Source organism: Paenibacillus sp. FJAT-27812 (genome assembly GCF_001273905.1).
Classification (GTDB): domain Bacteria; phylum Bacillota; class Bacilli; order Paenibacillales; family Paenibacillaceae; genus Pristimantibacillus.
In genome coordinates this window covers 1216482-1331824 of sequence record NZ_LIGH01000001.1, presented here as the reverse complement: position 1 = coordinate 1331824, position 115343 = coordinate 1216482, and the positions used below count along the sequence as shown (strand labels likewise).

At 48.4% G+C, this 115343-nt stretch carries 89 protein-coding genes, 1 pseudogene and 1 other annotated feature (2 of these 91 cut by a window edge); of the genes and pseudogenes, 65 read left to right on the top strand and 25 right to left on the bottom strand.

The window, feature by feature from the left end:
* Positions 1-37: the 5' end (the start) of a carboxylate--amine ligase gene (locus tag ADU23_RS05605; RefSeq protein ID WP_053372844.1), read on the bottom strand. Its footprint begins 1148 nt before the window's first position; 37 of the gene's 1185 nt are visible here — the first part of the coding sequence; its start codon is at positions 35-37; the stop codon falls past the left edge of the window.
* A 247-nt stretch (positions 38-284) separates the two neighbouring features.
* Here ADU23_RS05605 and ADU23_RS05600 point away from each other — a divergent pair, with 247 nt between their 5' ends.
* The 8 genes from ADU23_RS05600 (at position 285) to ADU23_RS05565 (ending at position 11291) form a co-directional block, all read left to right on the top strand.
* A complete protein-coding gene (locus tag ADU23_RS05600; RefSeq protein ID WP_053372843.1) occupies positions 285-1910 on the top strand; it encodes a cellulase family glycosylhydrolase in 1626 nt (541 codons plus the stop codon).
* Between the two features lie 244 nt (positions 1911-2154).
* Positions 2155-3090: an ABC transporter permease gene (locus ADU23_RS05595; RefSeq protein ID WP_231637579.1), complete on the top strand. Its 936-nt coding sequence runs from the start codon at positions 2155-2157 to the stop codon at positions 3088-3090.
* 81 nt (positions 3091-3171) lie between these two features.
* Positions 3172-3996 carry a carbohydrate ABC transporter permease gene (locus tag ADU23_RS05590; protein ID WP_082198432.1) on the top strand — a complete coding sequence of 275 codons (825 nt, stop codon included), beginning with the start codon at positions 3172-3174 and terminating at the stop codon, positions 3994-3996.
* Between the two features lie 81 nt (positions 3997-4077).
* Positions 4078-5745, top strand: coding sequence for an extracellular solute-binding protein (locus ADU23_RS05585; protein WP_053372840.1), 1668 nt, complete (start codon positions 4078-4080; stop codon positions 5743-5745).
* Between the two features lie 122 nt (positions 5746-5867).
* Positions 5868-7763 (top strand): sensor histidine kinase, encoded by a 1896-nt coding sequence (locus tag ADU23_RS05580; RefSeq protein WP_231637321.1) that lies wholly within the window; start codon positions 5868-5870, stop codon positions 7761-7763.
* Positions 7738-9330 (top strand): response regulator, encoded by a 1593-nt coding sequence (locus ADU23_RS05575; RefSeq protein ID WP_053372838.1) that lies wholly within the window; start codon positions 7738-7740, stop codon positions 9328-9330. The genes ADU23_RS05580 and ADU23_RS05575 overlap by 26 nt, the downstream gene beginning before the upstream one ends.
* 183 nt (positions 9331-9513) lie before the next feature.
* Positions 9514-10836 carry an IS4 family transposase gene (locus tag ADU23_RS05570; RefSeq protein ID WP_053372664.1) on the top strand — a complete coding sequence of 441 codons (1323 nt, stop codon included), beginning with the start codon at positions 9514-9516 and terminating at the stop codon, positions 10834-10836.
* Between the two features lie 251 nt (positions 10837-11087).
* Positions 11088-11291 carry a hypothetical protein gene (locus tag ADU23_RS05565; protein WP_053372837.1) on the top strand — a complete coding sequence of 68 codons (204 nt, stop codon included), beginning with the start codon at positions 11088-11090 and terminating at the stop codon, positions 11289-11291.
* A 67-nt stretch (positions 11292-11358) separates the two neighbouring features.
* Here the strand turns inward: ADU23_RS05565 and ADU23_RS05560 are convergent, their stop codons facing one another.
* Complete coding sequence (locus ADU23_RS05560) at positions 11359-11583, bottom strand: hypothetical protein (RefSeq protein ID WP_053377483.1); 225 nt, start codon at positions 11581-11583, stop codon at positions 11359-11361.
* Between the two features lie 196 nt (positions 11584-11779).
* Between ADU23_RS05560 and ADU23_RS05555 the strand changes: the two genes are divergently transcribed.
* Positions 11780-12256 (top strand): heme-degrading domain-containing protein, encoded by a 477-nt coding sequence (locus ADU23_RS05555; RefSeq protein WP_053372836.1) that lies wholly within the window; start codon positions 11780-11782, stop codon positions 12254-12256.
* Positions 12257-12360: 104 nt separating this feature from the next.
* Here the strand turns inward: ADU23_RS05555 and mgrA are convergent, their stop codons facing one another.
* Together mgrA and ADU23_RS05545 are read right to left on the bottom strand one after the other, a co-directional pair.
* Positions 12361-13356, bottom strand: a complete 996-nt coding sequence (gene mgrA / locus ADU23_RS05550) for an L-glyceraldehyde 3-phosphate reductase (protein ID WP_082311011.1) — start codon at positions 13354-13356, stop codon at positions 12361-12363.
* Between the two features lie 28 nt (positions 13357-13384).
* On the bottom strand, positions 13385-14893 hold the full coding sequence (locus ADU23_RS05545) for a glycoside hydrolase family 18 protein (RefSeq protein ID WP_053372835.1): 1509 nt from the start codon (positions 14891-14893) through the stop codon (positions 13385-13387).
* Positions 14894-15143: 250 nt separating this feature from the next.
* On the opposite strand from ADU23_RS05545, the gene ADU23_RS05540 reads away from it, so the two are divergent.
* From ADU23_RS05540 to ADU23_RS05450, 18 genes are all read left to right on the top strand, one after another.
* Positions 15144-16325: an ROK family transcriptional regulator gene (locus ADU23_RS05540; protein WP_053372834.1), complete on the top strand. Its 1182-nt coding sequence runs from the start codon at positions 15144-15146 to the stop codon at positions 16323-16325.
* 151 nt (positions 16326-16476) lie between these two features.
* The gene (gene nagZ, locus ADU23_RS05535; RefSeq protein WP_053372833.1) at positions 16477-18018 is read left to right on the top strand and encodes a beta-N-acetylhexosaminidase; all 1542 of its coding nucleotides are present in this window, start codon (positions 16477-16479) and stop codon (positions 18016-18018) included.
* A gap of 203 nt (positions 18019-18221) precedes the next feature.
* Entirely contained in the window at positions 18222-19088 is an 867-nt protein-coding gene (locus tag ADU23_RS05530) for an ABC transporter permease (protein WP_082198431.1), read from the top strand.
* Positions 19089-19110: 22 nt separating this feature from the next.
* On the top strand, positions 19111-20004 hold the full coding sequence (locus ADU23_RS05525; RefSeq protein ID WP_053372831.1) for a carbohydrate ABC transporter permease: 894 nt from the start codon (positions 19111-19113) through the stop codon (positions 20002-20004).
* Positions 20005-20090: 86 nt separating this feature from the next.
* A complete protein-coding gene (locus ADU23_RS05520) occupies positions 20091-21749 on the top strand; it encodes an extracellular solute-binding protein (RefSeq protein WP_053372830.1) in 1659 nt (552 codons plus the stop codon).
* A gap of 149 nt (positions 21750-21898) precedes the next feature.
* Entirely contained in the window at positions 21899-25321 is a 3423-nt protein-coding gene (locus ADU23_RS05515; RefSeq protein ID WP_053372829.1) for an S-layer homology domain-containing protein, read from the top strand.
* Positions 25322-25964: 643 nt separating this feature from the next.
* Positions 25965-26981 (top strand): ABC transporter ATP-binding protein, encoded by a 1017-nt coding sequence (locus ADU23_RS05505; RefSeq protein ID WP_053372827.1) that lies wholly within the window; start codon positions 25965-25967, stop codon positions 26979-26981.
* Positions 26968-27903, top strand: a complete 936-nt coding sequence (locus ADU23_RS05500; RefSeq protein ID WP_053372826.1) for an ABC transporter ATP-binding protein — start codon at positions 26968-26970, stop codon at positions 27901-27903. Before ADU23_RS05505 ends, ADU23_RS05500 begins: the two co-directional genes overlap by 14 nt.
* 5 nt (positions 27904-27908) lie before the next feature.
* The gene (opp4B, locus tag ADU23_RS05495; protein ID WP_053372825.1) at positions 27909-28871 is read left to right on the top strand and encodes an oligopeptide ABC transporter permease; all 963 of its coding nucleotides are present in this window, start codon (positions 27909-27911) and stop codon (positions 28869-28871) included.
* A 26-nt stretch (positions 28872-28897) separates the two neighbouring features.
* A complete protein-coding gene (locus tag ADU23_RS05490; protein WP_053372824.1) occupies positions 28898-29803 on the top strand; it encodes an ABC transporter permease in 906 nt (301 codons plus the stop codon).
* Positions 29804-29818: 15 nt separating this feature from the next.
* Positions 29819-31672, top strand: a complete 1854-nt coding sequence (locus ADU23_RS05485; RefSeq protein ID WP_053372823.1) for an oligopeptide ABC transporter substrate-binding protein — start codon at positions 29819-29821, stop codon at positions 31670-31672.
* A 161-nt stretch (positions 31673-31833) separates the two neighbouring features.
* Complete coding sequence (locus tag ADU23_RS05480; protein ID WP_053372822.1) at positions 31834-32760, top strand: methyl-accepting chemotaxis protein; 927 nt, start codon at positions 31834-31836, stop codon at positions 32758-32760.
* A 425-nt stretch (positions 32761-33185) separates the two neighbouring features.
* Entirely contained in the window at positions 33186-34814 is a 1629-nt protein-coding gene (locus tag ADU23_RS05475; RefSeq protein ID WP_053372821.1) for a family 10 glycosylhydrolase, read from the top strand.
* A gap of 138 nt (positions 34815-34952) precedes the next feature.
* Positions 34953-35510 carry a DUF5412 family protein gene (locus ADU23_RS05470; RefSeq protein ID WP_197286041.1) on the top strand — a complete coding sequence of 186 codons (558 nt, stop codon included), beginning with the start codon at positions 34953-34955 and terminating at the stop codon, positions 35508-35510.
* 111 nt (positions 35511-35621) lie between these two features.
* A complete protein-coding gene (locus tag ADU23_RS05465; RefSeq protein WP_053372820.1) occupies positions 35622-36149 on the top strand; it encodes a TetR/AcrR family transcriptional regulator in 528 nt (175 codons plus the stop codon).
* A 130-nt stretch (positions 36150-36279) separates the two neighbouring features.
* Positions 36280-36846, top strand: coding sequence for an NAD(P)H-dependent oxidoreductase (locus ADU23_RS05460; protein WP_053372819.1), 567 nt, complete (start codon positions 36280-36282; stop codon positions 36844-36846).
* Between the two features lie 140 nt (positions 36847-36986).
* Positions 36987-37628, top strand: a complete 642-nt coding sequence (locus ADU23_RS05455; RefSeq protein WP_231637319.1) for a TetR family transcriptional regulator — start codon at positions 36987-36989, stop codon at positions 37626-37628.
* Positions 37629-37803: 175 nt separating this feature from the next.
* A complete protein-coding gene (locus ADU23_RS05450; protein WP_053372818.1) occupies positions 37804-38547 on the top strand; it encodes an SDR family oxidoreductase in 744 nt (247 codons plus the stop codon).
* Positions 38548-38609: 62 nt separating this feature from the next.
* Here ADU23_RS05450 and ADU23_RS05445 read toward each other — a convergent pair whose 3' ends face one another.
* Positions 38610-39005, bottom strand: coding sequence for an SET domain-containing protein (locus ADU23_RS05445; protein ID WP_053372817.1), 396 nt, complete (start codon positions 39003-39005; stop codon positions 38610-38612).
* 173 nt (positions 39006-39178) lie between these two features.
* On the opposite strand from ADU23_RS05445, the gene ADU23_RS05440 reads away from it, so the two are divergent.
* The 9 genes from ADU23_RS05440 to ADU23_RS05400 all read left to right on the top strand — a co-directional run bounded on the left by ADU23_RS05440 (position 39179) and on the right by ADU23_RS05400 (position 52311).
* Positions 39179-39796 carry a hypothetical protein gene (locus ADU23_RS05440; RefSeq protein WP_053372816.1) on the top strand — a complete coding sequence of 206 codons (618 nt, stop codon included), beginning with the start codon at positions 39179-39181 and terminating at the stop codon, positions 39794-39796.
* Positions 39797-40012: 216 nt separating this feature from the next.
* Positions 40013-41665, top strand: a complete 1653-nt coding sequence (locus tag ADU23_RS05435; RefSeq protein ID WP_053372815.1) for a response regulator — start codon at positions 40013-40015, stop codon at positions 41663-41665.
* On the top strand, positions 41665-43413 hold the full coding sequence (locus ADU23_RS05430; RefSeq protein WP_053372814.1) for a cache domain-containing sensor histidine kinase: 1749 nt from the start codon (positions 41665-41667) through the stop codon (positions 43411-43413). The genes ADU23_RS05435 and ADU23_RS05430 overlap by 1 nt, the downstream gene beginning before the upstream one ends.
* Positions 43413-44396 (top strand): substrate-binding domain-containing protein, encoded by a 984-nt coding sequence (locus tag ADU23_RS05425; RefSeq protein ID WP_053372813.1) that lies wholly within the window; start codon positions 43413-43415, stop codon positions 44394-44396. The genes ADU23_RS05430 and ADU23_RS05425 overlap by 1 nt, the downstream gene beginning before the upstream one ends.
* A 112-nt stretch (positions 44397-44508) precedes the next feature.
* Positions 44509-45519 carry a galactose ABC transporter substrate-binding protein gene (locus ADU23_RS05420; RefSeq protein ID WP_053372812.1) on the top strand — a complete coding sequence of 337 codons (1011 nt, stop codon included), beginning with the start codon at positions 44509-44511 and terminating at the stop codon, positions 45517-45519.
* A 109-nt stretch (positions 45520-45628) separates the two neighbouring features.
* Complete coding sequence (locus ADU23_RS05415; protein ID WP_053372811.1) at positions 45629-47146, top strand: sugar ABC transporter ATP-binding protein; 1518 nt, start codon at positions 45629-45631, stop codon at positions 47144-47146.
* A gap of 30 nt (positions 47147-47176) precedes the next feature.
* Positions 47177-48193, top strand: coding sequence for a galactose/methyl galactoside ABC transporter permease MglC (gene mglC / locus ADU23_RS05410; protein ID WP_053372810.1), 1017 nt, complete (start codon positions 47177-47179; stop codon positions 48191-48193).
* A 634-nt stretch (positions 48194-48827) separates the two neighbouring features.
* On the top strand, positions 48828-49820 hold the full coding sequence (locus ADU23_RS05405) for an O-antigen ligase family protein (RefSeq protein WP_197286040.1): 993 nt from the start codon (positions 48828-48830) through the stop codon (positions 49818-49820).
* Positions 49821-50193: 373 nt separating this feature from the next.
* A complete protein-coding gene (locus ADU23_RS05400; protein WP_053372808.1) occupies positions 50194-52311 on the top strand; it encodes an S-layer homology domain-containing protein in 2118 nt (705 codons plus the stop codon).
* A gap of 92 nt (positions 52312-52403) precedes the next feature.
* On the opposite strand, the gene ADU23_RS05395 is transcribed toward ADU23_RS05400, so the two are convergent.
* The 3 genes from ADU23_RS05395 to ADU23_RS05385 are packed head-to-tail and all read right to left on the bottom strand — an operon-like array spanning position 52404 to position 54744.
* A complete protein-coding gene (locus ADU23_RS05395; protein WP_053372807.1) occupies positions 52404-53249 on the bottom strand; it encodes a Cof-type HAD-IIB family hydrolase in 846 nt (281 codons plus the stop codon).
* A gap of 56 nt (positions 53250-53305) precedes the next feature.
* Positions 53306-53755, bottom strand: coding sequence for a hypothetical protein (locus ADU23_RS31980; protein ID WP_157265630.1), 450 nt, complete (start codon positions 53753-53755; stop codon positions 53306-53308).
* Positions 53756-53778: 23 nt separating this feature from the next.
* The gene (locus ADU23_RS05385) at positions 53779-54744 is read right to left on the bottom strand and encodes an aminotransferase-like domain-containing protein (RefSeq protein WP_053372805.1); all 966 of its coding nucleotides are present in this window, start codon (positions 54742-54744) and stop codon (positions 53779-53781) included.
* Between the two features lie 127 nt (positions 54745-54871).
* On the opposite strand from ADU23_RS05385, the gene ADU23_RS05380 reads away from it, so the two are divergent.
* The 3 genes from ADU23_RS05380 to murI all read left to right on the top strand — a co-directional run bounded on the left by ADU23_RS05380 (position 54872) and on the right by murI (position 58371).
* The gene (locus ADU23_RS05380) at positions 54872-55339 is read left to right on the top strand and encodes a RidA family protein (protein ID WP_053372804.1); all 468 of its coding nucleotides are present in this window, start codon (positions 54872-54874) and stop codon (positions 55337-55339) included.
* Between the two features lie 177 nt (positions 55340-55516).
* Complete coding sequence (locus ADU23_RS05375) at positions 55517-57409, top strand: LTA synthase family protein (RefSeq protein ID WP_331459223.1); 1893 nt, start codon at positions 55517-55519, stop codon at positions 57407-57409.
* Positions 57410-57573: 164 nt separating this feature from the next.
* Positions 57574-58371, top strand: coding sequence for a glutamate racemase (gene murI, locus ADU23_RS05370; protein WP_053372803.1), 798 nt, complete (start codon positions 57574-57576; stop codon positions 58369-58371).
* Positions 58372-58511: 140 nt separating this feature from the next.
* Here murI and ADU23_RS05365 read toward each other — a convergent pair whose 3' ends face one another.
* Complete coding sequence (locus ADU23_RS05365; protein WP_053377478.1) at positions 58512-59288, bottom strand: exodeoxyribonuclease III; 777 nt, start codon at positions 59286-59288, stop codon at positions 58512-58514.
* A 298-nt stretch (positions 59289-59586) separates the two neighbouring features.
* Between ADU23_RS05365 and ADU23_RS05355 the strand changes: the two genes are divergently transcribed.
* The 8 genes from ADU23_RS05355 to ADU23_RS05325 all read left to right on the top strand — a co-directional run bounded on the left by ADU23_RS05355 (position 59587) and on the right by ADU23_RS05325 (position 71081).
* Positions 59587-61344, top strand: coding sequence for an ABC transporter ATP-binding protein (locus ADU23_RS05355; RefSeq protein WP_053372801.1), 1758 nt, complete (start codon positions 59587-59589; stop codon positions 61342-61344).
* A complete protein-coding gene (locus ADU23_RS05350; protein ID WP_053372800.1) occupies positions 61341-63101 on the top strand; it encodes an ABC transporter ATP-binding protein in 1761 nt (586 codons plus the stop codon). The genes ADU23_RS05355 and ADU23_RS05350 overlap by 4 nt, the downstream gene beginning before the upstream one ends.
* A 670-nt stretch (positions 63102-63771) precedes the next feature.
* Positions 63772-64230, top strand: a complete 459-nt coding sequence (locus ADU23_RS05345; protein WP_053372799.1) for a hypothetical protein — start codon at positions 63772-63774, stop codon at positions 64228-64230.
* Positions 64231-64370: 140 nt separating this feature from the next.
* A complete protein-coding gene (locus ADU23_RS05340; protein WP_053372798.1) occupies positions 64371-68264 on the top strand; it encodes an NEAT domain-containing protein in 3894 nt (1297 codons plus the stop codon).
* Between the two features lie 164 nt (positions 68265-68428).
* Positions 68429-69193, top strand: coding sequence for a pirin family protein (locus ADU23_RS05335; RefSeq protein ID WP_053372797.1), 765 nt, complete (start codon positions 68429-68431; stop codon positions 69191-69193).
* 39 nt (positions 69194-69232) lie between these two features.
* Positions 69233-69847 carry an NAD(P)H:quinone oxidoreductase gene (gene wrbA / locus ADU23_RS05330; protein ID WP_053372796.1) on the top strand — a complete coding sequence of 205 codons (615 nt, stop codon included), beginning with the start codon at positions 69233-69235 and terminating at the stop codon, positions 69845-69847.
* Between the two features lie 188 nt (positions 69848-70035).
* A complete protein-coding gene (locus ADU23_RS33930; RefSeq protein WP_269433061.1) occupies positions 70036-70167 on the top strand; it encodes a hypothetical protein in 132 nt (43 codons plus the stop codon).
* An 83-nt stretch (positions 70168-70250) separates the two neighbouring features.
* Complete coding sequence (locus ADU23_RS05325; protein WP_053372795.1) at positions 70251-71081, top strand: AraC family transcriptional regulator; 831 nt, start codon at positions 70251-70253, stop codon at positions 71079-71081.
* An 81-nt stretch (positions 71082-71162) separates the two neighbouring features.
* Here the strand turns inward: ADU23_RS05325 and ADU23_RS05320 are convergent, their stop codons facing one another.
* A complete protein-coding gene (locus ADU23_RS05320) occupies positions 71163-72566 on the bottom strand; it encodes a HEAT repeat domain-containing protein (protein WP_053372794.1) in 1404 nt (467 codons plus the stop codon).
* A gap of 568 nt (positions 72567-73134) precedes the next feature.
* Here ADU23_RS05320 and ADU23_RS05315 point away from each other — a divergent pair.
* The 9 genes from ADU23_RS05315 to ADU23_RS05275 all read left to right on the top strand — a co-directional run bounded on the left by ADU23_RS05315 (position 73135) and on the right by ADU23_RS05275 (position 90897).
* On the top strand, positions 73135-73560 hold the full coding sequence (locus tag ADU23_RS05315; protein WP_053372793.1) for a DUF6157 family protein: 426 nt from the start codon (positions 73135-73137) through the stop codon (positions 73558-73560).
* Positions 73561-73598: 38 nt separating this feature from the next.
* The gene (locus ADU23_RS05310; RefSeq protein WP_157265624.1) at positions 73599-73778 is read left to right on the top strand and encodes a hypothetical protein; all 180 of its coding nucleotides are present in this window, start codon (positions 73599-73601) and stop codon (positions 73776-73778) included.
* A gap of 113 nt (positions 73779-73891) precedes the next feature.
* Complete coding sequence (locus ADU23_RS05305) at positions 73892-76000, top strand: methyl-accepting chemotaxis protein (RefSeq protein WP_053372791.1); 2109 nt, start codon at positions 73892-73894, stop codon at positions 75998-76000.
* A gap of 322 nt (positions 76001-76322) precedes the next feature.
* Entirely contained in the window at positions 76323-78761 is a 2439-nt protein-coding gene (locus ADU23_RS31975; RefSeq protein ID WP_053372790.1) for a phosphodiester glycosidase family protein, read from the top strand.
* A gap of 692 nt (positions 78762-79453) precedes the next feature.
* Entirely contained in the window at positions 79454-87178 is a 7725-nt protein-coding gene (locus tag ADU23_RS05295; RefSeq protein ID WP_053372789.1) for a pullulanase, read from the top strand.
* A gap of 359 nt (positions 87179-87537) precedes the next feature.
* The gene (locus tag ADU23_RS05290) at positions 87538-88152 is read left to right on the top strand and encodes a DUF1349 domain-containing protein (protein WP_063845948.1); all 615 of its coding nucleotides are present in this window, start codon (positions 87538-87540) and stop codon (positions 88150-88152) included.
* Positions 88153-88548: 396 nt separating this feature from the next.
* Positions 88549-89409, top strand: coding sequence for an amino acid ABC transporter substrate-binding protein (locus tag ADU23_RS05285; protein ID WP_053372788.1), 861 nt, complete (start codon positions 88549-88551; stop codon positions 89407-89409).
* 52 nt (positions 89410-89461) lie between these two features.
* Positions 89462-90130, top strand: a complete 669-nt coding sequence (locus ADU23_RS05280; RefSeq protein WP_053372787.1) for an amino acid ABC transporter permease — start codon at positions 89462-89464, stop codon at positions 90128-90130.
* Positions 90131-90144: 14 nt separating this feature from the next.
* Positions 90145-90897, top strand: a complete 753-nt coding sequence (locus tag ADU23_RS05275) for an amino acid ABC transporter ATP-binding protein (protein WP_053372786.1) — start codon at positions 90145-90147, stop codon at positions 90895-90897.
* Positions 90898-90960: 63 nt separating this feature from the next.
* On the opposite strand, the gene ADU23_RS05270 is transcribed toward ADU23_RS05275, so the two are convergent.
* Positions 90961-93003, bottom strand: coding sequence for a methyl-accepting chemotaxis protein (locus tag ADU23_RS05270; RefSeq protein WP_053372785.1), 2043 nt, complete (start codon positions 93001-93003; stop codon positions 90961-90963).
* 211 nt (positions 93004-93214) lie between these two features.
* Here ADU23_RS05270 and ADU23_RS05265 point away from each other — a divergent pair, with 211 nt between their 5' ends.
* Positions 93215-93730 (top strand): RNA polymerase sigma factor, encoded by a 516-nt coding sequence (locus tag ADU23_RS05265; protein WP_053372784.1) that lies wholly within the window; start codon positions 93215-93217, stop codon positions 93728-93730.
* Complete coding sequence (locus tag ADU23_RS05260; protein ID WP_157265621.1) at positions 93714-94130, top strand: hypothetical protein; 417 nt, start codon at positions 93714-93716, stop codon at positions 94128-94130. Before ADU23_RS05265 ends, ADU23_RS05260 begins: the two co-directional genes overlap by 17 nt.
* Before the next feature lie 196 nt (positions 94131-94326).
* Here the strand turns inward: ADU23_RS05260 and ADU23_RS05255 are convergent, their stop codons facing one another.
* From ADU23_RS05255 to ADU23_RS05225, 7 genes are all read right to left on the bottom strand, one after another.
* On the bottom strand, positions 94327-95208 hold the full coding sequence (locus ADU23_RS05255; protein ID WP_053372782.1) for a DMT family transporter: 882 nt from the start codon (positions 95206-95208) through the stop codon (positions 94327-94329).
* A gap of 116 nt (positions 95209-95324) precedes the next feature.
* On the bottom strand, positions 95325-96101 hold the full coding sequence (locus tag ADU23_RS05250) for a 3'-5' exonuclease (RefSeq protein WP_053372781.1): 777 nt from the start codon (positions 96099-96101) through the stop codon (positions 95325-95327).
* A 94-nt stretch (positions 96102-96195) separates the two neighbouring features.
* On the bottom strand, positions 96196-96687 hold the full coding sequence (locus ADU23_RS05245; RefSeq protein ID WP_053372780.1) for a DUF1648 domain-containing protein: 492 nt from the start codon (positions 96685-96687) through the stop codon (positions 96196-96198).
* Positions 96688-96837: 150 nt separating this feature from the next.
* Positions 96838-97728 carry a phosphate ABC transporter permease PstA gene (gene pstA, locus ADU23_RS05240; protein ID WP_053377476.1) on the bottom strand — a complete coding sequence of 297 codons (891 nt, stop codon included), beginning with the start codon at positions 97726-97728 and terminating at the stop codon, positions 96838-96840.
* A gap of 14 nt (positions 97729-97742) precedes the next feature.
* Positions 97743-98705, bottom strand: coding sequence for a phosphate ABC transporter permease subunit PstC (gene pstC / locus ADU23_RS05235; protein WP_053372779.1), 963 nt, complete (start codon positions 98703-98705; stop codon positions 97743-97745).
* Positions 98706-98875: 170 nt separating this feature from the next.
* A complete protein-coding gene (locus tag ADU23_RS05230; RefSeq protein ID WP_053372778.1) occupies positions 98876-99739 on the bottom strand; it encodes a phosphate ABC transporter substrate-binding protein in 864 nt (287 codons plus the stop codon).
* 19 nt (positions 99740-99758) lie between these two features.
* Positions 99759-101159 (bottom strand): stalk domain-containing protein, encoded by a 1401-nt coding sequence (locus ADU23_RS05225; RefSeq protein ID WP_053372777.1) that lies wholly within the window; start codon positions 101157-101159, stop codon positions 99759-99761.
* 349 nt (positions 101160-101508) lie between these two features.
* Between ADU23_RS05225 and ADU23_RS05220 the strand changes: the two genes are divergently transcribed.
* From ADU23_RS05220 to ADU23_RS05200, 5 genes are all read left to right on the top strand, one after another.
* A complete protein-coding gene (locus ADU23_RS05220) occupies positions 101509-102342 on the top strand; it encodes a sugar phosphate isomerase/epimerase family protein (RefSeq protein WP_053372776.1) in 834 nt (277 codons plus the stop codon).
* The gene (locus ADU23_RS05215) at positions 102335-103462 is read left to right on the top strand and encodes a Gfo/Idh/MocA family protein (protein ID WP_053372775.1); all 1128 of its coding nucleotides are present in this window, start codon (positions 102335-102337) and stop codon (positions 103460-103462) included. The genes ADU23_RS05220 and ADU23_RS05215 overlap by 8 nt, the downstream gene beginning before the upstream one ends.
* A gap of 51 nt (positions 103463-103513) precedes the next feature.
* Complete coding sequence (locus tag ADU23_RS05210; protein ID WP_063845944.1) at positions 103514-104704, top strand: MFS transporter; 1191 nt, start codon at positions 103514-103516, stop codon at positions 104702-104704.
* A 79-nt stretch (positions 104705-104783) separates the two neighbouring features.
* Complete coding sequence (locus tag ADU23_RS05205; protein WP_053372773.1) at positions 104784-105464, top strand: S-layer homology domain-containing protein; 681 nt, start codon at positions 104784-104786, stop codon at positions 105462-105464.
* A gap of 259 nt (positions 105465-105723) precedes the next feature.
* A complete protein-coding gene (locus tag ADU23_RS05200; RefSeq protein ID WP_053372772.1) occupies positions 105724-105939 on the top strand; it encodes a hypothetical protein in 216 nt (71 codons plus the stop codon).
* A 178-nt stretch (positions 105940-106117) separates the two neighbouring features.
* Here ADU23_RS05200 and ADU23_RS05195 read toward each other — a convergent pair whose 3' ends face one another.
* Together ADU23_RS05195 and ADU23_RS05190 are read right to left on the bottom strand one after the other, a co-directional pair.
* Complete coding sequence (locus ADU23_RS05195) at positions 106118-106459, bottom strand: hypothetical protein (RefSeq protein WP_053372771.1); 342 nt, start codon at positions 106457-106459, stop codon at positions 106118-106120.
* Positions 106460-106683: 224 nt separating this feature from the next.
* Entirely contained in the window at positions 106684-107373 is a 690-nt protein-coding gene (locus tag ADU23_RS05190; RefSeq protein ID WP_053372770.1) for a class I SAM-dependent methyltransferase, read from the bottom strand.
* 247 nt (positions 107374-107620) lie between these two features.
* Positions 107621-107858: a binding site (T-box leader), on the top strand.
* A 53-nt stretch (positions 107859-107911) separates the two neighbouring features.
* On the opposite strand from ADU23_RS05190, the gene ADU23_RS05185 reads away from it, so the two are divergent.
* The gene (locus tag ADU23_RS05185) at positions 107912-109099 is read left to right on the top strand and encodes an aminotransferase class I/II-fold pyridoxal phosphate-dependent enzyme (RefSeq protein WP_053372769.1); all 1188 of its coding nucleotides are present in this window, start codon (positions 107912-107914) and stop codon (positions 109097-109099) included.
* A gap of 45 nt (positions 109100-109144) precedes the next feature.
* Here the strand turns inward: ADU23_RS05185 and ADU23_RS05180 are convergent, their stop codons facing one another.
* Positions 109145-110881 carry a HAMP domain-containing sensor histidine kinase gene (locus ADU23_RS05180; protein WP_053372768.1) on the bottom strand — a complete coding sequence of 579 codons (1737 nt, stop codon included), beginning with the start codon at positions 110879-110881 and terminating at the stop codon, positions 109145-109147.
* Positions 110878-111618, bottom strand: a complete 741-nt coding sequence (locus tag ADU23_RS05175; RefSeq protein WP_053372767.1) for a response regulator transcription factor — start codon at positions 111616-111618, stop codon at positions 110878-110880. Before ADU23_RS05175 ends, ADU23_RS05180 begins: the two co-directional genes overlap by 4 nt.
* A gap of 107 nt (positions 111619-111725) precedes the next feature.
* On the opposite strand from ADU23_RS05175, the gene ADU23_RS05170 reads away from it, so the two are divergent.
* Positions 111726-112964, top strand: a complete 1239-nt coding sequence (locus tag ADU23_RS05170; RefSeq protein WP_231637317.1) for a DUF418 domain-containing protein — start codon at positions 111726-111728, stop codon at positions 112962-112964.
* 155 nt (positions 112965-113119) lie between these two features.
* Here the strand turns inward: ADU23_RS05170 and ADU23_RS05165 are convergent, their stop codons facing one another.
* From ADU23_RS05165 to ADU23_RS05155, 3 genes and pseudogenes are all read right to left on the bottom strand, one after another.
* Positions 113120-114259 (bottom strand): winged helix DNA-binding domain-containing protein, encoded by a 1140-nt coding sequence (locus tag ADU23_RS05165; protein WP_053372766.1) that lies wholly within the window; start codon positions 114257-114259, stop codon positions 113120-113122.
* A 259-nt stretch (positions 114260-114518) separates the two neighbouring features.
* Positions 114519-114740, bottom strand: a pseudogene (locus ADU23_RS33470) (hypothetical protein); the annotation flags it as partial.
* Positions 114741-114821: 81 nt separating this feature from the next.
* Positions 114822-115343: the 3' portion of a manganese catalase family protein gene (locus ADU23_RS05155; protein WP_053372764.1), read on the bottom strand. Its footprint extends 381 nt past the window's final position; 522 of the gene's 903 nt are visible here — the last part of the coding sequence; its start codon lies beyond the right edge, outside the window; the stop codon is at positions 114822-114824.

Here is a 115343-nt window from a genome sequence, read left to right as displayed (position 1 = left end):
AGAAGTTTGAGCCTAGTATGACGGCTTTATTTTTCAAGAAGGAACACTCGCTTCCATGAATAGATTGGATACTGCAATAAGATTAGCTGCCAGCCTCTAAATATTAGAAAATATATCATGAATTTCCCTTATTATCAAAGAAGGATTCGGATGATCAAAGCTTCTGCTTTCGGTTTTATTCGCCGTATTTCGGATTGCGCACCGCAAGCTATTGTCTTGTGCTATATTTTGATGGAATGCTGGAAGTAGTAAAACAAACCAACATATAAGGAGGCAATCCGATTATGAGCGTGCATAGTGACAATAATGACGTAAGCGGTTTCATTCGAACGGACGGTAAAAAGGTGATTAATGGTGACGGCAAGGAAATTGTGCTGAGAGGCGTAGGCTACGGAAGCTGGCTGCTGCCGGAGGGTTATATGTGGAAGTTCCCGGAAGGCGGCGACCGTCCGCGCAAGATCGAGGCCATGGTAACGGCGTTAATCGGAGAAGAGAAGGCATCGCAGTTCTGGGATACGTACGTGGAGCGTTATGTTGAGGAGATAGATGTCCGTGAAGTCGCACGGCAGGGCTATAACTCGGTGCGGCTTCCGATCAATGCGCGCGGTATTCTGGAGGTCGGAGAAGGCGTGGTCTTTAATGAGAAAAGGCTGGCGCGGATTCACCAAGTGATCGAATGGTGCAGAACCTACAAGCTGTACGTCATATTGGATTTGCACGGAGCGCCGGGCGGGCAGACGGGTGCCAACATCGATGATTCCGAAAATGACCAGCCTGAGCTATTTATCTACCGCAGAAATCAAGAGCTGACGATCGCGATTTGGCGAATGTTCGCGGAGCGCTACAAGGATGATTGGATCATCGCCGGCTACGACCTCTTTAATGAGCCGCTCCCCGATTGGTTCAGCAAATACAATGATCAGGTAGAGCCGCTGTACAAGGAAATTACGGCAGCGATCCGTGAAGTGGACAAGCGCCATATGATTATTATTGAAGGCGTGCACTGGTCAACGGACTGGAGCATATTTACGGATAAGTTTGATGATAATTTGATGCTGCAATTCCATAAGTACTGGAACAATCCCGATACGGAGAGCATCCAGAAGTATTTGGACAAGCGGGAAGAGTGGAATGTGCCGATCTTTATGGGCGAAGGCGGAGAAAATAACGCGCAGTGGTACAGCGGCGCTTTCCAAATGTTCGAGGACCACGATATATCGTGGAATTTCTGGACATGGAAGAAGATGAGCACGTCGAATTCGCCGTACTCGATTCGTATGCCGGAAGGCTGGCATTTGCTGACGGCTTATTTGGAAGGCGGCGCTAAGCCGGACGCGGAGACTGCGGAGCGGATTTTGAATCAATATCTCGACAATCTCAAGCTGGAAAACTGCGACGCATATCCTGAAATATCCCGTTCGCTGCTGCGCCATCTTCCGCTCCAAATTCCTGCCGAGTATTACGGACAGGGCGAAGGAAAGGGCTTCGGCATCGTGCAAAAGAGAGAGAATAAGCTGGAACTGCGGGCGAGCGACGGCGTTCCTATGCGAATGATTACGGGCAAGGCGGAGAAGCCAAGCTATCATTCCGAAGGCGGCAAGCCATGGGCCGAGGATAACACCGTATGCGTAGAGCTGTATGCAGGTGATTGGCTCGCTTACGACGCTTTATGCGTCGAAGCGCGTAAGTACGATCTTCGTGCCAGGCTGCATGCCGCTGAGGGAGAAGCGCTCCTATCCATTGAATGGGAAGGGCATGAGCCGGTAACCCGCGAGGTGAGCGGGGCAGAATGGCAGGAGAGCTTGCTAATGGAGAACGTCGAAGCGGCTAAGGGTGCGGTTCGCGTTATCATTCGCGTTCTGCACGGACAAGTGGATTTGGACTGGATTACATTTTCCTTCGCGGAATAAAGGATGGAACCGATCATGTGATGTTTGGCAGCTTCTGCCGGCATCACATTTTTTTTGTGCCCGAAAAACGGCGTCATCAGCCCAAAACCGAAAAATGGTCACCCGAATACGAAATCTAAAGCCTTACGGGATAAGGGACAACAATCTACAATTAACGTATAGGGTTTGCAAAGGCTTACATCAGATTTTCATCAGCATGGGGGTTATTATTTTGAAGACACAGCTAAGTTCGGCACCAGCTTCCCTGCCTGCTGCGGACGCAAAAGCAGCGAGAAGCAAATGGTTCAAGAAATTGTACAGCCAAAGGCATGTCCAAATTATGGCGCTGCTCGGCGTCATATGGATGATTATATTCAACTATGTCCCAATGTACGGCGTTATCATCGCTTTCAAAGAATTTAATATTGTGAAATCGATCGGTGAAGCGCCTTGGGTGGGCCTCACGCATTTCAAGGAGTTTTTCCAAGACGAGAGCTTCATCGACGTAATGCGAAATACACTCGGCATCAGCTTGATTAAGCTGGCGATCGGCTTTCCATTGCCTATTATTTTTGCTTTGTTTCTTAACGAAATCCGTTCTGTCGGGTTCAAAAAGGCGATTCAGACGATATCCTATTTGCCGCACTTCCTGTCATGGGTTATCCTCGGCGGCATTCTGACAACTTGGCTTGCGGATGTAGGCGTTATCAACAATGTGCTGCTTGCGCTTAATCTCATTAAAGAGCCGATCTCGTATTTGGCAGAGCCAAGCTACTTCTGGAGCATCATCATTACTTCGGATATTTGGAAAGAGCTCGGCTGGTCCGCGATTATCTATCTAGCGGCTATCGCCAGCGTATCGCCGGAATTGTACGAAGCGGCAACCATAGATGGAGCGGGACGTTTTCAGAAAATGTGGTATGTCACTTTGCCAAGCATCAAATCGACGATTTCCATCCTCTTCATTCTTGCTGTAAGCGGAGTGCTTAACTCAAACTTCGACCAGATTCTCGTACTGAGAAACTCCCTGAATGAGAGCGCGAGCAACGTAATCGATATTTATGTTTACCAGACCGGTATGCAGCAAGGACGTTATTCCTATTCGACTGCTGTCGGATTGTTCAAGGCTGTTATCGCACTCATTCTGCTTCTGATTGCTAACCGCGTAACGAAAAAAATGAACGATACATCGCTTTTCTAGAAAAGGAGGAGTCAAGCCGTGTTTAGTATTAAACGTAAAACAAAGGGAGAAGCTTTCTTCGACCTCTTCAATAACTTTGGCATGCTGCTCATTTGCTTCGCAACGTTATATCCGATTTGGTATGTGCTGGTCAACGCCTTCAACGAGGGACAAGACGGCATGCGCGGAGGGATCTACTGGTGGCCGCGGGTTTTCAGCTTCGAGAGCTTTGACGCGGTTTTCCAAAGCACAGGCATTATGACGGCTATGGGCATTACGGTTGCAAAAACCGTGCTTGGAACGTTGATTCACGTGTTTTTTACAGCTATGGTTGCCTTTGCTTTCTCTCGTAAAGGACTTATTGGCGGCAAAATCTATATTCTCTTCGGTACCGTAACGTTGTTTTTTGGCGGCGGCCTGATCCCAACTTACCTGCTTATGAGAGATCTGCATTTGCTCGATAACTTCATGGTCTATATTATCCCGGCGATGTTCAGCTTCTTCGATCTCATCATCTTCATGACCTTCTTCCGGGATATTCCGGATGGCCTTGAGGAAGCAGCCAAAATTGACGGGGCGAATGACTGGTCGATTTTTGTAAGGATTATTCTTCCAGTGTCCATGCCGGTTATCGCGACGATCGCGCTGTTCCACGGCGTATATCAATGGAATGATTATTTCGCCGGCGTTATCTACATGAACAACATGGACCTGCAGCCGGTTCAAACGTACCTGTACCGCGTTGTGGCTCAGTCCAGCTCCAGCCAGATGCTGGCTGCTATTCCTGGGGGCATTGGCAAGTCGGTTACGACACAATCGATCAAGCTGGCTACGATGGTCGTTACAACGCTACCGATCGTCATCGCTTATCCGTTCCTGCAAAAGTATTTTGTCAAAGGGATGATGATCGGTTCGATCAAAGGTTAACCTGCGGCAGTACATTCCGCCCTTTATCGGGCAGAGGATTGCATATATAATAATCATTCATACAGAGAAGGGGAAGACAAAATGAACAAGAAGCCTAAGCTCAAAAATCTATTGATGCTGATGATTGCAACGGTTCTGGTCTTTACAACGGCTTGCTCATCAGGCGGCAACAAAAATGCGAACAAAGAAGAGGGCAACGAAGCGCCAGCTGAGCAAGTGAAGCTTACGCAGGATGATAAAGGCTGGGAAGTCGATAAAACCCCTATTACATTTGACTGGTATATCAACTTTTCCTGGTTCCCTAACAAATGGGGCGTAGATGCTACATCCAAATATATTACGGAAAAAACAGGCGTTAACGTAAACTTTATCGTTCCTGCCGGCAACGAAGCAGAGAAGATGAATACGATGATCGCATCGGGCAGCCTGCCTGACTTTATTACGCTAGGCTGGTACGAAGAAGCGGTTAAGAAAATGATCGAAGGCGATCTTGTGCTTCCGTTGAACGAGCTTGCTGACCAATATGATCCTTACTTCTACAAAGTAACAGATCCGGCTAAGCTTTCGTGGTACAAGCAGGAAGACGGCAATGTATACGGCTATCCTAACTCTTCTTCATCCCCTAAGGATTACGAGAAATTCGGAGACAACATTACGTCAACACAAACGTTCCTAGTGCGCAAGGATATGTACGAAGCGCTTGGAAGCCCGGATATGCGTACGCCGGAAGGTTTCTTGAAGACGCTAGAGGCTGCCAAAAAAATGTACCCTGACGTTAACGGACAACCGCTTATTCCGCTAGGCATGTACGATTTTAACGATACAGGCAATGCGTCGCTGCAGCACTACATTCAAAACTTCCTTGCCATTCCGTACGATAAAGACGGACAGCTTTATGATCGCAACACAGATCCTGAATATGTGAAATGGCTTAAAACGATGCGCCAAGCGAACGAGAACGGCTTGTTGGCAAAAGATATCTTCATCGACAAACGTCCGCAAATGGAAGAGAAAATCGCGCAAGGCCGTTACTTTGCAATGCTGTATTCCAGATCAGACCTTGCCAACCAACAAAATGCGCTATTTGCAAACGACCCGAACTCGATTTACATCGCGGTAGACGGTCCTGCTAATGCGAACTTGGATCAGCCGACACTGGCTGGACCATCGATTTCCGGTTGGACGGTTACATTGATCTCCAAAAACGTAAAAGACAAAGCACGCGCGATTCGTTTCCTAGACTATTTGATCTCTGAAGAAGGCCAGCATGATACGTTCTTCGGCAAACAAGGCGTAACTTGGGATAACATCGATGGCAAGGATCAGTTCCTGCCGGAGGCGCTTAATCTATTGAACACAGACCGTGGCGCTTTCGACAAGCAGCTAGGGGCATCCCATACGTTCTGGATGATGATGGACACGAACCTGACGCCAATTTGGTCGCCTCCTGCTGTTGAGCCATTCAAGCAATTGGAAGACTGGACACGCGGCAAAGCGAAGAGCTTGTCGGAGTTTGACCAGCTGAATCCGACAGGCACATCGGAAGAAGGCATTATGAATACGAAAATCGATCAAGAGTTCGGCAAAGTGCTTCCGAAGCTAGTGCTTGCCAAATCCGATGCGGAATTCGATAAGATTTGGAACGAGTTTCTGAAAAAACGCGAATCTCTTGGTTTCAGTAAAGTACAAGCTTATAAACAAAAGCAATACGAAATTAACGTAGCGAAATTGGCTGAAGCGACGAAGTAACGCGTAACGAAAGGTACTCCAGAACCGGAAACGGACTGGAGTGCTTTTTGTTGCATAGAGGAATGTTAACACAGAATGATATACGGAGCGGAAGTGAGTAAATAATGGGCAGGAAGTTTCGGTTGTACCTTCAATCTTTTTCGAATTGGCTGGGCCGCAGATCCATGCAGAGCCGTTTGGTAGCCGCATATATCGTTATTCTGTTAATTCCAAGCATCGTGGTATCCAATTATCTCTTCAGCCAAATTAGGGATAGTTATACCAATGACACCTTGAAACAGGGTCAGTACTTGCTTGAGATGGAAAAAATAAATATTTTGAATCAGATTGAAGCCATGGAGCTTGCCGCCCAGCTCACGATATCGGATTCTGATGTTTTAGAATATATCTCCACGAAGGAAGAGCTGCCTATTCAGGAGCTGCTTGATTTGTACCGGGGGCCTCTTACCGATATGATCAATATTCAAATCAATAATCCGAATATCGCCCATCTGCGGCTTTATGCGAACAATGAGCATATTTCGGAAATTTGGCCGATTATTTTTCATGAGCGCCGTATCCAAAACGAGCCTTGGTTCTCTAAGCTGAATCAATTGGATGGCAAGGAGCTTTGGACGTTCAAGGATAAGGACTTTGATATTTTGCGCCGTTATGTGACCGATGTGAATGACCAAATGCCGAAGGTCTCGCTGGTGCGCGTCGTACATGCCGGGAGCAAGCGTATTGGCATCATCCAAGTGGAAATGCTGCTGAAGCAGTTTTCGCCCAAAGCTTTTGCCAATATTAAGGACGAGGGCTCGCAGATGATGCTTGCTGACAGCAGCGGGGCTATCTATCTGGACGACAACCAGCCGTTTGCCGGCCACAATCCGGAGCTTCGCGAAGCGATTGAGCAGCAATTCGCCGATATGAACGTGCGCGGATTACACGAGAAACGTTTCATCGTGAATAAGCATCCTTATCTGCTCGTCTCGACGCCAATTGAGCAGGCAGATGCCCATATTCTGAATGTCGTGTCCTTGCAGACCGCGCATGAGCGCATATCTACAGCGGAGAAGCAGATCATTGCGGCAAACCTTATATTGATCGGCCTTCTTTCGATTATTACGTATATGATGAATTCCTTTATTCTCAAAAACCTAAGCCGCCTGACGGAGGCGATGAAGAAGGTGAGAAGAGGGGAAATGCCTACCGGGCTGCCGCTCGGCGGAGGCGGGGAGATCGGGGAGCTTGCCCATCATTTCAACAAATTAATTCATACCATTAACGAATTGATTGCACAGGGCGTGAAGAAGCAAGCGCTGACGAAAGAGGCTGAGCTGCGCACGCTGCATAGCCAGATCGATTCTCACTTTTTGTACAATACGCTTGAGAATATTAAGATGCTGGCAGAGATGGAGAATCAGCGGACGATATCCGATTCGCTCACATCGCTCGGCGGAATGATGCGCTATAATTTCAAATGGTCAGGCGAGTATGTCAGCTTGCGGGATGAGATTCGGCATATTCAAAATTATATTGCGGTTATGAATATCCGCTTCGACGAGCCAATCCAGCTTGAGCTGCGCATTCCCCCGAAGCTGCTGGAGATCGAGGTGCTTAAGATGTCTCTGCAGCCGATCATTGAAAATGCGGTTAAGCATGCTTGGCTTGGGGTGGAAGAGGGCAAGAGTACCATCATTATTGATGTCTCGGAGAATGAGGATGCAGGCGTGATCATTACGTTGAGAGATAACGGCATGGGGATTGAGGCGGGACGCCTAGAGCGATTAAATGAAATGATTCATGCCGAAAATTGGAACAACGCTCTTACGGACGAGCAGGTTAAAAACGGGAAGCAGGCGTTCGGAATCGGCCTGCGCAACGTTCATCAGCGCATTCGGCTTTATTATGGAAAGCAATATGGATTACAGGTGCACAGCAGAGAAGGGCAATTCACAGAGGTGGTTATTACTCTTCCAAAGGTGCTGTTAATGGGGAGGGGGTCTGGCAATGAGGAAAATGCTAATCGTCGATGACGAGAAAAATATCCGCTTAGGGCTCAAAACCATGATTGAAAGAGAGTTTCCGGAATTATACGATATTCGGACAGCCATACATGGCGAAGATGCTCTAACACAATATCATCATGAACGGGCGGATATCGTCATTACAGACATTCGCATGCCAATAATGGACGGCATTGAGCTGATTAAACGGATCACCAAGGAGGCCGAGCCAGAGCAGAAGCCGATATTTATCATACTAAGCGGGTATGATGATTTTGCTTATGCAAAGGCCGCTATCGAATATCAGGTTAAAGATTACTTATTAAAGCCTATACGGCGGGACGAGCTGTTTGAGTCGCTGCGCAAAAGCGAGAATACGCTGCAAGCGCAGGCTGAATTAGCCGAGAGAGTGGCTGTGAGCGATACGTACCGAGAACAGCTGCGCATCAATCTGCTGAAGGAATGGTTTAGGCAAGACGAGCCCTCTTTTGACGGCATGGCCGAGCTTGAGTCCAAAATCAGGTTCGATCAGATGACGCTGCCGTTTACCGTTGCCGTCTTGAACTATAAATCAGAGAGCGGCGACTCCATGAACAAAGAAGAGTTTAAGCTGCTCGTAGAGAAGATGCTTGAGCCGATGAACGGGGCTTTGGATGTCTCTTTCCTAGATAGCGAGAGCAAGCTTGTTCTAATTGGAAGTCCCGCGCTGCAGTTCGAAGAATTGTTCAAGCAGGCAGGCGTCAGGGAGCTTGATGGGCTTCGCATGGGGGTCAGTGCGGAGGGCAATGAAATCGAGGAACTGTTTCATTGCTACAAGCAGGCATCGGAAGCGCTGCAATACTCGTTCCTGTACTCGAATTGCCGGATGCTGCGGCATGAGGACATCCGGGCGAAACGGCGGGACTACAAGGTGCCGGATGAGGAGATTCGCAAGCTTGGAAATATGCTGGGAACCGACCGGGAGCGGGAGGTGCAGGAGCTGTTGAAGCTGATCTTCCATACAGAGGACTTGCCTAACGTTGATATCCATTACTTGCGGCTTGTCGGGAAACGGATTAACGAGCAGGTGCTGGATGAGGTATTTCGTATTTACGGCGAGGAGTCGATCGAAGTGCTGAAGCTGTACCGCAAAGTAGGCAATATGGATAACTTCCGCAGCTTCCATGACTATTACAGAAGCTTGGAGCTGCTGCTGCTGAGCGTGAATGATTATATTAGAGGCATCCGTTCCGCATACAGCGAGCATTCGGAGATTAAGGCGGCTGTTGCCTATATCGAACAAAATTATTACAGGCCGCTCAATATGGCAGTCGTAAGCAATTATGTCGGCTTGAACTACTCCTACTTCAGCGAAGCGTTCAAAGCCCATTCAGGCGAGAGCTTTGTGCTGTTCCTGAAAAAAGTGCGTATTCGCAAGGGCAAGGAGCTGCTGCTCGAAGGGAATCAGAAGATGCAGGAGATAGGAAGCGCGATCGGCTTTGAGAACAGCAAGCAGTTTTCCCGCGTGTTCAAGGAGCTGGAAGGAATCTCGCCGCAGGAATATCGGATTAAGGTTAGATCGGACGCGAGTCAAGGGCAAGCGAGCATAAAGGAATGAGGAGAAGAGGAGCCCCCAGGCTCCCAATGTCATTAAGATAAGGCGCAGGGCCAAAAATCAAAAAAAGAGCAAGGCTATCGAAAAGATAACCTGCTCTTTTTTTGTACAAAAATGTGAATAGGACTTGACAGATAGAAGGAATTGTGTGGCGAAGCCCCTTGAAAAAACGAGGAGGTTACGCCAATGGATACTTACGCAAATTCATTAAAAAAAACGCTGACATCCCTCATACAAGAAATGTCAGCCGCACCAGCACCTTATGTCAAAAACCCTGAAAAGGATTTTACCCGAAAGAAAAAGCTTCCCTTTGAAACAGTTATGCAACTCCTGATCTCCATGGGGGGCAACAGCCTATATAAGGAACTCTTGGAATCACAAGGCTATGATGTAAACACCGCAACCGCTTCAGCTTTTGTCCAACAGAGGAATAAAATTCTGCCATCTGCTGTGGAATTCTTGTTTCATGAATTTACAGAGTCGCATACGGATATCAAGGACTATCGCGGGTATCGATTACTTGCCGTTGACGGTTCGGATTTGCATATCGCAACGGACCCTGCGGACAAGGATACCTATTTTCAAAGTCAACCGAACACGAAAGGTTATAATCTTCTGCATTTGAATACAGCCTATGACCTCTGCAACAGACTCTACGTGGATGCGATTGTTCAGCCACGAAGGTTGTGCAACGAGGGAAGGGCGCTGGCTGCGATGGTTGACCGTTCTCCCATCAAGGGCAAAACGATTGTGGTTGCTGATCGAGGTTATGAAAGTTACAACAATTTCGCGCATATTGAACGCAAAGGGTGGAACTACGTCATACGAGTAAAGGATTTGGATTCCAATGGTATTCTTTCGGGCTTGCGTTTGCCCGCTAGCGGAGCGTTTGATATTGACGTTCATCTAACACTCACTAAAAAACAAACCAAAGAGATCAAGGCTCATCCCGAAATGTACAAATTCGTCCCTTCCACGTCTACCTTTGATTTTTTGGATGTGCAAGATAATTTGTATTACCCAATTTCCTTTCGGGTTGTTCGTTTCATCCTGCCCAGTGGCGGTTATGAAACCGTCATTACGAATCTTTTTGCCGCTGATTTCCCACCGAATGAAATCAAGTCCATTTATAACATGCGATGGGGCATTGAGACCTCTTTCCGGGCATTAAAATACACTGTCGGTCTGACTAGTTTTCACGCAAAAAAGCAAGAGTTCATCGTCCAAGAGATTTTCGCAAGAATGATCATGTACAATTTCGCTGAAATGATGACCTCGCACGTCGTCATTTCGCAAATGGATAAACGGCACGCCTACCAAGTCAACTTCACGGTTGCCGTTCATGTTTGTAGACATTTCTTGTGGTTACGCGACGATGAACTCCTGCCCGATGTTGAAGCACTGATTCGAAAAAACATTTTGCCGATTCGACCCATTCGCCCAGGTCAGAAGAATACACGCAAAATCCGTTATAAATCAGCGGTTAGCTTCGTTTACAGAGTAGCATAATTCGGTTCACTTGAACATTTTTTAAGCGGATATTGTATCCGCTTTGTTTGCTGTACGCTTTTTTACTTGGTTGAACTAAAAAACAAACGGCATAGGGCTTCTCCCCATGCCGTTTCGAATTCCGCTTTATTTCCGGTTTTGTCTTTTAGCTTAACTTAATGACATTGCCCAGGCTCCTCTTTTTTTCTTTATTGTTATGTTCGGGCCTGATTAGGGTACTAATACTTATAAGCGAAGGGAGCTGTTGAACCATGTTAATTGATGATTATATGCCGGAAGACATTCTAGAGGTTAATCCGAATAATGAACCGGAGATCATACCGCCAGCATCGCCGGAGGTTAAGCCTGTGCAGCCCGTCCCGGAAATTGTTCCGCAGAGGACACCCGAGATCAAACCGGACGTGATCCCTGAGATCAAGCCGGACATTCCGCCAGAGGTTCCGCCGAAGGAATGAAACAAAAAAACGAGCCGCCAACGCTTTTCTCTTGGGCGGTTCGTTTTTCTTTGCGCATAGGAGGAGTTTAGAAGAATGGTCCCGGCATAGCGCACCCAGGGAAAGCATTAATATCTTGAACCATATTGAAAGGGTATTGCTTTGTGGCGAATTGGCTTTGATACAAATATTCCTGCAATACCACATTGCCCCCGCTGACGCTGCATAATACCCCCGTTACACCTTGCCCGTTCGTAAGCGATACACCCACTGGCTGGCCGACGAGTCCTACAGCCTTCGAATACCATGGCATTTGAAGCATAATCTATTCACCTCCGTTGCCACCATTGTATGTGGGGCAATCGCGTAACGTACTTTTAAACTAGCAGAGCTGTGTACTGCTTAAACAAATGAGCTGGAAAATAATGCTTGACGCGAGCAGCTCTGATTCGATATATTTTGTACAGTGTACGAATTAATTATTTTGAAGAGAAAAGAGTGATTGAAGGATGACAGAGACAGAAGCGTTATTGGCACAATTGAAAAAAGAGGAAGCGGTTTTAACTTTTGAAAGCTTTACGAATGAAACGGCTTTGCAATTGGGGGCGAAGCTCGTCGAGACGGCGCTAGAGAGCAAGCTGCCGGTCACAATCGATATATCCAGAGGCGAGCTGCAGCTATTTCGCGCGGCATTGCCGCAGGCTACAAAAGACGCCGATAGCTGGATCATTAGAAAAAATCGGGTAGTGAATCAATTTTTCCAAAGCTCTTATTTGATCGGTACAAGAATGAAATTGCTGAACATGACGATGCAAGAGTTCGCGCTGCTGGACCCGATGCATTACGCGGCGAACGGCGGGGCTTTTCCGATCGTGGTAGATAACGCAGGATTTATTGGAACCATAACGGTAGCGGGCCTCTCGGAACAAGAAGATCATGAGCTGGTCATTTCGGTGCTAAAGACGTTTTTGAACAAGGAAGTGTAAGGAACTCGTAAAAAAGGGGCTGTCTCTTAAGGTCTATGACCCTTTGAGACAGCCCTTCTTATTGCTGCGCTAGCGAATAATAGCGGTAAGCGATTTTACATAAATTATTCCGCTTTTAAAATGCGATCAATGGCATCCAATTCGCTCTGCGTGAACGCCAGATTGTTAAGTGCCGCCACGTTTTCTTCGATTTGGCTTACTCTGCTTGCGCCTACCAGCGCGGAGGTGACCCGGTTGCCGCGCAGCACCCATGCGATCGCCATTTGCGCCAACGATTGCTCTCTTGAGGCAGCAATATCATTCAATTGGCGAGTCTTATTGAGGACATCCTCCGTAATATGCTCCGGCTTCAGGAAACGGATGCCGCTGCCTGCTCTGGAGTCGGCCGGAATGCCTGTCAGGTACTTATTCGTGAGAATGCCTTGCGCAAGAGGGAAAAACGCAATGCTGCCTACGCCTTTATCCTCAAGCAAGTCGAGCAGCCCGTCTTCAATGGTGCGATCAAGCATGGAGTACGAAGGCTGATGGATTAAACAAGGCGTGCCGAGCTTATTCAGCGCTTCAATCGCAGCTTTGGACTCTGCTTCATCATAGGAGGAGATGCCTACGTACAACGCTTTTCCTTGTCGAACAAGCAAATCCAGCGCACCCATCGTTTCCTCGATCGGCGTGTTAGGGTCCGGTCTGTGATGATAGTAGATGTCCACATAATCTAGCCCTAAACGCTTCAAGCTTTGGTCAAGACTTGCGACTAAATATTTTTTGGAGCCCTCATCCCCGTAAGGACCTGGCCACATGTCCCAGCCGGCTTTCGTGGAGATAATCGTCTCATCACGATGGGAAGCAAAGTCCAGCTTTAATATTTTGCCGAGTGTTTCCTCCGAAGAACCGCCCGGCCAGCCGTAGTTGTTGGCAACGTCAAAGTGGGTGATTCCTAAATCAAACGCACGGCGGACCATTTCACGGCTGTTGTTGAAAACATAGCCGTCGCCGAAATTATGCCATAGGCCGAGTGAAATAGCTGGAAGCTTCAGGCCGCTTTTGCCGCATCTGTTGTATTTCATGTTCTCGTATCTTTGCTCGCTAGGTTGATAATTCAATGGTAGTGCCTCCTAGAATCAATTATATTTAAGGTGTTCCATTAATCCAGTAGTCGGTAAATTGCTGCGTTTCGGTAGCATTATTCATGGATTCATTAAACCACCAAACGCCGGAGCCTGCGACGCGTGCGCCTGCCAAGATCGCATCATTGACGGCAACGGAATGATTTTGCGCGTTTTCGTAGCTTTTGTGGTAGTCCGTCAGCGTGTAAATGCCGGGTCCGAGCGGTATAAAGGCACAAGTAGCAGGAAGCGCGTTGCTGATTCTAATCGTGTTCTCTTTGATAGCCAGCTTATAGTTGGTAGCGTTCGTAGTGGAAGGATTCGCAGGATAAGCGGGAGCGCTCAGATCCGCCGTATCGTAATCCATCATGACGATCATATCCAGCAATGCGCCGAATTGGGCAATTTCATTGTCCGGCATATAATCCGAGAAAGGATTGCCATCAATAGAAAGATGCTTGTTAGCGCCAATTGCTGTTCTTACTTTTGTAATCAGCTGCCGATAATCGGTGCTTGCTGTACCTGGGCTAACAGGCTCGAAGTCCAAATTGATGCCGTCAAGGCCATAATAATTGACAAGAAATGCGCAATGCGCGGCAATATTGTCATGCATCGTTGCTTTGGACACAGCAGGCGTATGCAGAACATTGTTTTTATCCGTGTAGGGTACAGCTTGAACATGAAGCGACTTGTTGCCGTTAACGACGCCGATCAATTTCATGTCGGGGGCGTACTGCCTCGATTTGTTCACCCAGTTCTCAAGCTCGTCATACGAATACCAGCTCATAGATCCGTCGATAGGCTGACCGTTTACATCATCGTATTGTCCGGTCGTGTTGTCCCTGTCGAAGAAGCCAGCGTCGATCATTTGATAGTTGATTTTAAAGGTGTTCATTTTGGTGATCACATCTTGGATGAACGTATTCGTTTGGGGCGACATCACCCATTCCGGATTCGTAAAGGTAACGTTGTTCTCGCGATAGGAATTGTCTACGGTCCAAGCCTGTGCCTCTACATAGTGGTTGTAGGCGTTGGTGTAGCTGCCGTTGGAGTAGATTCTTAGGTATCTTGCTTTAACCGGATTAAAGGTGATGGTCTTGCCGGCAGCGGACTCCGCGTATTCGGCATCGGTGCCTGCGCCTTGGCTTGAGCTGTTGTCGGCATCATTGTTGAATACGGTAGTGGAGCTGCTGAAAGCGGCGTTTTCTGACAGCTTAACGACAACATCCTTGTAGGTCCGGCCATCCGCGTAGTAATGCCAGAGCAAAACCTTGTTTAGGTAGTAGCTCGCGCCAAAATCGATCTGGATGTATTTCTTTCCTGTACCAGCCTCGGTGAACGAATTGCTGTTGTTGCTGACCCCATCGGTAAGTAGCGATGCATTCACCAGCGTGGCGTTGGAAGTTGCCGTTTTTCCTGCTGCAACATTTTGGGCTGCTGCGGCGCTTGCTCTTTGATCCCCGATTAGACCGGTAGCGAAGAGCGCTACGGCTATCGTCGTAATGAGAATGGAGCGGAACGAACCTTTTTTCATAAATGTCCTCCTTTAATTTGTAATCAGCGTACCCCCATTAATTAATAAGCACACTGTACTAATTAATAAAGTAATCGATTTTTCTTTTAATTGTCAACCCTAAAATAACGCTTACTTGCTGCCCATATGATTGGGATAGGTTGAAATTTTGAGAGTTTGTGGATATTATTAAAGAGTCCTTATTAATTATGAACACTTAGAATGCAATTTAAAAAGCGAATAATCTTTATCTTGAAAGGAAAATGAACGTATGATGGCTCAAAAAGGCAATTTGCAATTGATGAAAAAAATTAACTGTTCACTCATCCTTCATATGCTGCTTAGGGAAGGAAGCCTTTCCCGAGCTGAAATAGCTCAGAGATCAAAACTGAGTGCAACTACCGTATCCTCTCTGGTCGATGAATTGATTAAGCAGGACTTAATCGACGAGGTTGGCGAGAAGTCATCTCCAGGCGCAGGCCGAAGAGCGATCGCCTTAGAAATCAGCCGTGATAAAGGTTACATCATAGGGATCGCCCTAGGCAACAATTACTTCCGGTGCGCGCTCTTGAACTTCAGGAACGAAATCGTTTATGAGTTTACCGAGCCGGTTGTTAAAGGAAACGGAGAGGTTTTGGACTTCATGGTTGCCGCGATAAACCGGCTGCTGGAGTCCGGCATCATCAAAGATCCTTTGCAGGTAAAAGGGGTAGCCGTTTCAACGCCCGGCGTCATTGACGATCAGGGGGAAGTTATCGTCCGGTCGACGTTCCTGCGAATCGATAATCTGGAGATCAAGAGAATGCTCCGCAGAGAATTCGATTATCCGGTCGTTGTAGTGAATGACTTGAAGGCTGCCGCTTTCGCTGAGTATTTTGTAGGCAACATTAGAACGGATAATTTGTTATTCCTCTCCATAGATTCAGGTATCGGCATGGGCATGGTCATTGACGGCAAGGTCTATTCCGGCTACAAAGGGCTGGCTGGCGAGATTGGGCATATGCTTATTGATCCCGACGGTCAGCGCTGCGAGGATTGTGGCCAAAACGGCTGCATCGCAATGGTGTTGACGGAGCCTGCCGTTCTGGCAAGGGCAGAGGAAGTCGCGCGGCTGAAGAAGGTAGACAACGTTCCGAAGACGTTCGATGAATTGCTTGAGAGGTATGAAGCCGGAGAAGAGCTTGGCGAAGAGGTTCTAACTAAAGTGAGCTCCTTGCTCGTAAATACATTGTCGGTATTCATTAACTTTTTCAGTCCGGAGCTTATCGTGCTGCATGGCTGGATGTGCCATTCGAATAAGTTCATGAACCAATTAAAAAAGGGACTCTCGACATTCCCTTTCCCGCTGCCGTTCGAGGAGAAACGGGTGGTGCCAGCAACTTTTGAAGAGCGAAACTTCATCATCGGGGCGTCTACGCTTATGCTTCACAAGGTATTCGAGGATTATTTTTGACTAAAATGGAGCTGTTTTCAAGGGGGGAAATGACCCTGAAGACAGCTCCGTTTTTTTTGTTTGACAACGATTTAAGTTGGTTGTATATTTAATTTGTAAAGTGTACGAATTAAATATTTAGGTGTGCCGCATCTATTGATTTGGAAGGGGAATGCAAGTGAAGGCACTGTCCTTGGAAGAAAAAGTGGGGCTAATGTGCGTGGTAGGAATGCCGTCAAATCAAGTGGACGAGGAAGTCATGGAGACATTGTCCCGCAACCATTTTGGTGGACTTGGACTCTTCCCGCATAACTTCGAAAATGAAAAGCAGCTTAAGAAAATCATTTCCGATCTGAATCAGAGGGCTGGAACCGATCACGAGACACCAGAACCATTCATGATTGCAATTGACGAAGAGGGTGGCTCTCTGGCGAATTTTACGGAATTTTATACGGATGTGCCCGGCAATCGAGCCATTGGTCTGGCGAACGATCCATTGCTCGCTTATGCGAGCGGAAGGTTAATCGGGAGCCAGCTATACGAGCTAGGCTTCATGATGGATTGGGCACCGGTGCTCGATGTTAATTCCAATCCGCTTAACCCGGTTATTGGCGTACGCTCATTTGGCGAAGATGCCAGTCAAGTAGCAGCATACGGCGCGGCTTTCGTAAAGGGGATGAGAGAGTCTGGGATGGTATGTACAGCCAAGCATTTTCCGGGTCACGGTGATGTAGATGCTGATTCGCATGTTGAGCTGCCTACCTGCCATTTGACGCTGGAGCAGTTATATGCAGAGACGCTGGAGCCCTTCAAGGCGGCGATAGAAGCAGGAATCGGCGCGATCATGACTGCGCACATCGTATTTCCGAATATCCCGCAATCGCATCATATGCCGGCTTCACTTTCACCGTTTTTTGTTACTCATCTATTAAGGGAAAAGCTGGCTTTTGAAGGCGTGATCTGTACGGACGATATTGAAATGCATGCGATCAAGAACAACTTTGATCCTTCAGAAATCGGCGTGCTTGCCGTATTGGCGGGAAATGACCAGATCATTATGTGCCATACGCGGGATTTTCAAGAGAAAGTATACTTAGGCATTTTGAATGCGGTTCTGGCGGGCGTGATTTCGGAAGAGAGAATCGACCAATCCGTTGAACGCATTCGGGTTTTGCAAAATAAGATGAAGCAGTATCGCAAGCAAGCGAATGTCATTCCAAGGTCCCTGTGGGAGATCCATGCTGCCCGGATCGCTGAAGCATCAATCGTCGTCGATCGTGATCCGGCGAGCCTGCTTCCGCTTAAACAGCTCAAATACGTGATGTTCGTGCCGGAGATGGAGCGGCTTACACAAGCGGACACGACCTTCAATAAGCCATTTAAGCTGGACAGCTATTTGAAGGAAAAGGGCATCCAGGTGGAGACGGTATACACCTCTATGAATCCGACGGAGTCGGAGCAAGAGGAGGCAGAGAGGAAGATCCGGTCAGCCGATGCGGTTCTCCAAGTGACAAGGAATGCCCATATCTTCAAAAACCAGCTGTCGCTGGCTCGCCTATGCGCCGCTTCTAAGCCTCATGTGTGCCTTGTTTTACGAAATCCTTATGATGCCGCTGAGCTGCCGGATGCGAGCTCGGTCGTTCTGATTTGTTCCTCAGGAGACGAGAGCATGAAGGCATTTGCCCGGAAATTTACCGGCATAGCGGTTAGTTGAACAAACAGGGAGCAGATATCGGATTGCTAAAATGACATTTTTGCTCTAATAAACGTTTTAATTAATAAGGACACAGTACGAAATAAACTATTCCGACTCGACTAAAGCTAGAGACAAAATACTCGGCTAGTTGGAAAACGTTTATTTTCGGTGAAGGGGGAGCGCATTTGATCAGGCGATTGATCAAGCAGTGGGATATTCAAATGATGGTGGTTCCGGCAATTTTGTTTATCATTGTTTTCAACTATATCCCGATGTACGGAACGTTGATGGCTTTTCAGGATTACAACATTTTTAAAGGTTTTTGGAATAGCCCTTGGGTAGGGTTTAAGCATTTTCAAATGTTTTTTCATTCTCCGGATTACTGGACCGTTATGCGCAATACGATCGTGATCAGCGTGCTAAAGCTTGTTGCCGGCTTTCCGGCCCCGATTCTGCTCGCGCTTATGCTGAACGAGGTTCGCAAGGCAGCCTTTAAGCGGATCGTGCAAACGATCAGCTACTTGCCTCATTTTATGTCATGGGTCATTGTCGCCGGGTTCACGATGTCCATGCTCTCAACGGATAACGGAAGCCTCAACATACTGCTGCAATCGCTTCATCTGATTGATGAACCGATCAATTGGCTTTCGACATCGGACTATTTCTGGGGAATATTGATCAGCACGAACATCTGGAAAGAGATCGGATTTGCTTCCATCATTTATTTGGCGGCAATCGCAGGGGTAAACCCCGATATGTACGAAGCCGCCTCAATCGACGGGGCCAGCAGGATTAAGCAAATCTTTCTTATTACGATTCCTTCGATTATGCCGGTTATTATCATCTTCATGATACTGGCGGTCGGCAATCTCCTTACAGCCGGCTTCGAGGATATATTGCTGCTGGCATCCAATCCGGCGCTAAGAGATGTTTCGGACGTTCTGGATACTTACGTGTACCGTGTCGGGATCAAAAGCTCAAGATTTTCATACGCCACGGCGGTCGGATTGTTTAAAGCGATTATCAGCATCGGCTTGCTGACCATGGCTAATCTAATTGCCCGCAGGTCAGGGAACAGCCTGTGGTAGAACTCAAAAGCGGGGGTTGTCGATGAACTATAGTGTGGGTGATCGGATTTTGTCGGTGACGATATATATGATTCTCGTATTGCTTGCGTTCGTTACCTTTTATCCATTTTGGAATTCAATCGTCATTTCCTTTAACAGCGGATTTGACACCTCTTTGGGCGGAGTCACTTTTTGGCCGCGCGCCTTCACCTTGGAAAACTACGATATCGTATTCCAAGATGATCGGATTACGCATGCATTTCTTATCTCTATCGTGAGAACGGTTACAGGCACCTTTACCTCTATTTTCTGTACGGCGGTTTTTGCTTACGGGATGACAAGGCGTGAGCTTGCCGGTCGTAAGCTTTACATGATTCTAGGACTAATTACGATGTATTTTAGCGGCGGGTTGATTCCTTCTTACATGCTGATGAGAGCGATCGGATTGACGAATTCGTTTTGGGTCATGATCATCCCGGGACTCATTAGTGTATGGAACATGATCATATTCCGAACCTTCTTCATGGGCTTGCCTGCCGGGCTTGATGAATCGGCTAAGATCGACGGCTGCAGCAATTGGGGCACGTTCCTGCGAATTGTGCTGCCGCTGTCCGGTCCCGTTCTTGCTACCTTGTCGCTATTTACCGCCATTTACCATTGGAATGATTGGTTCACGCCCAGCATTTACATTACGAACGAAAAATGGCTCCCCATTCAAACGATGCTCAAACAAATTCTTAATGCCAATATTATGTCGGAACAGATGGCGCAGCTCGATTCCGCTGCCCAAAGCGCCGCAGAACGGATGAAAAGCGTAACGTCCAAATCGCTCTCGATGGCGACGATGATGGTCGCAACCTTGCCTATTGTAAGCGTATATCCATTCGTGCAGAAGTATTTTGTCAAAGGCGTCTTGATCGGTTCCATGAAGGAATAAGGCTTGGCTGGCAATGCGGTGTTTACAGCCCTCTGGGCTTCTAAACATAGAATTGAATTTTGAAGATGAGAGAGGGGTTTTAGTGCATGAAGAGGCTGTTATTGAATTCGGTTGTTGTAATGCTTGCGGCTGCGACAGCGCTGAGCGGCTGTTCGACGGGGAATGATTCGAACAAGAAAGAGAATTATGCTGCAAACGCGAAAACAGAAGAGTCTGCTGCGCCAAGTGAAGGTCCGTTCGTGCTTGGCTCTAAGCCAGTGGAGTTCTCGTTCTATGGCAACTATGACTGGTACACGATGCCGCCATGGGGAAATGACTTGGCAACCGGTTGGATCAAAGACCATTTGAAGGTTAACGTTACGCCGGTGCAATCTGGCGGCGATGCCGCAACCAAATACAATATGATGATTGCGTCCAATGAGCTGCCTGACGTGATGTGGATGGAGCGCGGTCCCGATGTCGAGAAGCTTCGTGAAGCCGATATGCTCGTTCCGCTCGATGGTTATTTAGAGAAGTATCCCAATTTGAAAAAATGGCTGGGAGAAGCCGGCATCAACATGCTTCGTTCCGAGGACGGCAAGCTATACCAATTCCCGAACTGGTATACGAGCCAGCCAAACGGGAATGCCGGATATGTGATCAATAAAAAAATCTACACCGAGCTTGGTTCGCCAGCGCTTGAAACGACCGACGATCTTTACAGCTATTTGAAGCAGGTGAAAGAGAAATATGAGAACGTCGTTCCGATTGAGGTTGGCTTAGGCGCTCAAGGAGACGGTCTTGACGTTCTGTACTCCGCCTTTGGCGAAGACTATCAAGTCAAATACCTTGGCATTCGCGGCGTGCCAAAGGACAATGTGCTGACATCGATATTCACAGACCCGGTTTTCCGCGAATCCATGCAATATTCCAATAAGTTGTTCCGCGAGAAACTAATGACGCAGGACGTAATGAGCCAAACGGCCGATCAAGTGAAGGAGAAGGTGCTGAACGGACGCGTTGCCGTATTTGCCGCAGCTAGCCCGACGAAGTACGGTGATCCGGGAAATGCGGTCTTGAAAAAGGAAGATCCTGAAGCGGGATATTTCATGATTTGGCCGATCCATAAGGCCGGCTTAGACAAAAATAAAATATGGCCGGGCACCTTTAATCAGCTAGGCTGGAATGTCAGTGTCATTACGAAAGCAGCCAAAGATCCGGAAGCGATCTTCGCCTTCCTCGATTGGTTTACGGGGCCTGAAGGGCAAAGCGTTGGAATGTGGGGACCTCCAGGCTTGTATTGGGATGGATTTGATGCCGATGGCGCCCCTAAGTTTACGGAGAAATATACGTCCGACAGCGAAGGCCGAGATAAATTGATGGCTACCATTACCGACTTCCAATGGGCAGGCAATACGGTATTTGTTGATAAGTCTAAAGCGAAGTTCGAAATGTCTCTGCCGGAGGATAAGCGCAGCTGGGCAACGGAGCAGCAGACTAAGATTACTTGGAAAACGCAGTCGGATGCTACGGCGTTCATCAATTTAGATCCGCAGCCGGATTCGGAGGAAGGCATCGTTTGGAAGCAGCTCGACGATCTCTTCAAAGAAGTGCGTGCGAAGGCGCTTATGGCGAAGAGCGAAGCTGACGTGCTGTCCATTCTCGACAAAGCCGAAGCAGATGCGCAGGCTATGGGTTACAGCAAGCTGCAAGCGTTCATGACCGAGAAGTGGCAGGAAAACGTTAAGAAGATGAAAGGCAAATAGTTTAGAAGCTTGAAGCAGAGGGGCTGTTCAATAGGTCTGGCGGGCCATTGGGCAGCCTTTTCATCAAAATGATTGCTGGCGTCAAAATTTAATCCAATTAACCTGCAAGCAATCTCGCTTCAAACGTTAACAAAACGGAGGTTATGGTTATGTTACTGAGAAAAACAGCTTCTTTATCGCTTTCTTTCCTTATTTTACTATCAACGGTTTTCTCTTACGGAACGGTATTCGGTGCTAAATCATCGGATATTAGCGGCCATTGGGCGGAGCAGCAATTAACGGAGTGGATAGCGAATGGCTATATTAAAGCTTACTCCGATGGCAGCTATAAGCCGGACAAGGCGGTGACCCGCGCTGAATTTTTGACGATGATCAACCGCTCTTTCGGATTTGTGGAAGAGGCAACATTCAGCTTTAAGGATGTAGCCAGCTCCAGCTCGGAATACGCGGAGATCGGCAAAGCCTTGAAAGCGGGATATATAAGCGGGTATACGGATAACACGATCCGTCCAAGCCAAAAAATCAGCCGTCAGGAAGCGGCGAAGATGATATTTAATCTGCTAAAGCTTAAAGCGGACAATGCGCAGCTTGCGCTCCTGAATGATTTTAAGGATTCGAATAAAATCGCAGCTTGGAGCAAACCGGCAGTTGCCGCAGTCGCTGCAAAAGGCTTGATGAAGGGATATGAGGACGGCACCTACCGTCCAGAAGGATTGATAACGAGAGCGGAAGCCGTTGTATCCTTAAGCCGGGCTTACGGGGCAAAGGGGACAGCAGGCCCGACAGCCTATGACAAGGCAGGTACATACGGTCCTGCGTCTGGCATACAAACGATCGACGGGGATGTCATCATCAGCGACGCAGGCGTTACGCTGCAGAATGTGACGGTGACAGGGAATCTTATCTTTACGGAGGGAATTGGCGCCGGGGATGCAACCCTTGATCATGTCACGGTAAACGGAACCACTACCGTTAAAGGCGGCGGCGAGAACTCGATTCATTTCAAGGACTCGGTGCTTCTTACGATCATTGTAAATAAGAAGGACGGCACGGTCCGCATCGTTGCGGAAGGAACAACGACAGTTAAGCAAGTTACGCTGCTCTCTTCGGCAATTGTAGAGGAAGCGAATGTTTCTGGAAATGGTTTTGCAAATGTTGAAATTCCGAAAGAGCTGCCTTCCCGCTCAAAGGTAACTTTGCTTGGAGCGTTTGAGGATTTGGACGTATATGCCAAATCGTTTGCTATCGAAGTGCCTAAAGGGACTATCCGCAGCCTTCATCTTCAAAAGGATGCGAAGGATACTTCGATCAACCTGGGCAAAGAGTCCAAGATAACAGCATTAGTGCTGGATGAGATCGTGAAAGTGCTTGGACTTGGCAATGTGGATAAAGCCACTATTAATGAAGGCGCTAAAGGCTCGACATTCGAGACCAGCCCTAAAACGATATCGACCGGCTCCCCAACGGTCTCGACAGCCCCTTCCACGTCGATACCATCGACCGCAACACCTGCACCAACGCCAGCACCAACGGCAACAGCATCACCAGCACCGACGGCGACTGCTTCGCCAACACCAGCACCGTCAACGTCGCCAACACCTGCTCCCACACCGCAAGTTCCATTTAACGCAGCTGCCGGAAAAAGTCTAACCTCCGACGCGGTTCTAATGGACGCAACGCTTGCGACTGACGGCAAAGCAGACAATACGGATCTGTTTACCGAAGCAGAGTCCGGCCTTAAATATATTCAAATCGACTTCGGAGCTAGCCAGACGATTAATTCCGTTTACCTGTGGCATTATTTTGGCGACGGCAGAACGTATCACGATGTAATCGTTCAGCTCTCTGATGATGAAGCCTTTGCGGAATCCACAACTGTGTTTAACAATGACACGGACGGTTCAGCCGGCTTAGGCACAGGTACGGACGCTGAATATGCGGAGACTGAGGAAGGAAAAGCGATTTCCGTATCTGCAGTTCATGCGAGATATTTAAGAGTCTACTCGAACGGCGCTACAAAACAAAACGGAGGTTTAAGCGTGTTTAACCATTATGTGGAGGTTGAAGCATGGACGAGTGCAACAAGACCTGCAAAGCCGCCGGAACCGATTTTGTCGCCGGTTATTCTCAAAAACGCGGCAGCCGGAGTGGAGCTAACTACAAACGGGACTGTCGTTGATTCTGTCTATGCGACGGACGGAGTGACGGACAACCTTGATTTGTTAACGGACGCTGGCTCCGGGTTAACTTATATCCAGCTGGACTTTGGCGCAAGCAAACCAATTAATGCGGTTAATCTTTGGCATTATTACGGGGACGGCAGAACCTATCATGACGTTATCGTTCAGCTGTCGGATGACCCTGCATTCGCGGAATCGACAACCGTATTTAACAATGATGCTGACGGCTCAGCTGGGCTAGGAATCGGCACGGACTTGGAATACGCGGAAACGAGCGAAGGCAAAGCCATTTCATTTGAAGCGGTTAGCGGAAGATATTTAAGAGTCTATTCCAATGGAAGCACGAAGCAAAACGGAGACGTTAATCCGTACAATCATTATATTGAAGTTCAAGCATGGGCAGAGCCGCCCGCTTACCGGACTAATAATGTTACGTTCTTAAACCCTGAATGGGTGATGTTCCCTCGAACAGACAACTTCATTCAGCAGACGGTTAATAAAATGACTTCCTATCAAATTAAATATCAAATGATTGACGTCGGATTTTTTGACCGTATCGCCAATACGGCGAGCTTCGAGGACACAGTAGAAGGCGGCGCAATAGACGGAACGCTTGATCCTGCCGCTTATGCCGAGCTACAGCACTGGGTGACCGTATCAAGAGCGACCAACCCGGATATTGAATTGATTGGCGCATTGAGCGGGAACAGCTTTATGCACATACAGAACCTGCCTTGGACCGACAGAAATGGCAAAGTGCATACCCCTGCGGTAGATAAAGCAACCATGCAAGATAATATTGCGGCCAAGGCAAAATATTTTGTTGAGACATTTGGCCTGGACGGTATCAATATCGATTTTGAACCGCTGAGATCGGGCGCGTCGGCTAACGATTACCGGGCATTGATCGTCAAGGTGCGGGAAGCTATCGGCCCTGGCAAGCATCTCTCCATCTGCGGAAATCCGTTCCCGCAGTACATGCCGGATAATGAGATCGCGCAATACGGAGCCCTGCTGGATATGATCATTATGATGGATTATGACACAGGCGACGATACAGAAGGGGATGTGCCAGGCATACCTTGGCCGGCAAATCCATTCACGACGGATGCCGAATCCTATCAGCTCGCTATTAAAGATAATACGATTCGCATCAGCAATGCTTTGAAAAATACGAATTGCGCCTTCATCCCTCTCGGAGTTGGCGTAGATACCATTGATATTTACCACCCGGCATACGAGAATTCAATGAACCACTCTATTGCGGTCAATGATGCGATTGCAGCCGGGGCGAAGGTTGCCGGATCGGGCGTTTGGTGGTGGGAGAAAGCGAAGGATGACGCAGTGGAAAGGCAGCAATTTATCGACTATTGGATTAATGGAAATCCATGATTAGTGCTGGATAAACAGGTGAATCCGGGGTTCCTCCAACTGAGGAATCCCGGATTTTATTGTGGATATGGGGAGGCGGGCGCTAGTGAATTGAAGATCGAGTTAGGAGCATATACCTATAAGGATATGGAAATCAAAAAAACGAGAAAAGGAATGGAGGCAGATAGATGTAACCTACATGTAACATATATGTTCGATATAGCCTGCTCAAGCGAGCAAGTACCTTCCTGGCGAGAAATAAAGTTCGCAAATGAATAATCGGAATCAAACACGTTATGAAATTATTTTATGAACAATCTTTTAAAATCTATTAAAAAGATTAAAAACGAACATTTTTCGAAGGAAAACAAGTAAAAAAGTTTGAATAAAATGTATATTAATAAAATAATAAATATTAAATAAATAATTACATAATTATTTATTTTCCCACATTAATACTTGACATAATGTAAATTTCACATTAACATATGTAGAAAATAAGGATTCATAACCATAATTAAGTAAATTTAAAATTAAAGCGGTCATACTTTAGGTGTATTAATTACTGCTTTTCGTTCAAAAGTATTAGTTTTACTTTGTCTAAAATTGTCTGAATATTAAAACAATTGCGACTATAGTCCCGATCGCTGTCAGGAGGATTCTATTGAATGAAGAGCTGCTGAAAATCGAGCATTTAACGACTTCTTTTCGAATTGCGGATCATTATTATGCAGCGGTGGATGATGTGACGCTAACGGTGAGGGAAAATGAGGTTCTTGCCATTGTTGGGGAATCCGGCTCAGGAAAAAGCGCGTTAGCCTATTCCATTATGGGACTGCATACGAGAGCAAGAATTGAGGGCAATATTTTTTACAATGGCCAGAATATCGCCAATATATCTCCCTCGAAGCTCAACAAGCTAAGGGGGAATGAGCTCGGCATGATCTTCCAAGACCCCTTGTCGGCATTAAATCCGCTTATGATTATCGGCTCGCAGATTGAGGAAGCCATTCTCCTACATAAGCCGAAGCTTTCGAAGAAGGAAAGGGCTGATCGGGCAATCGAGCTGCTGACAAAAGTAGGGATTCCGCGTCCAGAGCATACATACGGGCGATACCCCCATGAATTATCCGGCGGGATGAGGCAGCGGGTCGTCATCGCGATCGCGATCGCAAATGATCCGAAGCTGTTGATTGCCGACGAACCGACCACCGCGCTTGATGTGACGATACAGCTGCAAATTCTTGAATTGCTTAGGAAGCTGAAGCAGGACAGCAAAGCCGGAATCGTCTTAATTACGCATGACTTAGGCGTCGTTGCCGAAATGGCCGACCGCGTAGCGGTTATGTACGCGGGGCAAATCGTCGAGATCGCCGATATTTATACGCTTATCTCGAATGCGAAGCATCCCTATACAAGATCGCTGCTGCAATCCATACCAACCGCGAACGAAGTAAAGTCTAAGCTCCATGTTATTCAAGGAATCGTGCCTTCTTTGCAAAATCTACCTCGTCAGGGCTGCCGCTTTCAATCCAGAATTCCATGGATCAGCGAATCAGCCCATGAAGCGGACCCGATCATGCATGAGATTTCGCCGGGCCATTTGGTCAGATGCAGCTGCTACAAGCACTTTCACTTCCCTGATCCAAAGGAGGAGGATCGCCATCATGTCATTTCTTGAGGTAAAAGATTTAAAGGTTCATTTTCAAAACCGCGGCGGCCTTTTCAGCAGAAAGAGTGAGCCTATCAAGGCGGTTGATGGCATACATTTCTCGATGGAACAGGGACAGACCTATGGCCTTGTAGGTGAATCGGGCTCCGGCAAGACAACGACAGGCAGGGCTATTATAGGCTTAAACACAATGACTTCGGGCAGCATCCTCTTTGAAGGGCGACAGCTTGATGTTCATGGATTGCAGAGACAATCAGCGTACCGCAAAGACATTCAAATGATCTTTCAAGATCCCTATTCCTCATTAAATCCAAAAAAACGCGTACTCGACATTATTGCAGAGCCGCTGCGAAATTTCGAGAAGCTGTCCGCAAGCGAAGAGAAACGCAGGGTGCAGCAGCTATTAGAGCAGGTAGGCTTAAGCCCGGAATCGATTTTCAAATATCCGCATGAATTCTCGGGAGGCCAGCGGCAGCGGATCGGCATTGCAAGAGCGATTGCGCTCAAGCCTAAGCTGATTATCGCTGATGAGCCGGTGTCCGCGCTTGACGTGTCCGTTCAAGCTCAAGTGCTGAACTTTATGCAGGACATTCAAAAGGAATTGAATCTTACCTATTTATTGATCAGCCATGATCTCGGCATTATCCGGCATATGTGTGATCACATTGGCATTATGTATAAGGGCCGTTACGTGGAGCAAGGCACAACAGCAGATATTTTTGATGATCCGCAGCATATTTATACGAAGCGTCTTCTATCAGCCATACCTGATATTGATCCGGCTAAGCGTGAGGAAAAGTATAAATTCCGAGAAGCGGTGAAGGCGGAATATGAACAAGCCTATGGGAAGTATTTTGACGGGAATGGCTTGGCTTATCCATTAAAACCAATATCAGAGACACATTTCGTGGCTTTGCCTGAGAGAGGTTGAGGACGATGTGGAGAACAATTTTACGAAGAATGATCATTATGGTTCCACAAATTCTGTTATTGAGCATTCTAGTATTTCTGATGGCTAAGGCAATGCCGGGAGATGCGCTGACCGGCTTGCTCGACCCGAGCATCGACCCGGCCGCACTGGATGCGCAGCGGGAGAGGCTCGGTCTTAACAATCCGTGGTATGTGCAATATTGGGACTGGATTACGAGTGCTTTCCAAGGCGATTTCGGTCAATCATTCCGCTTTAAAATGCCGGTATCAGACCTAATCGGCCAGCGGATGATGAATACGGTTTGGTTATCATTAGCGACATTAATTCTAACTTACCTTATTGCGATTCCACTTGGCATTACTAGCGGGCGCTATCACGACACCTGGGCGGATCGGATGATAACGGGCTATACGTACCTAGGCTTCGCGGCTCCGTTGTTTATTTTCGCCTTATTGATGTTATGGGTGTTCGGCTTTCATTTTGGCTGGTTTCCGACAGGGGGAAGCATCACGCCAGGGACGGAACCCGGCACACTGGAATACTTCGTGAGCAAATTTTATCATTTGCTGCTGCCGGCGTTATCTATGGCTTTAATTACAACGGTAACAACCGTTCAACTGCTGCGCAGCGAAATTATCGATACGAAGCAGAAGGATTTCATTATAACGGCAAGAGCGAAGGGCGCCTCAGAATCCCGCGTGTATAATCGTCATATTTTACGGAATTCGTTATTGCCGATCGCAGCGTTTTTTGGCTATGAAATTACGGGGCTTATCGGAGGCACGGTATTTATTGAAAGCATCTTCAGTTATCCGGGCATGGGCGAGCTGTTCTTAAGCTCCATTTCACTGCGGGATTTCAGTGTCGTAACGTCTTTGGTTCTGCTGTACGGCGTGGCATCCATTCTCGGCGCATTAATTTCTGACATGATCTTAAGCTTAGTTGATCCTCGTATTCGCATTAAATAAGAACCCGAGACGTTGAGGTGAATGAAATGAGGAAAACAGCCGCCCCAATAAGCGCGCAGAAGCAAATGGACAAAAGTCCTTCGGGCTGGAGCATCGTTTGGCGGGAAATCGTTCGAGACAAGGTGGCGCTTATATCTTTAATATTTTTAAGCCTGGTCATCTTATCCGTCTATGGGATATCCCTTGTTCTGGATCAGGCGCAGATCGTCACGATAGATTTGTTCGAGCTGAAGCAGCCGCCTTCGGCAAAATTTTGGCTGGGCACCGACTATGGCGGACGCGATGTTTTTGGACAGCTCATTATCGGAACGCGCAATTCATTATCGATCGGCATTATCGTAACGGTGCTTACAGGCATTATCGGCGTTTCAATAGGACTTATCTCCGGTTATTTCGGGGGAACGGTAGATAACATTTTTATGCGATTCGTCGATTTCTTCATGATTTTGCCGACGTTGATGATCGTTATCGCATTTGTTACAGCCGTGCCTAAATATAGCATCATTTCCTTTGCGCTTATTATGACCGCTTTTTTATGGATGGGGATCGCAAGGCTGATTCGCTCCAAAGCGCTGCAGGAGAAGGAGCTTGATTATGTCCAAGCCTCGAAGACGCTGGGCTCCTCCAACCTGAAAATTATGCTGTCGCAGGTGCTGCCGAATTTAAGCTCTATCATTATCGTTACGATGACGTTGAATTTGGCGGCCAATATCGGCTTGGAGTCGGGCCTCTCCTTCTTGGGCTTTGGTTTTCCGGAGAGCACGCCTAGCTTAGGCACTTTAGTCAGCTATGCCAAGGACCCGCAAACGCTAGAGTCCAGATGGTGGATATGGTTACCTGCATCGGTACTGATCCTAGTATTGATGTTGAGTATAAACAATGTCGGTCAAGCGTTAAAGCGTGCGACGGATGCAAGACAAAGAAAAGGATAATAGAGGAGGAAATTTATGATTAAGAAAAAGTCTTTTTTCGCAAGATCCCTATTCCTGCCGTTAATGCTGGCACTGCTCGTCTTTCTTGCAGCCTGCTCATCCGGCAATGGCAATGGGAATGGCGCGGGCAATCCTTCTCCGACTGACGGAGGGGACAAACCGGCTCCTACTGAGAGTGAAAAGCCTGCTGCAGATGACGGTCTTTATTCGATTGATGATTTCAGCAACGTGAAGAAAAATGAAGGCGAAGCGATTAAAGGCGGGTCTATTACGTTTGGCCTCGTATCGGACACACCGTTTGAAGGGACGCTGAACTATAACTTTTATTCCGGCGACCCGGATTCGCAAGTACTGGGCTGGTTTGATGAAGGGCTGCTCACATGGGATAAAAACTATGTGTATACGAATGACGGAGCGGCGACGTATGAAGTGGCGGAAGACGGCAAGACATTTACGTTTACGATCCGTGACAATGTGAACTGGCAGGATGGCAAGCCCGTAACCGCGGAGGATTGGTTATTTGCCCATGAAGTCATCGGCAATCCCAAGTACGATGGTCCGCGCTATGACTCTAATTTCACTAATATTGTGGGTATGAATGAATATCATGAAGGCAAAGCAAAAACGATCTCAGGTATCGAAGTGCTTAGCGATAAAAAGCTTAAAATCACGTATATCCAATCATCGCCATCTTTGTTGACAGGCGGCGTGTGGTCTTATCCGTTAGCGAAGCATATTTTCGGGAATATGGATGTAGCCAAAATTTCTTCTTCCCCAGAAGTGCGCGAGAAGCCGATCGGCTTCGGAGCTTTTAAAGTAAAGAGCATCGTGCCCGGGGAATCGGTAGTATTTGAGAAAAACCCGGATTACTGGCGGGGAGAGCCTGCCTTGGATCAAGTCATTCTAAAAGTGATTAACCCAACGACTATCGTTCAACAGCTGGAGAGCGGCGGGGTTGATTTAGTTGATTCATTCCCGGTTGATCAATACCCAGATAACGCGACGATGTCGAACGTGGAATACTTAGGCGCAATTGACCGTGCATATACGTATATCGGATTTAAATTAGGCAAGTGGGATGCAGCGGCCGGCAAGGTTGCTCCTGATCCAAAAGCCAAAATGAGCGACTTGAACCTGCGCAAAGCGATGGCGCATGCCGTTGACAACGATCAGGTCGGCAAAAAGTTCTACCATGGCTTGCGCTGGAATGCGACGACGCTCATTCCGCCATCCCATCCTGAATACCATGATGCAACGAATAAGGGCCTTGCCTTTGACCCGGAATTAGCCAAAAAGATTTTGGATGACGCGGGCTATAAGTTAAATGGCAAGTACCGTACGAAACCGGATGGAAGCGAGCTGGTCATTAACTTTATTTCGATGACCGGCGGCGATATCGCTCAGCCGCTTGCCCAGTATTACGTGCAGTCTTGGCAAGCTATCGGCTTAAACGTTCAGCTTGAAATGCTGGAATTCAATACGTTCTATGACCGCGTTGGCTCCAATGGCGAGGACGATCCGAAAGTAGACGTTTATCAAGGAGCATGGAGCGTAGGCATTGACGTTGACCCTGCAGGCTTGTATGGCCGCGATGCGATCTATAACTTCCCGCGGTACGCGAGCGATGAGCAGGATCGATTGCTAAAAGCGGGCATTTCAGCAGAAGCGTTTGATGTAAAGGTTCGCCAAGGCATTTATAAGGAATGGCAGCAGCTTATGGTAGACGAGGTTCCGGTCTTCCCGACCTTGTACCGCGCCGTTATCGTTCCGGTCAACAAACGGATTCTCAACTATGCAATTGGCGATGGAACAAATCTATATCCGTATCAGATTGCCGTATCGCAGGATAAACCGGCTGTAGCGAAGTAAGAAGCAGAAGGACCCGGCCATTTATGGTCGGGTCCTTTCGCATGGTACGCAAATCGCCGGTTGTTAATATTTGCTTGCACATCTTGTATAATGTTTGTAGAATGTTGTGTGGGCTATTAGGCTTGCTTTATACATTCGAACTGATGAAGGAGAACCTTTACATGACAGAATGGAACACCGTCCTGCAAATGACTACTCAGGTATTGGACAAGCGGGCTGTTCTTACAGCTATTGAGCAGTCACTTGCCATGATCGAATTCGACGTTAAAGGACAGGTATTATGGGCAAACGAAAATTTTGCGCAGGCAATGGGATACCGCTCCGCAGAGATGCCAGGCATGATGCATAAGCAATTTTGTTCGCCGGATTTTGTGAATAGCACCGCGTACGCCAAGCTCTGGGACGATTTGCGCAATGGACGGCCATTTCAGAATAAAATATTGCGATTAACCAAAAACGGCACTGCGATCTGGCTGGAGGCTACTTACATGCCGATCAGGGATGAAGAGGGCAAAGTCATTGCGATTTTAAAAATGGCAACGGATATTAATGCCCGTGAGCAAGCGACTGCTCAAATGACAGAAAACTTGCTGCAAATGTCCGAGGAGCTGCTGGACCGGGCCCAAGAGGGCATATCACACAGTCAAGAAGTGGAAGCGGCAATAGAACGAGTGGCAGACGGAGCAAGCGAGAATATGGCCGTTCTCGGGCTGCTGGAACAACAAACAAGCTTAATCCGCAAAATCGTCCGTACGATCCGCGACGTAGCTTCGCAAACGAATATATTGTCTTTGAACGCGGCGATAGAAGCTGCGCATGCGGGTGAGCATGGCCGCGGCTTCAATGTGGTAGCGACTGAGGTGCGCAAGCTGGCAGGGCAGGTTCAGGAAGCGACCAAAGAAGTGAATGGGTATGTGGAAGGTATCGTAACCCATGTGCAAGAGGTCGTAAAAGGGACGAAGCTCTCACAGGAGGTCGTTGCGGAAAGCCAGCAGCGCATTCAACGGGCCGTCGACGAATTTATGAGCATTGGCGCGGCAGCGCGGCAGCTGGATACGAAGGCTAAAGAGCTCAAATTAACGATATAGCAAGCTTATCCCGCGTATCCACCTTCATGACATGCCATAGATGGCATTAACGGATGCCAAACAGCTTCGTAATAACGGCTTGCGGCAACTCTGCCAGCAGCACAGAACCATCTGCAAATTCTAATGCAGAGAATTCAACTAATGCCACAACCGGTTTAAGGCGATCATTTTTTCTAACCCCTAACTATGAAAAAATTATCATTCTCTCTCCGCAGGATAGAGGGGATATGTCCGTTTGTGAATAACCGATAATGCTCACTTTTTCAAATCAGAGCATAATGACACGAATCGAGGCTGGATTAGTCTCGCATATATTATTAAATTTTGTTAATTGTCCTTGTCCTCATGCAACCAAAGAATAGGAACAAGCGTCTAACGTTTGGGATGCATAATTACATTGTTTGGAGACAGGGGAACTGGAACGCATGAAATGGGGAAAATGGACCATAGGGCTGCTGCTTGTCGTTATTTGCATGACAGCAGCCGCACCAATCAGCCAAGCGGCGCAAAAAGCTGGCATTCGTATTATTTTGAATGGAAAGGCCATTGAGAGCGATGTATCGCCTTATATCATTCCAAAGGTTAACGTAACGATGGTACCGCTTCGCATTATTAGTGAAGAGCTGGGAGCCACTGTGAATTGGAACGCCAAGGAGCAGTCGGTTACGATTCAAGGCAGCGACAATAAAGCGATTTCGATGACGAGCGGCAGCACGGTTGCCACCGTTAACGGGGAGAGCATTAAGCTGGATGCATCCGTTCAGGTGAAAGCAGGACGAGCTATGGTGCCGCTAAGGTTCGTCAGCGAGCAGCTTGGGCTAACCGTCAATTGGAATCAAGTGGAGCAGATGATCACGCTGCTGACAGCAGTAGTTGAAGATCCGACGGGTGAAACACCGCTGCCAGATCCAGATCCAAATCCGCTTCCGAATCCAGATCCGAATCCAGGAACAGGCACGAAGGAGCTGCGCGGAGCATGGGTTTCCACTGTCTATAATTTGGACTGGCCCTCGCAATCCTCTTATCAAAATGCAGTGAAGCAGATGGGCGAGTTCGTCAGCTTATTGGATGATTTGCAGGGAATGGGATTAAATGCTGTTTTTGTGCAGGTACGTCCTACGGGCGATGCCTTGTATCCTTCGAAGCTGGTTCCGTGGTCAAAATATTTGTCAGGCGTACAAGGCCTTGCACCTACATACGATCCACTGGCTTTTATGATCGAGGAGACGCATAAACGGAATATGGAGTTCCATGCTTGGTTCAATCCGTTTCGGGCGAATGTTGACGCAAAAACCGAGCTGCTGGCTGAAAATCATGTAGTGAAGCAGCAGCCGGCATGGATCGTGAATGCGGCAGGCAAGCTGTATATTAATCCCGGCATTCCGGCGGCGCGCCAGCATATTATCGATACGATCATGGAGGTCGTGAACGGTTATCCGATTGACGGCATCCATTTGGACGATTATTTCTACCCGTCGAACGTGGAATTTGCCGACGATGCTGCCTTTAAGAGCTACAACGCCGGTAAACTAACATCAAAAGCGGACTGGCGCCGAAGCAACATCAACGATTTTGTCCGCCAGCTCGGAGAGTCCATTCACGCGGTGAAGCCGCAGTTGAAATTCGGGATCAGCCCGTTTGGGGTTTGGCGGAATAAGTCGGTGGACAAAACCGGCTCAGACACGAATGCAGGCGTAACGGCGTACGACAATATGTATGCGGATGTGAGGACGTGGATACAAAAAGGGTGGATCGATTATATCAATCCGCAAATTTATTGGAGCCTCTCCTTTAACGTTGCGCGCTATGACAAGCTTGTGGATTGGTGGGTACAAGAGGTGAAAGGGACAGGGGTTGACCTGTATATCGGCCATTCACCGTATAAGCTGGGCACAAAGGAAGCGGGCTGGCAAAGCGCTCAGGAAATCATTAATCAGCTGGAATACAATAAAAAATATCCGGAAGTGAAGGGTGATGTTTTCTTCAGCGCAAAGGATCTCCGGAAAAACCCGCTCGGCATTATGGATGCATTGCGCACTTATTATTTCAAATAAGCATAGGATCACAACGTTCATGCTTTGCCGCTGCGGCGAAGCATGAACGTTTTTAAATTTAAGGTTATGGTAATGGCGTTGCAACCAAGGATTTGCAACATGATTTAGCATGGTTCCTTTACTTAGATAGTAAGGAATATGAAAACCATATCGACGGGAGGAATTATTATTAATTATTTATACTTATTAGGCTTCTTCATCCTTTCTCTCATTACTGTTCTGATAGGTTTTATCTTTTGTTTCAAACTATTTGTTTTCTTTATCAAAAAGAAGCCATTTCCCAAAAAACTGTTAATTGCAACTCTGATAGGAATGGGTATGATTTCTACACAAGTGATATACAATACATACTTTTTTACATTCGATAACCTTGAAGGTGAATTTTATAAAGGACCCGTGAACTCCCCAACAGACAAATATACTGCTAATGCTTACTATAAGAATTACGGAGGTGCCGCTGGTGGAGTTAATTTATGGGTAGAAATAACTTATCATGATGATAACAAAATAAAGACTGTGTATCATAGTGATGCGAATAGCAACTTTTCTATGGAATGGAAAAATGAGAATACGCTATACATTGTAAATGATGAACCAGGGTTCCCAAGTTCAAACAGAAGTGTTGAATTGAACGTTGAAAAAGAGATTCATTACGAGGGTGGATTAGTTTGGAGGATAATCAACAATCAACACTAACAGAGCCGAATTTAAAACAAAAGGTTGCAAATGAACAAAAGTTGAAGTACTATGAGTTTAGTGATTGATCAATCACTAAATATGAATCGCAACTTAAAGGCGGGAAACACAGTGACAAAAAGCCCAGCAACCTCAGTCAATCGTCGCAATGATATCGTATCTGCTGCCATTGAGGTGTTTGCGGAAATTGGCTATTACCGAGCTACGACAGCGAAGGTAGCCGAACGCGCCCAAATTTCGCAGCCGTACGTATTCCGTTTCTTTTCCACGAAGGAAGCGCTTCTGCTAGCGGCTTTGGAAGTGTCGTGGACGCGTATCCTTGATGCGTTCCGTCAAGTTATTTCGACAACGGGTCCTGAACAGCTTGAGCAAGAGCTGACTGCTGTGTATGCGAATATAATGAAGAGCTACCAGAACGAGACTCTGCTCCAAATGCAAGCTCAAACGATAAAAGAAGATTCCATCGTTGAGGTTATGCAGAAAGGATTCCGAGAGGTCCAGCAGATCGTTTATGATGCGTTCAAGCAAGCGGGTTTGGAGAGGCCGCAGGAGAAGACACTCCTTTTCCTAGCTAGAGGCATGCTGTGCAACATCTCGATGGCGCTGTCCTTGCCGGAATTAATGGAGATGAATGATTAGCCGAGTTATTCTTGGCTTTTAACGGATTGTTATTGATCAATCAATCACATTTTTCACCATTTGTAATTGATTGATCACTAATTATATAGATTTCAAAAATACGCTTGTCCATTCGAGAGGAGAAATGAATATGAAACATCTTATCGTTTACGCACACCCGAGAAAAGAAAGCTTTAACCATGCTATTTTGGAGACAGCGGTTGCAGGGCTTAAGGAGAATGGCCATGAGGTCGTTGTTCGTGACTTATATGGAATTGGGTTTAACGCGGTGGTCAGCAGCAGTGAGATCCTTGGAGGCATCTCTGAGGATATTGAACTCGAGCAGCAATATTTGAAATGGGCAGACGTCGTAACGTTTATTTATCCGATTTGGTGGACGGGATTGCCTGCTATTTTGAAAGGGTACATTGAGCGGGTTTTTACCTATGGTTTTGCTTACAAGTATGTGAATGGCGAGCAGATGGGACTATTAAAAGGGAAAAAAGCGGTTATTATTCACACGCAAGGCAAATCGAATGCCGAGTATGCAGCCAGCGGGTTGGATAAAGCGCTTCGCCTAACTTCGGACAAAGGGATATTTGAATACTGCGGCTTTGAAGTTTTGTATCATGTGGTCTTTGACGCTGTCATGAGCTCGGACGAAGCTACGCGCCGCGCTTGGCTTGATCAAATCGCTTTTATGGCAAGTAAGGCATAATGCTTATACACATCTATAACGCAGCATTTACTAATCCCGATGTTGCTCTTGCAAGCTTTCATTATACGGGTGACAAAATAGCATTATTGTCATTAGTATTACGCCGTGCTATGATGGGGTGAAAGAGCTGAGAGGGGGGAATGGTGCGCGTTCAGAATCCTTTGATTTTGGATGAACGGCTGCTACCCATTATGACGAATGATCAACCATTAAATAAGGAACAAATATTAGATGCGGCAGAACAGGTGCTTAGACGTTTTGGGCCTGAGAAAACGTCGGTTGTCGACGTAGCGAAGGTGCTTAAAGTGAGCCACGGCACGCTGTATCGCCATTTTGCGAGCAAAGCGTCCTTGCGGGAAGCGGTAACCGAGCGCTGGCTGCATCGTTGCATCGCCTTGCCACTAGAGGAAATCGCGAGCCAAGCAGGCGGCAGCTCGTCAGAGCGCTTGCGCCTGTGGCTGGAGACGCTTATCCGCAGCAAGCGGAACTACGCTTCCAATGATGCTGAGATGTTTGCGATGTACGCCGCAGTAACGTTAGATGCGGTTGAGATGATTGCTGTTCATGTAGACCGCTTGATTGCGCAGATCGCGCAGATCATCGAGGAAGGGATAAAAACGAAGGAATTTAAGCCAGGGCAATCAGAGCAGACTGCCAAAGCTTTGTTCATCGCGACCTCGCGTTTTCATCATCCGGGCCATTCGTACGAGTGGACAGCTGAGAAAAGCGATGCGGAGTTCGATATGGTATGGAAGCTGCTGCTGACAGGAATCGCTGCATAGGTAATACAAGGAAAGCTCCTCTGATGCTGGGCATCAGGAGGGCTTTTTTCTTTTTAACAAGGCAAAAAAGATGCCTGAAAAATAAATGACAAAAATACAATAATGTCACTTGATATTTGTTTGTGGTGCGGATATAATCAAACCATAAGAGAAACATTCTGAGGAGGAATAAAGCATGGAACATAAATTGGCGGGCAAAGTAGCTTTGGTAACAGGTGCATCTAGAGGAATAGGGCGTGAGATTGCTGAAGAGCTAGCCCGTAACGGTGCTAAGGTTGTAGTGAATTTTGCGAGCAATCCAGCCAAAGCAGAAGAAGTGGTTAACGGCATTAAGCAGCAAGGCGGCGAGGCTGTGGCCGTACAAGCGGATATTAGCAAAGTAGCGGAAGTAGAGATGATGTTCCAGAAAACGTTGGATGCTTTCGGGCAAATAGATATTCTCGTCAATAATGCCGGTATCATGATTAATAAACCGATAGCGAACATGACAGAGGAAGACTTCGACAAGCAATTCGCGATCAATGTGAAGGGTACGTATTTTGCTTGCCAGCAAGCGGCTTTGCATATGAATGCGAACGGTCGTATTGTTAACTTTTCGACTTCGGTTAACGGTTCAATGTTCCCGACTTACAGCGTGTATGCAGCAACCAAAGGCGCGGTTGAACAGATTACCCGCCAGCTTGCCAAGGAGCTTGGGCATAAAGGCATTACGATCAATGCGGTTGCGCCGGGCCCGATTAACACGGAGCTCTTTAAGGTAGGGAAGTCAGAAGAACAGATTGCTGGCATCGTAAACCTGAACGCTTTTGGAAGACTTGGCGAGCCGGAAGATATTTCGAGCGTCGTGCTGTTCTTGGCGGGTAAAGAGTCACAGTGGATGACAGGCCAAACGATTCGCGTAAATGGCGGATTTGTATAAAATAAAAAACGAGGCCGTTCGGATTATTTTCTCCGGAACGGCCTCGTTGCATGCTGCAAGCCTTACTTATTTTCTTTTTCTTTATCTTCATTAAACCATAGCGGCTCTTCGTTATCGACTTCGCCATTATAGTTAATGAGGATCTCTTCCCCGGCAGCGATGTCCGTATAAGCGAAGAAATCGACGGTATGATTGTCAAAATTAAGATCATAGTACGCATTTGGCGTATAGGAATGGTTGAACAGCATGCCATAACCCAGCAGGATTGCCGTATGGTTAGCGCCATACTCAAACACGTAATCGGCAAGCAGCGTTTTCTCTATATGTTCATGCTCTTCATTTGGGAAGGGAATGACCGGTGCTTCGTGTATAAGATCACCTTTTGCTATATCTTGCGTCGCAAATACCCCTCTATTGAACTCTCCGTCGCTAAGCTTGGAAGTCTTTACCTCAATCATGTTGCTCACCTACGTTTTCTTTAGTCTAAGGAGTCCCGTATTGCATAAGCTATCTAACTCATCTAACGTAATATAGCAATATAATGAGGAAATAGCCAGCATCTTGTGATGAATATACATAAAATTGGAAACAAATATCATCGCTTCGACGTCTATCCTAAGAGGTGATTCCTATGTATCGAAAATCGTTTTTTTTCGTCCTTTGCTGCGCAATCCTATGGAGTGCAGGGATTATTGCTAAGCCAACCGCCGTCTATGCATGCTCCTGTGCGATGTCGCCATCTCCTGAGAATCAAGTGAAGGAGGCGCTTCGGCGCGACACATCCATCTTCGCAGGCAAAGTAACGGAGGTCATCCAGCCGCCTGAGAAAAAAGTGATGTCGAGCGCTGATCTCGTCCAAGTAAACTTCGAGGTGTCTACGGTATGGAAAGGCGAGCTGGGAAAGCAAACAACTGTATATACAGCCATGAGCTCAGCGAGCTGCGGCTATGAAGGCTTCGAAGTGGGTCAGGCTTATATCGTTACTGCAATCGGGAAGCCTGTGAAGCTTGAAACCAATATATGCGATTTAACGAAGCCGCTTGCTTCGGCGAAGGAAGAGATCAAGCTGCTAGGTGACGGTTACGGGCCGCAGCCTCTTAGCTCAAAGAAAACTATGCCAACTGAACAGGTACAGGCGACAGGGGCGCAAGGTGCAGGGGGAATGCCGCTCGGCATCATCGCGATCGTTTTCTTCATTATGACCGTGATCGTTACAGCGATACAGCTGCGGCGCCGGCGTTTGAAATAAGAAGAAGAGACAAGGCTGGCAGCTCCCTTTAGGGACGCCAGCCTTGCTTTATTTTAGCCGAGTTTTAATAGGTATAATTGACAAGGCGAATGACGAACCATAATGGGATCAAACGAACTTATATTTACAAAGACAAAATTTATGGCAAAATGGTATTGGCGGCACGCAGTCCGCAAGGAGGCGTCGCGCTCAAAGCAATGTTTTAGGGGGAGCCTTATGTATAAGCTGCTGCTTGTCGACGACGAGCCGGAAGTTACGGAAGGATTAATGGTCGAAATAGATTGGGCCAGCTGCGGCTTTACGGAAGTAAGGACGGCAAGCAACGGCAAGGAAGCGATGGAGATATTTGAGAAAATGGAGCCCGACGTGCTCATTACCGATATTAGTATGCCCTATATGAATGGGCTTGAGCTCTCGGAATGGGCAAGAAAGATGTACCCGATTACGCGAATCGTTATCTTATCCGGACATGATGAATTTGAATATGCGAAGCAAGCCATCCATTTGCAGGTAGAGGCTTATGTTTTGAAACCGTTCTCAGGCGAGCAGCTGACCGAAACCATTGCAGAGGTTGCAAGGCGGATGGATGAGGAACGGGAGATGCGGAGCAATATCGAGCTGCTTGAGGAGCATTACCGTACCAGCTTGCCCATCGTTCGCGAGAAGTTTCTATCGTCCTTGATCACTCGCAAGCAGCAGCATAAGGACATCTCGGCGAAAGCGGCCAAATACGGCATGCAGCTTGAGGGCGAAGGTTATGTTGTATCGATTATATCTGTAAACCACTCCGATGACGGGAGTGAGAAGGGGGCACAGTCCTCCTCCACCTCTCTGGCCTCGTCAACTGATCTCGATCTGAAGTTATTTTCCGTTTGCAACATTGCAAGTGAGATATGGGCGAGGCATGAGCTAGGCAAAGTATTTATCCATCAGGATCAAGTCGTATTGTTCTCTGTGAGCCCGCGCCCGGAATCCGAGCTTATTATGGAGCAAACGCAGGATGCGCTGAAAGAAATTTTGCAAAGCATCGAGCGGTTTTTGCGGTTCCCGGTCATGATTGGCGTCGGAACGTTTACGCGGGATATCGGCAATTTGAAATATGCTTACGAGTCCGCTACGGTTGCGCTCGATTACCGGCGAATTCTCGGCAACAATTTGATTATTTGCATTGACGATATGGAAAGCAGGGATCATGAGAAGCTTTTGTTCGACGAGTGGAAGGAGCAAAATCTAGTCAGCGCAGTCAAGCTCGGCACGGAGAAGGAGCTGGAGGAGGTCGTTGATGGGCTGTTCGACGAAATCGCCCGCGTTCAAGCGCCCGTGCATGAATATCAGCATTATTTGCTCGAAATGGTTACAGCCATTATCAAGTTGACCAAAATTCATGAAAGCGACTCCGATGATATTTTTGGGGGCGGATGGGGCATTTTGAATCAATACCAGAAGCTCAACAGCGTGCAGGAGACCAAGGCATGGTTCGGTGAGCTGTGCGCGAAGGTGCGCAGCCGTATCGCGAGCCGCAGGCAGCATACGTATAAGCAAATTGTAGAGGATGCGATCAGCTATACGAAAAGCCATTTTCACGAAAGTGATTTGTCTATAGCGAAGCTCTGCGCACAGCTGCATATTAGCACGGGATATTTCAGCGGTTTGTTTAAGAAGGAGCTGAAAATGACGTACGGCGCCTATTTGCTGCAGATGCGGATGGAGTCGGCCAAGGAGCTGCTTCGGACGACGGAGCTTAAAGCGTTCGAAATTGCCGATCAGGTAGGCTTTGCCGACCCGAACTATTTTAGCCTCACGTTTAAGAAATATGCGGGCTTGTCCGCCAAAGAATATCGCAGCGGATTGTTGGGGCAGGGCAAGTGATGCAGCGCAGAAGCATTCAATATATTTTGACGGTGGCGTTCACGCTGTTCTCCGTATTTATCATCTTAATCGTTAGCGTCGTATTGTATGGCCGCTTCTCGGCTACCGCTAAGGAAAACGCTTTTCGCAACTCGCAGCAAATTGTAGATCAGGTCAGCTACAATCTTGAAAATTATGTGGAGGTTACCTCCGATCTGTTCAATATGATGCACCATGCCATTGGCCAAAGCGATAATGTGAAGTCGGATACGATGCGCCGGCAGCTGGAATCGATGATGTCCACGCGTACGGATACGGTATCGCTTGTGCTCTTTGACGATAAGGGGCAGCTGCTCTTCGACCTGCCGAATGTTGAATTGAAGGACACGCTGAAGGTGACCGAGGAAAGCTGGTTTCGCAGTGCGCTAGATACGACGGGCCATTTATCCATTTCGCTTCCCCATGTGCAAAACTTGTACAAGCAGCAATTTCGCTGGGTCGTATCGATCAGCAAGAGCATTACCGTTCAGCATAATGGCAAGCAGGTGAACGGCGTATTGCTGCTCGATGTGAACTTCAATACGATAGATGAGCTGTCCGAACGAGTTAGCTTGGGGCAAAAAGGGTACGTATACATGCTCGACGAGTCGGCGGGCAATATCGTCTATCACCCTCAGCTCGAGCTTATTTACGCGAGTCTAAAAGAAGAGAACGTCGAGCTTGCGCTCAAGCATACTTACGGCAGCTTTATCGATGAATCCACGGAGGATGCGAAAATGATCAGCGTCCAAACGATCGGCAACGTCGGCTGGAAGGTTGTAGGCGTATCGTATATGGATGAGGTCATGACGACAAGCTCGGTATTGAACCGTTCGATGTTGAAGCTGCTTATTGCGCTGGCACTCATCGTTTTCCTGCTGTCCAGCTTAGTATCACGCCGCATATCAAGGCCGATCAAGCGGCTGGAGCTGTCGATGAAAAGCGTGGAGCGGGGCGATTTCGACCTGACGGTCAGCGGCGAGGGACCGCTTGAGATTAAGCATCTTGCGGATCGGTTCAACATTATGATCGGTACGATCAAGCAGTTGATGAACCGAATCGTAACGGAGCAGGAGAGCAAACGAAAATATGAGCTTGAGGCGCTGCAAGCGCAAATCAATCCGCATTTTTTGTACAACACCTTAAATACGGTCGTCCGTATGGTCGGCATGAACAAAAACGAAGAGGTCATCAAGACGATTACGGCATTGTCGAAGCTGTTCCGCATTAGTATCGGCAAAGGAAAAAGCTTGATACCGATCGCAGATGAGATGGAGCATGCGCGAAATTATTTGATCATCCAGCAGATGCGCTTCAAAAATAAATTCGACTATACCTTTGATATGCAGGAAGAGGCGCTGTCTTATGTTACCTTGAAGCTTATTATTCAGCCGTTAATCGAGAATGCGCTGATGCATGGCATCGAGCCTTCCGTCGATAAAGGGCATATCGTAATATCCGCTAAGCTTGACGGAAGCGATGTGGTCATTCAGGTGATCGATAACGGGCTAGGCATGTCGGAGGAGCAGCTCGGCAAAATCCTTTCGGGAGAAGTCGTAAGCTCGAAGGGCTCAGGCGTGGGCATCATGAATGTGCAGGAGAGAATACGGCTTTATTTTGGCGAAAAGTATGGGCTTCATTTTGAAAGCGAGCTGGAAGTCGGAACGACTGTCACCATTCGTTTCCCTGCCCGAAAGCCTGAGCAAATCGAAGGGGGGGATCCGTCCTAATGGCTATGAAAAAAGGAAGCATCATTAGCTGGCTCCTCTTCTTCGTTGCTGCCTATCTGCTGTATTCTGCGCTTTATCCGGATGAGCAGCAGCCGAAGCAGGAGCAAGCAGGGAAGACCATCCAGCTTATTCTACGCACAAGCAAAGGCGACTACTGGCAAAACGTAACGATGGGCGCGCAGGCAGCGGTCAAGGAATTTGGCATCAATTTGCATGTCTCCGCTCCAACGGACGAAGGAGATGTAGAGGGTCAGCTGCAAACGGCGATGCAATCGCTTGAGACGAAGCCTGATGCCATCGTGCTTGGCGCGAATGACGATGCGGCATTTGAGCCTTTTTTGAAGGAGGCAGCCAAGCGGCATATTCCTGTTATTGCAATCGACAGCTTGATTACGTCCGGCGCGACGGCTTCTTATATCGGAATGGACAATTACCTTGCCGGCAAAGAAGCGATGCGCGAAATGGCAGCTCAACTTGGCGGCAAAGGAGCCGTAGCGATCGTTGCGTATACCAAAGGGGGCATTAACGGCAAGCTGCGAGAGCAGGGAATTCGCGATGCCGTAGCTGAATATAAGGGCATCCGCCTTGTAGACAGCCAGCCTTGTTCGGATGAATATAGCATATGCCAGCAAACGGTTAGCGGTATTTTGGATAGGCAAAAGGTAGACGGCATTTTGTCGCTAAATACGGAGACATCGATTGGCGCGGCGCTTGAGCTGAGGCGAAGGCTGGCTGGGGAGAAGATTAAGCTGGTCGGCTTCGACAGCTCGCCGGAGCTGCTGGAATTGCTTCAGGAGAACCAGCTCCAAATGTTGATCGTGCAAAATCCGTTCAGCATGGGGTATCTCGGCGTTAAGCATGCGATTGACGCGGCGCAAGGACAACAGATTCCTAACCGCGTGGAAATGAGCATGGAGTTTATTACGGAGGAAAATATGTTTTGGCTAAAAAATCAAAAGCTGCTGTTCCCCGTCGTTCAATAAACGAAAGATATGAGGATATTAATAAAAGTGATGAGGATATTAAATGTGAATCCATCGCCTTTTGCGACATAATGAAGCTGTAGTTAATTAATCCACCAGGGGGTCAATAAGAATGAAAAAGTGGACGGCAGCGATTATGATCGGAGCACTTGCAGTTACGGCAGCGGCATGCGGAAACTCAGACGGAGAGGGAAGCACAAGCGGGTTGCCAAAGGCAGGCGTTGCGATTTATAAATTTGACGATACATTCATGAGCGGCGTGCGCAACGCAATCGAATCAGCGGCAGAAGGTAAATTGGCAGTAGATATCGTAGATAGCCAAAACTCGCAGCCAACGCAAAATGATAAAGTCGATTTGTTTATTACGAAAAAAGTAAAAGCGATGTCGGTCAACCCGGTTGACCGTACGGCAGCAGGCATTATTATCGACAAAGCACAAAAAGCAAACATTCCAGTCGTGTTCATCAACCGCGAACCGCTTGCCGATGATTTGGCTAAATGGGATAAAGCGTACTTTGTAGGCGCTAAAGCGGAGGAGTCCGGTACGATGGAAGGCGAAATCGTTGCCGAGTATTGGAAAGCACATCCGGAAGCGGATAAAAACGGTGACGGCGTATTGCAATACGTTATGTTAAAAGGCGAGCCAGGCCATCAGGATGCCGAGCTTCGCACAAAATTCTCTATCCAAGCGATCCAAGATGCTGGAATCAAAGTAGAGAAGCTGGCAGAAGACACAGCGATGTGGGACCGCGTTAAAGGCCAAGAAAAAATGGCAGCGTTCCTTTCTTCCAAAGGCGACAGCATTGAAGCCGTTCTAGCAAATAACGATGATATGGCGCTTGGCGCAATCGAAGCTTTGAAAACTGCAGGCTACTTCAAAGGCGACAAATTTATGCCGGTTGTAGGCGTAGATGCTACAGACCCTGCAAACCAAGCGTTGAAAGAAGGAACATTGCTTGGAACGGTTCTAAACGATGCGACAAACCAAGGTAAAGCAACGGTTGAGCTTATGCGCGTGCTTGCTGCGGGCGAAACGCCATCGAAGGAAAATACGGGTTTTGAAATTACAGATGGCAAATATGTATGGATTCCGTACCAAAAAGTAACGCAAGAAAGCAAATAATAAGAGTACAGAAATGGATGAACAAGAAGCAGGGGAATAACGTCACTTGCGTTGCCCCTGTTTTTTTTCGCCCACTTTCCAGGTGGGCTGGATAAAAGGAGGCTATACAATGGCAAAGCAGCATCCTTATTTGCTTGAAATGAACGGGATAACAAAGACGTTTCCAGGTGTCAAAGCGCTAGATGATGTAACGCTAAAGGTACGTCCCGGCACAGTTCATGCTCTTATGGGAGAGAATGGTGCAGGCAAATCTACATTGATGAAATGTTTGTTTGGCATATATAAGCCGGATGCCGGCGAGATTTTTCTGGATGAACAAAAGGTTGAAATTAAAAACTCAAAAGACGCATTGAACCATGGCGTTTCCATGATCCATCAGGAGCTGCACCCGGTGCCGCAGCGCAGCGTGATGGAAAACATTTGGCTTGGCAGATTTCCGGTAAGAGGTTTTCCTCCATTCCGGTTCATAGACCATAAAAAGATGCACCGAGACACGGTGGCGTTGTTCGAGGATTTGAATATGACGATTGACCCGAAGCAGCTTGTCGGCGAATTGTCGGTATCCAAAATCCAATCGCTCGAAATTGCCAAAGCGGTATCGTTTAATTCGAAAATTATCGTAATGGATGAGCCAACTTCATCGCTTACCGGCAACGAGGTCGAGCAGCTATTCGCTATCATTAACAAGCTGCGGGCGCGGGGCGTCTCCATTATTTATATTTCGCACAAAATGGAAGAAATATTGCGCATTTCCGATGATGTAACGATTATGCGCGACGGTAAATATATCGGCACTTGGCCGGCTCCCGAGCTGACCATTGATACGATTATTACGCGTATGGTGGGCCGTGATCTATCGGATCGGTTCCCAGAGCGGACGAACAAGCCAGGCGAGGTCATGCTGAAGGTGGAAGGATTAACTTCGCCGCACGCGCATTCCTTTAAAGACGTTTCGTTCGAGCTTCGCAAGGGAGAAATCCTTGGTGTTGGCGGGCTTGTAGGCGCGCAGCGTACGGAGCTGGTTGAGGCTTTGTTCGGGCTTCGTTCCGTTAAGTCGGGTGCGATTTATAAAAATGGCAAACCGATCACGGTGAAATCGCCTATTGATGCGAAGAAGCACAAAATCGCCCTGCTAACAGAAGAGCGGCGGGTCACCGGTATTTTCCCCGTATTGTCGGTTATGGAAAATACCGCAATCGCCAATCTGGACATGTACCAGAACCGCTTAGGCTTCCTAAACGAATCGAAGATGAGGAACGAAGCGGCGAAGGGCGTCGAGAAGTTCAAGACCAAAACGCCGTCAGTCGATCAGCTTATTCGCAACTTATCGGGCGGCAACCAGCAGAAGGTGCTGCTGGCACGCTGGCTGCTGACAGATCCGGATATTTTGCTGCTGGATGAACCGACGCGGGGCATCGACATTGGCGCGAAATACGAGATTTACAGCATTATTATCGAGCTGGCGAAGCAAGGCAAAAGCATCATCATGATTTCATCGGAAATGCCCGAGCTTATTGGCATGTCGGATCGCATAATGGTGATGTCGGAGGGACGCTCAACCGGCATACTGGACGGAGAATCAGCAACCGAGCAAAGCATTATGCGGCTAGCGGCACAGACGGGTTAATGATGAAGGATTTAAGGAGGCTTACGACAAATGGACACAGCTAAAGGCTTAAAGATAAAACACGTTTTTTCGCAAAACGCAATTTGGATCGTTCTTATCGCATTAATTTTGGGAATCGCAATTATTGATGCCAACTTTTTGTCTATAACGACGCTCAGAGATATGCTGGTGCAGTCTTCTACGAGGACCATTATCGCACTAGGCGCCGCTTTTGTACTCATTACCGCGGGCACTGACTTATCGGCAGGGCGTGTAGTCGGCCTCACTGCGGTCGTATCCGCATCGATGCTGCAAATGCCTGATTACGCCAGCAAGTTTTTCCCTAACCTGCCGCAGCTGTCGATCATTATCCCGATCGCAATTGCGATTATAGTGGGGTTGTTGGTCGGGCTTCTAAACGGCTTGATCGTAGCAAAGTTTAACGTACCGCCGTTCATAGCGACACTCGGCACGATGGTCGCGGTGTATGGGATGAACTCGCTTTACTTCGATTTGCCGCCCAACAACTCGCAGCCGATCGGCGGCTTGCGCAAGGATTTCACCGAGCTTGGAACAGGCGCCATTGGCGGCGGTCAATTCTCGATCCCGTATATCGTTCTAATTGCTATATTCGTAGCGTTCATTGTATGGGTCGTATTCAACAAAACGCGTCTTGGCAAAAACATGTACGCGATTGGAGGCAACATTCAAGCCGCTCACGTATCCGGCATTAACGTTGCTCGCAACCTGATGTGGATCTATGCCATTGCCGGCGCTTTGTATGGCCTGGCTGGCGTGCTTGAAGCAGCGCGCACAGGCGGAGCATCGAACAACTACGGCAATATGTACGAGCTTGATGCCATCGCAGCATGTGTAGTCGGCGGCGTGTCGACGACAGGCGGCGTAGGCAGAGTAAAGGGAATCATTGCGGGTGTGCTCATTTTCACCGTTATCAACTACGGTTTGACCTTCATCGGCATCAACCCGAACTGGCAGCTGATCATCAAAGGTTTGATCATCGTCGTTGCCGTAGCGTTTGATATTCGCAAATACGTTGCGAAGAAGTAACGCAAGCAGGAATAAGGAAGTAGGAGCTGTCCTCAAGGTCGATGACCTGGGGCGGCTCCTTTTTTTGTGGCGTAGAGGGGATATTAAATATTTGTCGAACTAAGTATAGCCAATAATTTACTATAGATTTGGAGCGAGCAGGATGGCCGGTTCGATTGTTTATATCATATTGACGTTGTTTTTTCTCGGTGGTGCTATTTACACGGGGTATATCGTAGAGCAAGCCTTTCTAGTGGTAAATGCGTTCATTTACATAGGTTTTTTTATTGTTTTAATCTATAAAAGATCCGTGACCGTTACTTGGCTGCACTTGCCGATCGGACTGTATGTAGCTTGCTATTGGGTTGCTTGTATAAACGCTGTTGATGTTGAGACCGCCGTATTAGAGGCATCAAGGGTATCGAGTTTGATTCCGTTGTCTTTAATGGTAACGATGCTATCGCGCGAGAAGTTGGCTAAGCTCCTATTCTTATGGCCGTGGATAGGCTCCTTTTTGGTATTTATCGGTATTTCTTTTCAATTGGAACGAGAGGGTAGACTGGAGTCTACTTTGCAATATGCCAATGTCCTCGCGCTTATTCTTTTGGTAGGCATTCTTATGAGTATGCTTTCTTTCGCGAAGGCGCCATCCAAGGTGCAGCTCATCTTATTAACGATTAACGCAGTTGGCTTGCTTTTAACCTTCTCTCGTTCAGTATGGATATTGTGGCTTATTTCCGCAGTAGCGGTCCTTCTTCTTATCCCGCAATTACGAACAAAGAAATCAATCGTTTATATGGCGGGTTGTCATCTAGCGAGCCTAATTATCGCCATGGCTATCAAGCAGGATGTATTGTTTTTCCTAAACCGTGTGGCGAGTATTCAAACCAAAACATTAGAATTTCAAATCCGCTTGGTGTATTGGAAAGATAGCTTCCAGATGTTCATGGATTATCTGTGGGGAGGAACAGGCGGAGGCGGTTGGGCGGTGCTTCAACATGCGTATCAATCTCAGGAGTATTTTGTCAAATTTATTCACAATCACTATGTTCAAGTATTTTTAGATATCGGGCTCATAGGCGGATTATGCTGGTTAGCTCTTATCGCTGTTTTTGTGAAAAATGGACTCCCTCTTTTAAAGTCAGCTAGCAGCACACAAGATGTTGAAAACAAAGGATTATTTATTTTCATAACAGTGATGCTCTTGCATGCGGGCTTTGATTTTGATCTAACATTTCCTCTAATGCTCACTTTGCTGGTTAGTCTCATGCTCCTCATGCCTCAGAAAGTAATGGCGTTAGAAGTAAAGAGGGTTAAGCTTATTGCCGCTGGTACGGTTGTCATTCTCGTTGCTTTCTTCTTTGGCAGGATGGCTGCCGGCTACCATTGGAAGGAGCAAGCAGTGAGAGCGGTGCGGGCAAATGACTTGGTTTATGCACAAGAACAGCTCAAGCGTGCAGAGAGAGCCGTTCCATGGTCGAGTTCGGTCTTATATGAATCTGCCAAAATATATGTTCGGATGGGCAATGGCTCAGGGGACTCTAGCCATTATGAGAAGGCTGAAGGAGAACTGTTGAAGGCTAAGGGGATGGTACCCGAGCAAAAGCTGTATAATGACTTGTTGGAATCTATCAATAAAAACGAGTAAATGAATATTTTGCTAATTACCTAGATTTATACAGATAATCTGTATAATAGAGCAGGTTTTGGACGCAGCGGCAATGCATTCGCACCAAATGCCCAGCTAACACACGATGAAAGCGCGAAAGCGATTTACACCTTGCTAGTCAAATAAATGGTAAAGAAACGGGAACCTGCGAGGGTTCCTATTTCTTTTTCCTGCTGTGAATAAATGCAGAAGGCATTGAATCCTGATTGAGTTCAATTTTGTATGAATCTGTTAGAATAAATAGATTAATGAAAATAATAAGTGTATAAAGTCATATAAACCTAGATACAGATAATCATTTTTGATAGAATAGAATAGTTATGTTAAAAATTTCAAAAAAAGGAGTTTATCTATGAACAAGCTATTCCGTAAGAAGTTTAGTGCTTCTGTAGTGACATTGCTGCTGATGTCTATGCTGATGCCAGTGCTTTCCCATGCAGCTGCCTACATTGGATTTGATTACAATGAAAAAAACGGCGTTTTATCAGGGGGAATTTATACAGCCGATCCTGATAACGTGACGGTGGAGAGAATAGACGAATCGGGTAAGGCGACTCCCATATCCGGAAAAGTGTCTGTAAATGCTAGTACGCAATACGATGATAACAATACACCATATAAATGGGTGGGATATAGCGCGTTTGTTGGATCAGATACAACGAAGGAGCTTAAGATAACGGAAGGCAAGGATAAGAAGGAGCTTGTAGTTTCTAAAGGCGCTGCCGGATCCTTTTATTATGAAGACGAAACGGTTGCTTTGGATCTGTATCGGATGAGAGCTGCAGAATATCTTTCCGGGAAAAAAGAGAATTCTTACTTAAAGAGCGGTGATAAGCTCTTTACGTTCACACCAGAAAAGTCGGGCTATCAATTCATTCAAGTAGAGCTGCCCCAAAATAACGAGCTAGGAGCCAAAATTGATCGCTTGGCAGTTGTTCCAACAGATTTTGTATTATCGAATAATAATATTAATCTAATTGCATATGCATCTGAAGTGCAAGTAGATTCCTGGTACGATAGCGAACTACAGAAAGTGGTATATAGCGATCATATATTTACTTTGAGATTTCCGGTTGCATTGACTAAAGGCGAGACCTATGAATTGCAGCTGTCCAGCTCCAGCAGCGGAAATGAAATTATGCTGCCATCGTCTAACCAAAAATATAAAGCGGTTTTGCGATATGGAAACCAATCGAAATTAAATAGCTTGGAAACAGGAGCAGAGAGCTATTATTTCACAAGCGAAAATCTGACAAGATTCAATAACATTTCCTTTACTGCTGAATCAACTGGTCCAACTGGCCCAACCGGCCCTCCTCCAACTGGTGGACCTGGCGGTGGACTTGTCATCGAAGATCCTAATAAAGACAAACAAGTAATCAGCGCAGATAGTCTCAAAAATGGAAAAGATGGCGTCGTGACAGTAGCGATTTCCAAAGACAAGCCTCAGGTTCTGTTGCCTATTAAAGCGGCAGAAGCGGTTGGCAATAACAAGCTGCAACTGGACAGTGAGGATCTAAGCGTAGAAATTCCAACAATGGTACTGGCGAAGCTTCAAGCCCTATTGCCTGCTAGCCAGCTCGAAGGTGCTCAAATCTCATTTGATTATAAAAAGGTTTTGGACGCAGCAGCAGCTGATCTGTTAAGCAAAGCCAAAACGCAAAGCGGTGCGGATGTGAAGGCGGCAGGCGATATTTATGACTTCTCCTTGTCCGTTGTAACAAAAGACGGCAAAACAACCGTGTTAAGCCAATTTGACGAGCCTATTACCATTAGCTTGAAAGCAGCTGCAAATCATAATCCAGCATGGGTTGGCGTGTATTATATCGCCGATGATGGAAAGCTGGAGTATGTAGGAGGCAAGCGGGTTGGCAATGAGCTCAAAGTAGCTATTCATCACTTCAGTAAATATGCGGTTTTGGAATATAACAAAACCTTTACGGATGTGGCAGCTGATTATTGGGCAGCCGCTATCATTAAAGAGATGGCAGCCAAGCATATTGTGCAAGGCGTAAGCGCGAATCAGTTTGCTCCGCAAGCCGATGTAACACGTGCCGAGTTTGCCGCACTGCTCGTTAGAGCGCTAGGTTTGAAAGCGACTGGACCAGCAAGCTTTGCGGACGTGAGGGGAAGCGCATGGTACGCGGAAGCAGTAGCTGCTGCAAGCGAGGCCGGTATTGTGCAAGGTAAAGATGCTGCAACGTTCGCTCCAAACGCGAAGATTACACGAGAAGAAATGTCCGCTCTATTAGTACGGGCATACGAGCATAAAGCGGGCAGCAAGCTAGCGGCAGGCGCGGAAGCGAAGTTTGCGGATCGCAGCAAAGCTGCGGAGTGGGCGCTCGCTTATATCGACACTGCTTATGCAGCAGGCTTCATTGAAGGCCGCAGCGGCAATGCATTCGCTCCAAAAGCCCAGCTGACACGCGCAGAAAGCGCGAAAGCGATTTATACCCTGCTAATCAAATAAAAGATAAAAGAACGGGAACCTGCAAGGGCTCCCGTTCTTTTATTTATATGGGTGGTCTTTTGATTGAGGGCACTCTGCTTGCAGCAATCGATTTAAGCTCTGCCGCCAGTCGCCTTATAAATATATGCAGCAACGCCATCCTCATCGTTGCTGTCTCCTACTAGCGTTGATCGTTCGATGAGCGCGGGATGCGCGTTAGCCATAGCGACCTTGGTTCCAGCAGCTTCAAACATCCCCAAATCGTTCAGGTTATCTCCGAAGACGGTTATTTCCTCTGGCTCGCATTTCATAAGCTTGGCCCACTCCAGCAGCCCTTCCTTCTTATTTGCCTGGCTATGGCTAATTTCCAAAAAGTAGTGGTTCTCTATGTATTGATCCTTCATGAGGTGGATGTGGACCTGATCACCGAACGTTTCCTGTACCTTTTCCTTTAAGGGTTCCAATTCTTCAAGCAAACCAATATAGGTGACGATAAGCGTACGATAAGCAGCGGGGCACTCAAGCAACGGGATTTCTGCAAAGCGGGGATCATTAGGGCGGCTTTCGAAAAACTTCAAGTCCCCGGTCCGAAGCAATTTTTCGTGCAGTACGCGTTCTTCGTCTTCTTCATCCAGCGCAAATAAAAAAGGGAGCAGTCCGTGCGCTCTTCCAAGTCCAATAATTTCATTCGTCGTTTTGATATCGAGCCAATGCCCGCCTAGCACCTTCAAAGAAATCGGATCAAATATAACGGCTCCATTATACAAAACAATGGGGTATTTCCACGGAATGACGGAAACGATTTTGTTCGAGCTCATATAGCTTCTTGCCGTCGCATAACTGATGATGACCCCTTCGTTCAATGCGCTGCATAAGACGTTAATCGTATAGTCGGACAAGGTTGCATCCGATTGCAGCAGCGTGCCGTCGAGATCGGTAAGGAAATGTTTATTCGCCAAAAGAAAACGCCTCCCAGGTTCAGCCGATTTAATCACATCGTTCTAACTTTATTCTTTTATTCTATCCGAACTTGAGCAGGAGAGGGTGTAGCTTCGGACCATGCTTTCGCAAGTATGCGAATGCCTCGTTCGATGTCTCCTTCCGTCATACCTCCAAAGCCCAAATAAAGCTTCGGATCGTCGCCAGCCTTAACAGTGGAATCCTGTGATGCATAGACTCGAACGTCTTCGGCGGCAGCCAGCTCAATTAGCTCATTGGCGCTGCGGGCCGTTTTGACGGTTATTTCAAGATGAAGTCCGGCAGAATCGCCGTTGATTTGTACATTTTCAGACAAGTGGGCTTCAATGCTGGCTTTAAGCCTTGCATGCTTCTTCCGATAGAGATGGCGAATTTTCCGGATATGCCGGTACCAATGCCCTCGTTCCATAAACAATTGCATAGCCCACTGATCGATGCGTGACGGACTGGTAAGCGCGTATTCTATGGTTGGCAGCTTGTCTATCAATCTTATGGGGAGAACCATATAGTTCATTCGCAGGGAAGGGTGAACGCTTTGGAAAAGGTCCCGATATAGATGACATTGCCTTGCTCATCCAGCCCTTGCAGGGAAGGAATGGTTTTGCCGGAGTAGCGGAACTCCCCATCATAGTCATCCTCAATCAGATATGCGCCGCTGGAGGCAGCCCAGTTAAGCAGCTGCTGCCTTAGGGAATAAGACAAAGGACTTCCCGTGGGACGATGTGATGGCGTGAGATAGAGCGCGGGTATGCGCTTCTCCTTCAATGCAGCAATCAAATGCTCATGGCTGTTAAGCGGAACCGGGACAACGTTGAAATGATGCTGCTGAAAAATAGCCCTAACCTGAGCGATGCCGGCTTCCTCTACCGCTATCGTAGTGAAACCTTCTAACAGCTTGGAGAGAACTTGAACGCTGTAGGAGATGCCTGAGCCGATGATGATCTGTTCGGGCAAGCAGTTGACGCCTCTAGAATGCTTCAAATACTGGGCTAGCTGAAAGCGCAAGCCGTGCTCGCCTTGCGGGTCGCCATACTGATGAACGGAGCTAATATGAAGGGAGAGGGCATCATGAAGGACGGATTTCCAAGGGCGAACCGGGAAGGATTCCCCGTCTACCGCGAGCAGGCTGAAATCTAGGACCTGTCCATTATACCGCGGCTGTGGCGTTGAATGCCGATGCGAGCGATCCTGAGCCGCAGCTTTCTGCTTAAGCTTCCCCGCAGCAGCAGGCATCACTTGTGGATTAATGACAAATAGGCCGGCACGCGGCTTACTATATACGTAGCCTTCTTCCAGCAGCATATGATATGCGGTCTCGATTGTCGTTTTGCTAAGCTTCGTTTGCTCTTGGAGAGAGCGGATAGAAGGCAATTTTGCTCCATTTTGCAAAAAGCCATCCTGTATAAGTCCACGAATATGCCGATATAGCGACATGTACAGGGGTCCTTTTTCATCTCCAGAAAGTACAATATCCATTGTTTGCCCTCACAATCTGACCTTTAAATTTAATGAAGATCTGATCCTTTTGCAGAGGTCAAACCTAGTATAAACTTTGGCATAAGCTTACATCAACAACAGAATATAAATCGAAAGAAGGGGTAATATGTCTCAAGTAGAAGGAATCACTGAAAGAAGGCTAACGGAACTCGGAATTGTGCTTCCCAAGGCAAGCCATCCAGCAGCCCAATACACGAATTGCGTATATTCAAACGGACTGCTGTTTGTTTCCGGCAAAGGACCAACCGACTCGGTTAAGGGAAAGCTGGGGCAGCAATTTTCTACGGAGGAGGGGTATCAATTCGCTCGGCAGGCGGGGATTGAGGTGCTTGCAGTACTCAAAAGCGCTTTGATGCACTTGGATAACGTGACGCGGGTGGTGAAGGTTCAAGGTTTCGTAAATGCCGACCCGAGCTTTGAAGAGCCTCATAAGGTGCTTAACGGCTTCTCGGATTTAATGATAGAAGTATTTGGCGACAAGGGCATCCACGCCCGGTCCGTACTGGGAGCGAGCTCCTTAAGAGATCAATTGCCCGTCATCGTCGATTGTATATTTGAAGTTAAGCCTGTGTAATCCTTGTTAAAAAAATGCAAGAGTTTCGTTTCCTAATTCGATTCCTTTTTGTTTCCTATATTAGCCGTTGCATTTGCCTTCATATTGCCTTAACATTAATGCTTAAGTAAGCCGTCATGTCTTGACGGTTTATTTCTATTTTCTGAGCAAGCGTTGATCTCTAAGGAGTGAAGGATCTTGAAGCTTATATCTACACGTTACGAGTACGACAGGTCGCCGTTTATTTTATTATTCGTTATGCTGATGCTGAAAATGCTTCTGTTCCGCCAATTCGTCTTTAACGGCATTCAGGCGGATCGCCTGCTGGCAGATGCGGCGGCTGTGCTAACCTTATTGCTGGTAGTTGACCTCATAACTTCGGCGAGATGGAGAGGGACGGTATTGGGAATTTTGAATGCGGTGCTGTCGCTTCTCCTTTTCGCTTCAACCATATATTTTAGCTATTATGGAACGGTTCCGACCTATACGGCGCTGCATGGACTGGACCAGGTGCTGCAAATTCGGACGAGCGTAGGTTCGATTGTCCAAGTGAAATATTATTTATTTTTTGCTGACGTGGTCGTATTTGCTTTGCTTTATATCGTTAAGCTTGTCCGGGGGACGCGCAGCGATGGGCGAAAGCGCGTAGCGAGGCCAATGGTTGCAGGTGTTGCTGCACTGCTCTGCGTTGCCGTTTCGGGCGGCTACATCTGGTCGGGGAGCTCGATCCCAAATGAGATTGTACAAGCCGAAAACCTAGGTTTTTTAGATTATCAGGTAGCGGCTGCGATAAAAGCGAATCAGGTGCAAAACGCGATTAAAAACGGAAGTATGGAAGAAACGGCTGCGAGCGCCGAGGCGCTTCAAGGCTCTTATTTTGACCAAGCCGGGGCTGCTGTGACGGCGGGCACGCCAAGCTATTATGGCTTCGCCAAAGGGAAAAACGTCATTGTCGTGCAGATGGAGGCGTTCCAAAACTTTGCGATTAACCTATCGGTCGGCGGCCAAGTGGTCACCCCGACACTGAATCAGCTTGCGAAGGAGGGCTTTTATTTCCCTCATTTCTTCCAACAGATCGGGCAGGGCAACACGTCGGATGCCGAGTTTATGTCCAACACCTCGATCTATCCGACCGGCGATATGGCGATGTCCACCGGTTACGGCGACAGAGTCGTGCCCAGCTTGCCGAGATTGCTTGGAGACGAAAGTTATGCCACGAACACGTTTCATATTAACGATGTAACGTTTTGGGATCGCAACCGGATGTATCCTGCATTGGGCTTTGCGGCATACTATGATAAGCCTTCTTTTAAAAATGACCATTTTAATTCCTTTGGCGCCTCAGACGAGGAGCTGTACCGGGTCGGATTAGAGAAGCTTCAAGCGCTCGATCAGCAAAATAAGCCTTTTTATGCGCAGTTTGTAACGGCATCCAGCCATCATCCGTTCAAGGTGCCGAGCGAGCTCCAGCGGATTAAGATGCCGGAATCGCTGCAGGATACGCAGCTGGGCGATTATTTAACAGCGATCAATTATACCGATTACGCGCTCGGGAAATTTATAGATGGACTCAAAGCAAGCGGCATGTGGGAAAATACGGTGCTGGTCGCATACGGCGATCACTCCGGGCTGCAGGCGAAGGATAATGATCCCGCATGGGTCAGCGAGCAGCTGGGCATTAAATATGACGGACAAGTCAGCCGCTTCAACATTCCGTTATTTATCCATGTGCCAGGCGCAGAGGGCAAGGTCGTTGATCAGGTAGGCGGTCAAGTGGATATCATGCCTACACTTTCAAATCTGCTAGGCATATCGCTCAAGGATAAAGGCTATACGGCTTTTGGCCATGATTTGCTTAATACCAGCCAAAATGTAGTCGGTATGCGTTACTATTTGCCGACGGGATCATTTTTCAATAACGATATTTTGTTCGTGCCCGGCAAGGGATTCGAGGACGGCACGGCCATCGATATTAGAACGAAGGAGCCCGTAGCGGATTTCAGCAAATATCGCGGGGACTACGATTATATATTGGAACTCATGAAGTTTTCGGATGAATATGTCCGTCTGCTGCCGAAGCGAGCGCCTTAAAAACAGCCATGCGCCTCTTGTCCTTTAGGACGAGGGGCGCTTTTTTCTTAAAGAAACAATTATAAGCTTTAATGGAAGGTGGGAATGAGTTAAGATGGAATTAGCTCTATCCGAATATTCTATTTCATTATTCTATTTCACTAAACGTAAGGAATCGATGAGACATGCGAATTGGTTTTTTTGATTCAGGGATTGGCGGACTTACCGTGCTGGCGGAAGGGCTTAGAAGGCTCCCTGACAAGGATTTTCTTTATATGGCGGACACGCTTCATGTTCCCTACGGCACGAAGCCGAAGGAAGACGTGAAGGCGTATATTTTCGATACGGTTGGAACGATGATGAAAGAGGGAGTGGACGCGTTAGTTGTAGCTTGCAATACGGCAACCAGCATTGCGATTACAGAGCTCAGAGAACGTTATTCGCTTCCGATCGTAGGCATGGAGCCGGCTGTTAAGCCTGCGGTGGAGATGAACCGTGCAACGGGCAAAAGAGTGCTCGTCTTCGCAACGCCATTAACGCTGCAGATGCCTAAGTACTATGCGCTCGTCTCTCGCGTGGATGATATGGGGATCGTGGACTCACTGCCGCTTCCGGAGCTTGTGCATTATTGTGAAGCTTTGCAATTCGATAAACAAATTATGAATGAATATTTTAGGTCAAAGCTCTCTAATTATGATTTGAATGATTACGGCATCATTGTGCTAGGCTGCACGCATTATCCGTTCTATAAGGATATTTTGCGAGAGCTGCTTCCGGCCCACATCGAAATTGTGGACGGGAATGCCGGAACGGTGAAGCGCCTGCAAGCCTTGCTTAGCCGCTACGGCATCGCCGGGGGCGGCGGAAGCGGGAACGTTCAATTTATGTGTTCGGGCAACGAGCCTGCGTATATCGATAAAATGCAGACGGCGCTAGCGTACTTGCGCGAGAAGGAAGCCTTGACTGAGACGCTCCCCACTTAACCATTCAAATAGGCGGACAACGCTCAAGCTTGAGTGTTGTCCGCCTATTTTGGTGCAGCCACTTCGAATAAATAAAATGATTCAAGCAAAGGAGCCCGCATGAAAAGAAATCTGTATTCGTTTTTTGCAGGGTAGGCTGCCTATTTCGAAACCTCAGCTTGAATATCTTCCATCAGAAGCAGAACTGGGCAATGGTCGCTTCCCAAAATATGAGTATCGATCTGCGCATCGATAAGCAGCGGGCTAAGCCTTGATGATGCTAGAAAATAATCAATTCGCCACCCAACGTTCCGCTCGCGCACCTTCGGCATGTAAGACCACCAGCTGTACACATCTGCACGATCCGGGTACAAATGTCTGAACGTATCGAGGAAACCAGCCTCCAGCAGCTCCGTCATCTTGCCTCGTTCTTCTAACGTAAAGCCAGAGTTGCCTAGATTCGGTTTCGGATGCTTCAGGTCGATCTCCTGATGCGCGACGTTCAAATCGCCGCAGACGAGTACGGGCTTCAAGGAATCCAGCTCCTGCAAATAGCTGCGGAAACGGTTCTCCCACTCGATTCTATAATCCAGCCTCGTAAGGTCGCGCTTGGCATTAGGCGTATATACCGTGACGAGGTAGAAGCTGTCGAACTCAAGCGTTATGACACGCCCTTCGGGCTCCGAATTTTCTTCAATGCCGTAGTGCACCGAAATGGGCTTGATTCTTGTGAACACCGCAGTGCCGGAATAACCTTTCTTAATCGCATAGTTCCAATACTGGAAATACTCCTCGCCCAGCTCCATGCTGATTTGGCCGTCTTGCAGCTTCGTCTCTTGCAGGCAAAAAATATCTGCGTCTGTTTCTTTGAAGTAGTCGTAAAAGCCTTTGGTGACGCATGCTCTAAGTCCGTTTACGTTCCAGGATACCAGCTTGATCATCATTTATCTCCTTGCGTTTTCTATCGTTTATTTACTAGTTTAGCATAAAGGAGTTACTATGTTCGAACTAAAAACATATCTAGCCAAGTCTCGGAAGGGCATTCGATTAGAATTCGGAACAGATATAAAGGTATATGGGAGAGTGTATAAATACGAGCGGGAAAAGCTACATATGGATATGGATGATGACACATCTTCAATCGCATTGAACAGTGTAAGCTTCATATCGTTAAGCGCTAACATGATTAAATAGAATCACCTGTTAACTCTAGTTTTAGGCAGGAAGGGGAAGGACATGAGCAAGAACAAGAAGACGAATTCGTTAAGCCACTATAAACTAATGCTGAGCCGTTATCTTCTTCCTCGGAAGAAGTCATTGTTTGCGCTGGCGCTGCTGCTTTTTTCCTCGATTGGACTGCAGCTGATCAATCCGCAAATCATCCGGTATTTTATTGATACCGCCCAATCGGATAAAGCGCTGCAGCCGCTCTATTACGCAGCCGCGCTGTTTATAGGATTCTCGTTAATCCAGCAGCTTATTTCTGTTGTTGCAACCTACGTGAGCGAAAATCTCGCTTGGAGAGCGACGAACCAGCTGCGCGGCGATCTTGCCGAGCATTGTCTAAAGCTGGATATGTCATTTCATAAATCGAACACATCGGGATCCATTATTGAGCGTGTCGACGGGGATGTTAACGCCCTCGCCAACTTTTTTTCCAGCTTCATTATTCATTTGGCAGGCAATCTGCTGCTTATGCTGGGCATCATCATTTTATTATTCCGTGAAAATGCGCTTATCGGCGCAGGGATGCTCGTATTTGTTGTGTTCGCTATGCTTGTCATTCAATGGATTCGCAAATTCGCAGTGCCGGTATGGGCAAAATGGCGCCAAATCAATGCTGAGTTTTATGGCTTTATCGGCGAGCATCTGGAAGGAACGGAGGACACGAGGGCGAACGGTGCGACCGGCTTTGTCATGAACCGTTTCTATTCGCTGCTGCGCCGGATGCTTCCGCTGCGGAGAAAGGCGTTCCTCGGTTTTTCCTCGATGTGGATCACGACGATTATCGTGTTTGCGCTGGGCAACGCGATGGCATTCGCCATTAGCGCGTATCTTTGGAAGGCGGGCAGCCTCTCCATCGGAACGGTCTATCTAATCTTCTATTATACGGAGCTGTTAGCGAAGCCAATTGAAAAAATCCGGACGCAATTCGAGGATTTGCAAAAGGCTGACGCCAGCCTGCTGCGCATTCGGGAGCTGCTTGCTACGAAGCCGAGAATTGAGGATGGGCCAGGCGCTAAGCTACCATCAGGACCGCTGGCGGTAGAGCTGGACGGTGTCACCTTCGGATATGACGACTATCCGACACTCGAGGAGCTGCAGCTTCATTTGAAGCCGGGAGAGGTGCTGGGGCTGCTGGGGCGGACAGGGAGCGGGAAGACGACGCTTGCTCGTCTGCTGCTTCGTTTCTATGATCCGCAGCAGGGCAGCATTAAGCTGAGCGGAACGGATATTAAGGAGTGCAAGCTTATGGAGCTTCGCTCGAGAGTTGCACTCGTCACGCAAAATATCGAGATTTTGCAAGGAAGCGTAAGGGATAACCTGACCTTCTATGACGAGAGCATAGCTGATCAGGACATCATCCTCGTACTGCGAGAGCTTGGACTTCGCAGCTGGTATGAATCGCTGCCTGAAGGATTGGATACGCCGCTCGCCTCGGGCGGAGGCAGCCTGTCGGCGGGAGAAGCGCAGCTGCTTGCTTTTGCGAGGGTATTCCTTACGAACCCGGGTCTCGTCATACTCGACGAAGCCTCATCTAGGCTTGATCCGCTTACCGAGTATCGGATGGAGCAGGCAATTAGCAAGCTGCTCAGCGATCGCTCCTGCATCATTATTGCACATCGTCTCACTACGGTGCAGCGTGCTGACCAGATCGTTATTTTGGAGCAAGGACGCATCGTGGAGAGCGGGCAGAGGCTCAAGCTGGCTTCCGACCCGGGATCGAGGTTTAGCCAAATGCTTGCGGCTGGACTAGAGGAGGTGCTGGCATGAGCACGTTTTCGTATATGTGGCGTTTAATATGCTACCGCCCCGCGTGGTACATCACCAATGCGCTCGTCTGGACGGTTATTTATTTAATGCCGATTTTTCCGGGACTTATTACAAAAGCTTTTTTTGATTCTTTAACAATCGAATCGGCTGCCGGCTATGGCACATGGGGACTGATTGCCCTGCTGATAGGAGCTGCTCTTGCCCGCAGCGCTACGGTGCTGATCGGATTTATAACGGATGTGAACTTCCGGTTCCGGATGGGCATGCTGCTGCGCCGGAACCTGCTAGAGCATATTTTGAAGGAGCCGGGAGCAAGAGCAATCCCTTGCTCGCCGGGCGAGGCGATCAGCCATTTCCGAGACGATGTTGACCAGTCCGAGGAAGCGGTTAGCTGGTCCGTCGATGTATTCGGCATGACCTGCTTCGCGCTCGTATCCTGTTTTATATTGATACGAATTGATGCGCAAATGACGCTGCTTGTCTTTTTGCCGCTAGTAATCGTCGTGATCGCGGCGCAGCTGGCGACGACCAGGCTGCAGAAGTATCGTTCGGAGAGCCGTGAATCTACGGCAAAGGTGACCGGGGCGATTAGCGAGATGTTCGGCAGCGTCCAGGCTATTCAAGTAGCTGGCGCAGAGAAACGCGTAATGGCACGCTTTAGAGAGCTGAACGACAATCGCCGCAAAACGATGCTGAAGGATAAATTGATGACCGAGGTGCTGGATTCCATCTTCTCCAATTCGGTGAATCTTGGCACGGGACTCATTCTGCTTCTTGCCGGCCAGAAAATGCGCGGCGGAGAATTTACGGTAGGCGACTTCTCTTTATTTGTCTACTACCTGACCTTTGTGACGCAGTTTATTTCGAACTTCGGCAAGTTTCTGACCTATTTCAAACAAATGACCGTTGCCCTGCTTCGTCTGACGGGCATTTTGCAAGGAGCTCCGGCCCAGGTGCTAACGGTTGCAAATGACTTGCATCTGCGTGAGGATGCCTCTGATGCAGCGTCTTCTGTTCCGCCTGCCAGCGAGCGGCTTGAAAAGCTGGAGGTCAACGGACTGTCGTATACGTACCCTGAGACCGGCAGAGGGATTGCTTCTGTAGATTTGATGCTGAAGCGCGGCTCATTCACTGTAATTACAGGTCCGATCGGCTCCGGCAAAACGACGCTGGTGCGGGCGTTGCTTGGGCTGCTTCCGCAAGATAGCGGGACAGTCCGCTGGAACGGAGCTGAGGTGAAGGATGCCGGATCGTTTTTTGTGCCGCCGCGGAGCGCTTATACGGCACAAGTGCCTAGGCTTTACAGCGACACGCTGCGCGAAAACATATTGCTAGGCCATCCGGATAAGGAGGGTCAGCTGGCTAGAGCGCTCCATACGGCGGTGCTGGAGGACGATCTCGTGCATTTCCAAGAGGGACTTGATACGGTTATCGGTCCACGCGGCGTGAAGCTGTCCGGCGGTCAGGCACAGCGAACGGCTGCGGCGCGCATGCTGGTCCGTGACAGCGAGCTTTACGTATTTGATGACCTCTCTAGTGCGCTGGATGTAGAGACGGAGCAGAAGCTATGGGCTCGCCTATTCCGTGAACGCGGCGATGCGACATGCCTTGTTGTCTCACACCGCAAGACAGCCCTCGCGCAGGCTGATCATATTATCGTGATGAAGGATGGACGCGTCGAGGCGGAGGGAACGGCTGAAAGTTTGCTTGCTTCGAGCGAATCGTTTCATAAGCTTTGGCATGGTGATGAGAGCTAGCATATTGCTTTTTGATAAATAGCTTAGTATGACAGGAGCAGCCGAATCGAGTATTTCGGGGCTCCTGTTTTTGCTTTTTGAACGTTCAATAACGAACAATTGGATACAAATATCGAAGAAACTCAAGCGGATGCAAAAGGGATTTATTTTAAGAAAACAATAATAAGAAACCTTTTAATAATAATGATAATCGTTATCAATAATTGATAAAGCATTTAAGAAGAAACTGTAATTAATGTTTATTTGTAAATAAAAAATAAATTATCGAGAATATAATTTAAAATAACAATTGTGATTGTATTTAATTATAAAAATAAAAGAATCAAAAAACGATAGAACAACTATTTAAAAAATAAATAATGCCGTTTATACGATTGACATAATTTAGAGTATAACTATAAAATCAAGCTGTCGATGGGCGATGTACACGTTATCGATTTTCTGAAGAGAAGAGGCGTGCTGCTTGCAAAGGCTGGCATAGGCTTCTGCCACAGAAATTTTTTTGCAACTTAGATGATAATGATAATCATTGTCTTCATGCATACTTTTTTCTGTGGACGATATCCGCAAAGTAGAAGGGAGGAATAGCGTCACTCTTATCGGACGGAGCAATCATCGTATTTATTTGCAAGAACATATTCTAAAACCATTATAGGGAGTGTTGATCACTATGTTGCGTTCGCAAAAATCTTTCAAGAAAACGATGTTTCTTATGCTGCTCACTTTCGTATTTGCTCTAGCGATGGCGGTACCGGCTTCGGCTGCTGCTCAAAACCTGCAATTCCTTGATGAGAATGGAGCTTATTCTACCCATGCAAGCGCGTTTATCGACAGCGCTGATGTGACAGGCTCTGCTGGCAATTATACCGTTACGATTAAGCTGAAAAACACATACCCTCCGTTCCCAACGATTCCAGTAAGCTACGGCTTCCTGAACGTGGATGTTAACGGTGCGCCTGCTGGCGATGGCACATACGAAGTATCGGCAACCAAATCGGTTTCCGGCGGCTTCACTTACTTTGTATTCAGCGGCGTAAACAACCTCACGGATAACCTGCCGGTTGAGCTGCAAGTTAATGCTGGAGGATTCCACAACACAACGTACAGCCTGTTCATCGATTGGCTTTAATTAGATAGGAGCTGCTGAGTAAGCAGTTGGCAGACAGGCGAAGAGCGGTCGGTAATTTACCGACACGCTCTTCGTTTGCGCGATTATCGGCGGCTAAGCCCGTACGATTGTCGCCATTATTTTTTAAGGAGCGTAATAAATTGAGTAGATGGCTAAAAAAAGCAGCTATCCTTTGGATAGCTATAGGTCTAATCGTATCCTCCCTGCAAACAGGTGCCAGCGCGGTCGCCGCGGCTGCCGCTAACGTCCCCGACGGCGTGTATGCCGTCGATTACACGATTCTCCATGATGAGCATGCTTCCACATCCGTGGCAAATGACTATATGAAAACAAACGGCGAAAAAGGGTCGTTGATTATTGAAAATGGTACCGTGAAATTCGAACATAAGCTTACGGCAGTTAATTATACGCGTTTTCCTTATTTAGGCTATCGCCTCGCAGGCAAAGCCAAAGCAGGAATCAACAATGAAGTCGTTTCAGGTATAGAGGGTTACCAAGCAGTTTCCACAAGACCTGTCCCTGGGGAGAACGGCAGTTATATCGTGCAATACGTCATTGCCGATCTTACCCAGAAGCAGGATGTCCTCATGCATATTTTCATTCCCGAATATTCCTATGACCATTGGTATAATGTGCGCTTAAGCATCGATACCAGCACCCTTCCAGGCATTCCGGGCGGCGGGAATGGGGGAGTAGAGCCGGAGGAGCCAACAGTCACGAAGGTTACATACAGCCAGTTGGATGAGTTTATTACGGTATCCCGTTCTGTCTATTATTCAAGCTCGGAAGGCACGGCGTACGGCGACTATCCGATCGGCAGTAAAGCCGCTCTTTGGTCAGTGATCGACTATGCCGATACGGTGCTCGGCCTAACGCCGACTGGCGATCTGGAAGCCTACGGCAATATTTACAACACGTTGAAAGGAGCTTTGAAGCTTTTTGAATCGCGCAGAAAGCAGGCGGATCGAACCGAGCTTGAGAGCTTCATTAAAATTATTACCGAGTTTACGAACAATATTGCTGTAAACGGAGCGGCGGAAGGCTCTCCAGGCTCGGCATCTGCCGCGATTGCGTCAGGGGAATATTATCATTCCGATATCAACACCTTAGTCAAAAACCTTGGCAAAGCAAAGACTGCGGTAAACACGCCTTCATCTACGCCGCAGCAATTATCGAATTCATTGGCAACGCTCGCCAATAATTATAAAAGAGCCAAAGATAGCCAATATCTAGCCGCCAAGCCGGTGAAGATTTATGCGCTTGATACGCTGGAGCCTACTAATACGCAATCGGTATATGCAAATGAGATCAGCAATACGGTTACGACGATCGTCAGCAGCATAAATGCACAAAGCTTATCTGGCTTTCTAGCGAATGTAGCGCTAAAAGGTCCTCCTGCAAATGCGAAGGTAGCTCAATCTTGGCCGAATGCGGATGGAACCTTCCAAATTATTAAGTCCGAAGCGTATACCCATTACGCAAATCGTTCTTCTGCGCTTTCCAATGCCGATGGCCAGGTTTATCAACTAAGCCCGCGGGGTACGGATTCGAGTGACGAGGATTGGCAGGGATTAAGCTATATCAGCTATGACATCAACGGCGTAACACGCGATGTGTATCTTAGCTTTAATGTTGAAAAGCTGGAGCGATTGCAGTCTTCTCTTGCCCAGTACAAGCGACTTCATGATACGGCTACCAAAGCTGATAGCGCTGATCAAGCTGCATTAGCAGCTGCAAAAGGAGCATTGCTTGCAGCCATCAAAAAAGCCAAGCTGACAGCAGACAATCTGTCCGCTACCCGACCAGCAATTACATCTGCACAGGCAGAGCTGGATCTGGCAGCAGATGCTTTTAAAGCGCTCATCGTGTATGAACGCTACTTCTCAACCTTGCATGGCACAAACGCGGCATTCTCGTCGGCAGACAGCTATTTCCTTAAGCCTGCCACCATCGGGACGGAAGCAAATGGCGACGTTTCGGTCACGTTTACGGTGAAGGACAACGCTGCGATAAAAGAAATAAAAGTAGAGCGTGACGGAAGCTATAAGGATGTTGAGATCGCCAGCGTAAACGAAGCGGCAAATACCCGCGTCGTTACCTTTAAAACGGCCGACCTATCTGTACTTCATAAGGCAAAGGTTCGTGTTGTAGTATCGCAGGGAGGCCAAATTTATGACCAAACCCATGATATTCGTCTTAACTTTAACGATGTAAATAATACCGCTTTAGCGCAGGCTATTTCAGCAGCGTCGGTTGTTCAAAGAGCGGCAGTAGTCGGCACGGCGATTGGACAGTACCCGGCTGAGGCGAAAAACGCTCTACAAGCGGCAATCACCGCCGCGGGTGCCGCTGCTGCTGGGGCGGAAAATACGCAAGCTCAGACAGACGAAGCGCTGCTGGCGCTGAATCAGGCAATTGCAGCGTTCAAGGATAAAGCGATTAAAGGCATTGCCGACGGTGATTACAAAGTGAACTTCAGGATATTGAAGTTCGGGACGAATGAAGATTCCGTTATGCAGACCTACGTAAATCCAGTTGCAAGCTTGAAGGTACGCGGAGCGGACAAAACGATGTTCATTACGCTCAAGCAGCATAAGGAAATTACAGCTTTAAAATTTAAAGGACAGGATGTAAAAGTAGAGAGCATCGATGAAGCAACGAATACGCGAGTCGTATCGCTGCCTCTAACAGATCTGACTACGGTTACGGATGGCTGGGTGAAAGTAGATTGGCCTGCCATCAATTATCATCATGAGTACGATATTCAATTGAAGCTGGATGCAAGCTCCCTTACAGGAATTTTTGATGCTTCTGCGCTGAATGCTCTGATTAAGACAGCGCAGGAAACGCATGACGCAGCGGTTGAGGGGACGAAAGCGGGCAATTTTAAAGCCGGCTCCAAAGCCTTACTTGCAGCTGCGATTACGGACGCGCAAGCGGCGGGGCAAGCGCCTCAGTCACAAGCGATAATTGACGCAGCCGCGGCAAAGTTGAAGCAGGCTTTGGATACCTTCCAAGCAGCGAAGATTGGCGTGGACCCGATTCCGAATCCGAATCCAGGCTCGTCGGATGGACAATACAGCATAGCCGTTCGGATTTTGAAATTTGGCACGGATCAGGATTCAGTCATGCAGGATTACATTATTCCTGCGGCTAGGCTGAAGGTAGCCGGCAGCAGCAAGCTGGTCTACCTGACGATTAAGCAGGACAAAGAAATTACTGGGTTAAAATTTAATGGGGCTAACGTTTCGACGGAAAGCAGCAACAAAGAGAAAAATACACGGGTCGTTTACTTCCCGGTATCGGATCTCTCCAAAGTGACAGATGGCTGGGTGAAGATCGACTGGCCGGAAATGAGCTATCACCATGAATACAACATTCAAATTAAATTTGATGAGTCCAGCATGAAGCCGATCAGCGGGCAAGGCGACATAGAGCTCGAGGAAGAGAAGGATAAGGACGAAGGCAAAGGCAAGGAAGAGCTGGTTGAGCCTGTAGTTACTGGCTTTAAAGATATTGAGGGGCACTGGGCGCAAGCTTCCGTTGAGAAGGCCATTGCGCTAGGCATTGCCAAAGGATACGAAGACGGCAAGTTCCGTCCTAACGGAGTCATTACGCGGGGTGAATTCGCCGTAATGATCAGCCGTGCCTTGAAGCTGAAGAGCAGCGCAGCTGATGCTAAGTTTAATGACAATTCGCAAATACCGAACTGGGCGCAGGAGCATATATTCAGAGCGGTTGGAGCGGGATTAATCGGCGGATATGAGGATCAAACCTTCCGCGCAAGCAATGAAATAACTCGCTCTGAGCTTGCCGTTATCATAGCGCGCGCAGCCAAGCTGAAAATTAGCGAGGATGCGGTGTTATCGTTCGACGATGCCGACCAGTTCCCGGCATGGGCGAAGAAGGAAGCAGCTGCAGCCATCCAGGCTGGCCTGATCCAAGGCAAAGGAAATAATAAATTTGACCCAAATGCGAGCGCTACGAGAGCTGAAGCTTTGACGCTTATTTTGCGGGTGCTTGAAAATTTGTAACAACGCATAGCTACGTTAAACCGGCGTCTTCCGATTTGGAAAACGCCGGTTTTTATTGCTTTAAAAAAGTTAGTTGACATCTATATACCCTGATGATAGGATGAATATACACTAACATTAGGATTCACGATATTAAGATAAATAAATCAAAGGGAGGTTATACCATGAGGATGAATATATATACGCCGCTACAGCAAGCAACGGGCTCGTTTGAAGGGGGCAAAATCATCGAGCAAAAGCCGATTGGGTTCCCTCAGGATCTGGGTGCGGTTAAGCGGGTTGGTCCTTTATTTTACTGGGCTTGGGCACATGCCAAGGAGGGCGGCAGCATCGGGCTGCATCCGCACAAAGGATTTGAAATTATGACATATGTCGTAAACGGGCAGGTCTCGCATGGCGACACGCTTGGGACGGAGAGCACTGTTGGACCCGGCGGCGCACAGGTTATGCAGACGGGCTCCGGCGTATCGCATCGCGAGAAAATAGACGGTCCTGATGCCGAGATTTTTCAAATTTGGTTTGAACCGGATCTAAATGAAGCGATTAAAAGGAAGCCTACCTATCACGAATACGTTGCTGAAGATTTTCCAGAGACCGTCAGCGGACAGGTTCATAAGAAAACGATTATTGGCGAAGGATCTCCCATTCATTTGGTGACGGATGCGCAAATGTGGGATATTTCCTTGGAAGCTGGCAGCGAATATGAGCATGCCGTTCCAGCAGGATATTCGATCGCCGCGTTAGCCATTCGAGGAAATGGCAATTGGAGCACAAGGGAAGCCACGACTCCATTCCAGCATAAAGATTTTACCGTTGTGCAGGCAGATTCAGAGCCCGAGGCGGTTCGCTTGGCAATCGGGCAAGACAAGGTGCGCATGATCGTCATTCAGCTGCCTAATCAAGTAGCATACCCGCTATATGAGCGTTAATCGTTAGATCATAACTTTATTATTGAGGAGATGGATCAGATGTCAGCCATTAAACTTGCCATTATTTATTACAGCGTAACGGGTACCAATTATCAAATGGCGCAATGGGCCGCGGAAGGCGCAAAGGAAGCGGGCGCCGAAGTGAGAATTTTGAAAACGCCGGAGCTGGCAGATGAAGAAGCGATTCAAGCGAATCCGATTTGGCGAGCTCATGTTGCGGCTACGCAGGAAATACCGGAGGTTTCCTATAAGGACTTGGAATGGGCTGACGCGATTATTTTCAGCGTCCCGTCTCGTTTTGGCGGCATGCCTGGTCCTGTTAAGCAATTTCTCGATTCGACGGGCTCGCTTTGGTTTAACGGCAAGCTCGTTAATAAAGTGGTCAGCGCGATGACATCAGCTCAAAATGCCCACGGCGGTCAAGAGCAGACCATTCTCAGCTTATACACCTCGATGTATCATTGGGGAGCGATCGTTGCGGCGCCAGGCTATTCAAGTCCCGTTACCTTTGAGGCGGGCGGCAATCCATATGGAACGAGCGTGACGGTTCAAGGCGGCAAAATGGTCGAGGACGTCAAAGCGGCGGTTGAATACCAAGCGAAACGGACAGTAAATGTCGCACAGTGGGTACAGCTCGGACAAGTGCAGGCGTAAGCTTGAAGAGGCTGAGAATGAGGAAGGGGGCAGCGTAATGCTGCTTCCTTTTTTTGCGTGCATGGCTAAAAACAAGCGGCTTCAAGTGTTCTGTTGGCAAGGAAAAGGATAAGAGATAAGATAGGGTTGGAAGGATGCAGCGGGTATCATTTAGTATAGATTTATAAAAGAGAATCTAGGCAATTATTATGCTGAATATAAATCAACGTTTGTTGCAGATGGAGCTGGAAGAGCGGATCAGCACGATTAGCATGTCCGTCTTGCCGGATCAGGAGGATCATGCTTTGCTTATTTCCGCGTTGCACCGTTATTTATCCTAATAAACCAATACGCCTCAGCGAGAGCCGAGAATGGATTTTAACAATTAGAAGTGACATCACGGGCTTGGAGGGCGGGAGTGGCAATGAACGAAAATAGCATGAAATCATTTTGGAAATCGTATTTGACCGGCTTGCAATTGCATGTGGCTGTAGTTGAGTATACGAAGGTGCCGAGCTCATGGAATGACGACAATTACACGCCTGACGTGAACAAGCTTTATTACATTCAAGAGGGCGAAGGGTATATTAAGATTGGCAATCGCACCTTTTATCCGAAGGCTGGCGACCTATGCTTGATGCCGGCGGATGTGACCCAGTCCTACGGAACGATTAATGAAAATACTTTCGGCAAATATTGGTGCCACTTTACGGCGAAGCTGGGCAATTTCAACCTGTTTCAAGTGCTTGAGATGCCTGTGATCCTAACGGTAACGGACCATCCTTTATTAAAGGATAAATTCGACCGCCTTATGTATCATTATAAGAGCGAGGAGTGGACGGCCGACCTGCATGTGCAGGCGACCTTCCTCGAGATCATGGCCATGTTTTTGGAGCAGACTGACCGGGTAACGATCAATGCGCCAACAACAAGCTCATTCGAGAAAATGAACGTCGTGCTTTCTTATATCGAGGAGCATCTTTCTGAAAATATTTCAGTAGATACGCTGGCGCAGCTGGTTCATTTTCACCCCAATTATTTCATTCGCATGTTTAAAAATACGACCGGGCTCTCGCCGATTCAATATGTGAACCGCAAGCGGATGGACAAAGCTAGAGAGATGCTTACTTTCACCGCTTTAAGCATTTCCGCTGTTGCTGAAGCGCTGGGGATGGATGCGACGTACTTCTCGCGTCTTTTTAAGGAGTATACGGCGCTGTCGCCGAGCGAATACAGAGAGCTTTTGCTGAAATAAAGGTGTCTCTTAATGAAGAAGAAACGAAGAACCGCCGGTTGCTTAACCGGCGGTTCTTCGTTATTTTTATGAGGATCAAGCCTAGAAGGTGTCGGCTGGTGTAGTTGTCGTGCACCAGCGCGCATTAAAGAGCGACTTGATTAGAAGATCCTTTGCTTCCTCGGTGCCGATATAACGGAGCGCTTCCAGCGCATGTGCCCGCACGTAGCGGTCCTCGTCATCCAGCGCAGCTTCCAGCGCAGGAATCGCTGCAGCAGCCGTGGAGCCAAGCTTCGATAACGAAAGGCCAGCCGTAAAACGGACCTGCGCATCCTTATCTGCCAGGCATGTAATTAAGCCGTCTACCCCAGCTGCGGAGGTAGATTCGATCATGCCCAGCGCATCGGCTACCGCCGTGCGAATGGTAGCGGAAGGGTGGGACAACAAGCTTGTAAGCGCTGGAAGAGCTGCTTCTGCAAATTGGCCCAGCTCCCCGAGCGCAAATATGGCATGATAGACGGTTTCCTCGCGGTCATGTTCCAGCGCGGCAATTAGTCCGTTTACGGCTTCTTCTCCTGCCGCCGATAGTCCATAGGCAGACACGCGCGATACGTCGGCGCTTTGATGGTGCAGTCCAGCAAGCAAGGCTGCTACGCCTTTTCTGCCATACCTTGCGAGCTCATAAGCTGCGTTCAGCGCGGTTGGCTCGAATTCATCCTCTAATTCGCGTGCTAGCTCATTAAGCTTATTAGCATCTTCTTTCCGGGAATTCGCTATGCTGCCAACGCTGCCGGACAGCCAGTTCCAGGTTTCCTCCCACAAGGTTTCATGGTTTGCAATGGGAAGCGCAAGATCGGAAGGCTCTGACCATGCTGTTGCCTGATTGTCCCAAGTCGGTGCGGCAGGCGCAGCCGTACGCATAAATTCGAACTTCAGCATGAAGCGGGCATTGCCTAGTACATTCGGCGTCGAACGGTGCCAGATATCGTAATGGATGAGCGCAAAAGTGCCAGCTTCACCGTTAGCGAAGGCTTCCCCTGCGACTTCATCGGATACGAAAGTGCGTGACTCGTAGTTTTGCGTGCCGGGAAGCACGCTTGTTGGTCCAAGCTCAAGCGGCGTGTTTTGCGGGAAATACATAATCATCGCCCACCATGGATGGTGGTTGCGCATCCGCGAGTAGCCCCAGTAGCTGTCCTTATGCCAGCCGCCGGCAACGGGCTGCGCATTGTAATGACCATGTCTATGTGCATGTAGCATGTAGTTTGGTCCCAGCACACTCGTTAATGCGCCGGTGATGACGGGGCTATCGAATACTTGCTGAATCTCGCGAATTCGCGGCAGCAGGTTATTGCCGGGATTTCCTTCCGCGTCATACACTTTATTAAGCTCTGCGGTCAACGCATGGTGGAATGATTCGGGAAAGTCGGTTTTTAAAATAAGAAAGCCTTCCGTAATAAATTTTCTCATTTGCTCATCATTCAGTAACAGTGGTGATTGGTTCATGAGATCGATATCCTCCTAAGAAATGAATTTATAAACCGATTATAGGAGATGTCACCCGAATGCTACATACACGAAACTAAGTGAAGCTTGCATAAAACTAACTTCCTCCAAATAACGGGAGATGAAGTTAAATTATTTTTTTCGCTTTTATCCGGTGCTCATTTTACGAAATCCAATGCCGATGATGCGAGCATAGATTTCCTTGGCGCCGTGAATGCTGCTGCATACGATAAAAATTCGGTCAGCGGCATAGAGGGGGAAAAACATCGGCGGGGATGAACAGCCTTGCTGAGTTCATCGTCATGAGCATTTTCAACGAATCCGGAATATCGAAGCCAAGCACCTCATAGATGATGGGCGCTTCTTTGGGGCGGGGCAAATACATCTCACCGTCTACCATTCTTTGCTATCTGAAATGATACGTAGCAACCTCCATTAATGATAATTGTTCTCATCACAATATAAACGATATTAATCACTAGAGGAAGTGGACATAAATGAGATTGTATAGTCACAAAAGTGTGATATCGCTATAATAGCCTTATCCAAGATTAGGAGGAAACTAGTCATGAATTGGAACTATTATAATACATTCATCACGGTGTCGGCAGACTGTCCAGCGGAGATCGGCACGGTGCCGCCGGACAAGAAGGGCGGTCGGACGAAGCCGAGCCTTGAGTATGAGCTGGCAGCCAATGAACCCTATAGGTATACGCAGGAAGAGCTGATGTATGAGGTGCACATTCGGCATAAGGAGTTGTCGGCCGAAGAGCTCGAAGCAAGAGGGAAGGAGGTTTGGGACGAGTTTTTTTCAAAGCCGAAGGCTTGTCTAAGGGCGTCGATGCTTCCGAAGAAATACGGCTGGGGCATCCACTTTAATGAAGAGGGCAAGCTGGCGCTCGTGCCAAAGGAATCGGAGGAATACGGCCAATTCACAGAGGGCGGGCGCGATCAGGTGACGGTGCTTCGAGGCATGCGGAGCAGCAAAAAATAAATGGTGAGTGTGTGCTTGCCCTGGCGGGGCTTGATTCGTTGATTAGGCATGCTGCTCATGATAGCAGCTCGCAGTTGAATGGCGAGTACGAGAGCGCGGTGAAAATGGGCGCTCATATAGCACTAAGCCTGCCTGCGGTTGAATGGAGATTGAGCGAGCAAGGTAATATCCAGCTCTTTAGTCAAACTGGAGCGGCGGCTGACGAAAGCACGCTCTAACAAAAGCGAGGAACTGGCGCGATATTCATTTTCAGACTAGTCCATTATACCTATTCATTTTTAGTCGTATTTTGTCGATTAATGTCTTATCTTGGATGGGTGGAGTGGATGCAATGGCCGCATATCGGAAGCTTTCCTTATCATTCAAATTTATTGCAGTAGTTGGAGTCGTTATTGCTTTAGTGTTAGGCTCTATTCTCTTCGTAAATTTGCAGCAATTAAAGAAAGTAAGCCTTACGAATGGCGAGCTTGCAGCGGAGAACGCTGGAAATGATTACGCGAATACGTTTTTGAAAAAAGTGACTAGTCTGGAATCAACCTTGAAATCATTGTCAGAGGTGCTTGAGGAATCACGGGCGAGCCAAAGCCTATCACGGGAAGAGGTTATCTCCCTGCTGAAGGGAATGCTCCAGAAGCGCCCGGAAGTATTCGGTATCTACACGCTTTGGGAGCCTAATGCATTTGATCGTAACGATGAGGCAAACCGGAGCAAAGCGAAATATGACGATGCCACGGGAAGATTCATTCCTTATTTGATTCAACAGAATAAAGAAATTGTTGCCGAGCCTTTAAAAGGCTATGAGGAGCAGGGCGTTGGCGATTTCTATCTTATACCAAAGGCGAGCAAGCAGCTCTCTTATTTGGAACCATACACGTATGAGGCGGCGGGCGAGCAAACGCAGATGATGTCTATCGTCCAGCCGATTCTTGACGAATCGGGCGTTTTTTTAGGCATTGTTGGCGTAGATCTTTCGCTTTCCGACCTTCAGGAGGAGGCAACGCATTACAGACCGCTTGATGGATATGTCTCGCTTATTAGCGAAGCGGGAGTTTATGCTGCCAATCCGAATGATCCGGCATCGATATTGCAGCCATACGGCGATTCGCCGGAGAAGGAGCAGTTATGGAAGCAGGTCCAGAGCGGCCAGACGCTAAAAGCATATACGGCTAATTCCAAAGGCGATGATGTGCTGCGTGTATTCGAGCCTATCAAGCTGCCGGGCAGCGAGCAGATTTGGTATACGCAAACCGCTGTCTTAGAGGATGTTGTTTTGGCAACATATAATGAGGCTAGAACAAACGCGGGCATTACGGTGCTTGCGGCGCTGGTCATTTTGGCAGCGGTGATAGGACTTCTTGTATGGGGCATGGTCATTAAGCCGCTTCGTGCCCTTTCGGCTAAGCTGCAGCTAATGGCGCAGGGAGATTTAACGCAGAAGCTGGATTTTCGATCTGGCGATGAGTTTGGGGTGATGGGCGGTCACTTTAATGAAATGACCGGCAAGCTGCGCGGGATGTTCCAGCTGGTCTCGGATTTGTCGATGGCTGTGGGCGCAACATCGGAGCAGCTTACAGCAAGCGCTGAGCAGACAGGCAAAGCGGCTGAGACGATTGCTCACTCCATTGGCCGTGTTGCAGAGGGCGCGCAAAATCAGCATGAGTATGCGTCGGAGTCATCCCAGGCGATGGGCGAAATGGCAATAGGCGTTCAGCGAATTGCGGATTCGTCTTCGGCAGTATCGTCATCTGCCGAGGAAGTGGCTAACCAAACGCAGCAGGGCAGCGTGCAGCTCCAAACGGCAGTCACGCAGATGGGCGAGCTTCAAAGGTCGTTTGAGGAAACGGGAAGCGCCATTCGGCGCTTAGGCGAGAGATCCGGTCAGATCGGCGGAATGATTGATCTAATCGCGAACATTAGCAAGCAAACGAATTTGCTGGCGCTCAATGCGGCGATCGAGGCATCCAGAGTGGGTGAGCATGGACGGGGCTTTGCTGTTGTCGCAACTGAAATTCGCAAGCTTGCAGAGCAGACGAAGCAAGCAGCGGATCAGGTGACGAGCTTGGTTGAAGATGTGCGCATGGACACGAATAAAGCATCACTCACGATGGTTACCGGCAACGAGAAGGTTCAACAGGGCGTACAAAGCGTAACGGAGAGCGGTCTGTTATTCACATCTATCCTCACGGAAATGACGCAGGTAAATGAGCAAATCCAAGAGGTATCGGCTGCTGCCCAGCAAATGACGGCAAGCACCGAGCAAATTTCAGCCAGCGTGTCGCAGCTTGCCGATCTTGCATCAGAGGCATCCGCCGATTCTCAAAGCGTTGCCGCAGCTTCAGAGGAGCAGCTTGCGTCTATGGAGGAAATCTCAGCCTCGGCAGAAGCGCTTAGCACCATGGTACAGGAGCTTTTGGAGAAGCTGTCTCATTTTAAAATATAGCAATCAAGGCTGGCATAGCTTTCAGTGAACGTCATTGCTGAGGCGAATGCCAGTCTTTTTTTAAAATATAGGAAAATATATAATGAAACGCGCTGCGCCGCCAAAGGACGGCGACAGCCGTTTCACCTTGAGTGGAAAGGTGACTGTGACGATATAAGAAACATGAAATCTATGAAAAAACGGAATAGGATTGTTATAGGGTTATCGAATGGTAAGGCTTTTCTCGTGATGCTATGAGCTGTTCTTCATTTTTAATAGGTCTTTGTCGATATAGTTCGTTGGGACTATTTGGAATACGCATAGATAAGGGAGTGCAGCTTTGATGCAGCAAGATTGGATGATATGGGGAAAAAAAGGAATAGCCGCGCTATTGATAGCGTCTATGGGTTTAAGTTATGCCGGAAGCGGGGCAGCTGCCGCCGCAGCAGCAGGTGAAACTGTCACGGTTAAGGCCGCGGAAGGCAAAGCGGTTAGCACGACAGCCGCAACGGTCAATAAAGCAGAAATCGAATATTGGCGTTACGCAGCCGAAGGAACGCTGCATCCGGCGCTAGTTTTGTCGAATGGAAATCTGTTCACCGCAGCCGCTAATGGTTGGGTGACCATTGTCACCAGCACGGGCAAAGAAGTGAAGCGGGTCAATGCCTATACGAATTTGTCCGCGCCGGCGCTGAACGGGAAACGCCAAATATTTGCTGCTGGCAAAAGCGCGCGGCTCTATCAATACGATGAAGCGGGAAATGGCGGTCAGGCCGGTATTTTTTATTTTAAAGGAAAGACCGAGAATCTTCAGCCGTCTGCACTAGTCACGGACGCGCAGGGACTCCCTTATTTCGCATATCAGCATGCGATTTTATCGCTGGATGAAGCGGGTGAGAAGCAGGCGGCGCTGCTGCCGGAGGGCGTCAGCGTGAAGGAGCTTGCCGCGGGCAAGAGCGGCGTCTATGCGCTTGGCAGCAACGGCGCGCTGTATGCGGTGCGCGGCGGAGCTGTAGTCTGGGAAGCGGCTCTGGAACAGCCGCTGCATGGGGGTAAGCTGGCTGCCGACCGGGTTAACGGCGGCGTTCTGCTGCTCGCGGGCAAAGCGGTCGCTGCTTATGATGAGGACGGCAAAGTCCGATTCACGCGCGAGCTTGCGGCGGCGCCCGCAGGCGGCTGGACATCCCCGGTGCTTCTGCCCGGGGATGCGGGAGCTGTCGTTGCCGCTGAGCTTGGCGGCAACGGCATTGCTGCGTTCCGCCTCGCAGACGGGGCGGAACTATGGCGCATCAGCGCCGCCGGGGCCGGAGGCTTCGGCCCCGCGGCGCTGGCGCCGGATGCGGCCGCCGGCATCGTGCTGGCCGGCGGCCGATCCGGCGCGGTGTACGCGATCGACGGCTCTGCCAAGTCGATCTTGTACACCTACGGCGGGCACGCCGCGGTTCCCGCGAGCGGCGTGACGCCGATGGGCGGCGGACGCTTCGCGTATACGTCCGCCAGCCAGTTGATCGCAGCGGGGCCGGTTCGCCCCGTCGCGATTACCTACGCAGCGGCGACGCTTAAGCTGCCGCTGGATACAAGGCTCCTGCTCACGGACAAGCTGAAGCTGTCCGATCCCGTCGCCCTCAGCTTCCGCTCCGATAATACGGCGATCGTTCGCATCACGGAGAAGAGCATCGTGACCCCGGTTGCAGTGGGCTCAGCAAATCTTTACGTGAATGTCATCGCAAGCGGCTATAAAGGCCAGCTCAAGCTGCCTGTCCAGGTGACGGCCTCGGACTCCAAGCTGAAGGTGAAGCATGAGGCGAAAAAGGTCAGCATTTCAGGCAAGTCCTATACGGTTCAAACGGTGGTCATTCCTAAGGGAGTTCCAATGACCGCAGGTCTTGCAAGCCGCAAGGTTGGCGTTGTCCAGCCGCTTGCGCTGATTGCGAAAGCCTACAATGCTGATGCAGCTATCAACGGGACATTCTTCGAGGCTTACGGCGGCATTCCCGAACCGTATGGCACCCTCATCGCAGACGGAAATGTGGAGCATATCGGCAATACGGGAACGGCGATCGGTTTTACATGGGATGGGACGGTTATCATGGATACGCTCCGGGTGAAGCTGCTGGGCGGGACGGATGGTTCTTTCAAATCGCCGAATAACTGGTATGTGTATTTCATAAACCGTACGCCGGTAGCGGGCGGCTCATCCGCCATTATGTTTACTCCGAAGCGGGGCGCTAAGCTAGGCTTTGCGCTTGGGACGGCTGTTACCGTCAGCAAAGGCGTCGTGACCAAAATAAGCAAAAAAGAAAATGTGAGCATTCCGGCAGATGGGTATGTTCTCGTTTTTACAGGCTCGGAAGAAAAGCTTGCCGCACGTTTTAAGGTCGGCACTTTGGTGGACTATAAGACGGAAATGACGAACTTGTCCAATACGCCGATTGCCTGGTCACGCGTCCATACGGCAGTTGGTGCTGGTCCAAGACTGGTAAAGGACGGGAAGCTGGCGATTAACCCCGTGGGCGAAGGCTTCAGCAGCTCCAAAATTTTAGCAGACTCCGCAGCCAGAAGCGGCATTCTTGTTAAAAAGGACGGAACCGTCATCATGGCGACCGTACCTCAGGCAACGATGAAGCAGTGGGGACAAATCATGCTGCAGCTAGGTGCGGAGCAGGCGATGAATTTGGATGGCGGAGCTTCTTCGGGTATGTATGCGCAAGGCAAGCTGATTACGGCGCCAGGCAGGCTTATCAGTAATGGACTCGTATTTGGTACAAAGTTGAAATGGTAACGAAAGCAGCGTTTAGGCCGCCCTCATGCAGGGCGGATGCGTTTCAGAATGTTCGGCGCCGCAGGTCGTGGCATCCTTCGCACACCAGCCAATGGACGGTGGAGATCCTGCTGTCCCGCCCCAATTCGAATGTGAGGAATGCCGCGGAGTGATGACTGAGTATTACAAAGGCGTTCACGGACATGAATACCGAATAGAAAATGAGAGAAGCAACAGAACGTAAGGGATCTCCTTGCGTGCCGTTGCTTCGCATGCTCGAAAGTAGATATGCACTTCAAGGACGCCGTCAGGCGTTTTTCTTATGCAAAAGATGAGTGGTATCAGACACGCATGCATACCGCATAGCTGTGCAACTTTCTGCGCAAACGTTGTCATTTGCAGTAAAAAGGACGCATACACATGTGGAAACAAGAAAAAAGCGAGAAAATAATTGACAGCGCTTTATTTTTGGTATTAATATGGGTCTAAGTAAACGCTTTCACAGTTCTGTTAGCGCAATTAAGGCTGTTGCAAGAGGATGGAAGGAAGGACTCACATTTTTTGTGCTATTTGTGCAAACGATTGCACACGTTCAGGGTTTTTATTTTCAACCAATCAGGAGGTGGCGTAGCAGAGCGAATGAGCAGGCTAAAGGCTTCAAAACAGTAAGGATTCAAAAGCGCTTTTACGATAAATTGGGGAGGTTCATCCGAATGGGCTTTGCTTTTAGGCGAAAGAAAATGATTTCTCTTATGCTGATAGCAGCTATGCTTTGGTCGATTGTTGGGGCTATTCCGAACGATGCGAGCGCTGCTGCGCCAACGAAGGTTGTGCTTGTCGGCGATCTGCAGTCAGAGCTTGGTCATGACAAAGATTGGGACCCGGCGGCAGCGGCAACCGAAATGGTCGACAAGGGCAACGGGATTTACAGCTTTACCGCGACTTTGCCAGCGGGCGATTATCAATATAAGATCGCTTTGAATGGCGGTTGGGACGAAAGCTATGGCTTTGACCACTACACGAACCCAAGCGGTGCCGGCAACGAGGGAAATATTAAGCTGACCCTCGCCGAAGCGGCAGAAGTAACCATTTATTATAATCATGTCTCGCACAAAATCGCAGATTCTACTTATTATGTTCCGCTAGCCAGCGACAAGCTCCCGCGTATCGTAGGCGATCTGCAGAGTGAAATAGGTGATCCATCCGACTGGTCGCCGGAAACGGCGCTTTCAGTACTGGAGGATTCTGATTTTGACAGCGTGTACACCCTTACGAAGGAAGTGCCTAAAGGGGACTACGCGTTCAAAATATTGCTGGGATCAACTTGGGAGGATGCAGCTTACCCGCAAAGCAACCGAGCGCTCAGCTTGCCTGCCAATCTGCCGGTTACCTTCAAGTATAATGCGGCAACGCATGACGTGGCAGCAGATTTCAAGGCGCCCGTAGAGCCGAATCCGAACCCGGGAGGTTCAAATACAGAACCTGTCCCGGCTAACCATCTGCGCGTTCACTATAGCCGGGCGGATGGCGTTTATACGAATCAAGGCGTATGGGCTTGGGATCATGTTGCCGCACCATCTGCTGGGTGGCCGCAGGGTGCAATGGCTATCCCGGAGGATAAGAGGGACAGCTATGGCGCATATGTGGATATTCCGCTTGCCGATAACGCCAAAAAAGTGGGCTTTCTAATCGTCAACCGATCGGATGGTTCAAAGGATGGCGGCGATAAAGCGGTAGCCATAAGCTCGCCTGAAGTGAACGAGGTTTGGATACAGAAGGACTCTGATAAGGTATTTTATTACGAACCGGTAGCGCTTCCGCCTAATACCGTTCGCATCCACTACGTTAGAGAGGATAAGAATCAGAGCGCGTATGGGCTGTGGCTGTGGGATCAGGTTGCGGCACCATCAACGGGCTGGCCTGCGGGCGCAGCTGCCTTCCAAGCCGAGAACGTCGATCGATATGGCGGCTATGTGGATGTTCCGCTCGAGCAAAACGCGCAAAAAATTAGCTTTCTGGTCGTGAACCGAACGTTAGGCGATGCAGATAAGGATGGCGGCGACCGTACCTTCAGCCTTCTTGACCGCTACGATCAGCTATGGATTAGAGAGCGCGACAACAATGTTTATGTTTCTCCTTATTGGGAGCTGCCTACCGGCCTTGTATCCGCAGAAATATTGTCTGAGAGCAAGCTTCTTCTCGGTTTTACGATGACCGACGGGCTGGTGGCGGACGAATTGAAGCAAGCGATCACGATTAAGGATAAAAGCGGAGCAGCCGTCGCTATTAATCAAGTGACCTTGCAGGCGGATAAGAAAAGCGTTCTCGTCTCGGCGAATATACAACTGGATCAGGCTCCGCTAAGCGTCTCCTACCAAGGCAAAACGGTAACGGCAGCCGCAGGCTGGAGAATGCTTGACGAGCTATACAGCTACGAAGGAAATGACCTTGGTGCGAGCTATGACTCGGGCAACGTTGTTTTGAAGCTGTGGGCGCCAAAAGCAAGCTCCGTCGTAGCCAACGTCTACGATATAAGCGACTCTACTCAGCTAGTAGGCAGCGTGGAGTTGACGCAAGGCGACAAGGGCGTGTGGTCGACTGCCATTGCGCCAACTGATTTAGATGTACAAGGAATAACGGATTTGAAAGGTTATTTCTATCAATATGAAGTAACAAATGACGGGGTAACAAAAAATGTCCTCGATCCGTACGCCAAATCGATGGCGGAGTTCAGAGTCAACACCAAGGGAGAAGCCGGGGAGGACGGCGATGAGGTCGGTAAGGCGGCAATCGTTGACCTTGGCGGGACTGATCCAGCGGCTGACTATGATTTTGCCAAGATTGACGGTTATGAGAAACGGGAAGATGCGATTATTTGGGAGGCGCATATTAGAGACTTCACGTCTGATCCCTCTATTGCGGGTGATTTGAATGCGAGATGGGGCTCCTATAACGCATTCAAAGATAAGCTGGACTATATTAAGTCGCTAGGCGTTACCCATATTCAGCTGCTTCCGGTCATGGCGTGGTACTTCGGCGATGAGGCGAACATGGGCACAAGGGAAATGGATTATTCGACTATCGATAATGAATACAACTGGGGTTATGATCCGCACAGCTATTTCTCGCCAGACGGCGCATATTCCGAGAACGCTGCCGATCCGGAGCTTAGAGTCAAAGAATTAAAAGGACTAATCGATGCGATTCATGATGCGGGCATGGGGGTCGTTCTTGATGTCGTGTACACCCACATGGCAAAAGCAAGCTTCCTGAACGATATCGTACCTAACTACTACGCATTCCAGGATGCGAACGGCAACAATATCGGCGGCTTCGGCAACAACTTGGCTACCTCTCACAAAATGGCGGAGAAGCTGATGGTTGATTCCGTTAAATATTGGTTCGATGAGTACAAAATCGACGGCATGCGCTGGGATATGATGGGCGACGCGACTTATGATGCGGTTCAGCATGCTTATGATGCCGCAGCCCGCATTAACCCGAACGCCTTGTTCATCGGCGAAGGCTGGAAAACGTTCGGAGGAGCCGCTTCCGATCCGTCATTGGCAGGCAAGGGCGCAGACCAAGCCTGGATGGACAAAACGGATAACGTTGGCGTATTTTCCGATGAGATTCGCAACGAGCTGAAATCAGGCTTTGGCTCAGAGGGCGAGCCAAGATTTATAACGGGCGGAGCTAGAAGCATCGCGACGATTTTGGCTAACATTAAGGCGCAGCCTGGCAACACGCCTGCCGATGATCCGGGCGACATGGTGCAGTACATTGAAGCCCATGACAACCTGCCGCTGTATGACGTTATTGCACAGTCCATCAAGAAAGATCCGGCAGTTGCAGCCAACGATCTAGAAATCCATAAGCGCGTGCGGCTGGGGAATTTATTGATTTTGACCTCACAGGGTACGGCGTTCCTGCATGCGGGGCAAGAATACGGCAGAACGAAGCAGTGGCTGGGAGAGGGAATGCCGGAGCAGAAATATCACGAGCTCAAGGATGCGCAGGATCAATCCTTTGGTTATTTTGTCCATGATTCGTACGATTCGTCCGATGCCATTAATAAATTTGACTGGCAGAAAGCTGCTGATGCCGATCTATATCCGATCAACCATACAACAAAGGAATATACGGCTGGCTTAATCGAGCTTAGGAAGCATACGGATGCGTTCCGACTTGGTGACAAAGCATTGGTTGATTCCAACGTTACGCTTGTTGAAGCCAAGGAGATGAAAGCAAGCGATCTAGTCATCGGCTACAAGAACAAAGCGACGGACGGAACCGGCAATTATTATGTATTTATGAATGCGGACAATACGGCAAGAACGCTTACGCTTACGGAGGATTTAACCGCAGGCACGGTGGTTGCAGACAATGACGAGGCGGGAGTAGAGGCCGTTTCCGCTGCGTCTGGCTTCGAGCTGACAGCGAACTCGATTACGCTTGATCCTTTGACTGCGGTCATTATTAGAATGGAAGCGTCAGCGCCTGTGTTCACTAAGCTGGAGCTGGACAGCGCGAGCTATCCGCTTCAGGTAGGCACGACGCACCAAACCGCGGTTTACGCGAAATACAGCGACGGCAGCAGAAAAAATGTAACGGGGCAAGCGACGTACACCTCCAACAAGCCATCGGTAGCCGCTGTAAGCACGGGCGGTTTGGTAACGGCGATCGGTGCAGGAGATGCAACGATCACGGTTACGTATAATGGCATGTCGGAGAATGTTGCGGTTGCCGTTACGACCGAATCGCTGAAGCGTTATGTGCAATTGAACTACATCCGGCCCGACAAAAACTATACGGACTGGAATCTATGGATTTGGAATACGGGTGTGAAAAACGACCAAATCAACTTTGATAAAGTCGAAAACGGCATAGCTACCGTTATGCTCGAAATTGCCCAGGATGCAACAAGCGTAGGGTTTGTCCTCCGCAAAGGAACTGACTGGAACACCGCGAAGCAGGATATTCCGGATGACCGCGTCATTCCGATTGCGCCGGGGGCGGCTTTTACGAAAGTGAACATTGTCAGCATGGTGAGCCAGGTTGATATTTTGCCTAGCATAAACGGACCTATTCTGAAGGATGGCGGCATCACCTTCCTCTATCGGGATGATACCTTATTCAAAAATGGGCAATTGGGAGATATAACAGGCGTTAAAGTGAAAATAAACGGCACGGCCTATGACATGGCGTATGACGCAACGAAAGAGTGGTTTGCGTACACCCTTTCCGAAGTAGAAGGCGGCCAATACGAATACACCTTCCTAGTCACGAACAAGGATGGGGCAACAGTTGAAATAACCGATCCGAAAAATACGATAGACGGCAAATCGGTCATTACGTATCGGAAGCCTATCGTCACAATGACGTCATCTTTTCAGCCGCCTGCGATATCGTATAACGAGAATGCAGTTCTGACAGTAAAAGCAGCCGCTTCGGAAGAGGTAGCATTTATTGAAGGCTATATGGATCTAACGGCATTAGGCGGTGCAGCCAAGGTTTATTTTGACACCAAGCTGCTCGCGCAATCGATTGCTGTGAAGGATACGGTGACCGCGGGAACCAAGGAAATACCGATAACGCTTATCGACGAATACGGCAACAAGCATAAGCATACTGGCTCGGTAACGGTAAAGGCGAGAATGTCTGCGGGCGATCTCGACTTTGATTGGGATGAGGCACGCATTTATTTCGCGCTGACTGACCGCTTCGCAGACGGCGATGCAACGAATAATGCGGATGTGGATAAGGATCATCTTGAAGCGTACCATGGCGGCGATTTTAGAGGGATGATCGACAAGCTGGATTATTTGCAGGAGCTTGGCATCAACACGCTTTGGATTACCCCGATCGTCGACAATATCGATTTCAACAAAGGTGCCGATTTTAACAGCAAGCAGTATGGCTACCATGGCTATTGGGCGAAAGATTTCACGAAGCTCGACGAGCATCTGGGCGATATGGATACGTTCAGGGAGCTTATCGACAAGGCACATGACAAGGGCATCAAGATTATGGTTGATGTGGTGCTTAACCACACAGGATACGGACTCAAGGCAGATGAGAACCGTCCTGGCATTACACCGGAGGACAAAGCACGCTTTGAGGGCATGCTGCGGACGAATGGTGTGCAAGCCAGCACGAATCCGATTGAGGGCGAGCTCGACCATCTTCCAGACTTTAAGACAGAAGATCCTGCTGTACGTGAAAAAATAATCGAATGGCAGGCCGGCTGGCTAGAGCGTGCCAAAACGGAGCGCGGGGATATGATCGATTACTTCCGCGTAGACACCGTCAAGCATGTGGAGAGCACGACATGGAAGGCATTTAAAAATGCGCTTACTGCCATTAATCCAAACTTCAAGCTGATTGGGGAATATTTTGGAGGGACGATCGACGGCGACGGCGGCATGCTTCGCAGCGGCCAAATGGATAGCTTGCTTGATTTCAGCTTTAATGACAGGGCGAAAGATTTTGCGGGCGGCAAAATCGAAGCGGTTGATGCTTATCTAGCCGATCGTGAGACTAAGCTTGATAACGTCGCCACGATGGGTCAATTCCTAAGCAGCCATGACGAGAATGGTTTCCTTTCCCACTTTGTGGATGGAGACAAAGGAAAGCTGAAGATCGCGGCGGCGCTCCAAATTACGGCGAAAGGCCAGCCGGTTATTTATTATGGCGAGGAACTCGGCCGTTCGGGAGCCAATGCGGTTGACATGGGAGCAGGACAATTTAGCGAAAATCGCGCGGATATGCCGTGGGACCAGTTGAACGCGGAGCAAGCGCTGCATGACCATTACGAGAAGCTGCTCAATATCCGGGCCAAGTTCTCCAAGGTATATGCCAAGGGTGCGCGAACAACGCTTTCAGCTTCGGATTCACTCGGATATCTGGCATTCAACAAGCAATATGACGGTACGAATGTCGTGACGGTCATTAACACGGCAGCGGAGGGCAAGTCCGTTACGCTGAATGTTCCATTCGCGGCCGGAACGGATGCGAAAGATGAATATAGCGGCAAACTGTACAAAGTAGCGGCGAACGGCGAGCTGACGATTGAGGTGCCAGGAAGGAACGAAGGCGGAACGGTTATTTTGAGCGGCGAATCGGCTGTTGTGCCGACGCCGACGCCAACGCCAACGCCAACACCGACATCGACACCGGAGGAAACACCGACACCAACGCCAACGGCGACACCGACACCAACACCGGAAGAAACCGCAACGCCAACGCCGACACCGGTGGAAACACCAGCACCAACGCCGGCTGCAACGCCAAATGGATCATCGAATACGCCGACAAGTACACCGCTGGCGGCTGACGTTCAAGTTATTGACGATGGCAGCTTGCGAGGCGGCAAGGACGGCAAAGCAACGGTACAGCTTGCAGATGGCAAAAATATTGTGCTTCTGCCGCTGAATGCGGCCGCTGCGTTAGCAGGCAATGCTTTGGAGCTGAAAGCAAGCGGTATTTCGGTTATGCTGCCAAATGAAATGCTAGCCTCGATGCAAGGGCTAGCGCCGACAGGCGAAGCGGATGGTTCCCGTATCCGGCTTGAAGCAAAACCAGCGGCGAATGCAGAAGCAGATGCTTTGATTGAACGAATCGATGACAAGCAAGCGGATGTGAAAGCTGGCTCCTTGATTTATGAGTTCCACTTAAGCGTCATTACCAAAGACGGCAAGAGCATTCCGGTTACGAAGTTTGAGAAGCCAATAACAGTCACGTTTAAGATCAACGCGAATGCGGATAGAGACTTAATTGGCGTGTATTACGTGAGTGATGATGGCAAGCTTGAATTTATCGGAGGGGTGCTAAGCGGCGACAGCATGACAGCGGAGATATCCCATTTTAGCAAATATGCTGTTCTTGAATACGATAAATCGTTTGCAGATGTGCAAGCTAGCCATTGGTCATCGGCAGCGATTAAGTCACTGACTGCGAGGCATATCGTGACAGGCGTTAACGAAAAGCAGTTCGCGCCGCAGGCGAATGTAACCCGTGCGGAATTCGCGGCTATGCTCGTTCGTGCGCTTGGCTTAAAAGCGGAAGGCTCAGCTAGCTTCTCGGATGTCGAAGCGGACAAATGGTATTCCGCTTACGTCGCGACAGCAAGCAAGCTTGGCATCGTAAACGGGCGCAACGATCAAGCTTTTGCGCCAAACGAAACGATCAGCCGTGAGGAGATGGCAGTCATGCTGATCCGAGCTTATGCGGTTAGGAATGGGGAAGCGGCTAGCTCGGCAACGGCGGAATCGACGTTCACGGACCGCGGCCAGATCAGCAAGTGGGCTTCCGAATCTGTTGCGGCTGCTAAGGAGCTAGGGCTGATTCAAGGAAGAACAAATGAAAACTTCGTACCGAAGGGGAAAATGACGCGGGCCGAAAGCGCGCAGGTGATTTATAACCTATTGGGGAAATAAACGGACTTAAATGTTCTGTTCCGTTAGCAGGAATGAGAACCTTTCAGTCGAGATCAATCTCTTGTGAACTACAAAAAGAAGGCCGGTAATCCTCTTTCTATCGAGAGGTTACCGGCCTTCAATATTTGGGCTTCATTGTCGAAATGTTTTAAAAGGCAGATCGTGTTTTAATTGATTCTTTCGATTCCAAGTAGCGGAAAATCCACCGTTGCTTAAAGTGGATGGATATGCCAAAATTGTTTACGATGTACTGGCGAAGAGAGTTTGCTACTCATGATAAGGAAGTAACTCTGAACGCTGATTATTGTTTAGAAATAATAGTTCCTAATTAAATATGATTTTATCGGAGCAGGGAGTGGATGTTGGTGAATTTATTTGAAAATGGCTTAAAGCAAACGGCAATTTCCGATTTGAAATGGATGAACGAGCCTCAAACGTGGGCATTTGATGATAGCAATGAACTGCGTGTTTCAGCTCCGGCGATGGGAGATTTCTTCATAAATCCATCCGGAGAAGAGGTTAAGTCGTCTGCGCCATTCCTATATGCGACCGTACAAGGCGATTTCGTCATGACGACCCGCGTCAGCGTGGAAATGAAGGAGCAATACGATTCCGGCTGTCTGATGGTGATGGCGGACGACCAAAACTGGGCGAAGCTGTGCAATGAGTTTTTTGCAGCGAAGCGCTCTATAATAAGCGTTGTGACCAAAGGCGACTCCGATGATTGCATTTCGGGAGAAGCGGGTACCTTAAAGCCATATTTGAGAGTGGCTAGAGCAGGGAATTGCTTTGCGTTTCATTATTCTGTTGACGCTGAAAATTGGAATTTGGTGCGTTACTTCGGAATGAGCTGTCCGGGCGAGCTGAAGGTTGGCGTAGTCGCGCAATCGCCAATTGGCAATGGCTGCGAAGTTTTGTTTGAGGAGTTGACCTTTTCCCGACAAGAGCAGAAGGATATTCGCATCGTCGAATAAAACGTGCTTTAAAGATTCCGTGTGGGTAGATTGACGCGAATCGCGATAATAGAGGCCGAGAAGCTAGTATTGGCATTTCGGCCTTTACTCATCGAACATAGTGCTTCTTCGAAGGATGATCCCCATCTTAACCCCTGCAGCAAGCCTTGCAATAAATCCATTACTCCCTTAAAAGTGAGATGCCTTTGCGCGATGATCAACAATTTACCTATAAGTTTTTGAGAGTTAATGACTATAAGGGGCGTTTTCAATACCAATAAAGTGAGCTAAAAATTAAAATTGATAATTCCAATGAGAATTATCGGAAAAAGGATTGACACAGCATTCCCCGCGGTATACTATTCACTTAGTCGACATGTAAATCCATGACGGATTATGAATAGCGAGGGGAATAATATGAAAAGAATAAGCACACTAACATTGTTAATAGCACTAACTGTATTGCTGCTAGCAGCTTGCGGAGGCAAGAATGAGAATAAAAATGGCGGAACGCAGGAGCCGGCGGTCAGTCCGACTGCGGAAGCTGCAAGCACGGCAGAACCAGCACCGGGGCAAGCGGCATGGGATGCCATTAAAGCAAGCGGCAAGCTCCGTATTGGGACAGAAGGCACTTATGCGCCTTTCACATTCCATGATGATTCTGGCAAGCTGACTGGATTTGATGTCGAGATTGCAGAAGAGATTACTAAGCGCCTTGGCCTTAAAGCTGAATTTATTGAGACGCAATGGGACTCCATTATTGCTGGACTTGATGCTGAGCGCTTCGATACGATCTTTAATCAAGTAGGGATTACGGATGAACGGAAAGAGAAATACGATTTCTCCGATGATTACATCGTCTCCAAAGCGGTATTGATCGTTGGTGAAGAGAACACGGATATCAAAACGTTCGCTGATCTGAAGGGCAAGAAGGCAGGGCAGTCACTGACGAGCAACCTTGCTGACATTGCTCGCGAGAATGGCGCAGAAATTATTTCAACAGAAGGCTTCAACCAGGCGATCGATCTGCTCGCTTCGAAGCGAATCGATGCTACCGTAAATGACGGACTATCCTTCCTTGATCTAAAGAAACAAAAACCTGACCTGCCGCTTAAAATAGTTGCAGAATTGCCGGATGCATCCAAAAACGCTGCTCTATTTAGAAAGGGCAATGAAGCATTAATTCAAGCCGTAAACGGCGCGCTTGCTGAGATCAAGAGCGACGGCACTTATTTGAAAATATCAGAGAAATATTTTGGAGCCGACGTCTCTAAATGATGAATGCTGCCTTGCTGACTAACAGCCTATAGGCGTAAAGGATGCATAGATGATGACTGATCGTCAAATACAGATTCTTATAGATTCGCTGCTACCCCTGCTTAAAGCAGGGGTAGCTTTTACAATACCGCTAACATTAATCTCTTTCACTTTAGGTTTAGTGTTAGCCGTTGCTACTGCTCTTGCAAGGTTATCTTCTATAGGGGTACTGCGGCAAATTGCACGCTTCTATGTTTGGATCATTCGCGGGACACCGCTGCTTGTACAATTATTTATTATCTTCTACGGTCTTGCTTATGTAGGGATTATATTAGATCCGTTCACCGCTTCTATTATAGGATTCTCGCTTAGCGTAGGTGCCTATGGCTCCGAGATTGTGCGTGCGGCGATTCAGTCGATTCAAAAAGGGCAGTGGGAAGCTGCCTATTCACTCGGAATGACAAGGTGGCAGGCGCTTCGGCGCGTTATTCTTCCGCAGGCTGCGCGCGTATCGATACCGCCGCTTGGCAGCTCCTTCATAAGCCTGGTAAAGGATACTTCCCTTGCGGCTAGCATAACGTATGTGGAAATGTTCCGCGTTGCGCAGCAGATTAACGCAGCCAAATTCGAGCCGCTTCTGATCTATTGCGAGGTTGCGGTCATCTATCTGCTGTTCAGCTCTGTACTGTCGTGGCTGCAGGGCGTTACGGAGAAACGATTGGCACGGTATTCCGCCAGCTAAGGGAGTGAGCGAAGATGATTGAAATACGCGATTTGCATAAATCCTTCGGCTCGTTAGAGGTTCTGAAGGGAATAGATTTAAAGCTGGAGAGGGGCAAGGTGCTCACGATTATCGGCCCATCCGGATCGGGGAAAACGACATTGCTCCGGTGCTTCAACCTTCTGGAAGTGCCAGATCGAGGCGAACTCACAATCGGTGAGCAAACGATGAATTTCCAAGCAGGCAAGAAGCCACGGGAGAAAGAGGTTGTCGCCCTGCGCAAGCAAACGGGGATGGTATTCCAGTCATTCAACCTTTTTCCGCACAAAACAGCGATTGAGAACATAATCGAAGCGCAAGTAACGGTGCAGAAGAAAAGCAAGTCTGATTCTCGGAAGCTCGCGACTGAGCTACTTGATAAGGTAGGTCTCGCAGATAAGGCTGATTTCTACCCGCATCAATTGTCAGGCGGACAACAGCAGCGGATAGCCATTGCAAGAGCCATGGCTGTTGAGCCTGAAGTGCTGCTGTTCGATGAGCCGACATCGGCGTTAGATCCTGAGCTGGTGGGAGAGGTGCTTAAAGTGATCAAGCAGCTTGCAGCGGACGGGATGACGATGATCATCGTTACCCATGAGATGAGGTTCGCCGCAGACGTAGCGGATCGGGTCATCCTAATGGATGGCGGAGTTATCATTGAAGAAGGGCCGCCAGAGAATGTGCTGGAAAATCCTCGAAGCGAACGCGCCATTCAATTTTTGAATCGAATAGCCAGCTATGAAATTTAACAAAAGAACAATCAACTAAGGGGGATGCTGCGCTAATGCGCAGCATCCCTTCTTGTTGATCCGTTATATTTTGAATTTGCCGATCAAGCCGTGTAGTTCCTGGGCCAGCATGCTGAGTGACTCTGCGGACGAAGTTACTTCTTCCATCGACGCTAGCTGCTCTTCGGAAGCGGAAGCTACGCTTTGCGTGTTATCAGCGGCTTCCCTTGCAATGAAGGCGAGCTGTACGACAGCAGCCGATACTTGCTCGCTGCAAGCCGACATTTGCTCGGATGCGGCTGACACCTCCTGTACTTGGCCTGAGACTTGCTCCATTTGTGTCATAATGTCATGGAAGATTTCTCCCGTTAGCTGCACGGCTTTGGTTCCTTCATGCACTTCCTTGTTCCCTTGATGGATCGAGGCGACTGCACGCTGCGTCTCCATCTGGATCGACTTGATTAGCGAAGCGATTTGATCGGTCGCTCTGAGCGTTTGTTCTGCCAGCTTCCTTACTTCTCCAGCTACGACAGCAAATCCACGTCCATGCTCGCCAGCTCTAGCTGCCTCAATAGCCGCATTGAGCGCCAATAAATTGGTCTGTGTACTGATACTGCTAATCACATCGATAATTTTACCGATTTCTTGCGACTGCTCGTCCAGCGTGTCCATGATATGGGCGGATTGATCTACGGAATCGCGAATGGACAGCATTTGCTGAACCGTCCTTTGAATGAGTCCATTTCCTTCAAAGGTTTTGCTGGACACGATATTGGAGGATTCGGAAACCGCGGTTGCCGACTCTGCAATTCTCTGAATGCCGACGGCCATTTCCTCCATGGCCCTTGCCGTATCATCGGAGCTTTGCACTTGTGTCTCGGAGCCTCCGGCTACGACTTGCATCGATTCGGTAATCATCTCTGTCGCTTTGCTTGTCTGATCTGCGCTCGCCATGAGCTGCTCGGAGGTTGAGGCAACGTGCAGAGAGTGACCCGACACTTCGCTCAACATCGATTTGATTTGCAAAATCATCCGATTAAACTGGTGTGCCATTTGCCCGAATTCGTCTTTGCTGCGGATAGATAACGATTGCGTGAAATCCCCTTCGGCTAGTGTAGAAGACAAACGGTTCACTTTCTTGAGATTATTTGCGATAAATCGGCTGTACAGCCATATCGTTGCGATAATAATTGCAATCCCGATAAGACTGACGATCAAAAGCACCCTCAGCATCTTAGATAATGGTTCCTTTAATTCTTGATCCGGGATGATGAGCAGCAGCGTCCACTCCAATTGCGGGATTTTCTCGTAGTACACATGATTAAGCCCATTGTCATCGGAATAAGTCGCTTGCCCAGTTACGCTGCTAAGCAGAGCCTCTGAAAGGGAAGCGAATGAGGGGTTGGGGTCCTGGCTGACATTCATTTTCATAATCTTGTCCGTATCAGGCCCGGCTATGTACTGATTTTGCCGATCTAATAAGATGGCCCACCCGGTGTTTCCGACCTTAGTATTTTTTACAAGGTCTTGAATGGTGACCAGATCGATGTCTGCTGTAACCACGGCTATCAGTTGTCTGTTCGTATCGTATGCGGGAACGGCTACCGTGGACATCGTTACATTGGTGGCAGCGTCATAATACGGGTTCGTATAGGCGAGGCTTTTGTCTGTGTTAACGCCGGTTTTGTACCATTCTTGATTCAGGTAATCGTACTTTGGATCGCTGTATTCCTGAGTGAACGCGAGCTTGCCTTGATCCTTATATCCGTATGTAGAGGCATATTTGGTCCCTTTGATGAAACGGTTCGGTTCAAAATAAATGCCCATGCCGAAGGTGTCGTCATTGGATTGAAGCACGTTTCCGATCATCTGATCGTACTGCTTAAGCGAGAAGCTCGAGGCGTATCGCTCAATCGCTCTGGCGAAAATCTCTGCCGTCTTGCTATGGGCAATAAAACGGTTGTCAATTCGGTCGATCGTGCCCTTTATTTGCTCGGTCATCGTTCTTTCCGTTTCGTTCAGAAACAGGGTGTTCGAATAAAAATAGGATAGAACAGACACAGCAATGAGAGTTAACAGAACCAGCGGCAAAATCGTTAATAAAGTCTTCGTTCGAATGCTCTTCATGAAACCCTCCGTTGTTAGTGAAATTTCTGCATAAAAAATGGTCATTGTTACTTTTTCTATTATATAATTAGACAAAATAAGACAATATCCTTCAAAAAATAGTTCTCTAGTTCTAATTTAATGCTTAGAAAATTTTGCGATAACGCTGGTTTAACAAAACTTACTCCGAGAGCAGGAAAACATGGCAAACCACGATCAAAGGAGGTGCCAGATGACCGCAAACAACCAGCTCGATGATTCGCTTCTGCCGCTCTATTCGAGGAAAATATTCGGCTTCGCCCTATCCAAGACGGCACATGAACAAAATGCAAAGGATTTATCTCAGGAGATACTGCTGGTACTGTACCGATCGCTTCTAACGGGCAAGCAGGTGGACAACATGGACGCATGGGTTCACACGATCTGCTGCTACACATGGAGCAACGGACTTGCTTTTCAAGGCTCGCATTTGAATGACAATTTTCTTCTATGGTCGCTGCTGACTTATGCGGTATGGAAGCAGTATTATAAAGTGAAAGATCAAGCCTATTATGATCAATATCAGCCGGATGAAAGAAAAGATGGCGGGAAATACATCGTAAACGCTTCTATTGTATATAGCGAAGAGGAATATAAAACGAATTTGCCTGATTACGAAATCGTACGAAAATATGCGACGAACGGAATCAAAACGCGCAGCAGCGAATATTGCGGCGGCATCAGCTTGAATCGTGGTGGCTCTTATTGAAAGCGGGGAAACCCATACGGATTATGACCGGCTTATCTTTAGCAGATTGGCTGAGAAGGGACTTATATCTATGGAGGATGGCAAGCCGCAATGCTTGATTCCATTTTTTAACGCCGTTCAGCATGCAGCGCTGCATCGTATTTTGGATCAAGCGTTCAGCGATATTCATTTTAAAGCAAAAGCGAATCAAATTAACGAGGATATGATCGTCATATGGAGAAGGGACTCGCCATCGTTCATCTCGGATAAGGAGATCGTGTATAAAGCGATGGTGGATGGCTCGACGCTCTTTTTTGCTGTTATGGAGGATTTGGAGAGTAAGGGCATACTACCAGCGCCTGCGGTTGCGGAAAAGTGCCGCCTTAGCACGATAGTTTGGCGGCTTCCCGATAAGGCTTAGCAGATAGAAAAAACGGAATGAAAAATAGAGCTAGAAACTAGCACTATTTCACTCAAACAAGCCGAAATTGCAGAAATAAGACTAGAAATTAGCCTTATTTCTGAACACGTCACCTGCCAAAAGAGCGAGCTTCCTTCCAACCTGCCAGATCAAAAATCTTTCCGAGAACATATACTGCTTAGGGACAATCCCGCTTTCACTCTTCTTTGCCATGGCGAATGAAAAGCCATACGCCGAACAAAATTAGCGCGCCAGCCGCGAGCTGATAGCCCGTTAATGCTTCCTTCAAAAGCGCCCAAGCGAGCAGGGAAGCGATGACAGGCTCGCCAAGCACGGACATCGATACGGCGGCGGCACTCATATGCTTGAGCAGCCAGTTGAACAAATAATGGCCAAACAACGTCGGAACGATCGCGAGCAGCAGAAAGATGCCCCATTCCTTCGGGCTGTAGCCCGTAAAGGAGTTGCCGCGAACGATGTTGTAGAAGGCGAGTGCCGTGGCGGCAAGCGCGAATACCCAGAAGTTATAAGCAAATGCGCTCATATCCTTGCGCAGCTGCTTGCCGATCAGCATGTGCACGGCTACAGCAGCCGCGCCCAGCAAAGATAGCACATCGCCGAGCAGCGCTTCTCTCGAGAGGGAGAGGTCGCCTGATCCGATGACAACGGAGCCGATGAGCGCAATGCCCATCCCCCAAAGCATCATGCGATTTGCTTTTGTGCGGAACAGCCAATAAGAGCCAAGCATGACCATGACCGGCTCCAGCGTCAAAATAACAGTAGAGCTGGCGACAGTCGTTAGCCGCAGTGACGCCATCCAAAGCAAAAAATGCAGTGCCAGCATGATGCCGGAGGCCGTTAACAGCCGCCACTGCCTTGCGGTGAGATGGAACAATTCCGCCCGATATTTCCAGACGAGCGGGAGCATAATAAGGTTGGTTAAATACAACCTGTACATCGCGATCACGGCGACGTCGGCGTCAGACCAACGAACGAATATCGAAGAAAAAGAGATCGCGATAATGCCGATAATGTAAAGCAATTCATGGGTAGCAAAAGATTTGGTGCTGCGGTTCATAGCTGTTGATTCTCCCATACTTAAAAACCCCTAGCGTCCCATTGCAGCAGCGGCAGCTGTTGTTAATAGGCAGGGGTTTATTTCATATTATTAATCGCATGAAAACATCGGATAAACTATCCGGCTTGTCCGGCTGAAGGCTTCGCTGCTTTCTCCAGCTCTGCGTCGAAGTATTGCTGCAGCTCTGCTACCTTCCGCACGTCCTCAAAGGAGGCTTTGCCGGCGAGGTAACGCTCAGCGAAAACTTCCCATTGCGGCACAATTTTTTGCGCGTTCATCGATCGAATCGCATTTTTGACCATTCTGCGTTCCTTCGCATTCGTGTACATATCCTTGAACTGCTGCTTGAGGTCAAAATCCAGCTCGCCAAAAATTTTGCGGAACACTTCGGCTGTCATGCGTGCATCATCAAGTGCCCGGTGCGCGGAGCCTTCTGCCGTTATTTCGAGATCGATGAGAGCCGCCTCGACGCTGACATCGTTCGTAACGTTCTTGTAGCGAATATAGCCCTTTAATAGGTCAAAATAATCGGCAGCCATCCAGAAGCTGTCATCGAGCTTATGCATACGCGTATCGAATACAATTCGCTTTAAATCCTCGCCGCCCCATGTGAAGAGCAGGAAGCTGTCGCTTTTTTTGAGCCAAGCGGTAAAATCGCCAATCACTTTCGGGAAGCGGCTCGCGGTATCGATATCTTCCTGCGGGATGCCCGTTTTCTTCTTAATGAAGCTGTTTAGCTTGGAGAAATAAATCGGTTTGATCAAAGCGGAAAATTCATCGGTTTGCTCAAGCGAGCTATTCAAACGAACAGCGCCGATCTCAATAACCTCCATGGGCAATTCGCTTGCAAACTTGCGTCCATTAAATTCAATGTCGAGTATAATATAGTCCAAAATCTTAACCTCCGATAGATAGCCTGTGTTCTCCATTCTATCAGAAAACGTTATCCAGATGGAAACTACAATATGGTAGAACGACTTTACCCGTTTATTTTCTTAATTTCATGACATAAAAGACTACGGTTGCTAGCAAGATGACGAGTGCGATCGGGATGCGCCATATGCCAATGCCAGAGGTAATCCCCAAAGCGTCTTGAATAACGGCCCACTGCACGTAAGCGAATATCGCCACGAGGTCAAGCTTGATCCAGCTTAGCAGATAGATCGAGTTCTTGTACTGATAAGGAGCATTTTGATCCGTTATCGGAACCATGTAGTTGAATTGATGAGGCACCTTTCGCAATAGCGTTAGGCCTATAAAGATAAGAAGGGCAAAGATAGGCAGGATGAACAAGAAGGCTTTGCTTCCCCAGCCATCAGCTTCGCCGCTGCCATTGAAGTGAATCGCAATCGTTTGCGGAAGCTCGGACCATTTTACGATTAAATAGACGAAGGAGAAGAGCAAAATAATAATGGACAGCCCGTCATGCCATCTTTCAAGATTCGTTTTTGGAATGACGAGCTTTGGTAATTTGGACAATATGCAGCACCGCCGTTCATTTCGTAATGAGATTACCCTTTAATTATACCTTGAATTTGTATCTTTTGGTAACAACTATAGGATAAAGTTTCCATGAAAAAAGCCTTCAGCATCAGCCAAATGGGCGGATACGGAAGGTTTTTTTCTCACCTATGAACGTTTCGTACGGCGGGAATTAAGCCATAGCGGAATGCGGAAAACTAAATTGATGAGCAGGACGACAAACACGAGCACGGCTGCTGCTTTCTGGGCAATTTCCTGCGCATCGCCTACGATGGCTTCGGATTGCACATACCAGAGATGAACGGCTAGCGTAGCGCCTGGCGAGAAGAGGCTGAAATCCCACATTTCGCCGGATGTCGTAACGCCAGCGGTGAGGATGATAACGGCACTCTCGCCAAAAGCGCGGCCAGCAACAAGGCAAATGCCCGTTATGATGCCGTTAAGCGCAGCCGGGATAAGCGCGCGCGTTATCGTTTGCAGATGGGTGCCGCCTAGCGCGAACGAAGCGCTCTTCAGCTCCTTCGGCACCGAACGGATCGATTCCTCGGTTACGCGGGTTAGAACGGGCAGGTTAAGAAAGGCAAGGCTGACTGCGCCGCCGAGAATGGTTAAGCCAATCTCGAAGTATTCAACGAATAACGCGATTCCGAACAAGCCGAAGATGATGGAAGGAACCGAAGCGAGCCCCTCTACGCAAATTCGCACGAAACCGATCAGCTTGTTGTCAGGAGCGAATTCCGCCAAATAGATTCCTGCAGCCATCCCGAGCGGGATCGAAATAAGCAGAGAGATAAACAGGATGTAGAAGGAGTTCAGCAGGGTCGGGCCTATGCCGCCGCCCTCATCGATTTCGCTTGGCAAGCCAAACAAAAAGTCCCAAGTGAGCTTCGGGAGACCATCTTGCAGAATGAGATAAAGGAGCCCGAAAATAAACGCGATAATAAGGACGCCAAGCGACCAAACGATGCCGGTGAATAAGCGGTCTTTTAGCCGGTTAAGTCCTTTTTTGCCGCTAAAGGGATTCGTTAAAGGGTTCATGTCTATAGCTTGCTTCATGCTTGAGACCCCTTTCTTTGAAGCCAGCGAATGGCAACGATCATAAGCAATGAGATAACGAGGAGCAGGAAGCCCATCAAGTAAAGAGCGTAGTTCCACGTCGAGTCAAAAGGTACATTCGATATTTGCATAACGATGTTGCTCGTAAGGACGGAGGTTGGCTTAAGCAGGCTGTCAGCCAGCTGCGGCGTATTTCCGATAACCATGACGACGGCCATCGTCTCGCCGACCGCGCGGGCCATGCCGAGAATAACGGCGTACATGATGCCGCTTTTGGCTGATGGAATGAGCACTCTCCATACCGTTTGAAACCGAGTAGCGCCAAGCGCATAGGAAGCGTCGCTGAACTTGGCAGGGACCGCGCTGATCGCATCGTCGCTAATGCGGCTTACGGTAGGCAAAACCATGATCGTAAGCACAAGCGCTGCTGCAAGCAGGCCATCGCCCATGCCGCTTCCGGTAACATTTCGAATTAATGGGATCAGCACCGTTAAGCCGAGGTAGCCGTAAACGACTGAAGGGATGCCAACGAGCAAGTCCAGTACCGGGCGCAGCATGTTTTTTAGCCAAGCCGGAACGAATACGGACAGAAATACAGCAATGATGAGAGAAATCGGCACGCAAATGAGCAGCGTTAATGCGGTCAGTGCAAAGGTGCCGAAGATGAAGATGAGCGCACCGTATTGTTCGTTCTCAGGGTTCCACTCCGCAGAGAAAAAGAAGTCCGCGAATGAAATTTGTCCAAACGTCAGTACGCCGGTCCGGAACATAAGCAGCAAAATGAGAAAGAGGATAAGGCAAACAAAGCTTGCGGCTGCTATGCACAAATAACGGAAGAGACGGTTCGTGAAGAAAAGGCGTGACCTGCGGTCAAAAGGCTTGCTGCTGCCAGCTAAAATCGCCTTGCCGAGCTCTGCGTTGATACGCGGCTGCGGGCCGGCATGAGTAGATTCCAACATATGAATAGGCTCCTTCAAGCGAAATCGACTGTAGCCGGCCGGTTGGCAGCTTAGCTCGTTTCGCGGTGAAATATGAACGGGGCAAATAATTAAAATCTTATGTTTTGGAAGGAAAGAACGGCCGGCTTAGGCGCTCATTTGCGCAAGCCGGCCGCTCTTTTGATTCCAATCTATTTAATTGCCGAGATCGGAATGAATTTAAGCTTTTTCAGCGATCCGTTTTGGAACTTCGTGCCTTGTACATATTTGATGAATTCTTTAGTCGCGCCAGTAGGCTCGCCTTTAGTCATGTAGTAGCCGTAGCCCCAAACTTTGTATTTGCCGTTAATAACGTTAGCTTCAGTTGGTGCAATATCGTTGATTTTTACAGCTGTCATTTTGTCTGTTACGTAAGCAAGGTCCATGTATCCAATCGCATTAGGAGTCGTTTCGATTGTGGATTTCATGTCGCCGCTTGTTTTTACTTCTTTGTAGTTGTCGCCTTTAGTCATGAAATCAGTGCCGTCAAGCGCTTTGTCTTGGAAGTTAACGCGAGTTCCAGATCCGAAAGTACGGTTTACGACGATGATTTGAGCGTCTGCGCCGCCAACTTCTTTCCAGTTTTTGATTTTTCCGGAGAAGATGCCTTGCAGCTCTTTCGTTGTTAGGTTTGTTGCTGTAACGTTTTTGTTTACTACTGCTGCGAAAGGAATAACTGCAACTTTATGAGCGACTTGGCCATCGAATTTTTTGAAGCCAGGTACATCCTTCGAAGCGTCCCAGTCTACAGCGCCGATGTTAGCGATGCCTTTGCGTACAGCTTGCGGTCCAGTGATCGAACCGGCAGCGGATGCGGAAATTTTCACTTTAGGGTTAAGCTTTTTGAATTCATTAGCCGCTTGAAGCGTCAATGGAAGAAGTGCGGAAGAGCCGTTAATTACGATTTTGCCGCTTAGCTTGCTTGCTGCTGTAGCTGTAGGAGTGGATGCTGGAACTGAACTGAAGCCAATTACGGCAATAAGCGCAGCGATTGTTAATTGTTTAAACCATTTCATTAGGAATGACCTCCATTAATTAGTTTGTGATGTTTTTCCATTTGCCTTGCGTGGATACGGCGAGTTGTCCATCAATAAGAGCTGCGATATCCGAGTTGCCGGAAACGATCAATTCCGATGCACTGTCTGAAACCGTCTGTACGAGCTTGCTAGTGCCAGCCGCGCTATCGATCTCGTAGATCGCATTTGTGCTGTTGCCGTCAGCAGTAAGCAGGAACAGCTTGCTTCCGCCTTTAACCAGCTCATACACGTCTTTGTCAGCGAACAATGGCGTGCTTGCTTTGCCTGTATTATCAACAGTAACCAGTTGGCCAACGCTTGCTTCGTCCGCGCTCACGCTTACGTAGCTAACTTTGGATCCGTCTGCAGCCAGCTCAAGGAATACTTTATCTGCCGTATCTTTCGTTAGCTGTACAGGCTTATTGTTTGCAGTTGCAGCGTTATAGTAGTAGATTTGCGGCTCAGTGCCAGTAGCATCGATCGCTACATCATCAAGATCTACTTCTTTGCTGCTGTCAGCCGTAACTTTCGGTTGTTTGAAGACGTAGAATGCAAATTGCGTGCCGTCATCAGAAACCTTCAGGTTCGCTTTGTAATCTACTTTGTCTTCCAGCACTTTAGATACTTTGCCATCAGCTACAGCAACTTTCGCGATAACAGAGCTTTTGTCGCCTTGCAAGAAGAAGAGGGCCGAGCCGTCTTTTGCCCAAGTCAGTTCATTTTTGATCGAGTTGTCCGTGCTAACTTGCTTCGCTTGTTTTGTGCTCAGGTCGATGATGAACACCGCGCCGTTAGGATCGGAGTAAGCCGCGCTTTTGCCATCTGGCGAAAGAACAAGCTCAGAAGCGCCTTCTGATGCGAGCAGCAGCTCGTATTTTCCAGAAGCTGCATCAACTAAGTAATCTTCACGGCCTTCGCCTGCCGTATTGGAAACGATCAGCTGGGAAGAGTTAACCCAAACCGCATGCTCTGCTCCAGGAAGAAGCTTAATCGTGTTAATTGTGTTGTCTTCGTAGGTGCCGCCAAGCGCTTGAACGAATGCGGTTGGTTCGATGTAAGTGGAGTAAGCGACTTCTTTAGCAGGGTGCTGAAGGGGAGCTGCTACACCATTTACTGTGATCGTTTTGGAAGCAATTTTCAGCTTCAGCGTGGTTTCGCCTAGCTTTACAACCACCGTATGGTCGCTGTTAATGTGAAGCGTAGCGCCAACTGCATTGACGATGTCACGAACAGAAGCTAGCGTAACGCCACCGTCTACAACCGTACGAATGGAAACCGGATTTGCATTAACGAGAAAGTTCGATTGGCTAACTTGTGCTGCTTGGCTGCTTGCTGCCGTTTGTGCGAAGATCGGAGTAACTGCTGTTGCGCTAATTGCCGCGGCGATCATCGAAACTACCATTGCTTTTTTCATTTGCATGGAATAGGGTCACCTTTCTCAAATGGGGTTTTTTATTGTAAACCGAATCTCCGACAGCCTTGGTCGGTATGTATATTTGGCTAGATCCCTCCCAGGCGGCGATAATTCGTTACATTACTTATGTTTGGTTTCTAGTTCTACCTGATCATAACAGCGATTTATCATCCCATTATTTAGAAATTGTATTGAATTTGTAAAGAAGAGGGGGAATAGAGAACTAGTTTCAGTAATTCTTCCATTAAAGTAGAAATTTCCCCCTCAATAAGAAGAAAGTGCACCGAAGCCTCTTTTACACGAGGTTTATAATGGGGATGACTGCAAATCTATTCGCCAATTGGAGGATTAATCGATGAACATATCAATCGGAGGCTATTCATTCAATAACACGTATTTGGAAGGAAAGATGGATGTATTCGGTTATTTGGAAACCGTCAAATACCGCTATCGCATGGATGTCGTTGATTTGTGGAATGGATTTTTTATAGATAGAGGCAGCAAGCCTATAATGAAGCTGGCCGATGAAAGCTATATCCGGAAAATACGCGAGGCGCTGGACGAGAAGGAAATGCGAGTGGTTAATTTGGCAATCGACGGCGCTCATTTGTGGGACCCGGACGAGGAGATGCGCCAGCATTTGTACGATAATGCGCTGCTGCATTTGCGGGCGTCTGTGCTTTTAGGCGCAGAGACGGTTCGTATTGATACGGGCGGCAGTTATCAGGATTGGGAGAAAATGGGCGAGGCTCAGTTCGAATATACAGTTAAGCGCTACCAGCAATTTGCTGCTTATGCAGCAGACCATGGTTTTTTAATCGGACCAGAGAATCATATGGGTGCATCGCTTGACCCGAATGAAATGAAGCGTCTCGCGGAGGCGGTCGATCATCCTTCCTTCGGATTTCTAGTTCATCTAGGTCGTTGGAAGGTGGATCAAGCGGAAGGGGACCGGATCGTTGCGCGATGGGCCTACCATACTCATTTTGACGTGGAGACGGCGAATTCCGACCATGCCATTGAGACGATTCATATGCTTCAGGAATCAGGCTATAAGGGCTATTGGGGAGTAGAATACAACGCGCCAGGCAATCAGTATGTAGAGACGGAGCTGCTTATTTCCAAAGTGAAAAAGCTGCTGGTGGACGCAGATCAACAATCAGGCAGAGGAGCTCAGCACGATGAATAATATTCGAATTGGCATTATCGGAGTAGGACAGATCGGCAAGATGCATATCGAAAAGTACAAAAGCATACCCGGTGCTGAGCTTGTGGCTGTGTGTGACGTGAATGAACTGGAAGCTAGGCGCGTTGCTGAACTGAACGGCATTCCGCATGTATATTCTGATTTTAGGGAGCTGCTGAAGCACGAGGATTTGGATGCGGTGGATGTGTGCCTGCACAACAATTTTCATGCTCCGGTAACGATTGCTGCGCTCCAAGCAGGGCTGCATGTTTATTGCGAGAAGCCAATAGCAGGAAGCTATTTCGATGGCAATGCGATGGTCGAAGCCGCAAAAGCTTACGGAAAGCAATTGCATGTACAACTATTTACGTTATATGGTAAAGATACAAAAGCGGCAAAAACGTTAATTGACGGGGGCATGCTCGGCAAGCTCTACCATGCGCGCTCGACGGGCTTCCGCAGAAGAAACCGTCCGTTCGTCGACGGCTACGGCACGCCTTATTTTACGCGGAAGGAAACAGCGGCAGGAGGCGCTTTGCTCGATATGGGCGTCTATCATATTGCGCAGCTTCTCTATTTATTAGGAAATCCGCAGGTGGAGAGAGTCTCAGGCAAGCTGTACCAAGAGACGGATATGCTGGAGGAGAGAAGGGAGCAAAGCGGATTCGATGTCGAGGAGCTCGCTGCGGGCTTTGTTCGGTTTGCAGGCGGCTTGACGCTTGATATCGTAGAAGCGTGGGCCGTACATATGGGCGGCTTTGAGGGCAGCAGCATCGCCGGCTCCAAGGGCGGCGTACGCTTGCCGAATGAGCAGACGGGAGCGGCTGCACAGCCGTTCAGCTTCCACAGCACCGTTTGCGATATGGATATGGACAGCACGCTGGATTTGGATATGATGGATTTGCGCAGGCATCGGCTGTACGAGAATGAGGAGGCTTACAATTCCTCGCAGCACAACTGGGTAGCGGCTCTGCAAGGCAGAGTTCCGCTCCTGCCAACAGCGGAAATCGCGCTGAATACTATGCTAATTAGCGAAGGCATCTACATGTCGGAGGAGCTTGGACGGGAAGTCAGCGCGGAGGAAGTGATAACGCGCTCGCGAACGTCCGCCGTTGAACTATAATCATGGGAAGCGGGCAGCTAACGGTCTGACAGCGGGATGAAGGGCAACATTATGAACCAGAAACGATCGTTTCATTTCATTAAAGCGTTTAATTTCTTTGTCTACGGCGCGATTGCCGTCTACAGCACTTTTTTTGCGATTTATTTGCAATCCATTGGCATGTCAACCATGGAGATCGGTACATTAATGGCCGGCGGGCCTGTCGTCTCCATTATCGCGAATCCGTTATGGGGCTATTTGAGCGATCGGCTTCGCAACGTCAAACGGTCCTTGATCATTATGCTCATAGGCAGCATGCTTATCATGCAGCTCGTATTTTTGTTCGAATCCTATACCATCATTTATACGAGTATGCTGTTCTTTTTCTTTTTTCAAATGCCTTTATTCTCGCAAACCAACAGCTTGATTCTAAATAGCATTGAGGGAACAGGGCTAAATTTCGGCGCATTTCGATTGTTTGGCTCGCTCGGGTGGGCGCTAATGGCTGTAGCGGCAGGACCCGTTATCGGTCAGATCGGCATTGAACGGCTTTGGATCATCTACACGGTAATGATGCTTATCTCGCTCGCCTTTGCCTTCACGCTGCCGAAAGGCGAGGTGAAGGGGGCTGCGCCTGCAGGCAAGGTTAACTATCGCTCCATGTTCGTAAACCGAACCTTTTTGTTGTTCCTAATCATTGGTCTTGTTATCTCGATTCCTAACTCTATGAATTCAACTTTCATTACGCTCTATATTAAAGAAATGGGAGGGGACGCTTCTTTGATTGGCTGGTCTGCCTTTTGGTCGTCAATCTTTGAGATCCCGATATTTCTGCTGCTGGATCGCTATTTGAAAAAAAACGCAAGGACGATGGTGCTATGCCTAATCGTCATCAGCGTGCTGTTCACGCTGCGCTGGTTTCTCATGTCGCATACGAGCAGCGCGGAACAAATTATTTACATTCAAGTGCTTCACTGTATCACCTTCGGCGGCTATTACTATATCGGCACGCAGCTGACCGTGCTGCTCGTTCCGGCTGAATTCAGAGCTTCGGGCCAGGCGGTCTATGCGCTGACATGGGGTGGCTTATCCGGCATCGCGGCTGGCATTATCGGAGGTTTTGTATTCGAGCAATCCGGTCCGCAGGCGATGTACCAGTTATGCAGCATTTTGGCGGCGGTCGGAATCGTTGGTTTCGCACTGCTGTTCTCTAAGCTGCACAGATCGCTCAAGACGGGCAAGGAAATAAGCACGAGCGCATGACGCTTGCAACCTTTTCTAGCGTAGGGTCGTTCAAGTAAGAGAACGGACAACGCCAACTAATCAGAAGAGGTGAACGACCATGAAAAAACGTTGGAGCACTGCCATTGCAGCGGTCGCGGTCATGCTTTCTGCATCTATTGCAACACAAGCCTTCGCGGCAGGCCCTTTTGGCGATATCGCGAGCGTAAGCAACAAAGCGAAGATTGAAGCTCTGCAGCAGCAAGGCATCATTAAAGGGGTGAGCGATACGGCATTTCATCCAGAAGATAACCTGACTGCCGCGCAAGGCATTTCCCTAATCGTGAGAGCGACGCAAATCAGCCTCGCCGCTATTGATTTCAACAAAGCGCCTACTGCAGACGGGTTCTATACAAAAATAAATAATGACGTTTGGTACGCTGAGGATTTTGTCATTGCCCACTATAATGGTCTGGATATCCCGGCGGATATTGATCCGCAGTCACCGCTTACGAAGGAGCAGTTCACGCATTACCTCGTGCAAGCGCTCGAGCTTACAGGCCAGTATCCGACGGTCAAAATGTTCATTCCGATTCAAGACGAGCAGGATATTACGGTAGCGTACCAAGGTACGATCCAGCGTGCGCTTCTGTACAAAATCGCATCTTTGGATGAAGCAGGCAAGTTTGATCCGGCACACAAGCTGACACGCGCCGAAGCTGCAGCTTCCTTGTACGATGCGGTTAGCTTTATTGAAGCGCATAAGGATGATGCCGCTCCAGAGACGGGCGCAAACGGTTAATATTTCGGGTAAATGAAAAACAGCTAATCAGGAGCTTTGCTAAAGCGCTTGATTAGCTGTTTTTTTACTAAGATTTATATACATTTATTGTCCGAGCATCGCGATAATTCCAAGCGGAGTAATAAGAATTAAATGTGTAATCTTTATTTATAACATATCTGCAATTAAAAAATCAAGAAATAAATGCAAAAAAACCTTGAATTTTATTCCAGGCTGTAGTATCTTCAGTATAGTAAAAGATTAAGGGAGGTGAACGGGGATGGAAAAGATGGCAATGCAAATGATGATGAACATGTGCATGGATGAAATGATGTGCAAGATGAAATCGATGAAGATGATGATGGACATGATGATGGAAATGAACATGATGGACAGCATGGATATGAACATGATGATGATGAAAATGCAAGAGTGCGACGAAATGTCTACAATGATGATGAAAATGATGCGCGACATGGAGCAGGTATCGATGTAAGCATATGATCTATGAATCTGGCCATTCATAGACCGCAACGATGTGGTTTCATCGGCAGAGCAGTTCGCTGCATGCCATTGTTCATAGCTTGATCCTACATAGCTAAGCAGAGCAGATCACTGCATGCCGGCTTTTTTTTATTTGGAGACCTTCTGTTATTTATCCTCGAAATTTTACTCTAAATCGTGTAGTGGGCTTTCAGCTTGCTTGCGATCATGACACGTTGAAGCTTAAACTCCCAAACCTTATCCCGCAGCTGTTTTTGCTGCTGCTCCGAATGCTGCGAATGACGAAGCTGTTCATATATTTCAAGCATTTTGCGATTAATGTTATCGAACCGAAGCCATAGATCCACACGAATGCCATGCTCGATTTCAAGACGAATATGGTTGTCTTTCGCTTGTAGATTTTGGAGAATTTGCTGCTGCCATTCGGCATCTCCGATTTTCACGGCAAAGTTGTATAGATCCAAATAATCATCAACCCATTTTGCTGCTATTTGTTTCTCGGAATACGTCATGCAGGTCAGCTCCAATCTCCGTAACGTTCGTATACCTAGTATTATACTCGGAATTAAAGGGAATGCAAGTGGTTTGTTTGAAATAATATAAGAATAGTCGGATATACGAAAAACAGAGTCGCAATAAGGCATTTAAGCGTGGCGGCTGAGTTTGCGCGGACAGCGGAATTAATTCCAACCTATAAGATTGGGATTAATTCCGCTGCTTAAAATCGGATTGAAAATTAGGAGAAGCACGGGCCTTTAAGAGCAGCAAAAACAGCAAACCCATGATGCTTGTATACGCAATCGGAGTGGGCAAATCCAGCCTCGCGAAGCCAGTCAAGCTGATCTTGGACGGTTGCGTTGATGTCGACTTTCCGGCGCTCGATTGAAGCTTCAATCGCGTCATTGGCTAGGCCGCTTTGCTTGATGGCTGCCTGCCATTGCGTCATGTAATAGTTATCCCAATACGGTGTCGTACCGGCCGCTTGATCGGCGTTAACGAAGCAACCTCCGTCAACTAACAGCCCATGGATGCTGCGCAGCAGCGCTCGTTTGGCTGGATGCGTCAGATGGTGAATGGACAGCGAGGAGATGATCGCATCGTATTTTCCGGTATAAGGGTAGGTTGTATAATCGGCTGCAATATAGCTGACGGAAGGATCATCGCCGAAGCGCAAGCGCGCACCCTTCAGCATTTCCTCGCTTAGATCGATTAAAGTAAGAGAAGCCTTTGGGTTCTTGCTGCGTATGAACGAGGCGAATAACCCCGTTCCTGCTCCTAGATCCAAAATGCGCGGAGCCTCGTTGTCGCAGTTTACCATGTCGGTCGCAATGCCGTAAAAATCATCAAAGCAGGGAATAAGCTGGCGGCGCTGACGATCATATTGGGGGGCAACCGCATCAAAATGTTGTTTTACGATATCACTCATACAATAGCCTCCTCTTTGTGGATGGTTTGATTTTCTCTGCTGCTTTTCCGTGTTAGGTTAGTTGTATCTTACAGCTGCGCTATTCATAAGTGAAATATATAAAAAGAATAAACTTTATAGTTTAAGGCTATTAAATGAACTCGGACTAGCAGCTAAAAACTGGGTATTGCGCTTCCTGTTTTTTGGTGTTATCATTGGTAAAAAATTTGCGATTATCGATGATTTCATACAACAAGCTAAATAGCTTTTACATTCAATGACGAGAAAGAGTACGTTAAGAGCCTGATCGAACAGAGAGTTGGGGCAGCTGAAAACCAACGTTCGGGCGCTAGCGGAAAGCCATCTCCGAGAAGCAGGCTGAACGAGAGTAAGCTCTGCCGCATTTCCAGCGTTAACGGGAACATGTATTGATTGATACATGAGCGGAGTGTCGCGCTTTGTGCGCGAAACTAGGGTGGTAACACGGGTGGAGACTCGTCCCTTTATAGGGACGGGTCTCTTTTTTGTTTTCTTAACAACCTTTAGGAGGAGTATAGGTATGAAAACATGGTCGATGAACGAGATGATTTCCCCGGTGGTGCAGCAGATTCCGCCTTCGGGCATTCGCAAATTTTTCAGCATGGCAGAGGGCAATAAGGATATTATTTCGCTTGGCGTAGGGGAGCCTGATTTCGTAACGCCGGAAAATGTCAGGGCTGCCTGCGTCCGTGCATTGGAGCTCGGCAAAACCTCTTATACGCCAAATGCGGGACTTCTTGAGCTTAGGGAAGAGATCGCCAGCTATTTGTACAATGGCTTCCAAGTGAAATATGAGCCAACGAATGAAGTGCTCGTGACAGTAGGGGGAAGCGAGGCGATCGATCTTGCGCTGCGGGCATTAATCGGGCCTGGCGACGAGATCATTGTGCCCGTTCCAAGCTATATAGCTTATTCGCCTATTGCACAGCTTAATGGCGGGAAGACCGTCGAGGTCGAAACGTTCGCGAAGGATGAATTTAAACTGAAGGCTGAAGCTTTGCAGGCGGTGCTGACGCCGCGCTCGAAGGTGCTCATTATTAACTACCCTAATAATCCGACAGGCGGGATCATGACCCTGCAAGACTGGCTGCCGATCATAAAGCTTGTGGAGGAAAACAACCTTATCGTCATTTCGGATGAGATATATGCAGAGCTGACCTATGATGAGAAGCATGTGAGCTTCGCCTCGCTGCCGGGGATGAGGGAGCGAACGCTGCTTATAAGCGGCTTCTCCAAAGCTTTTGCGATGACGGGCTGGAGGATCGGTTATGCTTGCGGCCATCAGGAGCTAATAGCTGCGATGCTGAAAATCCACCAATACACCGTCATGTGCGCGCCTATCATCGGTCAGATCGCAGCGATTGAATCACTGCGAAACGGCTTGGAGGCGAAGGACATGATGATGGAGTCATACGCTCAGCGTAGACGGATGTTCGTGAAGAGCCTTAGGGAAATCGGCTTGCCTTGCCATGAGCCGCGAGGAGCGTTTTATGCGTTTCCGTCGATTGCGCACACGGGACTTAGCTCCGATGATTTTGCGCAAAAGCTGCTGTTCGACGCAGGCGTGGCTACCGTGCCTGGGCATGTGTTTGGTCTTGGCGGCGAAGGGTTCATTCGCTGCTCCTACGCATCCTCCGTATCCAGGCTTACGGAAGCAGTCGACCGAATCGATCGCTGCTTAAAGGCTTCAGGCCTGCCGCGGATATGAAGAAGGGGGCCTGCGAAAGGCCCCCTTGCCGTCAAAGCAATACTATCAGTCGATTGGAAAATAAATGTGGATGGTGGTGCCCTCGTGGGGAGCCGATTGTACCTCGATGCGCCCTTGGTGCGCTTCTACAATCATTTTGGAGATGCTCATGCCAAGGCCGGAGCCGTCGCTTGATTCCTCGGTGTTGGTACCGCGGTAATATCGCTCGAACAGGTTGCGGATCGTCTCTTCATCCATGCCTTTTCCATTGTCGCAGACGCGGATGAATGCCTCGTCATTCAGCATGCCGCTTGAGGCAGTCACCGTGATGCCGGGAGCATTATGCTTCACCGCGTTGGATATCAGATTATCCATGAGCCTTTGCAGCCATTTTTCATTGCCGCATATGACGACGGGAAGCTCATCCCCCTCGTAGCGGAACTCGACCTCCGTAAGAGTTGCATCGTTGACATATTTTAATAGGGATCTTCTAACGAGCTCCGTGAGCTCGATTTTGCTCCGCTCCATGGGCAAAGGACCTTGCTTTAGCTGATAAATGTGCGAGAAATCGGTTATCAGATCCAGCATATAATCGCTTTTCTCGCGAATCATTTTCCCCATATCCTGAAGCTCATCCGTGCTCCAGCTCGTAGGCGTGCTTTCCAAAATATAACCATAACCTTGAATGGTAGAGAGCGGCGTGCGCAGATCATGCGAGATGCCGGCCATCCATTCTTCTCTTGTCTTCTCCAGCTGCAGCCGGTCCTTCTCCGTTCGCGCTAACCGTTCCGCCATTTGATAAAAGGCTGCGATTACCTCTCGGTAGAGGCGGTAGCGTATCCGAAGCTTGCCGCTGCGGCGGAATACTTTTCGGCGATCCTTCGGCGTAAGCACTTCTTCATAAAGACCGCTGCCCATGCGCTCGAACCATCCGGAGAACAAGATGAGCGGCTGCCCGTAACGGTAGCCATGCCAAATGGAGATAGCAAGCGACAGCAGCAGGATGGAGCCGCCTACCCAAATAAAGATTCGTATAATCTCTTTGAGCATAGGCTGCTTGGTGAACGTTCCCCGCTCGTTTGGCGTATGCATGATCCAAGTCATCCCGCTTGCTGACGGCTGATATACGGCTATATTCGTGTCGTAATCGCCGGGGCTTTGCTGCATGGACAGCACTTCCAAGGGCTCATAAATGTTGAATGCCGAGTTTTTAGCGCCAATCGTCTGGACGCTGTTGCCCGCCTGATCGAGGATCAGCAGATAGCTGTCCGTTTCCAGCAGCTTGGCAAGCAGGTCATCTTTATACTGCTCGTTTACGAGTCCATTTTGCTGGTAGGACGTATACCAAGCAGTCAGCTTCTCTAGCTGCGGGCTCTTGTAGCCGAGCAGAAAGTATAGCGGAGAGCTGTATGTCTGATCGAGCTCACTGTCTACGAGGTATGGACCGAATTTGCCGGTTTGCTGAATCGACAACAGCTGCGTAACCGAATAAGAGGAAGGCTGATCGGCAGGCGTATTAATGGTGTATATCGCGTTGCCCTTAGAGTCGATAACCTGAAGCCACATCTCGCGATCTTCAATGAGCTGCTTCCAATGCGCAGACAGCTTGAGCTCGTCACTCTCGTAGTAGCTTCCCGCTACAATGGAGCTGATCGCACCGGTAGGAAAGTTTCGTTTGAGATCGTCATTCATTAGTTTGCTGATGAGGATAAGGAACAGCAAGACCATTGCAATGAAGATAAGGATGGAATAGATAATGAGCTGGTAGGTAAAATGAAAAGCCAATCGACGTTGAATCTTCATAGCTTTGCGGGCTCCTTGGCTAATTTATAGCCTAACCCGCGTACGGTAAGCAAATGCGTCGGCATGCTGGGATCGTATTCAATCCTCTCCCGTATTCTTCGGATATGGACCATGACCGTATTGTCATCGCCCACGCCGTCAATGCCCCATACGGCTTCATAAAGCTGGCCCTTGGAGAAGACGATGCCAGGATTTTTGCAAAAATGCAGCAGCAGCTGAAAAACTTGGGCAGGGCACAGGACCGGCTTCTGATCAACCAGCAGCTCGCCGGCTGCTTCATTCAGCTGAAATCGGCCAAAGCTATAGATTCGCTGTGCGTTTAAAGGGTTCATGAAAGGAGGAGCCGCGCTTGAAGCGGTGTCCATTCCATCCATTCGGCGCAGTCGCGCTTTGATTCGGGCAGCGATTTCCAAAGGATTAAACGGCTTTGTAATATAATCATCGCCGCCAAGCGCGAATCCGGTCAATATATCCAGATCGGAGGCTTTGGCGGTTAAAAATAAAATATGCGGGTTGCCGAGCTGCCTGATTTTGGAGCACAGCTCAAAGCCGCTGCCGTCCGGAAGCATCACATCCAGCAGCACGATATCAGCGCCGTATCGAGCGATCGTATCGAGTGCTTCTTGGCAGGTTCCTGCTGTATAAATGTGCTGAAAACCTTCCTTCTGAAGGACAAGCTGCAGCATTTTAACGATAGACGGTTCATCATCAACGATAACAATGTTATTCATATTCATCACCCGATTATATGCTAGCATACAAACCTTAACAGAAGTTGAACACGGCTGGAAAAAATTAAGCTGATGTTATAGTTCTGTTTTTCACTTGTTCAAGAAGAGTCATTATGATTGTGGCAGAGGTGATGGAGATGGTTAACCAAATTGAAACAGGGAGCCGCATTCGCATTATTGATGCGATTAGAGGCTTCTGCTTGCTCGGCATATTGATTGCCAATATGATTATTTTTCAATACGGCATTTACGGAAGAGAAACGATGAAGTTTTTCAACCCTTCCAAGCTGGACGTTGTGACGCATCAATGGCTGCTTATTTTAGTGGAAGGCAGCTTTATGCCGATCTTTATGTTCTTGTTCGGGTACAGCTTGTTTAAGCTGAGGGAAAGCTTGGTGTCAAAGGGAATTAAACCGGGAAAACCGCTGGTGCGGCGCTTTCTAATGCTGATGGCGCTTGGCCTTTTGCACAGCATATTGCTGTGGGAGGGCGATATTTTGCTCACATACGGGATAACGGGCTTCTGCTTATTGTTATTCGTCAAAAGAAAGCCAAAGACGCTGGTGATCTGGGGCTTTATTCTAAGCGTATTCATAGCGGGCATTAGCTACGGGTTAAAGGACGATACGCCAAAAGAGAAGGAAAGCATGAAGCGGTACGTGGAGCAATCGATTACGGTTTATGGCGAGGGAACCTATTTGGAGGTTATGGATTTTCGCATGAATGAAGATCCGCTGGACCTGCCGGAAGCGGTAATCATTATGCTTGTTTTTTTAATGCCATTGGTGCTGCTCCCGATGTTTTTGTTCGGCATTGCGGCTGCCAATAAACAGTGGTTCCATAATCCGAAGCGGGAGAGGCACCGATATATATGGGCGACCGCGCTCTTTCTGCCGATTGGTATTTTGCTGAAGAGCCTTGCCGTGCTGCAGCCCGAAGGTGCATGGAGCGGCCTGCTGACAACAGCCGGGGCGGAGCTGCTGGCGCTCGGTTATATATTTGGGCTTGCGCTCGTATTGTCCTTTTTATCGAAGCGTTCGATGATTATAGCGGCATTCGAGGCGGTGGGACGGATGTCTATGACCAATTACTTGATGCAATCGGTTATTTGTACTACTTTATTTTACGGTTATGGCCTTGGCTGGTTCGGGGAAATCGGGATGTTAAACGGTTTTCTTCTCGCGATTCTCCTTTATGCCATTCAAGCGATCGTGTCCAGTTATTTGCTGCGAGTATTTAAAAATGGCCCTTTAGAGCGGTTGCTGCGGATGTGGACGTATTGGTCGTTTAGCGGCAAGTCGAAGGCATCGCGCAAAATAACGGAGACGCCGGATGTGAATACGGCGGTGTAGGTAATGGAGCGTATGGTTAATGGCGTTGCGGATGGGGAAGAAAGCTTGAGCTAGGTGAAGCTGGTTAGGAAGAGACAGTTAGATGCCTGTGGTGAGGGCGTTAAGGAGCGGCCGGTAGTGCGGTCGGCTCCTTTTTTTGTTTGCTTCAGCAGCTTTTAATCGGAGCCGACAAATCGGATGTCATGCGAGCGGGAGGACGCTGCCGCAAACGAAAGGAGCTTAGCTCCTTCCGCTGCCAGCGCTTCGCGATCCGCATCATTTAACGGCTCGAAAGGCTGAATGATTAAAGCAGCCGACTGGCGGGTTTGTTCTATTTTCCAAATGCCGCGCACGAATCCATCTATTAGAAAGGTAGATCGAATGATGCCGTTTATCGTAAACACAAGCGGTTTGTGCTTCTCGCTAATGATCCGGCTGCGGTCGAAATAGGAGAGCAGCATGTTGTCGAACTCGGATAGGAACCTTGCTGGAGCAACCGTGTCGGCAGGCGGCAAGGGAGCACCCGGCAGATCGAACAGTTCATTGCCCTGCTCATCTGAGAAGGTGCGAAGACGCGGACGCATATGCTCGACTGTCTCATGAAGCTTGCTCAGACCTGACCAGATTTGCATGTCTTTAATGGAAGAAGGGCCAAAGGCAGCTAGGTAGCGAATCAGCATGTCTTCTATAGAAGGCTCAGCTGCCATAGGCTCGCCTAGCCAAGCTTCCGCAGACGTATGCCTCGCTTGGCCGCTAGATCCCCATATTCCGCGGGGCGGCACTTGAACAAGCGGGACGAATGTTCGGATCACACTTGCGAGGGTTGCTGGATCGTGATCCGGCCATGCCGCTCCGAGCAGCTTGCCGAGTTCATTTGCGGTGTGCGGCTGCTCCTCCACAAGTGCGCGCCCCGCTGCACTAACCGCCTGTAAATCTAAGCCGCGGAGCTCTTTGCCGTATGAACCCAGCAGGCTTTTCTCTATTGCCGGCTGAATCAAGGGACGAAGCGCCAAGCAATCGCGCGCGCTGACCAAATGGATCGTGGAGCGCATTAGTGCAATGCGCACCACTTGCCGCTTCTTTAAAAGCGCAGAGAGCTGATCCTGGTGGAAGCCCTCAAGCCGGGTCCATAGCGCAAAATAAGGCGGATTAGGCGCTTGTGCTTGGATCGCAACTAATTTTTCGATTGCTTCAAGTACGGAGAGGCTCGTGCGGCGCAGCAGCATTTGCCGCTCCAGCAAAGCCCGATTAAGCTGGCGCGTACTTAGGATGGGTGCCAAGGCGGTACCAGCCTGCTGAGCTTTAACGGTAGGCATGCTGCAATCTCCTCCACATTAGTTATTGTTGTTCATTATTAACTTAATTGTAATCGGCAAACCCTGACAGCATTATGTCAACGTTGATTGGTCATGTGAAATAAATGTGCGGATGAGATGAAATGCTTCATCGGCCTGTGATGACGGTCGGGGCATGCTGCGCCGTACCCTGCATTTTGTGCAGCAGAAAGCTCACATTAGGGGCGTAAGAAGATGCTGCGTTGCAGAAATGCAGCAGAAGAGCTCGTCGTGGCGGGAAATTTGAAGCATAGCTGTGCTTCTCTCTATCCATATCTTTAATATGGCTCTGAAAATCGTCGCACTCCAGCCCGAAACGGCCGAACTCCGGAAGAAAGGCGAAATCAAGAAATTGAGATTTGCGATTCCAATCATATATTTCATATTCGGGATGCAAATTGCGAAAAGTGCCGAAGACCGGCCAACATACATTTTGCAGCAGAAAAAAACGCCCCAAAGCCACATGAGTGGCATTAGGACGTTCTTCGTCTGCTCAAAGTATAACATTCTCTTTAGCAGGCTCCACGTGAATGGCAAACGATCATTACTCCGTAATATTTCCGGCCTGCTTCAAACGCTTAGCGATTGCCTTAAACTCCTCGGTGGAAATGCCCGGCGCGAATTCCTCTTCGACCGCAGGCGCTTCCGGGATCGGAAACCCTTTTGGCGAGCCTTGAATGACTTCTAGCGGAAGCCCGTCTTCCGGATGCGTCCCTTTCCAGATCTGATCAATCGCGGTAAAGTCGCTGTCGCTCCATGTGTACAGCTTCGTGTGCGCGCCTTTTTCTTCATATTTCCTTGCTTCATTAAATGACTTGTTGCTTAGAGACGGAATCGGCACCAATTTGGTGACGTTCACGCCTGTTGCGATTTCCAGAGCTTTGGCATAAGCGACTACGTGAACGCCGCCCCGAACGAGCAGAAAGCCTACAACTGCGCGCGCAGCCGGATGGTCCGTCGTTTCATATACTTTCATTTTATGCGTTCTGGCGCCGCATTCGAGGAAGAAATTATGCAGCAAATCTTCCACCAGATTGCCGCTGTTGAACACATGGGCACCCGTCCA

What these genes read in the sequence shown, in the direction of transcription:
- ADU23_RS05585 (WP_053372840.1), top strand. Translation starts at nt 4,078, where the DNA reads ATGAACAAGAAGCCTAAGCTCAAAAATCTATTGATGCTGATGATTGCA.
- ADU23_RS33930 (WP_269433061.1), top strand. Translation starts at nt 70,036, where the DNA reads ATGCTGAATATAAATCAACGTTTGTTGCAGATGGAGCTGGAAGAGCGG.
- ADU23_RS31975 (WP_053372790.1), top strand. Translation starts at nt 76,323, where the DNA reads ATGCAGCAAGATTGGATGATATGGGGAAAAAAAGGAATAGCCGCGCTA.
- ADU23_RS05230 (WP_053372778.1), bottom strand. Translation starts at nt 99,739, where the DNA reads ATGAAATGGTTTAAACAATTAACAATCGCTGCGCTTATTGCCGTAATT.
- ADU23_RS05190 (WP_053372770.1), bottom strand. Translation starts at nt 107,373, where the DNA reads ATGAGTGATATCGTAAAACAACATTTTGATGCGGTTGCCCCCCAATAT.
- ADU23_RS05215 (WP_053372775.1), top strand. Translation starts at nt 102,335, where the DNA reads ATGAATAATATTCGAATTGGCATTATCGGAGTAGGACAGATCGGCAAG.
- ADU23_RS05435 (WP_053372815.1), top strand. Translation starts at nt 40,013, where the DNA reads ATGTATAAGCTGCTGCTTGTCGACGACGAGCCGGAAGTTACGGAAGGA.
- ADU23_RS05525 (WP_053372831.1), top strand. Translation starts at nt 19,111, where the DNA reads ATGAACTATAGTGTGGGTGATCGGATTTTGTCGGTGACGATATATATG.
- ADU23_RS05570 (WP_053372664.1), top strand. Translation starts at nt 9,514, where the DNA reads ATGGATACTTACGCAAATTCATTAAAAAAAACGCTGACATCCCTCATA.
- ADU23_RS05590 (WP_082198432.1), top strand. Translation starts at nt 3,172, where the DNA reads ATGCTGCTCATTTGCTTCGCAACGTTATATCCGATTTGGTATGTGCTG.
- ADU23_RS05175 (WP_053372767.1), bottom strand. Translation starts at nt 111,618, where the DNA reads ATGAATATGAATAACATTGTTATCGTTGATGATGAACCGTCTATCGTT.
- ADU23_RS05440 (WP_053372816.1), top strand. Translation starts at nt 39,179, where the DNA reads ATGTATCGAAAATCGTTTTTTTTCGTCCTTTGCTGCGCAATCCTATGG.
- ADU23_RS05400 (WP_053372808.1), top strand. Translation starts at nt 50,194, where the DNA reads ATGAACAAGCTATTCCGTAAGAAGTTTAGTGCTTCTGTAGTGACATTG.
- ADU23_RS05515 (WP_053372829.1), top strand. Translation starts at nt 21,899, where the DNA reads ATGTTACTGAGAAAAACAGCTTCTTTATCGCTTTCTTTCCTTATTTTA.
- ADU23_RS05165 (WP_053372766.1), bottom strand. Translation starts at nt 114,259, where the DNA reads ATGCCTACCGTTAAAGCTCAGCAGGCTGGTACCGCCTTGGCACCCATC.
- ADU23_RS05265 (WP_053372784.1), top strand. Translation starts at nt 93,215, where the DNA reads ATGACCGCAAACAACCAGCTCGATGATTCGCTTCTGCCGCTCTATTCG.
- murI (WP_053372803.1), top strand. Translation starts at nt 57,574, where the DNA reads ATGCGAATTGGTTTTTTTGATTCAGGGATTGGCGGACTTACCGTGCTG.
- ADU23_RS05475 (WP_053372821.1), top strand. Translation starts at nt 33,186, where the DNA reads ATGAAATGGGGAAAATGGACCATAGGGCTGCTGCTTGTCGTTATTTGC.
- pstC (WP_053372779.1), bottom strand. Translation starts at nt 98,705, where the DNA reads ATGTTGGAATCTACTCATGCCGGCCCGCAGCCGCGTATCAACGCAGAG.
- ADU23_RS05445 (WP_053372817.1), bottom strand. Translation starts at nt 39,005, where the DNA reads ATGATTGAGGTAAAGACTTCCAAGCTTAGCGACGGAGAGTTCAATAGA.
- ADU23_RS05325 (WP_053372795.1), top strand. Translation starts at nt 70,251, where the DNA reads ATGAACGAAAATAGCATGAAATCATTTTGGAAATCGTATTTGACCGGC.
- ADU23_RS05380 (WP_053372804.1), top strand. Translation starts at nt 54,872, where the DNA reads ATGTCTCAAGTAGAAGGAATCACTGAAAGAAGGCTAACGGAACTCGGA.
- ADU23_RS05170 (WP_231637317.1), top strand. Translation starts at nt 111,726, where the DNA reads ATGATTGTGGCAGAGGTGATGGAGATGGTTAACCAAATTGAAACAGGG.
- ADU23_RS05430 (WP_053372814.1), top strand. Translation starts at nt 41,665, where the DNA reads ATGCAGCGCAGAAGCATTCAATATATTTTGACGGTGGCGTTCACGCTG.
- ADU23_RS05285 (WP_053372788.1), top strand. Translation starts at nt 88,549, where the DNA reads ATGAAAAGAATAAGCACACTAACATTGTTAATAGCACTAACTGTATTG.
- ADU23_RS05255 (WP_053372782.1), bottom strand. Translation starts at nt 95,208, where the DNA reads ATGAACCGCAGCACCAAATCTTTTGCTACCCATGAATTGCTTTACATT.
- ADU23_RS05275 (WP_053372786.1), top strand. Translation starts at nt 90,145, where the DNA reads ATGATTGAAATACGCGATTTGCATAAATCCTTCGGCTCGTTAGAGGTT.
- wrbA (WP_053372796.1), top strand. Translation starts at nt 69,233, where the DNA reads ATGTCAGCCATTAAACTTGCCATTATTTATTACAGCGTAACGGGTACC.
- ADU23_RS05200 (WP_053372772.1), top strand. Translation starts at nt 105,724, where the DNA reads ATGGAAAAGATGGCAATGCAAATGATGATGAACATGTGCATGGATGAA.
- ADU23_RS05455 (WP_231637319.1), top strand. Translation starts at nt 36,987, where the DNA reads ATGGTGCGCGTTCAGAATCCTTTGATTTTGGATGAACGGCTGCTACCC.
- pstA (WP_053377476.1), bottom strand. Translation starts at nt 97,728, where the DNA reads ATGAACCCTTTAACGAATCCCTTTAGCGGCAAAAAAGGACTTAACCGG.
- opp4B (WP_053372825.1), top strand. Translation starts at nt 27,909, where the DNA reads ATGTGGAGAACAATTTTACGAAGAATGATCATTATGGTTCCACAAATT.
- ADU23_RS05460 (WP_053372819.1), top strand. Translation starts at nt 36,280, where the DNA reads ATGAAACATCTTATCGTTTACGCACACCCGAGAAAAGAAAGCTTTAAC.
- ADU23_RS05500 (WP_053372826.1), top strand. Translation starts at nt 26,968, where the DNA reads ATGTCATTTCTTGAGGTAAAAGATTTAAAGGTTCATTTTCAAAACCGC.
- ADU23_RS05210 (WP_063845944.1), top strand. Translation starts at nt 103,514, where the DNA reads ATGAACCAGAAACGATCGTTTCATTTCATTAAAGCGTTTAATTTCTTT.
- ADU23_RS05415 (WP_053372811.1), top strand. Translation starts at nt 45,629, where the DNA reads ATGGCAAAGCAGCATCCTTATTTGCTTGAAATGAACGGGATAACAAAG.
- ADU23_RS05280 (WP_053372787.1), top strand. Translation starts at nt 89,462, where the DNA reads ATGACTGATCGTCAAATACAGATTCTTATAGATTCGCTGCTACCCCTG.
- ADU23_RS05470 (WP_197286041.1), top strand. Translation starts at nt 34,953, where the DNA reads ATGAAAACCATATCGACGGGAGGAATTATTATTAATTATTTATACTTA.
- ADU23_RS05320 (WP_053372794.1), bottom strand. Translation starts at nt 72,566, where the DNA reads ATGAACCAATCACCACTGTTACTGAATGATGAGCAAATGAGAAAATTT.
- ADU23_RS05480 (WP_053372822.1), top strand. Translation starts at nt 31,834, where the DNA reads ATGACAGAATGGAACACCGTCCTGCAAATGACTACTCAGGTATTGGAC.
- ADU23_RS05530 (WP_082198431.1), top strand. Translation starts at nt 18,222, where the DNA reads ATGATGGTGGTTCCGGCAATTTTGTTTATCATTGTTTTCAACTATATC.
- ADU23_RS05425 (WP_053372813.1), top strand. Translation starts at nt 43,413, where the DNA reads ATGGCTATGAAAAAAGGAAGCATCATTAGCTGGCTCCTCTTCTTCGTT.
- ADU23_RS05225 (WP_053372777.1), bottom strand. Translation starts at nt 101,159, where the DNA reads ATGCAAATGAAAAAAGCAATGGTAGTTTCGATGATCGCCGCGGCAATT.
- ADU23_RS05385 (WP_053372805.1), bottom strand. Translation starts at nt 54,744, where the DNA reads ATGGATATTGTACTTTCTGGAGATGAAAAAGGACCCCTGTACATGTCG.
- ADU23_RS05295 (WP_053372789.1), top strand. Translation starts at nt 79,454, where the DNA reads ATGGGCTTTGCTTTTAGGCGAAAGAAAATGATTTCTCTTATGCTGATA.
- ADU23_RS05270 (WP_053372785.1), bottom strand. Translation starts at nt 93,003, where the DNA reads ATGAAGAGCATTCGAACGAAGACTTTATTAACGATTTTGCCGCTGGTT.
- ADU23_RS05350 (WP_053372800.1), top strand. Translation starts at nt 61,341, where the DNA reads ATGAGCACGTTTTCGTATATGTGGCGTTTAATATGCTACCGCCCCGCG.
- ADU23_RS05560 (WP_053377483.1), bottom strand. Translation starts at nt 11,583, where the DNA reads ATGCCATGGTATTCGAAGGCTGTAGGACTCGTCGGCCAGCCAGTGGGT.
- ADU23_RS05540 (WP_053372834.1), top strand. Translation starts at nt 15,144, where the DNA reads ATGATGGCTCAAAAAGGCAATTTGCAATTGATGAAAAAAATTAACTGT.
- ADU23_RS05555 (WP_053372836.1), top strand. Translation starts at nt 11,780, where the DNA reads ATGACAGAGACAGAAGCGTTATTGGCACAATTGAAAAAAGAGGAAGCG.
- ADU23_RS05305 (WP_053372791.1), top strand. Translation starts at nt 73,892, where the DNA reads ATGGCCGCATATCGGAAGCTTTCCTTATCATTCAAATTTATTGCAGTA.
- ADU23_RS05600 (WP_053372843.1), top strand. Translation starts at nt 285, where the DNA reads ATGAGCGTGCATAGTGACAATAATGACGTAAGCGGTTTCATTCGAACG.
- ADU23_RS05545 (WP_053372835.1), bottom strand. Translation starts at nt 14,893, where the DNA reads ATGAAAAAAGGTTCGTTCCGCTCCATTCTCATTACGACGATAGCCGTA.
- ADU23_RS05315 (WP_053372793.1), top strand. Translation starts at nt 73,135, where the DNA reads ATGAATTGGAACTATTATAATACATTCATCACGGTGTCGGCAGACTGT.
- ADU23_RS05420 (WP_053372812.1), top strand. Translation starts at nt 44,509, where the DNA reads ATGAAAAAGTGGACGGCAGCGATTATGATCGGAGCACTTGCAGTTACG.
- ADU23_RS05220 (WP_053372776.1), top strand. Translation starts at nt 101,509, where the DNA reads ATGAACATATCAATCGGAGGCTATTCATTCAATAACACGTATTTGGAA.
- ADU23_RS05290 (WP_063845948.1), top strand. Translation starts at nt 87,538, where the DNA reads ATGTTGGTGAATTTATTTGAAAATGGCTTAAAGCAAACGGCAATTTCC.
- ADU23_RS05180 (WP_053372768.1), bottom strand. Translation starts at nt 110,881, where the DNA reads ATGAAGATTCAACGTCGATTGGCTTTTCATTTTACCTACCAGCTCATT.
- ADU23_RS05565 (WP_053372837.1), top strand. Translation starts at nt 11,088, where the DNA reads ATGTTAATTGATGATTATATGCCGGAAGACATTCTAGAGGTTAATCCG.
- ADU23_RS05450 (WP_053372818.1), top strand. Translation starts at nt 37,804, where the DNA reads ATGGAACATAAATTGGCGGGCAAAGTAGCTTTGGTAACAGGTGCATCT.
- ADU23_RS05575 (WP_053372838.1), top strand. Translation starts at nt 7,738, where the DNA reads ATGAGGAAAATGCTAATCGTCGATGACGAGAAAAATATCCGCTTAGGG.
- ADU23_RS05185 (WP_053372769.1), top strand. Translation starts at nt 107,912, where the DNA reads ATGAAAACATGGTCGATGAACGAGATGATTTCCCCGGTGGTGCAGCAG.
- ADU23_RS05520 (WP_053372830.1), top strand. Translation starts at nt 20,091, where the DNA reads ATGAAGAGGCTGTTATTGAATTCGGTTGTTGTAATGCTTGCGGCTGCG.
- ADU23_RS05485 (WP_053372823.1), top strand. Translation starts at nt 29,819, where the DNA reads ATGATTAAGAAAAAGTCTTTTTTCGCAAGATCCCTATTCCTGCCGTTA.
- ADU23_RS05195 (WP_053372771.1), bottom strand. Translation starts at nt 106,459, where the DNA reads ATGACGTATTCCGAGAAACAAATAGCAGCAAAATGGGTTGATGATTAT.
- nagZ (WP_053372833.1), top strand. Translation starts at nt 16,477, where the DNA reads ATGCAAGTGAAGGCACTGTCCTTGGAAGAAAAAGTGGGGCTAATGTGC.
- ADU23_RS05490 (WP_053372824.1), top strand. Translation starts at nt 28,898, where the DNA reads ATGAGGAAAACAGCCGCCCCAATAAGCGCGCAGAAGCAAATGGACAAA.
- ADU23_RS05335 (WP_053372797.1), top strand. Translation starts at nt 68,429, where the DNA reads ATGAGGATGAATATATATACGCCGCTACAGCAAGCAACGGGCTCGTTT.
- ADU23_RS05345 (WP_053372799.1), top strand. Translation starts at nt 63,772, where the DNA reads ATGTTGCGTTCGCAAAAATCTTTCAAGAAAACGATGTTTCTTATGCTG.
- mglC (WP_053372810.1), top strand. Translation starts at nt 47,177, where the DNA reads ATGGACACAGCTAAAGGCTTAAAGATAAAACACGTTTTTTCGCAAAAC.
- ADU23_RS05355 (WP_053372801.1), top strand. Translation starts at nt 59,587, where the DNA reads ATGAGCAAGAACAAGAAGACGAATTCGTTAAGCCACTATAAACTAATG.
- ADU23_RS05205 (WP_053372773.1), top strand. Translation starts at nt 104,784, where the DNA reads ATGAAAAAACGTTGGAGCACTGCCATTGCAGCGGTCGCGGTCATGCTT.